The sequence below is a fragment of the Streptomyces sp. NPDC006314 genome (assembly GCF_040613075.1).
GTDB lineage: Bacteria > Actinomycetota > Actinomycetes > Streptomycetales > Streptomycetaceae > Streptomyces.
The window spans coordinates 1-112,266 of record NZ_JBEXRL010000018.1 but is presented as its reverse complement, the minus strand read 5'-3'; the positions used below and the strand labels follow the sequence as shown (position 1 = coordinate 112,266).

105 protein-coding genes, 1 tRNA gene and 23 pseudogenes (1 of these 129 only partly in view) are annotated in these 112,266 nt (G+C 68.8%); 71 read left to right on the top strand and 58 right to left on the bottom strand.

The features are described from left to right. Positions 1-97 carry the 5' portion of a hypothetical protein gene (locus ABZ079_RS28220; RefSeq protein ID WP_356942242.1) on the bottom strand. 47 nt of this gene lie to the left of the window's left edge, so only the first 97 of its 144 coding nucleotides appear in the window; the start codon lies at positions 95-97; the stop codon falls past the left edge of the window. An 889-nt stretch (positions 98-986) separates the two neighbouring features. On the opposite strand from ABZ079_RS28220, the gene ABZ079_RS28215 reads away from it, so the two are divergent. Beyond that, a complete protein-coding gene (locus ABZ079_RS28215) occupies positions 987-1,967 on the top strand; it encodes a LysR family transcriptional regulator (protein ID WP_356942241.1) in 981 nt (326 codons plus the stop codon). A 179-nt stretch (positions 1,968-2,146) separates the two neighbouring features. After that, positions 2,147-3,748 (top strand): M4 family metallopeptidase, encoded by a 1,602-nt coding sequence (locus ABZ079_RS28210; RefSeq protein WP_356942240.1) that lies wholly within the window; start codon positions 2,147-2,149, stop codon positions 3,746-3,748. A gap of 460 nt (positions 3,749-4,208) precedes the next feature. Here the strand turns inward: ABZ079_RS28210 and ABZ079_RS28205 are convergent, their stop codons facing one another. Then, positions 4,209-4,565, bottom strand: coding sequence for an HGxxPAAW family protein (locus tag ABZ079_RS28205; RefSeq protein ID WP_356942239.1), 357 nt, complete (start codon positions 4,563-4,565; stop codon positions 4,209-4,211). Positions 4,566-4,720: 155 nt separating this feature from the next. Between ABZ079_RS28205 and ABZ079_RS28200 the strand changes: the two genes are divergently transcribed. Beyond that, positions 4,721-5,176: a MarR family transcriptional regulator gene (locus ABZ079_RS28200; RefSeq protein WP_356942284.1), complete on the top strand. Its 456-nt coding sequence runs from the start codon at positions 4,721-4,723 to the stop codon at positions 5,174-5,176. Between the two features lie 252 nt (positions 5,177-5,428). Here ABZ079_RS28200 and ABZ079_RS28195 read toward each other — a convergent pair. Then, positions 5,429-5,761, bottom strand: a pseudogene (locus ABZ079_RS28195) (transposase); the annotation flags it as partial. A 471-nt stretch (positions 5,762-6,232) separates the two neighbouring features. Next, positions 6,233-6,688 (bottom strand): nuclear transport factor 2 family protein, encoded by a 456-nt coding sequence (locus ABZ079_RS28190; protein WP_356942238.1) that lies wholly within the window; start codon positions 6,686-6,688, stop codon positions 6,233-6,235. A 54-nt stretch (positions 6,689-6,742) separates the two neighbouring features. Here ABZ079_RS28190 and ABZ079_RS28185 point away from each other — a divergent pair, with 54 nt between their 5' ends. The 3 genes from ABZ079_RS28185 to ABZ079_RS28175 all read left to right on the top strand — a co-directional run bounded on the left by ABZ079_RS28185 (position 6,743) and on the right by ABZ079_RS28175 (position 9,265). Continuing rightward, positions 6,743-7,225: a MarR family winged helix-turn-helix transcriptional regulator gene (locus ABZ079_RS28185; RefSeq protein WP_356942237.1), complete on the top strand. Its 483-nt coding sequence runs from the start codon at positions 6,743-6,745 to the stop codon at positions 7,223-7,225. Between the two features lie 1,304 nt (positions 7,226-8,529). Continuing rightward, positions 8,530-8,670, top strand: a complete 141-nt coding sequence (locus tag ABZ079_RS28180) for a hypothetical protein (protein WP_356942236.1) — start codon at positions 8,530-8,532, stop codon at positions 8,668-8,670. A gap of 103 nt (positions 8,671-8,773) precedes the next feature. Further along, positions 8,774-9,265, top strand: a complete 492-nt coding sequence (locus ABZ079_RS28175; protein ID WP_356942235.1) for a hypothetical protein — start codon at positions 8,774-8,776, stop codon at positions 9,263-9,265. Positions 9,266-9,591: 326 nt separating this feature from the next. Here the strand turns inward: ABZ079_RS28175 and ABZ079_RS28170 are convergent, their stop codons facing one another. Together ABZ079_RS28170 and ABZ079_RS28165 are read right to left on the bottom strand one after the other, a co-directional pair. Beyond that, on the bottom strand, positions 9,592-9,729 hold the full coding sequence (locus tag ABZ079_RS28170) for a hypothetical protein (protein WP_356942234.1): 138 nt from the start codon (positions 9,727-9,729) through the stop codon (positions 9,592-9,594). Further along, the gene (locus ABZ079_RS28165) at positions 9,726-10,964 is read right to left on the bottom strand and encodes an MFS transporter (protein ID WP_356942233.1); all 1,239 of its coding nucleotides are present in this window, start codon (positions 10,962-10,964) and stop codon (positions 9,726-9,728) included. The genes ABZ079_RS28170 and ABZ079_RS28165 overlap by 4 nt, the downstream gene beginning before the upstream one ends. Positions 10,965-11,065: 101 nt before the next feature. Between ABZ079_RS28165 and ABZ079_RS28160 the strand changes: the two genes are divergently transcribed. After that, entirely contained in the window at positions 11,066-12,151 is a 1,086-nt protein-coding gene (locus ABZ079_RS28160) for a helix-turn-helix domain-containing protein (protein ID WP_356942232.1), read from the top strand. A 368-nt stretch (positions 12,152-12,519) separates the two neighbouring features. On the opposite strand, the gene ABZ079_RS28155 is transcribed toward ABZ079_RS28160, so the two are convergent. From ABZ079_RS28155 to ABZ079_RS28145, 3 genes and pseudogenes are all read right to left on the bottom strand, one after another. After that, positions 12,520-13,383 carry an alpha/beta hydrolase gene (locus ABZ079_RS28155; protein ID WP_356942231.1) on the bottom strand — a complete coding sequence of 288 codons (864 nt, stop codon included), beginning with the start codon at positions 13,381-13,383 and terminating at the stop codon, positions 12,520-12,522. Between the two features lie 313 nt (positions 13,384-13,696). Next, a pseudogene (locus ABZ079_RS28150) lies at positions 13,697-14,299 on the bottom strand (transposase); the annotation flags it as partial. After that, on the bottom strand, positions 14,286-14,924 hold the full coding sequence (locus ABZ079_RS28145) for an HAD-IA family hydrolase (protein WP_356942283.1): 639 nt from the start codon (positions 14,922-14,924) through the stop codon (positions 14,286-14,288). The gene ABZ079_RS28145 and the pseudogene ABZ079_RS28150, both read right to left, overlap by 14 nt. 98 nt (positions 14,925-15,022) lie before the next feature. Between ABZ079_RS28145 and ABZ079_RS28140 the strand changes: the two are divergent. Further along, positions 15,023-15,324, top strand: a pseudogene (locus ABZ079_RS28140) (IS5/IS1182 family transposase); the annotation flags it as partial. Between the two features lie 35 nt (positions 15,325-15,359). Further along, positions 15,360-16,628 (top strand): hypothetical protein, encoded by a 1,269-nt coding sequence (locus ABZ079_RS28135; protein WP_356942230.1) that lies wholly within the window; start codon positions 15,360-15,362, stop codon positions 16,626-16,628. Positions 16,629-16,646: 18 nt separating this feature from the next. Here the strand turns inward: ABZ079_RS28135 and ABZ079_RS28130 are convergent, their stop codons facing one another. Further along, positions 16,647-16,970 (bottom strand): transposase, encoded by a 324-nt coding sequence (locus ABZ079_RS28130; protein WP_356942229.1) that lies wholly within the window; start codon positions 16,968-16,970, stop codon positions 16,647-16,649. A 440-nt stretch (positions 16,971-17,410) separates the two neighbouring features. On the opposite strand from ABZ079_RS28130, the gene ABZ079_RS28125 reads away from it, so the two are divergent. The 5 genes and pseudogenes from ABZ079_RS28125 to ABZ079_RS28105 all read left to right on the top strand — a co-directional run bounded on the left by ABZ079_RS28125 (position 17,411) and on the right by ABZ079_RS28105 (position 20,109). Then, entirely contained in the window at positions 17,411-17,605 is a 195-nt protein-coding gene (locus tag ABZ079_RS28125) for a hypothetical protein (RefSeq protein ID WP_356942228.1), read from the top strand. Beyond that, complete coding sequence (locus ABZ079_RS28120; RefSeq protein ID WP_356942227.1) at positions 17,598-18,440, top strand: sigma-70 family RNA polymerase sigma factor; 843 nt, start codon at positions 17,598-17,600, stop codon at positions 18,438-18,440. The genes ABZ079_RS28125 and ABZ079_RS28120 overlap by 8 nt, the downstream gene beginning before the upstream one ends. 100 nt (positions 18,441-18,540) lie before the next feature. Next, positions 18,541-18,810: a hypothetical protein gene (locus tag ABZ079_RS28115; protein WP_356942226.1), complete on the top strand. Its 270-nt coding sequence runs from the start codon at positions 18,541-18,543 to the stop codon at positions 18,808-18,810. A gap of 15 nt (positions 18,811-18,825) precedes the next feature. Next, positions 18,826-19,462 (top strand): annotated as a pseudogene (locus tag ABZ079_RS28110) (transposase); the annotation flags it as partial. A gap of 113 nt (positions 19,463-19,575) precedes the next feature. Further along, on the top strand, positions 19,576-20,109 hold the full coding sequence (locus ABZ079_RS28105; RefSeq protein ID WP_356942225.1) for a hypothetical protein: 534 nt from the start codon (positions 19,576-19,578) through the stop codon (positions 20,107-20,109). 99 nt (positions 20,110-20,208) lie between these two features. Here ABZ079_RS28105 and ABZ079_RS28100 read toward each other — a convergent pair whose 3' ends face one another. Both ABZ079_RS28100 and ABZ079_RS28095 read right to left on the bottom strand, forming a co-directional pair. After that, positions 20,209-20,601 carry a GntR family transcriptional regulator gene (locus tag ABZ079_RS28100; protein WP_356942224.1) on the bottom strand — a complete coding sequence of 131 codons (393 nt, stop codon included), beginning with the start codon at positions 20,599-20,601 and terminating at the stop codon, positions 20,209-20,211. After that, positions 20,598-20,846, bottom strand: coding sequence for a hypothetical protein (locus tag ABZ079_RS28095; protein ID WP_356942223.1), 249 nt, complete (start codon positions 20,844-20,846; stop codon positions 20,598-20,600). Before ABZ079_RS28095 ends, ABZ079_RS28100 begins: the two co-directional genes overlap by 4 nt. A gap of 110 nt (positions 20,847-20,956) precedes the next feature. Here ABZ079_RS28095 and ABZ079_RS28090 point away from each other — a divergent pair, with 110 nt between their 5' ends. Further along, positions 20,957-21,346, top strand: coding sequence for a hypothetical protein (locus ABZ079_RS28090; protein WP_356942222.1), 390 nt, complete (start codon positions 20,957-20,959; stop codon positions 21,344-21,346). Between the two features lie 441 nt (positions 21,347-21,787). On the opposite strand, the gene ABZ079_RS28085 is transcribed toward ABZ079_RS28090, so the two are convergent. Next, positions 21,788-22,453 carry a TetR/AcrR family transcriptional regulator gene (locus tag ABZ079_RS28085; RefSeq protein ID WP_356942221.1) on the bottom strand — a complete coding sequence of 222 codons (666 nt, stop codon included), beginning with the start codon at positions 22,451-22,453 and terminating at the stop codon, positions 21,788-21,790. Positions 22,454-22,575: 122 nt separating this feature from the next. Between ABZ079_RS28085 and ABZ079_RS28080 the strand changes: the two genes are divergently transcribed. Together ABZ079_RS28080 and ABZ079_RS28075 are read left to right on the top strand one after the other, a co-directional pair. Beyond that, entirely contained in the window at positions 22,576-23,610 is a 1,035-nt protein-coding gene (locus ABZ079_RS28080) for an NAD(P)-dependent alcohol dehydrogenase (RefSeq protein WP_356942220.1), read from the top strand. Positions 23,611-24,092: 482 nt separating this feature from the next. Further along, positions 24,093-25,262 (top strand): hypothetical protein, encoded by a 1,170-nt coding sequence (locus ABZ079_RS28075; RefSeq protein WP_356942219.1) that lies wholly within the window; start codon positions 24,093-24,095, stop codon positions 25,260-25,262. Positions 25,263-25,413: 151 nt separating this feature from the next. Here ABZ079_RS28075 and ABZ079_RS28070 read toward each other — a convergent pair whose 3' ends face one another. Both ABZ079_RS28070 and ABZ079_RS28065 read right to left on the bottom strand, forming a co-directional pair. Then, on the bottom strand, positions 25,414-25,860 hold the full coding sequence (locus ABZ079_RS28070) for a hypothetical protein (RefSeq protein WP_356942218.1): 447 nt from the start codon (positions 25,858-25,860) through the stop codon (positions 25,414-25,416). A gap of 359 nt (positions 25,861-26,219) precedes the next feature. Beyond that, positions 26,220-27,191: a beta-ketoacyl synthase N-terminal-like domain-containing protein gene (locus ABZ079_RS28065; RefSeq protein ID WP_356942217.1), complete on the bottom strand. Its 972-nt coding sequence runs from the start codon at positions 27,189-27,191 to the stop codon at positions 26,220-26,222. A 378-nt stretch (positions 27,192-27,569) separates the two neighbouring features. Between ABZ079_RS28065 and ABZ079_RS28060 the strand changes: the two genes are divergently transcribed. Further along, positions 27,570-28,103, top strand: coding sequence for a GNAT family N-acetyltransferase (locus tag ABZ079_RS28060; RefSeq protein ID WP_356942216.1), 534 nt, complete (start codon positions 27,570-27,572; stop codon positions 28,101-28,103). Positions 28,104-28,923: 820 nt separating this feature from the next. Here the strand turns inward: ABZ079_RS28060 and ABZ079_RS28055 are convergent. Continuing rightward, complete coding sequence (locus ABZ079_RS28055) at positions 28,924-30,003, bottom strand: EamA family transporter (RefSeq protein ID WP_356942215.1); 1,080 nt, start codon at positions 30,001-30,003, stop codon at positions 28,924-28,926. A 61-nt stretch (positions 30,004-30,064) separates the two neighbouring features. On the opposite strand from ABZ079_RS28055, the gene ABZ079_RS28050 reads away from it, so the two are divergent. Both ABZ079_RS28050 and ABZ079_RS28045 read left to right on the top strand, forming a co-directional pair. Next, positions 30,065-30,589, top strand: coding sequence for a MarR family transcriptional regulator (locus tag ABZ079_RS28050; protein ID WP_356942214.1), 525 nt, complete (start codon positions 30,065-30,067; stop codon positions 30,587-30,589). Positions 30,590-30,701: 112 nt separating this feature from the next. Further along, positions 30,702-31,234 (top strand): annotated as a pseudogene (locus tag ABZ079_RS28045) (GNAT family N-acetyltransferase). A gap of 305 nt (positions 31,235-31,539) precedes the next feature. Here the strand turns inward: ABZ079_RS28045 and ABZ079_RS28040 are convergent. Then, entirely contained in the window at positions 31,540-31,911 is a 372-nt protein-coding gene (locus ABZ079_RS28040) for a hypothetical protein (protein WP_356942213.1), read from the bottom strand. 85 nt (positions 31,912-31,996) lie between these two features. Between ABZ079_RS28040 and ABZ079_RS28035 the strand changes: the two genes are divergently transcribed. From ABZ079_RS28035 to ABZ079_RS28010, 6 genes are all read left to right on the top strand, one after another. Further along, entirely contained in the window at positions 31,997-32,674 is a 678-nt protein-coding gene (locus tag ABZ079_RS28035; RefSeq protein WP_356942212.1) for a metalloregulator ArsR/SmtB family transcription factor, read from the top strand. 330 nt (positions 32,675-33,004) lie between these two features. Next, on the top strand, positions 33,005-33,193 hold the full coding sequence (locus ABZ079_RS28030) for a hypothetical protein (protein WP_356942211.1): 189 nt from the start codon (positions 33,005-33,007) through the stop codon (positions 33,191-33,193). A 69-nt stretch (positions 33,194-33,262) separates the two neighbouring features. Further along, a complete protein-coding gene (locus tag ABZ079_RS28025; protein ID WP_356942282.1) occupies positions 33,263-33,352 on the top strand; it encodes a PLP-dependent transferase in 90 nt (29 codons plus the stop codon). 130 nt (positions 33,353-33,482) lie between these two features. Then, positions 33,483-34,739: an MFS transporter gene (locus ABZ079_RS28020; RefSeq protein ID WP_356942210.1), complete on the top strand. Its 1,257-nt coding sequence runs from the start codon at positions 33,483-33,485 to the stop codon at positions 34,737-34,739. Continuing rightward, a complete protein-coding gene (locus ABZ079_RS28015) occupies positions 34,736-35,083 on the top strand; it encodes a sulfurtransferase TusA family protein (protein WP_356942209.1) in 348 nt (115 codons plus the stop codon). The genes ABZ079_RS28020 and ABZ079_RS28015 overlap by 4 nt, the downstream gene beginning before the upstream one ends. Before the next feature lie 115 nt (positions 35,084-35,198). Continuing rightward, positions 35,199-35,480: a hypothetical protein gene (locus ABZ079_RS28010; protein WP_356942208.1), complete on the top strand. Its 282-nt coding sequence runs from the start codon at positions 35,199-35,201 to the stop codon at positions 35,478-35,480. A 248-nt stretch (positions 35,481-35,728) separates the two neighbouring features. On the opposite strand, the pseudogene ABZ079_RS28005 reads toward ABZ079_RS28010, so the two are convergent. The 6 genes and pseudogenes from ABZ079_RS28005 to ABZ079_RS27980 all read right to left on the bottom strand — a co-directional run. Beyond that, positions 35,729-36,122, bottom strand: a pseudogene (locus tag ABZ079_RS28005) (IS256 family transposase); the annotation flags it as partial. 365 nt (positions 36,123-36,487) lie between these two features. Next, positions 36,488-37,288 (bottom strand): maleylpyruvate isomerase family mycothiol-dependent enzyme, encoded by an 801-nt coding sequence (locus tag ABZ079_RS28000; protein ID WP_356942207.1) that lies wholly within the window; start codon positions 37,286-37,288, stop codon positions 36,488-36,490. Between the two features lie 186 nt (positions 37,289-37,474). Beyond that, positions 37,475-37,706 (bottom strand): annotated as a pseudogene (locus ABZ079_RS27995) (IS630 family transposase); the annotation flags it as partial. Positions 37,707-37,766: 60 nt separating this feature from the next. Next, on the bottom strand, positions 37,767-38,165 hold the full coding sequence (locus ABZ079_RS27990) for a peptidase inhibitor family I36 protein (protein WP_356942206.1): 399 nt from the start codon (positions 38,163-38,165) through the stop codon (positions 37,767-37,769). 555 nt (positions 38,166-38,720) lie between these two features. Beyond that, positions 38,721-39,188 carry a hypothetical protein gene (locus tag ABZ079_RS27985; protein ID WP_356942205.1) on the bottom strand — a complete coding sequence of 156 codons (468 nt, stop codon included), beginning with the start codon at positions 39,186-39,188 and terminating at the stop codon, positions 38,721-38,723. A gap of 210 nt (positions 39,189-39,398) precedes the next feature. Continuing rightward, positions 39,399-39,602: pseudogene (locus tag ABZ079_RS27980) on the bottom strand (membrane-associated oxidoreductase); the annotation flags it as partial. Between the two features lies 1 nt (position 39,603). Between ABZ079_RS27980 and ABZ079_RS27975 the strand changes: the two are divergent. Further along, positions 39,604-40,128 (top strand): annotated as a pseudogene (locus ABZ079_RS27975) (IS5 family transposase); the annotation flags it as partial. A gap of 87 nt (positions 40,129-40,215) precedes the next feature. Here ABZ079_RS27975 and ABZ079_RS27970 read toward each other — a convergent pair. Continuing rightward, positions 40,216-40,545, bottom strand: a complete 330-nt coding sequence (locus ABZ079_RS27970) for an STAS domain-containing protein (protein ID WP_356942281.1) — start codon at positions 40,543-40,545, stop codon at positions 40,216-40,218. 179 nt (positions 40,546-40,724) lie between these two features. Here ABZ079_RS27970 and ABZ079_RS27965 point away from each other — a divergent pair, with 179 nt between their 5' ends. Further along, positions 40,725-41,081, top strand: a complete 357-nt coding sequence (locus ABZ079_RS27965; RefSeq protein WP_356942204.1) for a helix-turn-helix domain-containing protein — start codon at positions 40,725-40,727, stop codon at positions 41,079-41,081. Between the two features lie 581 nt (positions 41,082-41,662). Here the strand turns inward: ABZ079_RS27965 and ABZ079_RS27960 are convergent. The 3 genes and pseudogenes from ABZ079_RS27960 to ABZ079_RS27950 all read right to left on the bottom strand — a co-directional run. Continuing rightward, positions 41,663-42,172 (bottom strand): ATP-binding protein, encoded by a 510-nt coding sequence (locus tag ABZ079_RS27960; RefSeq protein WP_356942203.1) that lies wholly within the window; start codon positions 42,170-42,172, stop codon positions 41,663-41,665. Positions 42,173-42,302: 130 nt separating this feature from the next. Continuing rightward, positions 42,303-42,639: pseudogene (locus ABZ079_RS27955) on the bottom strand (STAS domain-containing protein); the annotation flags it as partial. 68 nt (positions 42,640-42,707) lie between these two features. Beyond that, positions 42,708-42,943, bottom strand: a pseudogene (locus ABZ079_RS27950) (histidine kinase); the annotation flags it as partial. Between the two features lie 476 nt (positions 42,944-43,419). On the opposite strand from ABZ079_RS27950, the gene ABZ079_RS27945 reads away from it, so the two are divergent. Beyond that, complete coding sequence (locus ABZ079_RS27945) at positions 43,420-43,839, top strand: CBS domain-containing protein (RefSeq protein WP_356942202.1); 420 nt, start codon at positions 43,420-43,422, stop codon at positions 43,837-43,839. A 262-nt stretch (positions 43,840-44,101) separates the two neighbouring features. On the opposite strand, the pseudogene ABZ079_RS27940 reads toward ABZ079_RS27945, so the two are convergent. Then, positions 44,102-44,251 (bottom strand): annotated as a pseudogene (locus ABZ079_RS27940) (IS701 family transposase); the annotation flags it as partial. A gap of 1,479 nt (positions 44,252-45,730) precedes the next feature. Between ABZ079_RS27940 and ABZ079_RS27935 the strand changes: the two are divergent. The 10 genes and pseudogenes from ABZ079_RS27935 to ABZ079_RS27890 all read left to right on the top strand — a co-directional run bounded on the left by ABZ079_RS27935 (position 45,731) and on the right by ABZ079_RS27890 (position 53,029). Next, the gene (locus ABZ079_RS27935) at positions 45,731-46,015 is read left to right on the top strand and encodes a hypothetical protein (protein ID WP_356942201.1); all 285 of its coding nucleotides are present in this window, start codon (positions 45,731-45,733) and stop codon (positions 46,013-46,015) included. 530 nt (positions 46,016-46,545) lie between these two features. Continuing rightward, positions 46,546-46,848 carry a hypothetical protein gene (locus tag ABZ079_RS27930; RefSeq protein WP_356942200.1) on the top strand — a complete coding sequence of 101 codons (303 nt, stop codon included), beginning with the start codon at positions 46,546-46,548 and terminating at the stop codon, positions 46,846-46,848. A 21-nt stretch (positions 46,849-46,869) separates the two neighbouring features. After that, positions 46,870-47,457 (top strand): GNAT family N-acetyltransferase, encoded by a 588-nt coding sequence (locus tag ABZ079_RS27925; RefSeq protein ID WP_356942280.1) that lies wholly within the window; start codon positions 46,870-46,872, stop codon positions 47,455-47,457. Positions 47,458-47,590: 133 nt separating this feature from the next. Then, entirely contained in the window at positions 47,591-47,968 is a 378-nt protein-coding gene (locus tag ABZ079_RS27920; RefSeq protein ID WP_356942199.1) for a PadR family transcriptional regulator, read from the top strand. Further along, complete coding sequence (locus tag ABZ079_RS27915) at positions 47,965-48,549, top strand: hypothetical protein (RefSeq protein ID WP_356942198.1); 585 nt, start codon at positions 47,965-47,967, stop codon at positions 48,547-48,549. The genes ABZ079_RS27920 and ABZ079_RS27915 overlap by 4 nt, the downstream gene beginning before the upstream one ends. Positions 48,550-49,689: 1,140 nt before the next feature. Beyond that, positions 49,690-49,815, top strand: coding sequence for a reverse transcriptase N-terminal domain-containing protein (locus ABZ079_RS27910; RefSeq protein ID WP_356942279.1), 126 nt, complete (start codon positions 49,690-49,692; stop codon positions 49,813-49,815). Positions 49,816-49,834: 19 nt separating this feature from the next. Further along, a pseudogene (locus ABZ079_RS27905) lies at positions 49,835-49,930 on the top strand (group II intron maturase-specific domain-containing protein); the annotation flags it as partial. 94 nt (positions 49,931-50,024) lie between these two features. After that, complete coding sequence (locus ABZ079_RS27900; RefSeq protein ID WP_356942288.1) at positions 50,025-50,408, top strand: hypothetical protein; 384 nt, start codon at positions 50,025-50,027, stop codon at positions 50,406-50,408. 89 nt (positions 50,409-50,497) lie between these two features. Further along, the gene (locus ABZ079_RS27895) at positions 50,498-51,193 is read left to right on the top strand and encodes a glycerophosphodiester phosphodiesterase family protein (RefSeq protein WP_356942278.1); all 696 of its coding nucleotides are present in this window, start codon (positions 50,498-50,500) and stop codon (positions 51,191-51,193) included. 114 nt (positions 51,194-51,307) lie between these two features. Beyond that, positions 51,308-53,029 (top strand): protein kinase, encoded by a 1,722-nt coding sequence (locus tag ABZ079_RS27890; protein ID WP_356942197.1) that lies wholly within the window; start codon positions 51,308-51,310, stop codon positions 53,027-53,029. A 193-nt stretch (positions 53,030-53,222) separates the two neighbouring features. On the opposite strand, the pseudogene ABZ079_RS27885 reads toward ABZ079_RS27890, so the two are convergent. Both ABZ079_RS27885 and ABZ079_RS27880 read right to left on the bottom strand, forming a co-directional pair. Further along, positions 53,223-53,476 (bottom strand): annotated as a pseudogene (locus ABZ079_RS27885) (GNAT family N-acetyltransferase); the annotation flags it as partial. A gap of 1 nt (position 53,477) precedes the next feature. Then, positions 53,478-54,209: pseudogene (locus ABZ079_RS27880) on the bottom strand (aldehyde dehydrogenase family protein); the annotation flags it as partial. 320 nt (positions 54,210-54,529) lie between these two features. On the opposite strand from ABZ079_RS27880, the gene ABZ079_RS27875 reads away from it, so the two are divergent. Beyond that, positions 54,530-54,706 carry a hypothetical protein gene (locus ABZ079_RS27875; RefSeq protein WP_356942196.1) on the top strand — a complete coding sequence of 59 codons (177 nt, stop codon included), beginning with the start codon at positions 54,530-54,532 and terminating at the stop codon, positions 54,704-54,706. A gap of 286 nt (positions 54,707-54,992) precedes the next feature. After that, positions 54,993-56,537, top strand: a complete 1,545-nt coding sequence (locus ABZ079_RS27870; RefSeq protein WP_356942195.1) for a protein kinase — start codon at positions 54,993-54,995, stop codon at positions 56,535-56,537. 538 nt (positions 56,538-57,075) lie between these two features. Here the strand turns inward: ABZ079_RS27870 and ABZ079_RS27865 are convergent. The 4 genes from ABZ079_RS27865 to ABZ079_RS27850 form a co-directional block, all read right to left on the bottom strand. Further along, complete coding sequence (locus tag ABZ079_RS27865) at positions 57,076-57,333, bottom strand: hypothetical protein (protein ID WP_356942194.1); 258 nt, start codon at positions 57,331-57,333, stop codon at positions 57,076-57,078. Further along, positions 57,330-57,632, bottom strand: coding sequence for a DUF6247 family protein (locus ABZ079_RS27860; protein ID WP_356942193.1), 303 nt, complete (start codon positions 57,630-57,632; stop codon positions 57,330-57,332). The genes ABZ079_RS27865 and ABZ079_RS27860 overlap by 4 nt, the downstream gene beginning before the upstream one ends. Positions 57,633-57,855: 223 nt before the next feature. Further along, positions 57,856-58,506 (bottom strand): hypothetical protein, encoded by a 651-nt coding sequence (locus ABZ079_RS27855; protein WP_356942192.1) that lies wholly within the window; start codon positions 58,504-58,506, stop codon positions 57,856-57,858. Positions 58,507-58,911: 405 nt separating this feature from the next. Further along, on the bottom strand, positions 58,912-59,820 hold the full coding sequence (locus tag ABZ079_RS27850; RefSeq protein WP_356942191.1) for a LysR family transcriptional regulator: 909 nt from the start codon (positions 59,818-59,820) through the stop codon (positions 58,912-58,914). A 70-nt stretch (positions 59,821-59,890) separates the two neighbouring features. On the opposite strand from ABZ079_RS27850, the gene ABZ079_RS27845 reads away from it, so the two are divergent. Together ABZ079_RS27845 and ABZ079_RS27840 are read left to right on the top strand one after the other, a co-directional pair. After that, entirely contained in the window at positions 59,891-60,829 is a 939-nt protein-coding gene (locus ABZ079_RS27845) for an NAD-dependent epimerase/dehydratase family protein (RefSeq protein WP_356942190.1), read from the top strand. 13 nt (positions 60,830-60,842) lie between these two features. Then, complete coding sequence (locus ABZ079_RS27840; RefSeq protein WP_356942189.1) at positions 60,843-61,727, top strand: aldo/keto reductase; 885 nt, start codon at positions 60,843-60,845, stop codon at positions 61,725-61,727. 133 nt (positions 61,728-61,860) lie between these two features. Here ABZ079_RS27840 and ABZ079_RS27835 read toward each other — a convergent pair whose 3' ends face one another. Together ABZ079_RS27835 and ABZ079_RS27830 are read right to left on the bottom strand one after the other, a co-directional pair. After that, positions 61,861-62,487, bottom strand: coding sequence for a hypothetical protein (locus ABZ079_RS27835; RefSeq protein WP_356942287.1), 627 nt, complete (start codon positions 62,485-62,487; stop codon positions 61,861-61,863). A 79-nt stretch (positions 62,488-62,566) separates the two neighbouring features. After that, positions 62,567-62,722, bottom strand: a pseudogene (locus ABZ079_RS27830) (IS481 family transposase); the annotation flags it as partial. A 297-nt stretch (positions 62,723-63,019) separates the two neighbouring features. Between ABZ079_RS27830 and ABZ079_RS27825 the strand changes: the two are divergent. The 6 genes from ABZ079_RS27825 to solA all read left to right on the top strand — a co-directional run bounded on the left by ABZ079_RS27825 (position 63,020) and on the right by solA (position 68,481). Further along, positions 63,020-63,880 (top strand): poly-gamma-glutamate hydrolase family protein, encoded by an 861-nt coding sequence (locus ABZ079_RS27825; protein WP_356942188.1) that lies wholly within the window; start codon positions 63,020-63,022, stop codon positions 63,878-63,880. A gap of 219 nt (positions 63,881-64,099) precedes the next feature. After that, positions 64,100-64,225 (top strand): hypothetical protein, encoded by a 126-nt coding sequence (locus ABZ079_RS27820; protein WP_356942187.1) that lies wholly within the window; start codon positions 64,100-64,102, stop codon positions 64,223-64,225. Between the two features lie 414 nt (positions 64,226-64,639). After that, positions 64,640-65,494 carry a pyrroline-5-carboxylate reductase gene (gene proC / locus ABZ079_RS27815; protein ID WP_356942186.1) on the top strand — a complete coding sequence of 285 codons (855 nt, stop codon included), beginning with the start codon at positions 64,640-64,642 and terminating at the stop codon, positions 65,492-65,494. Positions 65,495-65,595: 101 nt separating this feature from the next. After that, positions 65,596-66,366, top strand: coding sequence for a methyltransferase (locus ABZ079_RS27810; RefSeq protein ID WP_356942185.1), 771 nt, complete (start codon positions 65,596-65,598; stop codon positions 66,364-66,366). After that, positions 66,363-67,343 (top strand): hypothetical protein, encoded by a 981-nt coding sequence (locus ABZ079_RS27805; RefSeq protein ID WP_356942184.1) that lies wholly within the window; start codon positions 66,363-66,365, stop codon positions 67,341-67,343. Before ABZ079_RS27810 ends, ABZ079_RS27805 begins: the two co-directional genes overlap by 4 nt. Next, on the top strand, positions 67,324-68,481 hold the full coding sequence (solA, locus tag ABZ079_RS27800) for an N-methyl-L-tryptophan oxidase (protein WP_356942183.1): 1,158 nt from the start codon (positions 67,324-67,326) through the stop codon (positions 68,479-68,481). Before ABZ079_RS27805 ends, solA begins: the two co-directional genes overlap by 20 nt. Before the next feature lie 188 nt (positions 68,482-68,669). On the opposite strand, the pseudogene ABZ079_RS27795 reads toward solA, so the two are convergent. The 7 genes and pseudogenes from ABZ079_RS27795 to ABZ079_RS27765 form a co-directional block, all read right to left on the bottom strand. After that, positions 68,670-68,928: pseudogene (locus ABZ079_RS27795) on the bottom strand (alkaline phosphatase); the annotation flags it as partial. 366 nt (positions 68,929-69,294) lie between these two features. Beyond that, positions 69,295-70,218, bottom strand: a complete 924-nt coding sequence (locus tag ABZ079_RS27790; RefSeq protein WP_356942182.1) for a DUF4344 domain-containing metallopeptidase — start codon at positions 70,216-70,218, stop codon at positions 69,295-69,297. Between the two features lie 380 nt (positions 70,219-70,598). After that, positions 70,599-70,672: transfer RNA gene (locus ABZ079_RS27785), tRNA-Met, on the bottom strand. A gap of 55 nt (positions 70,673-70,727) precedes the next feature. Further along, positions 70,728-70,931 (bottom strand): cold-shock protein, encoded by a 204-nt coding sequence (locus tag ABZ079_RS27780; RefSeq protein WP_030850640.1) that lies wholly within the window; start codon positions 70,929-70,931, stop codon positions 70,728-70,730. A gap of 981 nt (positions 70,932-71,912) precedes the next feature. Beyond that, positions 71,913-73,637 (bottom strand): acyl-CoA dehydrogenase family protein, encoded by a 1,725-nt coding sequence (locus ABZ079_RS27775; protein WP_356942181.1) that lies wholly within the window; start codon positions 73,635-73,637, stop codon positions 71,913-71,915. A 97-nt stretch (positions 73,638-73,734) separates the two neighbouring features. After that, on the bottom strand, positions 73,735-74,307 hold the full coding sequence (locus tag ABZ079_RS27770) for a PadR family transcriptional regulator (RefSeq protein WP_356942180.1): 573 nt from the start codon (positions 74,305-74,307) through the stop codon (positions 73,735-73,737). 397 nt (positions 74,308-74,704) lie between these two features. Further along, the gene (locus ABZ079_RS27765) at positions 74,705-75,529 is read right to left on the bottom strand and encodes a dienelactone hydrolase family protein (protein WP_356942179.1); all 825 of its coding nucleotides are present in this window, start codon (positions 75,527-75,529) and stop codon (positions 74,705-74,707) included. A 100-nt stretch (positions 75,530-75,629) separates the two neighbouring features. Here ABZ079_RS27765 and ABZ079_RS27760 point away from each other — a divergent pair, with 100 nt between their 5' ends. Beyond that, positions 75,630-76,640, top strand: coding sequence for a helix-turn-helix domain-containing protein (locus tag ABZ079_RS27760; protein WP_356942178.1), 1,011 nt, complete (start codon positions 75,630-75,632; stop codon positions 76,638-76,640). Positions 76,641-76,909: 269 nt separating this feature from the next. Here ABZ079_RS27760 and ABZ079_RS27755 read toward each other — a convergent pair whose 3' ends face one another. Further along, the gene (locus ABZ079_RS27755; protein WP_356942177.1) at positions 76,910-77,671 is read right to left on the bottom strand and encodes a metallophosphoesterase; all 762 of its coding nucleotides are present in this window, start codon (positions 77,669-77,671) and stop codon (positions 76,910-76,912) included. Positions 77,672-77,755: 84 nt separating this feature from the next. Here ABZ079_RS27755 and ABZ079_RS27750 point away from each other — a divergent pair, with 84 nt between their 5' ends. Next, complete coding sequence (locus ABZ079_RS27750) at positions 77,756-79,165, top strand: PLP-dependent aminotransferase family protein (protein ID WP_356942176.1); 1,410 nt, start codon at positions 77,756-77,758, stop codon at positions 79,163-79,165. Between the two features lie 61 nt (positions 79,166-79,226). On the opposite strand, the pseudogene ABZ079_RS27745 reads toward ABZ079_RS27750, so the two are convergent. Continuing rightward, a pseudogene (locus ABZ079_RS27745) lies at positions 79,227-79,403 on the bottom strand (transposase); the annotation flags it as partial. A gap of 806 nt (positions 79,404-80,209) precedes the next feature. Between ABZ079_RS27745 and ABZ079_RS27740 the strand changes: the two are divergent. After that, on the top strand, positions 80,210-81,211 hold the full coding sequence (locus ABZ079_RS27740) for a hypothetical protein (protein WP_356942175.1): 1,002 nt from the start codon (positions 80,210-80,212) through the stop codon (positions 81,209-81,211). 63 nt (positions 81,212-81,274) lie between these two features. On the opposite strand, the pseudogene ABZ079_RS27735 reads toward ABZ079_RS27740, so the two are convergent. Next, positions 81,275-81,524: pseudogene (locus ABZ079_RS27735) on the bottom strand (MFS transporter); the annotation flags it as partial. Between ABZ079_RS27735 and ABZ079_RS27730 the strand changes: the two are divergent. Next, positions 81,412-81,717, top strand: a complete 306-nt coding sequence (locus ABZ079_RS27730; protein ID WP_356942286.1) for a hypothetical protein — start codon at positions 81,412-81,414, stop codon at positions 81,715-81,717. The pseudogene ABZ079_RS27735 and the gene ABZ079_RS27730 sit on opposite strands and share 113 nt — an antisense overlap. 22 nt (positions 81,718-81,739) lie before the next feature. After that, positions 81,740-81,897 (top strand): annotated as a pseudogene (locus ABZ079_RS27725) (transposase); the annotation flags it as partial. Positions 81,898-82,332: 435 nt separating this feature from the next. Here ABZ079_RS27725 and ABZ079_RS27720 read toward each other — a convergent pair. Further along, a complete protein-coding gene (locus ABZ079_RS27720) occupies positions 82,333-83,169 on the bottom strand; it encodes a thermonuclease family protein (RefSeq protein WP_356942174.1) in 837 nt (278 codons plus the stop codon). A gap of 817 nt (positions 83,170-83,986) precedes the next feature. Here ABZ079_RS27720 and ABZ079_RS27715 point away from each other — a divergent pair. From ABZ079_RS27715 to ABZ079_RS27695, 5 genes are all read left to right on the top strand, one after another. After that, entirely contained in the window at positions 83,987-85,330 is a 1,344-nt protein-coding gene (locus ABZ079_RS27715) for a hypothetical protein (protein ID WP_356942173.1), read from the top strand. Positions 85,331-85,353: 23 nt separating this feature from the next. Beyond that, positions 85,354-86,664, top strand: coding sequence for an SH3 domain-containing protein (locus tag ABZ079_RS27710; protein WP_356942172.1), 1,311 nt, complete (start codon positions 85,354-85,356; stop codon positions 86,662-86,664). 112 nt (positions 86,665-86,776) lie between these two features. Beyond that, a complete protein-coding gene (locus ABZ079_RS27705; RefSeq protein WP_356942171.1) occupies positions 86,777-87,226 on the top strand; it encodes a carboxypeptidase regulatory-like domain-containing protein in 450 nt (149 codons plus the stop codon). A gap of 365 nt (positions 87,227-87,591) precedes the next feature. After that, on the top strand, positions 87,592-88,818 hold the full coding sequence (locus ABZ079_RS27700) for an MFS transporter (protein WP_356942170.1): 1,227 nt from the start codon (positions 87,592-87,594) through the stop codon (positions 88,816-88,818). A 179-nt stretch (positions 88,819-88,997) separates the two neighbouring features. After that, on the top strand, positions 88,998-89,555 hold the full coding sequence (locus ABZ079_RS27695) for a TetR/AcrR family transcriptional regulator (protein WP_356942169.1): 558 nt from the start codon (positions 88,998-89,000) through the stop codon (positions 89,553-89,555). Between the two features lie 100 nt (positions 89,556-89,655). Here the strand turns inward: ABZ079_RS27695 and ABZ079_RS27690 are convergent, their stop codons facing one another. Continuing rightward, on the bottom strand, positions 89,656-90,045 hold the full coding sequence (locus ABZ079_RS27690) for a hypothetical protein (RefSeq protein WP_356942168.1): 390 nt from the start codon (positions 90,043-90,045) through the stop codon (positions 89,656-89,658). Positions 90,046-90,402: 357 nt separating this feature from the next. Next, positions 90,403-91,122, bottom strand: coding sequence for a hypothetical protein (locus ABZ079_RS27685; protein WP_356942167.1), 720 nt, complete (start codon positions 91,120-91,122; stop codon positions 90,403-90,405). 110 nt (positions 91,123-91,232) lie between these two features. On the opposite strand from ABZ079_RS27685, the gene ABZ079_RS27680 reads away from it, so the two are divergent. The 5 genes and pseudogenes from ABZ079_RS27680 to ABZ079_RS27660 all read left to right on the top strand — a co-directional run bounded on the left by ABZ079_RS27680 (position 91,233) and on the right by ABZ079_RS27660 (position 94,615). Beyond that, positions 91,233-91,886 (top strand): TetR/AcrR family transcriptional regulator, encoded by a 654-nt coding sequence (locus ABZ079_RS27680; RefSeq protein WP_356942166.1) that lies wholly within the window; start codon positions 91,233-91,235, stop codon positions 91,884-91,886. Between the two features lie 234 nt (positions 91,887-92,120). After that, a pseudogene (locus ABZ079_RS27675) lies at positions 92,121-92,710 on the top strand (IS5 family transposase); the annotation flags it as partial. Positions 92,711-92,853: 143 nt separating this feature from the next. After that, positions 92,854-93,282: a VOC family protein gene (locus ABZ079_RS27670; RefSeq protein ID WP_356942165.1), complete on the top strand. Its 429-nt coding sequence runs from the start codon at positions 92,854-92,856 to the stop codon at positions 93,280-93,282. 9 nt (positions 93,283-93,291) lie between these two features. Beyond that, a pseudogene (locus ABZ079_RS27665) lies at positions 93,292-93,981 on the top strand (IS5 family transposase); the annotation flags it as partial. Positions 93,982-94,099: 118 nt separating this feature from the next. Continuing rightward, positions 94,100-94,615: a GNAT family N-acetyltransferase gene (locus ABZ079_RS27660; protein WP_356942164.1), complete on the top strand. Its 516-nt coding sequence runs from the start codon at positions 94,100-94,102 to the stop codon at positions 94,613-94,615. Between the two features lie 221 nt (positions 94,616-94,836). Here ABZ079_RS27660 and ABZ079_RS27655 read toward each other — a convergent pair whose 3' ends face one another. From ABZ079_RS27655 to ABZ079_RS27640, 4 genes and pseudogenes are all read right to left on the bottom strand, one after another. Further along, positions 94,837-94,983 (bottom strand): hypothetical protein, encoded by a 147-nt coding sequence (locus ABZ079_RS27655; protein ID WP_356942163.1) that lies wholly within the window; start codon positions 94,981-94,983, stop codon positions 94,837-94,839. A gap of 7 nt (positions 94,984-94,990) precedes the next feature. Beyond that, positions 94,991-95,734: a methyltransferase domain-containing protein gene (locus ABZ079_RS27650; protein WP_356942162.1), complete on the bottom strand. Its 744-nt coding sequence runs from the start codon at positions 95,732-95,734 to the stop codon at positions 94,991-94,993. Between the two features lie 60 nt (positions 95,735-95,794). Further along, positions 95,795-96,114: pseudogene (locus ABZ079_RS27645) on the bottom strand (transposase); the annotation flags it as partial. 269 nt (positions 96,115-96,383) lie between these two features. Continuing rightward, positions 96,384-97,355: a helix-turn-helix domain-containing protein gene (locus tag ABZ079_RS27640; protein ID WP_356942161.1), complete on the bottom strand. Its 972-nt coding sequence runs from the start codon at positions 97,353-97,355 to the stop codon at positions 96,384-96,386. Between the two features lie 438 nt (positions 97,356-97,793). On the opposite strand from ABZ079_RS27640, the gene ABZ079_RS27635 reads away from it, so the two are divergent. Then, complete coding sequence (locus tag ABZ079_RS27635; RefSeq protein WP_356942160.1) at positions 97,794-98,789, top strand: TIGR01777 family oxidoreductase; 996 nt, start codon at positions 97,794-97,796, stop codon at positions 98,787-98,789. Positions 98,790-99,010: 221 nt separating this feature from the next. Here the strand turns inward: ABZ079_RS27635 and ABZ079_RS27630 are convergent, their stop codons facing one another. Then, on the bottom strand, positions 99,011-99,886 hold the full coding sequence (locus tag ABZ079_RS27630) for a PhzF family phenazine biosynthesis isomerase (protein WP_356942159.1): 876 nt from the start codon (positions 99,884-99,886) through the stop codon (positions 99,011-99,013). A 762-nt stretch (positions 99,887-100,648) separates the two neighbouring features. On the opposite strand from ABZ079_RS27630, the gene ABZ079_RS27625 reads away from it, so the two are divergent. The 5 genes from ABZ079_RS27625 (at position 100,649) to ABZ079_RS27605 (ending at position 107,636) form a co-directional block, all read left to right on the top strand. Continuing rightward, a complete protein-coding gene (locus tag ABZ079_RS27625) occupies positions 100,649-102,346 on the top strand; it encodes a histidine kinase (protein ID WP_356942158.1) in 1,698 nt (565 codons plus the stop codon). Next, positions 102,339-103,031, top strand: coding sequence for a response regulator transcription factor (locus ABZ079_RS27620; protein WP_356942157.1), 693 nt, complete (start codon positions 102,339-102,341; stop codon positions 103,029-103,031). Before ABZ079_RS27625 ends, ABZ079_RS27620 begins: the two co-directional genes overlap by 8 nt. A gap of 201 nt (positions 103,032-103,232) precedes the next feature. Then, positions 103,233-104,015 carry an ABC transporter ATP-binding protein gene (locus ABZ079_RS27615; RefSeq protein ID WP_356942156.1) on the top strand — a complete coding sequence of 261 codons (783 nt, stop codon included), beginning with the start codon at positions 103,233-103,235 and terminating at the stop codon, positions 104,013-104,015. A gap of 83 nt (positions 104,016-104,098) precedes the next feature. Further along, the gene (locus tag ABZ079_RS27610) at positions 104,099-106,717 is read left to right on the top strand and encodes an FtsX-like permease family protein (protein WP_356942155.1); all 2,619 of its coding nucleotides are present in this window, start codon (positions 104,099-104,101) and stop codon (positions 106,715-106,717) included. Positions 106,718-106,982: 265 nt separating this feature from the next. Continuing rightward, entirely contained in the window at positions 106,983-107,636 is a 654-nt protein-coding gene (locus ABZ079_RS27605; protein ID WP_356942154.1) for a hypothetical protein, read from the top strand. 182 nt (positions 107,637-107,818) lie between these two features. On the opposite strand, the gene ABZ079_RS27600 is transcribed toward ABZ079_RS27605, so the two are convergent. The 4 genes from ABZ079_RS27600 to ABZ079_RS27585 all read right to left on the bottom strand — a co-directional run bounded on the left by ABZ079_RS27600 (position 107,819) and on the right by ABZ079_RS27585 (position 110,631). Continuing rightward, the gene (locus ABZ079_RS27600; protein WP_356942153.1) at positions 107,819-108,034 is read right to left on the bottom strand and encodes a hypothetical protein; all 216 of its coding nucleotides are present in this window, start codon (positions 108,032-108,034) and stop codon (positions 107,819-107,821) included. A gap of 26 nt (positions 108,035-108,060) precedes the next feature. Beyond that, a complete protein-coding gene (locus ABZ079_RS27595; RefSeq protein WP_356942152.1) occupies positions 108,061-108,603 on the bottom strand; it encodes a hypothetical protein in 543 nt (180 codons plus the stop codon). Between the two features lie 694 nt (positions 108,604-109,297). Continuing rightward, complete coding sequence (locus tag ABZ079_RS27590) at positions 109,298-109,654, bottom strand: hypothetical protein (RefSeq protein ID WP_356942151.1); 357 nt, start codon at positions 109,652-109,654, stop codon at positions 109,298-109,300. An 842-nt stretch (positions 109,655-110,496) separates the two neighbouring features. Further along, on the bottom strand, positions 110,497-110,631 hold the full coding sequence (locus ABZ079_RS27585) for an EF-hand domain-containing protein (RefSeq protein WP_356942150.1): 135 nt from the start codon (positions 110,629-110,631) through the stop codon (positions 110,497-110,499). Positions 110,632-111,099: 468 nt separating this feature from the next. Between ABZ079_RS27585 and ABZ079_RS27580 the strand changes: the two genes are divergently transcribed. Then, complete coding sequence (locus ABZ079_RS27580; protein WP_356942149.1) at positions 111,100-112,170, top strand: alkene reductase; 1,071 nt, start codon at positions 111,100-111,102, stop codon at positions 112,168-112,170. The last annotated feature ends 96 nt before the right edge of the window (positions 112,171-112,266 follow it).

Below are 112,266 nucleotides of genomic sequence, written 5' to 3'. Positions count from 1 at the left end.
GGTCGTCGCGCGGGTAGACGCTGAAGTCGCCGGTGAGGTCCGTCGCCGGTGAGGTCCGTCGCCGGTGAGGTCCGCCGCGGCGGTCGCAGCGGTCCACGGGCCGATGCGGGGGATAATCCCGTACAGGTCTCGTGGGCCTATACCTCCCCGGTCCGCAGGAGAGTGCCATTGGCTCCCGGGGCATAGGTGCGACGCGCGTTCTTCTCGATCTTGCGTGCGACTTCCTCGTCCAGGTTGACACCCTGCATCTGAGCGAGCCCGGCCAGGTACGGAACACGTCGGCCAGTTCCTCGCCATGGTCGAGAAGCCCCTTGCGCCAGGCGGTGAAGGCCTCGCCGACCTCTGCGGTCAGGAGTCCGAACTCCAGGGGCACGTCAACCACCTGGCGGACTGGGCAACTTCCCTTTCCAGACAAGCGACACCCTCGGGCCTCGCCCCGCTTCCGCACCTCTCCCGCCCAGTCCACCGACTGCCCCGCACGCGGCGACTGCGCCCTTCCCAGCAACGGGCACCCGGCTGACGCAGAGCCGGGGGCGCCCCTACACGGAACGACACCTCGCCATGACCGCAGCATCCACCAGACCCTGACTCTCACGGGCCGTTCGGCCTGATAGTCACCACCCCGACGCTCCCACCGCGGCGCCGCCCGGGTGGCTCGACTGGCTGCTGTTCTTCCGCTGGCCACGCCGATATGCGGCAACTCCTATGTCGGCCCGGGCGGCTGGTGCAGTCTGGTCGCCGGATACAGCGATGACGGCCCAAGCGGCGACCGCCACTAGCGCAGTGCGCCGTCGCCAAGGGGCTCGCCGCTCTCGCAGACTGGCACCGTGATGCGATGAAACCCCGTCACGTTCGACCGCATGTTTTACCGTCTCATGGTTGCCGCCCCCGAAGGCTCGTCGGATTCTTGGTCACCATGCCGTCGGGCAGCTGGTTCTGCTGTTCACGGGGGGTGTACGGGTCCCCCGCGCTGAGCGGGGAAAATCATGCACCTCGAGTTCCGGCACCTCCGTGTCCTGCTCACCGTCGCCGAGGCCGGCAGCATCCGCAAGGCAGCCGCACGGTTGCAGCTCTCGCAACCGGCCACGAGCGCTCAGCTGAAGCGGATCGAACAAGAGCTGGGCGGCCCGCTCTTCATCCGCAGCACTGACGGGGTGAAGCCGAACGAGCACGGCCAGTACGTCCTGCGCTGCGCCCGTGACCTCGTCGCCGGCTTCGACCGGCTGCGCGAGCACGCGCGGTCGGCGGCCGAGGCGGACAGCCGGGCCGCCACCCCGCTGCGGGCGGGAGGAACCGCAGGACCCCTGGTGTCCCTGCTGGTCTCCGCCCTCTTCGAACTCGTTCCGGAGCGCCGGCTCACCATAGACGCCCGCCGCTCGGTGCACACCCTGGTGAAATCGCTGAGCCTGTCGAAGTGCGACATCGCGGTGTTCGGCGAGTTCCCGGGCTTCCCGCTCTCGGTCGGCGACTCGGTGGCGACGCGCACACTGCTCCGCGAACCGGTCTTCGTCCTGCTCTCGGAAAACCACCCGCTGGCGCGCCGGGAGATGGTCAGTCTTGTTGAACTGGCGGACGAGGACTGGGTGATGCCGGAGGCGGACGAGAGCGGTGTGCACGCCTACCTTCACCTCACCTGCCAGTCGGCGGGATTCACCCCGCGCATCGCCCATGTGACGCCGGACCTGTCCGTGGCACAGATCCTGGTCGCCGGCCGGCGTGCTGTCTGCGGCGTGTGGCCGACCGCCGATGTCGCCGCCCAGGGCACCGTGCAGCGGCCGCTCGTGGACGTCCCGTTCCACCGCCGGCTCCTGCTGGCCTGGAACACGGAATCGGTTCCGCCCGAGCTCGCCGACGCGGCGTGCGAGCGTCTTCTGGCCGCCTATCTGTCGCTGGTGCGGCAGCGGCCGCAGTATCTGGCCTGGTGGGAGGGCGGGGGGAGGGAGTTCGCCCTCGGTGAGGGCAACTGACCGCCGGAGCCACAGGCCCTCTGCCCTATAGCTCCGCGGTTATATCCCAGATGGGATCAGGTCAGGAACATGTCACCTGGTGAACACTTCGCGTCAACGTCCAAGGACGTCGTCACCCCACGACGACCCAACGTCCGAGGACGTCGTCACCCCACGACGAGCGAAGGAATCTCCCCGTCATGTCCCGTCCCCTTCTTGCCCTTTCCGCGATGGTCGCCGCCGGCGTCATCACCACGGGTGCGATGGCCGTACCCGCGCACTCGCAGCCCCATGCGGTGCAGGACGGAACCTCCGTCCGCGACACGGCGATATCCCAGGCCAAGGCTAACGTGACCCGGCATGCCGACACCTTCGGGTTCGGCGCGGGCCAGACGCTCAAGGTGAAGGACGTCGTGATCGACGCCGACGGCACCCGGCACGTCCGCTTCGAGCGGACCTACCGCGGACTCCCCGTCGTCGGTGGCGACTTCGTCGTTCACCAGAAGGCCGACGGCTCGCTCAAGGGATCCACCCGCGCCAAGGCCCACAAGGTGGCACTCAAGTCCGTCACTCCCGCCGTCGACGCCAAGGGCACCGCGGCAAGCGCCCTGAAGCGCTCGCGCGGGTTGGTGCGCAACGCCAAGTCCACGCCCCAGCTGATCGTGTGGGCCGCCGACGGCACCCCGCGCCTGGCCTGGCGCACCACCGTGCAGGGCCTGGGCGACAAGGGCCAGCCGCACGGCGAGGTCTTCGTCACCGACGCCACCACCGGCGCGGCGATCGAGAACTACGACGCCGAGCACGAGGCGACCGGCACCGGCCACTCCGAGTACACCGGTGACGTCACCCTCGACACCACCCAACAGGCCGACGGCACCTTCGCCCTGATCGACCCGGTGCGCGGCCACATCACCAAGGACGCGCACAACCTCTCGTCCTCGTCCCTGAAGAGCTCCTCCGGCACTCTGTTCACCGACGCCGACAACATCTGGGGCGACGGCAGGAAGTTCTCCACCGACAGAGCCACCGCCGCCGTCGACGCGCACGTCAATACCGCGAAGACGTTCGACTACTACAAGACCGCCTTCGGCCGCAACGGCATCAAGAACGACGGCCGCGGCGCCACCGTCTTCGTCCACGTCGGCACCAACTGGGACAACGCCCAGTGGTCGGACTCCTGCTTCTGCATGATGACCGGCGACGGCAACGGCACCGTCGACCCCGAGCAGGTCGACCTCGACACCATGGGCCACGAGATGACCCACGGCGTCACATCTGCCACCGCGAACCTGCGCTACAGCGGTGAGTCCGGCGGCCTGAACGAGGCCACCAGCGACATCCTCGGCACCATGGTCGAGTGGTACGCCAACAACCCGGTGGACACCCCCGACTACCTTTTCAGCGACCAGTCCACCCCGCCGTGGCTGCGCCGCTTCGACAAGCCGTCCCTGGACGGCCGCTCCGCCGACTGCTGGTCGAAGTCGGTCGGCCGGCTCGACGTGCACTACTCCTCGGGCGTCGGCAACCACTGGTTCTACCTCGCGAGCGAGGGCAGCGGCGCCAAGACCGTCAACGGCGTCTCCTACAACAGCCCCACCTGCAACGGCTCCACCGTCACCGGCATCGGCAACCAGAAGGCCTCCGCCATCTGGTATCGGGCGCTGACCGTCTACATGACCTCCACCACGGACTACAAGGGAGCCCGCACCGCGGCTCTGAACGCGGCGAGGGACCTCTACGGCGCCAGCAGCCCGGAATACGCCACCGTGGCCGCGGCCTGGAGCGCGGTCAACGTCCTCTGACACACCGACGCACCGCCTGATCCGTGCGAGCCGGCCCGGACGACGACGAGGAACATCTCGGCCGTCGCCCGGGCCCGGCGTTTCCCCGGCGACGCCGCTCCCCCGCGTCCAGTGAGGCGCTTCCGCGGACGCGAGCCGGGGGCATCGACTGTCGCTTACCGGCCGCTGGTCTTCCTCGCGAGTCGGCTGAGGGTGGTCCAGGCGCGTGGCCCCCATCCGACGGGGCCGTAGGAGTGGCGCCGAACCACCAGCGGCTCGCCGCCACCAGGAACACGAACAACGCGAGGGCGATCAGGGTGACGCCCGCGGGTGACACACGACCGACGAGTCCGGCTCCGTAGCCGCCACCGTCCGGGAGAAAGTCGGCCGGGCTGCCGAGGCCACGTTCGCGTGGTCATACGTAGCCGCAGAGACAGCACTGCCCTCTTCACAATCCAGATGGAGCCCTGGGAAGCGCCCTTCATGATTCGGCGGCAACCGGGGCGGTCACCGGCTTGCGGCTCTTCTCTGCTGTTGCGTGCCGTCCGGCGATTCGACAGCCCACGCAGTGCGGGTGTCCGTGGCGGGCGGCGAGGTCCTTGACTCGCCAGTCCCACTGGTCAGCCGGACGAGGCCCGCTCGGTTTGCCCCAGCCGGCCAGGTGGAGCACCCATGTGATCAGCACCGCCAGAGCAAGCGTCGCAACGCCGGCAAGGATCAGGGAAGTGGAGACGGTGATCATGCCGAGGCCGCAGATGGTGAACCCGGTCACCGCTACGCCGGTTCCCGTCCAGCCAGCCACCGTGTGTCCCATGTCGCAGTCTCCGTGCGCGCTCATCAGTTGGCTCCTTGGAAAATGGGATGCTGGAGGAGTCGGCCGGACTCACCCGCCCGACAACTTATCTCACGAGCTAATCTATTTTGATGTTAGGGGACAGTGTGGCGAAGGGCAAGGCACGTCCGGCGGTGACGGCCGAGCAGGCGCTGTACGCGATGGACCGAATGATCGCGACGGCACAATTCGGACAGCAGGACATCGCGCGCCGACTCGGCCTCAACGTCACGGACCTCACCTGCCTGGGCTTTCTCGTCGAAGCCGCCGCGGCTGGCGAGTCCCTCGTGGCCGGCGATCTCTCCGAACGGGCCCGGCTGACCACCGGAGCAGTCACCGGCGTCCTCAACCGCCTGGAAAGGGCGGGCTACATCCGCCGCCAAGCAGACCCACGCGACCGCCGACGGGTCCACGTGGTCATGGAGGAGACCGCACAGGAACGCATCCTCGAGGTCTACGGTCCCCTGTACGAGCGCTTGGCCGTTCTCTTCGCCGATTACAGCCCGGACGAAATCGCCGTTCTGGCCGACTGGTTCACCCGTGCCAGAACCTTGCTTCAGGACTCGCTGGACGACATCCGGCGCGGAGTTACCGACCTTCCTCCCGTCGGCCGCTGAAGCCGGATGGCGGTCGTCAGCACCGTTTGGGCCACCGGCGGGCGACGGCTCTCCGGCGCTGCACCGAGTCGTCGGCGGCCAAGGTGTGGGGGGGTCCACCATCTAACGAGGTCACGCATAGTTGGCGGTGAGATGCGGTAGGGCCGCAGTGGGCTTCGTGTGCACACTTTTCTGGCGGGGATGGGGTCCGGGCCATCGCGCGGACGCTGCCGATCGGTCGGGTGACCTTCATGGCCGCGGCATCGGGCTCGCCCAGGTTTCGGGCTTGGCGGAGCGGAACTCCTTGCCTTCCCCCGGCGGGGGCCCGCCCTTCGGCGGCGAAATCCACGGTACCGGGACCGGCTTGCGCATAACGCGGTCCGCGCGTATCCGTCCGACCACTACCACCGGCAGTCCTTCCAGCAGGCAGGCCATGGGTGGAGCGTCGTAGCCGGCGTCAAAGAGGATCAGGATGTCGTGGTCACACTGCTGCCACCACCCCATGCCGATGAGGTCCTGCGCCACCCGGCGGACTTGGGCTGCGACGACCTCGGCGTGACGTCCACCGCCAAGCCAGGCGCCCTCGGCGGCCTCGGACCGCGGCAGCGGGGCAACACTCGCCGCAGCTGCGGCGCATCGACGTTCCCACTGTTCGGGGCCCGTGCATTACGCCGTGCCCGCGCACGCGCTTGGCCGTTCCAGCACTCCGCGAGGGACGTGGCAGGGAGCGACGACGTCTTCATTGCGTCTACACGGAGGCGTTTGCTGGGTTCCGGATCGGGAGAGACACACCGAGCCGCTTGCGGGCTGGAGGGATGGAGGGAGTCCATATCCAGTGGGCGCAGGACCTTTCCGAGCAGGCGCAGTCAACGTCATCCCCTAAGTTCGGTACGACATGTCTTCGTGTCTCACCACTGAAAACGGGCTGGAACATCTGGACCGGGCGGTGCATGAACCGCGACTGCTGCGATTACTGCGCCAATGCCAGTGGACCGGTGCAGTTGGCGTCGACCGGTGCCCTGGACCAGGTCCGTCCAGTCTGCCGAGCGGTTGGCCAGGCAGGCTCTCCCTCAAATGTCAGGCGTACTTGCCTTCGGCGGGTTGGTCGCTCGCGATGCCGGAGCGAAGGGGCTCGTAGCAGTCGTAGTTGCGCTGAGCAACGATCTTTCCCTCGCGAAATTCGATGAATGTCGCGATGTGGGCGCCCATCACGTGCCCTGCAGGGAGCTCTCCTAGGGCAACGGCCAGCGTGCCGGACCACGTGGCTTCTATGGCGACCTGGCTGCCAGAGGCAACCACGTTGATCACTTCGAAGTCCTGGTGCGACAGCAGCTTTGGCGCTCGCTGGGATGCGGCAAGCAATTCGGGCAGACGTCGTAGCGTGCCATTGGGAAACAGGGCATTGGGCAGTTGGGTGTGAACCGCCTCCGGATGGAAGAAGGAAGCCAGTTCCTCTGGTCCGGCAAAGCGCGACACCGCCTGGTGATAGCGAACGGCTGTGCGGATGTTCGGGTTGCTTTCAGTGTCCGACATACGCACAACCATAGTTGTACAACTACAGTTGTCAACTGACGTAGGGTGGGTGCCATGCAGCAACCGCTCACTCCAAAGGACCTCGACACCGGCACTCTCGCCCTTTTTGCCGGTTTTGCCGCCAGCGCTGCGGTCAAGGAAGAACTAGCCGCACAGGGGTTCGCCGACCTACGCATGTCTCACGGCTACCTCTTTCAACACCTCATCAACGCCCGACCCACCATCGGCGACCTCGCCGAGAAGTTGGACATGACTCAGCAGGGCGCCTCCAAGGCCGTTGCGGAGTTGGAGCGTCTCGGCTATGTAGAGCGCCTTCCCGACTCCAGTGATGCTCGCATTCGCCGTGTCTCGCTCACCGGCCGTGGTCAGGAGGCCGTTGCCGCTGCGCGCCGGGCCCGGGCAGCTTTGGAGGAGCGGCTACGCCGGCACTTCGGCACCGAAGCCCTCGGCGCTACCCGCAGCCTGCTTGCAGACCTGCTCGACGAGCTCGGATCCACTACGGCCGTCCAGCGACGCGAGGTCAAGCCACCGCGATAGGCGTCGCCAATGCCTCGGTGGGCGACAGTGCGCATGTGTTAGGAAGCCGATCGTCGGCAGGCAGCCACCGGGGCACGCTGGCACGCAGCTTAGAGGTGTCCGTGCTGAGTCGGCGGAGGTCGAGGGCGGCGGTTCGGGTTTGGAGCCAGGCGTCGTTGGCGATGGTGCCGCGGAACCACTGCCGGCCGTCGCCGCCGAGGGCGGGGCCGGGCGCTGGTCCTGGCCGATCTCCCCGCCCCGCGACGACGCCGCGGTGGCAGTGCGACTGCCGAGGCCAGGGCCGTGGCTGACCTGGGTGTGCGGAATCTGCGGCGAATGCAGTACCACGACCCGTCCGCGCCGGGCAGGCGCGTGATCGTGCGGCTGTCGGTTCCGCTGGAGGCGGTCACCACCGCGCTGAGCTCCCCCTCCCCCGCATCGGTGACGGGCCATGCTCGACGTGGTCGCGGTGCGGTGCTGCTGACGCGGTGCGCGGAGACCGGACTTCCTGGGGCTGGGCCGTGGGGGAATGGTTCCACCTGCTCGGCCGCGCCCAGGCTGAGTCGCGCCCGCGTGGGAGGTCCGCCCCTGTCTCGCGGCACACGCCTACCTACTCGGTTCTGCAACGAGTCCACAGACTCGGCAGTTGCAGCGGCTCCCCCTGGCATGGCGGATCTTCGGACGCGACCGCGTCAACGGTGAGGTCGCACGGCTCGCACGGTCCTGGTCGCCTGGGGCTTCCGGCTCGGCCGGGACGAAGACACGTGTGCCGTTGGTGGCCTGTCAGCTGTTCCTGCTGAACCGCAGCCCGCACTCTTGAGGATCTGGATACCGCACTGTTCGACCGGGTCCGCCGCGACGGGCTGCTGGAGAGCAGTCGGCTGAACACCATGCACGCCATGCAGCGGGCGGTTGCCGAGCTCGGATTCTGCGATCCTCCGCCTCCCGGCGCCGGCCGCCACTCGGCCCGGCCCAGCGGCGGCGCGCCGATCCGGGAACAGTGGGCCGACCGTTGGCACGCCACCTCGACGCTGTTCCCGCGCGTTCGCGGCGCGGCGTCCGCTCGGATCTGCTCGAGGTCGGCCGTTGGATCGCCGCCGAACAGCCCGACGCCGCCGGTCCGTCCGCCGGACCCGGCCGACCGGCGCTTCGTGGACAGCCACGCTGGACCAGATGAAGGACGGTGACCACGTCCAGCGCACCACAGGTTGGCGACCGTCTCGGCAAGCCGCTGGAAGCGCCCAGCAAGGCCGGGTAGATCACCGCGCTGCGGACGTTCGATCCACGCGCTCCCAACTCATGGACAGCCGAGAACAATCCGGAGAATGACCGTGCCGATCCCGCTGATCGACGACGAGCACGCAGCCGGCAGGACGGCCAGGCGGCACTGCACCGGCTACTCGACCGCCTCGCCGACACACCCGCTCCGGGCGGCCCGACGCCACGCGAACTGGACGCGCCGCTGACGGCCCGCTTTCTGTCGCTCGTCGACGTCCGACGGGGCGGGGCGGGCTCCTCGGGCTGATATCGGAGTGCGCACAGGCCCGGGAGAGTGTCACAGTCACTACCGTGACCTTGATGAACGTGCTCGTCGACTTCGCCCGAACCGGCCGGATCGGCCCGCTTCACTGCGGGATGCCCCTGACTGAGGCCGAGGACCTCCTCGGTCAAGGGCGCCCGCACCCCGCCATCCTTATGAAGGGCCCGGATATCGACGGCTACCCGTATGCGTGGGGCGGCCTGCGACTCGTCGTCACCCAGAGGGCCGTCAGTGGCATCTGGATCGACCTCTGTCCCGGATCAGCGGCGAGTCTCCCACCGCTCGTCCTGCCTGATTCCGAGACATTCGAGGCCACCGTGCTCCGCGAGGAACTGACCACCGCCCTCGACACCGCAGGCTGCCACCACGAGGTCAACCCCGTCCTCACCTTCGGCGAGCAGTCGAGCATCGTCACCCAGCCGGCCGAGGTTTGCGCTGTCTTCAGCCTGCCCCGCCGGGACCACCACGTTCCGCACCGCGACCGGCACTACCTCGACGTGATGCACAAGCACACGGCTTGACTTCGCTGGCCCGCGGACCAACTGACCAACAGGGTTCCGGCAGACCTCGCCTTCACCGCCGTCGAAGCAGCCGACTACGATCAGGCAGCAGCCCTGGCCCTTGAGGCAGCCGGATGCTGCCAGCCGGACGCCCTCGCCGACATCGTTGTCCGGCACGATGAGGCCGAACTGACCGTGGAGGCATCCGGTCTGGCTCACCATGGGGCGGCAGACGGAGCCCCCCCCCCGACTGCCTGCGCGCCCGGCCGCCCGTCGTTGCGGGTTGTGGCCGCGCTCTGTGACATCCTGCCCTTTCGGGCGCCGGGCACAGGACGGGTCTGCACGGTCTACCGCCGCTCCTGGCTGACCAGCCCCACGGGCAGCGCGGCGTCCCTGCCGGTGCCGGCGGCGAGGCCCCGGTCCGACAGGCCGGAGAACGTCCGCCGCTTCTTCTGACCGCCGCCGGAAGCGGTTGCCGGGTTCACAGGTCTGCTCGCGTCCGGCTGCAGCGACCGCTGAACCGCGTACCCCGGTCCTTGTCGGCGGCGACGGCGGAGGCGGACAGGAGTGTCGTAGCCGCGAGACTGCCCCACAGGGCGGCCGGGCCGAGCGGTGCGAGCGCGGTGATGGCCGCGGGCGATACGGCGAGACCGAACCCGGTGGAGAGCTGGAGGCGGGCCAGGGCGCGTCCCAGGAGGCGGGCCGGGGCGAGCGCGGTGACGAGCGGGGTGACGCTGCCGGCGTAGATGATCTCGCCGATCGTGCAGACCACGGAGACCGCGGCGACGGCCGGGGCGCCCCAGCCGTGTCCCAGTGAGGTGGCCGCGAGGAAGCCGACGTAGGACGCGGCCAGCACCACGCCGGACAGGGCCAGCACGGATCTCCGGTGGAAGCGGGACATAAGGACGGTGACCGGCACCTGCAGCGTCACGACCAACACCGTGTTGGCCACGAAGACGGCTGCCGGCCACACCGGGGACGCGTGCAACTGCGTCACCAGGATCAGGGGCAGTGCGATTTCGGGAACGTTGAGGCAGAAGACGTAGACCACGTTGGCGGTTAGCAGTGTGAGCATACGGGGGGCGGGCGCCTCGTCCCCGTCCTCGGCCTTCTCGGCGGGATGCGCGTGCAGGCGGACGGACCACGCCAGGGCCGCTGCGGTAAAAAAGGCGAGCCCGGTGGCGGCTGCCATCGCCCGTAGCGCCGTGGTGCCGCCCGCCAGGCACGCGGTGGCGAGGAGCGCGCCCGCGCCCAGGGCGGCGTTGCGCAGGGCGCGGCCTCCCGCGAGCGCAGCGTCGCGTTCCCAGCCATGGGCGACGGTGGCCACGACGGCCGCGTGGGCGGCCGGCCATGCCTGATTGCCGATGCCGAGGAAAAGCGCTGCCGCCGCGAACAGCACGGCGTGCCCCGCGGGGGTGACCAACAGCAGCGCCACGCCCAACACCCGTACCAGCATGGACGCCGCCACGACCGTACTGCGGGCGCCCCGGTCCAGCCATCGGCCCACCGCGGGCATGCACACCAGGCCCGCGACGACTCCGGCGGCCATGGCGATGCCGGTGGCCGGGCCCGAAAGCTTCAGTACCGTCACGCCGTAGAGCAGCAGAAAGGGCCGCAGCAGGCCGGTGCCGAGCGCGTCCACGGCCAGGGCGACGGCATAGCGGGGGCCTCCTGAGGCGCGGACGAGGGCGCTGGGCCGGATACTGGCGATCGTTGTCATGGCGTCAAACGGTGGGTGCGGCCGCCGGGGTCGGGCACGTCGGTTGACGCATATCGTCAACCGACGCCATGGCCGGCCGTCCGGGCGGTGATGATGAGGGGATGACGCTGAGGATCGACATCGGCGGTCTGCCGTCCGAACGGGTGCGGTTCGCCGCCTCCCCGCTGGCCGAGCTGACCGCGATGCTGCACGTGCTGGCCGAACCCGGTCACCATCCGCGGTTCGCCGGCTGGGCCGCGGACGTCTGGGCCGGGCTGCGGCCGGAACTGGCCGAGCGGTTGCGGGAGGCGGACTTCCTCTGGCGTTCCTCGCAGGCCGACTTCCTGATCCCCGCGCGTCCCCGGCCGACCCTCGCCGAGGAACTGGACGACGTGGACCGCATGGACGACGAGAGGTATGTGACCGCCGCGCTCGTCACGACGTGCGGCAGCAACCGGGTCCATTCCCCCGGGACGTCGCCGCTCACCGACACCGCCGCGCGCGAGCGGGCCCTGGACGTGGCCCAGGCCCGCGGCGCGCTACAGGAGGCCTTCGCGGAACGGCTGCTCACGGATCCGGCCGCGGTGCGGGCGCGGGTGCGCCACACCCTCGAGGAATGCGCCGAGGCCTTCTTCGACGCCGCCTGGGCGGATGTCGCGGTGCAGCTCGCCACCGATCTGCGCCTGAAGAACGAACTGCTCCGCCACCGCGGCATCGGGGCGGCACTCGCCTCGGTCTCCGGCGCGGTCACCCTGGCATCGGACGGTGACTGCATCGTCGTGGACAAGGTGCAGGACAAGGTCACCGCCGCCCGTCGCGCGGCGGTAACCTTCATCCCCAGCGTCTTCGGCCGCCCGCACCTGGTGGCGGTCCACGCTCCCGGGTGGCATCCGGTGGTGCAGTACCCCGTCGCCGAGTCGGGTCCGGCGGAGCCGGTCTCTCTGGAAACGGTCACCCTCCGGCTGGAGGCGCTCGCGCATCCGGTACGGCTGCGGTTGCTGCGCACTTTGGCCCGCGGCCCACACACCACCGGCGAGCTGGCTCACTTCTGGGAACTCTCGCCACCGGAGGTGTCCCGCCACCTCGCCGTCCTCCGCCGCGCGGGCCTGCTCACGGCTCGGCGGCGCGGTCGTTACGTCCGTCACACCCTCAATCTGCCCGACCTGATGACGCTGGGCGGCGACCTGTTGGCGGCCGTACTGCGCTGAGTACTCCGGTCTGCCGTGAGTGGGCGACCACCGCCTTCGCCGCACCGTCCGACTCGGCAGGCGCCGGCCACGCCCGGAGCGACCGCCGACCGACCCGGGCACCCGGGCGGCACACCAGCCGCACCGCCGGATGGCCCCCCTGGCCACATGTCCCGGCGAAGGGCGGCCAATGGAAGGCGCCGAAGGCCGGTGACGTCTTGCGGGGCGGCCGGGCGTCGGCGTCACCTGCTGGCGGTTGAGGGGGCGGGGCGGAGGCGAGACGACCTGTCGCGCCTGACGGGCCGCGCCCTGACTCACCTGCTGGCCCTGTTCGAGGCTACGCCTACCTCGGCACTGTCACCGCCGCCGTTCTCCTCCTCTGGCTCCGATCACGAGTCCGCGGGCAAGAGTGCGGCGATTTCGCCCAGCACCCGGGCCGCCGGTGCCGGGTCGACCAACCATTTCAGGTGACTGCCGGCGAGCGTACGGACGTCGTAGGGGTTCTCCGGCGTCAGCGCGTCGCCCTCGCGGATCATCCGGTCCTGCATGGCGAGCGGCACGCTGGTGTCCTCAGCCAGCCGGATGTACGTCTTGGGTATCCGCCCCCAAGTGTCGGACTGTGCCCGGTCATCGGGTGTGCCGGCGTCGAGGTTCTCGTCGGGCTGGAAGGTGTTGAGGAAGACCATGAACTCCTCGTCCGTCCCGTCGGCGAGGAAGGCCGCCTTGAAGGCCGCGAGGACGCCAGGGTCGGCGGTGCGGAAGTTGGAGCGCAGCAACCCGAGCTCGGCAGGGTTCCCGACCATCGCCGAGGCCAGCCCTGTGGCGTCGACCGTGGCCATCTCGGGCTCGGCGTAGTAGGCGCTGACGTCCAGGTCGACTGGGCACCAGGCGGAGACATAGACGATGCGGTCGATCAGGTCGGGCCGCTGATTGGCCGCAACGGTGGCCGTCATGCCGCCTCGGCTGTGGGAGACGAGGATGACGGGCCCGTTCCGCTTGGCTCGCTCCAGTATCCCGATGAGGTGCCTGGCGTTGTCGGCGAGCATGACACCCTTGATGGCCCCGGGCGCGGTGGCGAGCCCTTCGAGGTCCTGCGGCGCCTGGTAGGCGCGCGGGTACGTCGCCGCGAACCCGTGCCCTGGAAGGTCGACGGCGACGGAGCGGTGTCCGAGGAGGCCGAGTTCGGCTTGGAGCGGCGCGAAGGAAAAGGAGTTCGCGAAAGCTCCGTGAACCAGTACGAACGTCGGTTGCATCTGCCTGCTCACTTTCTGGCCTCTGCGACGTCGGCGGCACGCGCATTGCCAGTTCCGGCGAAGCGAACCGCCTCACGGCCGAGGCCGGGGAACGAGTCGTCGTCCCGCGGCGCACCATCCTCACCTGAGACGGTTTCGTGCACGGCGAGCGCCAGCGGTCAAACGCGGGATCTCGAGGGCGACTTGGGGCAAGCTGGCCATCATCCGTTGCTGCTTCACAGTACTCAGTGAAGATCATCCGCACTACCCGGACGAGCCGTTCCGCTTGTGTCTTCGCCGCCCATCCCAGCCCTCGCTCCCGCTCTTGCCCCTGTCCGGCCAGGGCGAGGTTGTGCAGACGGGCGAGGCCGAGCACGGCGTGGTGACGCCTTCGCCCCTCGGGCGGCAGTCACGGAGGATCTTCCAGCTCTTCATGCGGGCGACGGCGCGCTCGACGCGGGCGCGGACCTTGCGGCCGGAGGTGTCGTGTTCCTCTTCCCAGGCTTCCCAAGCCGGGAGTTTCCCCGGCGGCCGCGTTCGCGGCGGTGCGGGACGACCAGTCCGGTGCCCCGACATCCGCCGTCCGCGATCACTCGGCCTTTCCGACCCGGCCTTTGGCGCCGGACAGCTCCCATGCCCTGCAGTCGTAGCGGTTGCCGGGCACCGGCCGGCCCACGGCGACCACGAGTCGGGTGTCGGCGTCGGGTTTGCGAGACTGCGGGCCAGCGAGGCCCGAGGTGGTCGATGATCCGGTCGGCGGCTGACTTCGAGATGCCGAAGAGCGGGGCGAACTGGCGCGGCGTAACGTGGTGCGCCACCAGCAGCACCCGGTCCTCCAAGGGCACGCTTCACGGCCGTCGAAGGGGACTATCCAAGACGGCTCGGGCGCCGCTCTCAGTGATACCCGGTGCCGGCGGACAGGCTCAGGCTGCGGCATGCCCGTGTGGGTCGGACACGAAGGCCAGGATGTGGGGAACCGCCTCACGCAGACTGACGAAGTGGCGATGCACGCCCTCCACCGCGGCGGCGGCGTTCACCCCCCACACCGTCATCCCGGCGCACAGCCCGGACCGCACTCCGGAGGGGGCATCCTCGATCACCAGGCAGTCTCCCGGCTCGGCTCCGAGCTGTTCAGCGGCCAGCAGATACGGTGCGGGAGAGGGCTTGCCCTCCTCGACAGCGGCCGCGTCCACGATCACACCCGGTACCGGCAAGCCCGTCCGCAGAAAACGGCCGCGCACCCGGTGCTCATAGTTCGAGGTCACCAGCGCCCAGGACGTCAGTGGCAGGCCGTGCAGCAGCTCCGACGCGCCGTCGAAGGCCTTGTAGACGCCGGATCGGACGTCTTCGTCCTCCAGCTCATGCAGCGTGGCCAGGCACTCGCGCGGATCTCGGTCCGCAGCGATCTGTGCGAACGTCTCTATCGGTCGCGTCCGCAGAGCCACCTGGTAGACCTCGTCCGCATCAAGCCCGTACCGCTCCGCCCAAGTGCTCCAGACCCTACGCTGGTTGCTCGCCGCGTCGATCAACGTGCCGTCGACATCGAACAGGACGCACTTCATGCGGCCCCGCCGCGTAAGTTCACTGGACACCCGTCGATCATGCCAGGCTGCGGAACGAGCGATTGCGGGACAGCTCTTGAAGACGGTGCGAACTTGCGGGTCCCAGCCCGGTGGACCGGGGTAAGCCCGGTTCCAAGGTGGACGTCCTGTCCGACGCGGACGGACTGCCGCGTCCGGCTTTCCGCGGCCAACGCAGCGCATCGGCGTCCGTTTCGCCCGCGCGGGCATCGACTCCAGTGAACGGCTCGGCCGCCGAAGGTTGGTCATCGAACGCACCATGTGCTGACTGACCGGCGATCGCCGTCTCAACACTGCCACGAGCGGCACCCCGGCAACTATTCTTCTCGGACTGGCATCCGCTCTCTGCTGCCACGAACGGCTCCTCGAACTGACCATGTAGGACACGGTCTGAGCTATAGTCCTCCGATCGTGACCATGACACGAAGGACGATTCTGAAGGGGCTGACCGCGGCGCCGTTCGCCGCAGCGGCCGGCAGCCTGATTCCCACCGTCGCCGAAGCGGCAACCATCAATGCCGGCCAGTTCAGTCTCACCAGCCGATCGACCAACGGCTACGGCGAGTTCGCCGACCTGACCGCCGGCCTGGCTACCAAGCTGACCAAGGTGGACGCGACGACCGTCATCGCCGGCACCAACCGCAGTGCGACCCACCTCACCAGCGCGCCCAGCACCGTCGAGGCGTTCTCGACCGGGTTCGCCTGGGACGGCGGCGACCAGGCGGTCGACTACTGGATCCCGCAAGGTGTCACGACCAGCGCCGACGCCTACGGCAACGGGCTCTATCCGGCAGGTGGCACCAATAGGGTCGTCCTCGTCTCCTGGTACTTCGAAACAGACCCCGACGGCGACGGAACCGACGAGTACTCCCTCGACAAGGGCCTGCGGTTGACCCTCGTCGACTACACGACCTCCACGAAACCGACGTACCGGCACGTTCTTCTGGTCGAGCCGGTCATGTCCGACACCGGCGAGTACTCCTTCAACCCCATCCGCAAGCACGCCGGCGGCATCTTGTGGTACGGCAACCTGCTCTATGTCGTCGACACCTACAAGGGGTTGAGGGTGTTCGACTTGAACACCCTGTTCAAGGTCGCCACCGCCGAGGTGGACGTGTGCGGTCTGCACACCGACGGCTCGTACTACGGCTACGGGTACCAGTACGTCCTGCCGCAGAGCCACGCCTACGACAACGCGGGAACGTACCTGCGCTACACCACAATCGGGCTGGACCGCACCAGCACCCCCGACAGCCTGGTCGTGAGCGAGTACTCCAAGTCGGGGGCCGTCGACTACACCGACGGCACCTTCAACGGCACCGCCCCCGGTACGACCACGCCCAAGGTGGTCCGCTGGAACCTCGACTACACCAATCGGCAGCTCGCCTCGCTCACCGCGTCCGAAGCCGTCACCGTCGCCCAGGAAAAGATCCAGGGAGTGGTGTCCCACAACAGCAAGTACTACCTCTCCACGAGCGCCGGTCCGTCAACCAAGGGCTCACTGCGCACCGTCAACTCCGGCGCCTCGACCGCGACCACCGTTTGCGACCTGGCCATCGGCTGCGAGGACCTCAGCTTCCACAGCAGCGGCGCGTCCGGCTGGGCCTACAGCGAATCCGTGATCTGGAACCTCAGCGAGTACGCCGGCAAACGGTACGTCTACGCGGTCCACGCAGACGGCTCATAACCGCTGCCCAGGTTCTGTCTATCCGGTCAGCATCGTGTCCGGATGACGACGGCGGCGCGGTGGAGTGCGGCCTGGTAGGCGATCACGAGCTCGTCGGTTCGTGTGGCCAGGCCGCGGCCACTGTTCGAGGCGGTTGATGCTCCGCTCGACGGTTTTGTGCTGCTTGCAGGCATCCTTGTGAGCCGTCTGGGAACGGGCCGAGTTCGTCGGGATGTCCCACCAGGGCCATCTGGTGCGGTATCTCCACGCGATGGCTTCGAGCGTGCGACGGTGGTCGGCCCACCGCCGTCCGTGGACCGGGTCGGCCGGCATCAGCGGGTCGATTCGGTCCCGAACAGGCATGCCCGATCAACTGTGCTGCGCATCAAACAGACATGCGCTAGCCGGCGTTGAGGTTGTGGTCAACGAGGAACTCCGGGTAGCCGAAACGCTCTCCGAGTGCGGTGAACGCGTCGCAGCGGTCCTCCGCGCGCCCGACTCATTCAACGGCTGACCCCTCCCCCGCCTTCCGGCCTTGGCGCCGAACGGCGCCTCAACGCCCGGTCACCCACTTGCACCGCGTCGCAGTCCGGGCATCGATGCGTCGAAGGGTCGTTCCTTCGCAGCCACCCTCGGAGTGATGGCCCTCCACCCTGCCGATCCCACGACTGTCAGTTCCGTCCCTCGAGAAAAAATCTCGGCCGTCGTGTCAAGAATCCACTGGCCCTTCGACTGTCAGGGGGGCAGTACGGCCGGCCGCTTCCGGGTGAGGCGCTCGAGGCCGCAGACTGGAGGGGGTTGTCATGGAGAGTACGGGCGTTGGCGCCGTCGTGGTGTTCCTGGTGGCCGTATGCGCGCCGGGGGTGAGCAGCGTGCTGCACGGCATCGCCTTCCGCATCCGTGCGGCTGGAAAGGCCGAGCTGATGCGCGCCCGGCGCGAGTCGGGCGGCGAGGCGGACAGTGCGCGTCGCGCGGTGAGGCGAGGGTGGCATGGCTGAGGGGCAGGCGGTAGAGCCCGCCGAGGTGGTCTCGGCCCTGGTGGCTGAGCGGTACGGGCAGATGGTCGGCCGCGCACGCCAGTGGCTGCGGACGTTTGACGTCCCGTCGGCGTGGGTGGACGCCGAAGACGTGGTGCAGAACGCTCTCGCCGGCGTGCTCGCTCATGGCGAGCCGGTAGAGAAGCTGCGCCCCTACGTCTTCACCGTCATCGAGTACGAGGCTCGGCGGGCGGCCCGGCGCTACCACTCCGGTCTGGGCTACGGCTCCAGGGACGCTGACGTGACGCTGGAGTATGCCGGTCCCGCTGACCTGTGCCGCACGGCCGACTTACGGCTGGACATCGAGGCGGCGCTCAGCGCGCTGCCGCCTCGACAGCGGACGGCGGTGCTGGCCACCAAGGTGCTCGGGCTCACCCAGGCGGAGACGGCCGAGGCGATGGGGACGAAACCGGGGACGGTGGCCACCCATGTCTTTCGGGCGGTGCGCACCCTCAAGCTAGCTGTCGGCGCCCTGGCTGTGGTGCTGACCAGTTGGTCGGTGGCGTGGCTCAGGATGGGCAGGCAACTCGCGGAACCCGCCGCGGGTGGCGACCCGGTGAAGGTTCTGTCGTCGCTGGCGCCGAGGTTTCTCGCCTGGACCGCTGTCAGCGTGCTCGGCTCCCTACTGCTCTGGTTGGCGTTGTCCTGGTTCGTTCGCATACTGCGCCGGCGCCGGGCGGCGCGCACGGAACGAGCCGAAGCCGAGGCCGCACAGGCGAGAGACCCGATCCAAGAACCGGACCTCCACTCCTACGAGCCGATCTACACGGGTGACCCGACGGCTCCCCCGCTCTAGCGCGCGTGGGCGAAGAGCGCCTCAAACGGATGATCAAAGCGGTCAGCCGTCCTCGCGACATCTCCGGTTCCATCGACAGCTCCAGGGGGAGCAGTCACCGGTGGGAACGCAGGTCGTCGTCATGACGGTCGACCCACGTCGCCACGTCGACAACCGGCTGGGGCCGCCGCCCGGGGCACCTGACCACGTTGCGCTGAAGCCGGCCGCCGGAGTGGCGCTCGGCTGCGTCGCATCGTCCGCGTGCTGCGCGGGGCTGTTCACCGAGGACATGCGGCGCTGGCTGCACCGAAGCGAACCGGTCGACCGGCGGCCCGGCGGCCCGGCGGCCCGGCGGCCCGGTGAGGATCCGGCAGTCGTCGTGAAGAACTGAGCCTTCTCAGCGCCGGAACACCGCCGTGGTCACGGGGCCTTGTACTCCGGGCTGAACCGGGGCTGGATCGACGCTGCCCGGCTGCGGAGGGCCTTGGCGGGTGTGCCGTTGCCACGGGCCAGGGACGGCCGCCTGGTGTTGGCGGTAGACGTGTCTCCGTGGCTGCGGCCGGACGCCGACACATGCTCGGACCGATCGTTCTGCCACACCTTCGGTCGGGGCCTGGGCAAGCACCAGATGGTGTCCGGCTGGCCGTACTCGCCCGACCGCTACGGAACCGCAACCGCCCAGGCCTGGGACCGGCTCCACCCCCGGCTCACCCGCCGGGCCGCTTGGAGCGACCACGAGGGACCATTGCCCCTAATTGAGGGCACCGTGATCAGGTTGACGGTCGAGAAGCTGCCCAGCGGCGGGGTGAACAAGCCCTGCGCAGTTCGACGTTGAGCACACGTTTGGTCTGCTCAAGCAGACTCTCGGCTGGACCCGGCCGAACAGACTCACCCCCGCCCGGGTCCGGCGGGGGTTCAGGAACCTCCGTGCGAAGACAGGCGCGCCAGCAGGTGCACCAGAACCCACCAAGCCCGGCCCCGGCCGCCCGCTCGGCTCGAAGAACCGACAGCCCGCCACCCGCCACGACGTCGGACGCGTCCTCGCCACCGGCGAGTCCTACACACGACCACACGACTCGCACACCACAACATCGGCACCAAACCCCGACGAACAAGCCCCGCCCCCAGCGATTCGATCGGCACGTAGGGTGCGGAGATGGACATAGTCAGCGGTGTCGTCGGTATCGAGTACTCGCACTTCTACATTGCCGAGCGCATCGAGGAGGGATTCGAGAGTGTCGACGATCTGCCGGACTTTCATACCGACGAGCCCGTGATCGTCACACCCGGCAGGCTCACCGTCGTCAGTCGCGTCCAGGCACACGATGCCTGGGTAACCCTGATGGCCGCCGAGGCCGAGCCTGAGCAGCGGACGGAACAATGGCAATCGCTCGGTTCCTGGCTGTACCGGCCCATCTACGGAGGCCGGATGGGAATCTCCGGCCCCACCACCGGCCCCGCCACGCCGGCGATGGGCTGGCTTCCGGGTGACCAAGGGTTCGCCCCAACCCTGACGCTTCACCCAGCGACGATCTACAGGGTTCACGTCTACGCCAGGGGCCGAGAGGACTCCCGAGCCCGGTACGAAGCCGCAATGGCCCGCAAGGAATGGGGGCTCAGCGAGGGGTTCGAGGACTACGTAGCCATCTTCATCCCTGCCGGAGAGCAGGCCCCCCGCGCCGCAGGTTGAACGGCAAGCTCAGGCCACGCTGATGGCGCCCCCACGTAAGTGGGGTGGTCCTTGGTTCTGGGGCATCTCCCGTTCAGTCCATCGCTGGAGGCAGGCGCATCACGCCTCCCGCTCCCGGAAGCGCGGCGTACGGCTTCCGGCTTCCCATACGGCATCCTCTGCGAAACCCATTGCTGCTGCCCAGGCGACGAAGTCTCTTGTCGTCGCGGTGAGTTCGGGCGGTTCCGTGCGGTGGGTGCCTGGTGGGGACAGAGCCACCCGCGTCCCCGCGCCACGTCGGGTGCGGATCAGGGAGGCTGTCTCCAGCTCCCGGTACGCGCGGGCCACGGTGCCCGCTGCGAGGCCGAGGTCCGAGGCCAGTTGCCGCACCGTCGGCAGCCGTTCGCCTTCGGCCGGCCGACCGCTGCCGATCAGGTCGGCGAGCTGAGCGCGGATCTGCTCGTAGGGCGGGACCGGACTGGTCGTGTCGACCCGGACGGCGGCGCCGCTCACCGGCGCTCTCCTCGGGCTGCCCGGCCTCGCCACGTTGCTCGGGGCGAGCAGACGGGGAAGAGCATCCACGCCATGGTCACCAGGGAGACCAGCGCCAGCGGCAGCAGAACCGCGTTGGCCACGGTGCCGGCCGTGCCGTCGCACTTCATGCTTGACAGAGCGCCCGAAGCTGTCGAGGCCACACCCCACAGCGAGACGGAGACGACGAAGCCCCAGACGGCCACGACGGCCAGTCGGCTACTCATCCCCGAAGGTGGCTTGACCGTGTCCACCACTGACCTGTGTGGCTATCGCAAGCCAGCCTGTCCATTTACCGTGTCCGTGCTGTGATTCACCGAGGCAAGGAGACAGCACCGTGGTCGCGTCAGCGTTACGTCAGCAGTCCGAATCGACCCCGCGCGAGATCCGTCGCCCCCGGCGGATGGCGCGGCGTGCCGTTCTCGGAGGCTCTCTCACCGCCGTACTCACGGCGCTGATGCTCGCCGTCACCCAGTCCGCTGCCTACGCCGGCGGCCCCTACCGGTGGGCGCAATACAGCGACGTCGGTAAGCGCCTGACCGTGTGCGCTCAGACGCTCGATGTCCGCAGCTCCTACGGTGGTACGTCGTTCGCCCATCTCACCAGTGGACAGACGTTCACCGTGTACCAGAACTACGCGGAGTTCGGCAGCGAGTACGTGCGCGGCTTCGCCTGGGGCAACGTCAACGCGGAGGGGTACGTGCAGAACGGATGGTTCTGCTGGTGAACCCCTGCCAAACCGGGACCGGTAGCCAGGTCGACCGAGAACGAGATTACTGACCATCAGCGCCATATTGATCACACTGCGGAACTCGCCGGGGCGCTCCGGATGGCGCGGTCAACGCGCGGCGTTCGTCTCTCCCGTGCCACACCAGCCGCAGAGAATCCCGTTCGGGGAACGATCACCGCGACCGTTCCCCGAACGCTTGCGCAAAGTGCCCATTCCAGGCTGGAGGCCCTTGGCCTGACGACCCGGTGAAGACGTGCACGCCTCAGTGATCGAGCGCTTCAGTTGGCCGTCTGCGCCAAGTTGGCCACCACGTGATCGTTCTCAGGCTCGAATCCGGGTGGCCGTGGCCTGGCTCTGACCGGCTGCTCGTGGGTGCCGGCTCACGTGGGGCCATCAGCACAGTGCACTGGATGGTGCGGTGGGCTCACCGCCGGCCCGTCAGCCCGCCGCTTGCTGGAGGCCGTCGAGGATGAGGTCCAGTCCGTAGTCGAACTCGTCGCCGTAGGCATATCCGGGACGCATGACGTGAGCGGTCGCCATCTCGGTCAGGTACGGGTACTCGCCGTCGCCGAAACCGCTCATGATGGCCTCCGCCAGTTCGGCGATCTCCTGCGGGGTGCCGAGGGGCAAGGATTTTTCCTGCAGGGCGAACCCGTAGATGTAGCTGTCGAGAACCGAGATGGCATGGGCGGTCTGAGCGAGGGAGAACCCGCCCTGACGCAGGCATCCGAGAACGGCCTCGTGGTGACGCAGGGTGGCCGGGCCGGGAGTGGACCGCGACTCCATCAGCCCGATCGCCCAGCGGTGGCGAGACAGCGCGAGGCGCATGGAGATCGCCCGCTGCCGCATCGCCTGTCGCCAGCCGTCACCCGGCGCGGGCAACTCGACCTCGCCGAAGACCAGGTCGACCATGCCGTCGAGCAGGTCCTCCTTGTTGGCCACGTGGTTGTACAGGGACATTGCCTCGACTCCGACGGCCTCGCCGAGCTTTCGCATGCTGAGCGTCTCGAGGCCGCCCGTGTCGGCGAGTTCGACGGCGGCCCGCAGCACCCGCTGTCGGGTGAGCGTCTCGCGGGGCGGCTGCGGGGTGGGACGTCGGGTCACGTTGGACGGTCACTTCCTCTCGGGTCTCCCAGCATTGACGAGCTTACGCCGTAAGTGCTCTACTTACGGCGTAAGCCTGCACTTACGGCGTAAGTGAACGCGCAGGCGGAACGGGAGCAGTGATGATGCCGAACCTGAGCGAACCAGTCGCCCCCACCGGTGGGACGAAGACGATGGTGGCCGTCGTGCAGGAGCGCTACGGCGCCGACCCGGAAGCCGTGCTGGGCACCGAACGGCTCGCCCGCCCCAGCATCGGGCCGGGCGGGGTACTGGTCCGGGTGCGCGCCTCCAGCGTGGACCGGGGCACCTGGCACATGATGGCCGGTCTGCCGTACGCGGTCCGGCCCGTGAGCGGGCTGCGCAGGCCGAGGCTCCCCAACCCCGGCCGCAACATCGCCGGTGTCGTCGAGGCGGTCGGTTCTGAGGTGACCGGTTTCGCGCCCGGCGACGAGGTCTACGGCACGGCAGTCGCCGCGTTCGCCGAATACGCCGCCACCCGTCCCCACAGGATCGCCCCCAAACCGCAAGGACTCACCTTCGAGGAGGCAGCGACGGTTCCCGTGAGCGCGCTCACCGCGCTCCAGGCCGTCCGCGACAAGGGCAAGGTCCGGGAGGGCCAGCAGGTCCTGATCACGGGAGCCGCCGGTGGAGTGGGCACCTTCGCCGTCCAACTCGCCCGCGCCTTCGGTGCCCAGGTGACGGCCGTCGCGAGCACACCGAAGCTCGACGCGGTACGGGCGCTGGGCGCCGACCACGTGATCGACTACACCCGCGAGGACTTCCTCGCCGGCCGACAACGCTACGACACCATCATCGACATCGCCGGCAACCGCGGGCTGTGGGACCTGCGCCACGCTCTCACGCCCCGCGGCAGGCTGGTCATCACCGGCGGCGAGACGCAGGATCCCTGGCTCGGCGGCGCTGACCGGCAGCTCCGCGCCCAGATGCTGTCCCCGTTCACCGGCCGGCACCTGGGCACCTTCATCTGCTCCGAGCACGCCGACGGCCTGCGCGACCTGACCACTCTCATCGACGCGGGCACGCTCAGCCCCGTCGTGGACCGCGTCTACCCACTGGCCGAGACCGCCGCAGCCGTCAGACACCTTCTCGACGGCCGCGTCACGGGCAAGCTGGCGCTCGCCCTGCCCGCCGAATGACGCCGTAGGCCCGAGCCGACGTCACGCCATCCACCCGCGGCATCGGAACAACGCCACATCTGGTGACTGACTGCCCCGCTTGCCCGACAACGGCAAGGCGACCCCCCGGCACTGAGCACACAGCGGCCATCTGAAGCGCTCACTGGCAAACTGAGACAGTCAGTCACAGCCTCCCGGGCCGGGCGTCTCGATGCTCCGTATCGGCGGGCTGTGCTGGAGGCAGTGGTGGTGACCGGCCGATCAACCTCCGGTAAATCGCGGAGCGTTGGCCCAGGCGGAGCGTACGGTCCGGGCCGCTGCGGCGTAGTCGCCGGGCAGGTCCGTGAGCAGGGCGTCCCAACGACAGCGGTCCGGGCCCTTTTGCACCCGGTGTCGGGGCGCGACGGTACTTTGGAAGACGCCGGTGGCGATGGGTGAAGTACATCGTTGCGGGTCGAGCTCCTCTGTACGCTGCAGTCCGACACTGGATAGGGGGCAGATGAATGGTGGGCACGCCGAAAGCGACTGCGGTTCTCCTCTCGCTGGCGTTGGCAGCAAGCCTTGCCGCCTGTTCACCGGACAGCGATCGGCACGGGCCGGGAGCCGACAGCAGGGAGAGCTCACAGGGGTCCGACGTCAGTGACGGTTTCCCACAGCGGAACGTGATGGTCACGGCCGTGTGCTCGCCGGGGAACGGCAGTGGTGGAGTCGTCGACGTCGACGGCTGGAATCCGCAGAGCTGGAAGCACGTCGCGCACGTGGAGTTCCGCCTGCCGGACGCGGCGGTTGTCGAGTCCGACAAGGCCAGGCCCAATACCGCCGTGAGGGATCTGTGCGAGGCGGACAAGCAGCCCGCTGATGCCGGGGATGTGACGGCCATCAGGTCGCTCTTCGATCAGGAATTCACCAAGATGGCCGTGGTAACCGAGGACCCGCAGACGGAAGCGAGCCATGTCGGATACGTCGACCGTTCGGGTAGGTTCACCGACTTGACCGGCAACAAGGACTTCGGTGACACCCCGCACGAGGACAACGCGGCCTTCTCGCGGGACGGCAGTGAGGTCTGGTTCACCTACGACGCGGTCGGCCAGAACGGGAACTCAGCCACAGGACGCGTCGCGAGTCGAGCACTTGCCGGTGACCACAAGACGGCCGACCACCTACGCGTCGAGACTGTCGGCGAAAGGCACCTCGTCATGGTGGGGTCTCCGAGCAGGGCGGTGCTAGCCAGCGACGCTCACCTCTCGCCGGACGGAAAGCGGCTGCTGTCCGAGAGCCACGTCCTGGAACTCTCGGCAGATCGCCGGGCAGTGGGCCCGGATCTTGTGGAGAAGGGTCGCTTCGTCTCCTGTGACGGCGGGGGCCAGGTGGGCTGGCTCGGCAACGCCGCGGTGCTGTGCGACGCAGAGAACACCTACGAGGGCAGGTTCGCCAGGCTTGACATCTCCCCGGAGGCGAAACCCGGTGCGCCTATCGTTCCCAGCAACGATCATCACAACTACGGGATGGTGGTCTCCCCCGACGGGCGGAGGTTCGCGTTTCTCTCAGTGAACGGCACCGTGAGGGACTACTACCTCTGCGACACCACATCGGGCTCCACGCCCAAGAAGGTGCAACGGACCGGAGAGTTCTCCACGCTCGGTGACGCCGCCGTGTTCATCGACTGGCGCTGAGCGGGACCGGGGCGTCACCCAACGACAGACGACCCGCACACCGGTCGGTACTTCACGCCTCAGCACCGCGTGCGGACGGTAACCGCAACATCGGTGCAGCGGGTTGTTGAGCTGCACGGGGCACCCAGGGTGCCGGGCGGGGGCACCGGTGTCAGTGCAGAGTTCTCCACTTCACCCCACCGCGCCGCATAAGGGTGTCGGCGGCCTTCTCGTCCCGCAGGCGGAGAACCGTCGGCAGCAGGGTCGGCAGGTCGGCCGTGCTGCTCAGCCAGCCGCCGTCCGCCTCCACGCAGAGGTCGTCCGCCATGGGCCGCGCCGCCGCCGAGCGCACCTCCGCCTCGGTCACTTCCCCCGCTTCGAGCAACCGCCGCACCACACGCTCCGGTGGCGGGGCCAGGAACGCCGCGGCGACGTCGCTCCGGGACACCTTCGCGATGATCCGTCCGCCCTTGAGCCGGAACCGGACCAGGGTCGGCGTGATCAGGGGGAAGCCCGAGGCCTCGATCACGGCGGCGGCGGTGGCGGTACGGGGCACCGCGGGCCCGGGCGGTGCGGACGGTGCCGGAAGCGGCTCGGCAGCCTCCCTGATGCGGTTCACCAGCTTGGTGAGTACGCGGCTGGGGCACAGCTCACGAACTCGAAGTCGCCGTGTCCCATCAGGGTGCGCACCGTCGCGGCCCACCGGACCGGGGCCGCCAGGGTCTCGGCCGCCAAGAGGTTCTGGCGCACGAAGTTGTGCAGGGTGCCGGACGGGCCGAGGTCCAGGTAGAGGAACTCCCCCGCTCCCGCATAGCGATGGTGTCCGCGAATTCGATGGGCCGTCGGGCGACCTTCGTGAAGTGCTCCACGGTCGGCCGGTCCACCAGACCGCCGTCCACGCAGGACACCCACGGATGCGCGGCGGTGCGAAGTCCACTCCCTCGAAAGCCTTCTGACAGCCGTCGAGTACCGGGTCTATCAGGCGGGAGTGGTAACCGTACTGGACCGGCACGCGCTGGTGCACAACCTCGGCGGGCGCAGTGCGGACTCGGCGTGGACCAGGTCCTTTTCGGTACCCGCGACCACGAAGTGGTCCGGGTAATCGCGGGCCGCGATGTCACAGGCCCGCAGGGCGGGTATCCGGTCGATCACCTCCGGCCCCGCGAGCGCAGCGAGCATGCCGTCGCGGGGCCCCGCCCGCAGCGCGCCGGCCTGGCGGAGCAGCAGCCTCAGGCAGTGGGCCGGGGCAAGGCTGCCCGACACGGCGGCCGCGGTGTACTCGCCGAGGCTGGCGCCCAGCAGATAGTCCGGCTGGATCCCCGCGGCCTGCAGGGTCTTCGCCAGCGCCAGCTCGATCATGACGATCGCCGGGTGGGTGATCCCGGTCTCGGTGAACGGTTCATTCTTGCGTCGCACGGGGTCGAAAACACGTGCCAGCACCGACTCCCTGAGGTCCTCCACGACCGGGGCGTCATGGCGTCGCAGCGCGGCGCCGAACACCGGGTCGGTGTCGAAGAGTTCCTGGCCCATCCGGTAGTACTGGGAGCCCTGGCCGGGGAACATGCCCCGGGCCAGCGGGTTCGAAACGACGACCCCGAGGCCCTCGGCGAGCACCAGCCCCGCCGCCCGGCGGTCGAACACATGGAACTCGGCTCCGCGATTGAGCAGCCCGCGCCGCCCGAACACCTGGTGTGCACGATCGTCCGCCAGCAGGCTTACCCCCGCGACGACGGCCGCCTCGGTGTCCCCGGTACGCAGTGCCTGCACGGCCATGTCCATCGCCACGAGGGACGAGGAGCAGGCGGTGTCGATCACCACGCTGGGACCGCGCAGGTCGAAGAATTGCGAGACGTTCGCGGCCAGGTAGTTCTGGCCGGTGACGACCACCGGGTTCTTCGCCCGCTCCAGGCGGGCCGGATCCGGCGTGTGGGTGGCACGCCCTCCCGACATACACGCCGATGCGGCGGCCCTTGAGCTCGCCAGCTAGAGACCTTTGCCCCGGCCACCCGAGTAGGCAGGGGTGCGATGAGGCATAAGTAGATGGTCTTGACCCGAGGTCTGCGCAGGCTCTATGCGGCGAGATCGATCCAAAGGGGCCACCGTACAGTGCCGGCCGTGGTGTGGGGGTCATCCCCACACCCGCAGGGGCGGCCCCGCCATCATGTGGGCACGGCCTGAAGACCGGATCTCCTCCCCGCACCCGCAGGGAATGGCCCATCGTTCGCCGGCACCCTCCGCCCGCGTTCTCACGTGAACGCGGCGCCGTAGTCGCGGCACAGGCCAGCGCCGATTACCGATGAGGCCGCTGCCTTCGGCAAGATGAGCGCCATGACCGAGATCCGTACACCCCGCCTCCTCCTCCGTCGCTGGCATGACGACGACCTCGCGCCTATGGCGGACATCAACGCGGATCCGCGGGTCATGCGCTGGATCGACGATGGCTCGGTGTGCGGCCTGGACCATACGGTAGAGGCCATCGAGCGGTGGGAGGAGGAGTGGGACGAGGAAGGCTTTGGACTCTTCGCCGTCGAGCTGCTGGCTTCAGGTGAGCTGGCCGGCTTCACGGGTCTGTCCGTACCCGAGTTCCTGCCGGAGGTACTGCCCGCGGTCGCGATCAGCTGGCGGCTCGGCTCACAGTTCTGGGGCCAGGGTTACGCATCCGAAGCCGCCCATGCCACGCTGGAGTTTGCCGTCCAGGACCGCGGCATCGACCGCGTCATCAGCATCAGTCGGGTGGGTGACGACGCCTCCGAGAACGTCATCCGCAAGCTCGGCATGGTGCTGGAGCGAGAGACGGCGCACCCGGAGTACGGCTATCCACTGCGCGTTCACACCATCGACCTCACCGAGTTCCAGGCGTGAACCGGCCGAGCCGTCGGTCATCCAAAGAGGGCCGGCTACTGTCCATACGTCCCCGGCTTGGACCCAGACCGTGCCCGGCTCCCGGGTCCATGCTGCTGCCCGCCACGCGCTCTACTCGGGCCGCAGCCACGTCTCCGTGCGAGGCCCCGGGCGAAGGAGTCGGAGAGCGGCTGGACTGCGTCGGCAGGTGCAGGCGGGTGAGCCCGCCGGGAGCGGGGCACGCATCCCTCCGTGCCAGTGGATCCAGAGCGCGGGGCGTCCGCAGAGAGCCTCGTCACAGAGCTTGTCGATGGCGGTGCTGTCGTCTGCGCGGTCGATCTCCACGGCGATCGGAGGACCGTCCTTGCGGCTCAGACGAAGGTCCAGGTAGGCAGACCAAGAGGGCGACCAGCAGGAAACACATCCCCCCACTCATGAGGCGAGGCGGATGGATGTAGCGCATCGGCGCCTCAGATCTGACTCGCCAGCCTGACTCATAGGCCACTCAGCTACCGCGCGGGTGATGCGCCTGGGTTGCCTCCTTGCCGGTCAGGCCGGCGAAGAAGAGCGGGTCTCGGACAGGTACGGACGCAAGGCAACGGCGAGGCTCTCGGATTCGCCCGCCGACGTCGTTTCGAGGGCCATCAGCAGACTCTCTACCTGGGCACGGACAACGGCCTGGACTCGGCTGCCGACCAGATCGAACCTGCGCGACACCGACGTGGAAGGCATCACGGCATGACGTGGACCCTGCCCGAACGGACGCTGCCCGTGGCCGTGGACAGCCTCTTCTGCCCCAGCGTGGGCAGCGGAGCCGAAGTGGGATGGTTCTCCAGACGCTTCAAGGTGTCTCATCCGAGGGGACCTTGGAACCTTCCCGCCCCGCGGTCAGCTGTGATGAGCCGGTTGGTCGAACGAAAGGTTCTTCCAAACCCCGGTGGCAGTCCTCAGGAAGCCGGTGCAGACGTTCTTCACCGACCGGCGGAAGGCCTGGGCGGTCAGGCAGGTCGCCGGTCTGCGCTGCGGTGACCTGGCCGCTTTGTTCGAGCGGCGGCGCCTCCCCGCCGGCAACCCGGCCGTTTGCTTCACGTCGGCCAGCACGCGTGGGCCGACCGAGGGTGACGCCCGCCAGGACCAGAGCCAGTCCGCATAGTTGCTTAATTGTCAGTACTTCCCCGGCGAGCACTGTGCCGAACAGCACGCCCGTGACGGGGTTGAGGAATCCGATCAGTCCCACGGTGCCAGCGGGCAGGTGCCGCAGTCCGGTGAACCAGACCGTGAAGGCCAGTGCGGTGGCCACCAAGGCGACGTAGCAGAAGGCGAGGAGCGTAGGTGTGGAGAGCTCGGGCGGAGTGCCCTCTACCACTACGGCAACCGGCAGCAGGAACAGACCTCCGGCGGTGAGCTGCCAGGCGGTCGTGGCGATCGCGTCGGCGGCGCCGCTCCACCGCTTGGCCAGGATGTGGCCGAAGGACGACACGAGTACGGCCGCTGCGGAGGCGAGGATTCCCGGCACGCTTGTCGCGGCTACCCCCGCGAGCAGCATGAGAGATACGCCAGCAAGCCCGATCACGGCACCGGCCAGATGTGCCGTCCGGGGCGATTCTCCCACCAGAGGCCATGCCATGAACATCATCGTCAGCGGAGACACCGCCATGACAGTCGCGGCGACGCTCGTGGGCAGCAGCTGTGAGGAGGCGTAGACGAGGACGAAGAACGCGCTCACGTTGACGAGGCCCAGTACGGCGGAGCGCCACCACCACGCACCGCGGGGCCGTTGCCTGCGAAAGGCCAGCAGGGCGAGACCGGCGGGCAGTGCCCGCAGGGCAGCCCCGTACAACGGGCGATCCACCGGGAGGAACTCTCGGGTGACGAAGTAGTTGGCGCCCCAGGCCACCGGCGCGACTGCGGTCAGCGCCATCCAACGCGCATTAGCTTCCATGGAAGGTAAATATAGCTTCCTAGGAAGCTACTATGGGGTCATGACAGACCGGCAACCGGTGGACCGGGTGGCCCGAATCCAGGACGAGTGGCGCCGCGAACGACCCGAGGTCGACGTTTCGCCACAAGGGGTAATCGGACGACTACACCGCCTGGCAGACCGTCTCAGCGAGGAACTCCGCCTCGTCTACGGCCGCTACGGCCTGAGCGAAGGAGAATTCGACGTCCTGTGCGCCCTGAGACGCGCGGGCGAGCCGTATGAACGGGCACCCGGCGAACTCGCCGCGCACACCATGGTCACCACCGGCGCGATGACGAAGAGAATCGATCGCCTGGAGCAAGCCGGACTCGTCACCCGCCGACGATCCGACGACGACCAACGGGGCCGGATCGTCGCCCTCACCGGACCCGGACTGGAACTCATCGACCGAGCGTTCACCGACCACATGCACAACGAGCGGCGCCTGCTGGATCTCCTGACGCCAACCGAGGCTTCGGCACTCGAAACACTGCTGACGTCGTGGCTCTCCCACATGGAGTCTCCGCGCCCTGCTAGCGGCTACTGACCGACCGCCTCTGCCGACTGCGCCCAGCACTTCGAAGCGTCATCAAGCGCTTAGAACGGCCGCTTCGGGCGGACCAGTCGGCCGACGGCGACCGACGAAGGGTCATACCGAGATGACAGATCACCTGCCTTCCGCTTCACCGACCGTAGAGCGACTCACGCACTACACGGTGGCCGAACAGATCGAAATCCTCGGCGACAGCCCGACCCGTTCGGGGTAGCGGACACCGGCTTGGTCTGACTGCCCAAGGAAGACCACTTCGGCGTCAGAATGGGCGACCGACTTGTGGCACATGCCGGCCTACTGCGACTGCCCATGGCCATCGGCCATGGGCACACGGAGGTCGTGGGTGTCGGCGGAGTAGCCGTTGCCCCGGATGTACGGGGGAACGGGCTCGCGCGGCTGGTCATGACGGCAGCACTACAGCATGCCCGAGCGATGGGGCCACGGCACGGACTTCTCTTCTGTCTGCCTCCCCTGGTGCCTCTCTACCAGCGACTCGGCTGGCGCGTGCTGAACCACGAGGTCCAGGTTCAGCAGCATGAAGGACCCGTGACCATGCCGCTGCGGACCATGTGGACGCCCTTGCACCAAGGTGTGCAGTGGCCGGCCGGCACAGTGCGTCTACTCTCACTTCCCATGTGACGGACGCCCACCGCGGGCGCCGATCGCATGCCACTCCCGCCCGACACGGACGCAAGGCGTTCGCAGGTCGGCATCGCGATCCCGTTGTGAGGGGCCTCCTCGCCGACGAGTCCGCTCAACGGCACCCGAAGAGCGCTGGCGGACACGTTGCCGGCCAGGGCCTGCCCGTCCGTGCCGCACGCAACACCGCAATGATGGAAGCGGTCATCACCTGCCACCCATCGTGGTCGCTGACCTCGTCGGCATCGAGCCCCGCACGGCAGCGCGCCGGGCCGCTCTTGCCGGCGGCGGACGCTGGATCGACTTCATGGCCTCCGGTCAGTCCTGGACCACTGGGCGAGCAGGTCCAGCGGGTGCTGGGGCGGTGCTCCGTGATCCAGCGGGGGGCAAGAAGTCCCGAAGCGGCGGTGAGGACGGCCGCGGCGCGGCGGAGGCCAGGATCGTGGCGCCGGTGTCGTGGCCGAGCTGGAGGCGCCGGAGAGGAAGTCGGCGTGCAGATGCGTGTCCGCGGCGAACGCGATGCGCAGCCCGCGCCGCCCGGCTGCCACGCGCAGGGCGCGCAGGTCGCGGCTGGCGTCCATGACCAGGGCGCGGCAGTCGCCGAGGTCGAGCAGGCAGGTGCTGTTGCCCAGCCCTTCGTCGACCAACGGTATGAGGTGATCGTCCGCGAAGCCCACGGCGTCCTCCAAGATCCCGGGAACGGGGGCGTGTGGTCACCCACCGGACTCAACTACAATAATCCATGGAATTCTGGAGGATGCTTTGTCAGGAAGCACGAAGAGCGCGACGAAGGCCCGGCTGTATGACGCGTTCGCGGCCAGCGGCAAGGCGCTGGCCAGCGGAAAGCGCTTGGAGCTGCTGGATCTGCTGGCCCAGGGCGAGCGCACCGTCGACGCGCTCGCGAAGGCGGCGGGTCTCAACCTGACCACCGCGTCCGCGCATCTGCAGACGCTCAAGCAGGCCGGGTTCGTCGCCACCCGCCGCGAAGGCGTGCGCATCCACTACCGGCTCGCCGGTGACGACGTGGCCCAGCTGTTCGCGCTGTTGCGCAAGGTCGCCGAAGCCCACCAGGCCGCCGTGCCCGCCGCCCGCGACGCCTACCTCGGCGAGGACACCGCCGCCGAGCTCAGCCGTGAGGAACTGCGAATCCGCGTCGCCTCCGGGGACGTCGTCGTGCTCGACGTGCGCCCCGTGGAGGAGTACCGGGCCGGACACATCCCCGGCGCGATCTCGATCCCGGCCGACGAGCTCGCCGACCGGATCAACGAACTGCCCAAGGACCTGGACATCGTCGTCTACTGCCGCGGCGAGTACTGCGTCCTGGCCTACGACGCCGTACGGCTGCTGACCGACCGCGGCCGCCGCGCGATCCGCCTCAACGACGGCATGCTGGAGTGGCGCCTGTCGGAGCTGCCCGTCGACGCCTCGGACGTGACGTGATGGGCCCGGGCGGCGGCCTCCCGCCGTATCCGGGACTGACCGGCGGGCCGGTCTACCTGGACTACAACGCCACCACTCCCGTGACGGGGTACGACTGGAGCCGGTCGTCTACGGCGGCGGGCAGGAGCGCGGCTTGCGCGCTGGCACGGCAGGCTGCCGCAAGAGCGGCCCGCTCGACGAGCCCGTCACCGTCGACCGGCAGCACGGTCACCCGGGCGCCGTGCAGCCGCTCAAGGGCCCGGCAGGTCTCAAGGACGGCCGCCGCCGTCGGTCAGATCGCGGCCTCGACCGGCTCGGCCTGCGACAGCGGCACCCACACTTCCTCCCCCCGTGCTCACCGCCATGGGTCTGGCCGCGGACCGGGCGCTCGGCGCGCTGCGGCTGTCCCTGGGCCGCTGGACCACGCAGGAGGACCAGGAGGACATCGAGACGGCGGCAGCGGCGCGGACGCCGACCGGACCGCCGCCGTGGTGGACCGGCTCCGGATGTTCGCCATCGCCCCAGCCTCGGCGGAGTTGAGTCCCTGGTCACCCAGCCCGTCACCACCACCCACCACGGCCTGGACCCGCCGAGCGCGCCAAGCGGGGCATCGCCGACAGCATGGTCCGCCTGCCCGTCGGCCTCGAAGACGCCGACGACCTGATCGCCGACCTCGCCCAGGCCCTCGACGCCGACTGAACTTCCACCCTGTGCACCGGCCCGCAGCGCTGTCCATCCTGGCCGGTGCAACGGCCGCGCCGTTCTGCCGAGACCGGCCAGCCCCTCCCCGCCGGTCCCGCACCGCTCACCGCCGCTCCGGAAAAGAGACATGACCAGCACCGCGCCCACCAGCACGACGGCCTCCATCCCCGAGCCCGCCCAGGCCCAGCTCCGGATCCTGCGCGTCCTGGTCGCATCCCAAATCCTCAGCGGCGCGGGTCTCGCCGCGGGCGTCACCGTCGGCGCCCTCCTCGCCCAGGACATGCTCGGCACCACCAGCCTCGCCGGACTGCCCAGCGCCCTGTTCACCGCCGGCTCGGCCCTCGCCGCCGTCGCCGTCGGCCGAATCTCCCAGGCCCGCGGCCGCCGCCCCGGACTCGCCACCGGCTACCTCACCGGCGCCATCGGCTCGGCCGCCGTCATCATCGCCGCCGTCCTCGACAACCCCTTCCTGCTGTTCATCGCCCTGTTCGTCTACGGCGCCGGCACTGCCACCAACCTCCAGGCCCGCTACGCCGGAGCCGACCTCGCCGCACCCGGCCACCGCGCCCGGGCAGTGTCCACCGTCCTGGTCGCCACCACCCTCGGTGGCATCGCCGGGCCTAACCTCGCCGCCCCCACCGGCAGCTTCGCCGAACACCTCGGCATCCCCGACCTCGCCGGACCCTTCATCCTCTCCGGCATCGCCTACGCACTCGCCGCGCTCGTCCTCGCCCTCTGGCTGCGCCCGGACCCGCTCCTCCTGGCCCGCACCGTCGCCCGGGCCAAGGAAGCCGATGGCACGGCCAACCCGGCCGCCACCGACACCAGCGAAGGCCCCGGAGGAGTGGTCCTCGGCGCCCTGGTCATGGTCCTCACCCAGCTCGTCATGGTCGCGATCATGACGATGACGCCGGTCCACATGCACGACCACGGCCACGGCACCGCCGCCTCCGGTCTTGTCATTGCCATCCACATCGGCGCCATGTACCTCCCCTCACCGCTCACCGGGTGGCTCGTCGACCGCTACGGCCGGATGAAGGTCGCCGCCGCCTCGGGCATCACCCTGCTGGCCGCCGGGATCCTCGCCGCCGCAGCACCCGGCGACTCCGTCGCGCTTCTCGCGCTCGCGCTGGCCCTGCTGGGGCTGGGCTGGAACCTCGGCCTAGTGGCGGGCACCGCGATCATCACCGACACCGTGCCGCTTGCCACCCGCGCCAGGACCCAGGGCCTGGTCGACGTCTCCATCGCCATCGCCGGGGCCACCGGCGGCATGGCCTCCGGCATCATGGTCGCCGCCACCAGCTACCCCGCCCTCGCGCTAACCGGCGGCGTCCTCTCCCTCGCCCTGCTGCCCGCCGTCGCCGCCACCGCCTACCGCCGATGAACCCCAAAACCCCCAAGAACCCCGAAGCCCCCGCGCCCGGCATCACCGTCGACGGCACCGGCCTGCTCTGCGGCACCCTCCTGCTGCGCCCATGCAAGGAGATCGACGGCGGGAAGCCGGGCATCCTCGCGCACGTCATCGCCAACGACCCCGACCGCACCACTCGGTCTGCCCGCCCGGTGCCACATGCCGGGCACGACTACCTTGGCCCCTCCCCTGCCCAACAGGGCGTCTATTCCTTCCGTTATTCCCTCCGCCTCGCCGCCCAGCCGACGCAGACCCGACCCGACGCCCCATGGCACCGGGCCACACCTGCTGCTGACGTTGAGTCCACTGGAGGCTGACTCGCGTCGCTTCGTTCCCGATGGTCCAGCCGCGCGGCGTGAGCGGGGGGAATACCGCGGTTCCGGCACTCCCGGGCAGATCGTCGCCGCGTTCCTGCGCAGCCTGCGCGCGGGCATGGAGGCACAGGCGAACGCGGCCGCCCTCATGATGCTCGCCGCCCAGGCCGACCACGATGCCGAGAGCGGTCAGGCGCTGAACCGGCTCGTCGCCACCCGCCGGGACGCCCTCAACCAGCTCCTGGCGCCGTCCGGGGTGAGCATTGACGCCGATGAGTACGCCCGCCTGTGCGGACCCCTGGTGTGCCGACGCTTCATCTCCCGCGAGCCCGTCACCGACCAGTTCATCGAAACTCTGGCCGCCACGTTCATCTCGAGCCGCCCACCCGCCGGCCGGTAGCGCAAGGACCCCGGGCCTGACCTGTCGTCACGCCCGACTGCGAAGAACAGCGCCTACCCGTCGATCGTGATCTCGTGGGAAACGCCGGCGAAACCGACGTTGCCGCCCCTACTGCGCCCGAGGGAAATGGAGCTCCCACGTCTCGACCCGGACACTGTCGCGGTCCATCGCACCCACGTACGCCTCGTGGTCTCGCCAGCCTTTCGCGAATGCGGCCGTGGAGTTCTCCGAATCCTTCACGGTCTATGTTCGAGTGCGGGCACGAAGTCGCCTGAGCACAGGCCGTGCAGGTAGAGCAGCGGCAGCACCTCGCTGATCTTGGAGGACTTGCGGCACCAGGGCGGCAGGATCGCCGAGGAGAACCGCTTGCGTTCCCCGGTGGTCTGTCGACGCGCTTGTCGTTCACCCGCGGGGCCTTCACTTCGATGACTCCGGCGGCGGTGGGGACCTTGCCACGGCTGTGGTAGCCGTTGCGGACGACAACGCATCGGCCGCCCTCGTCCCCTGGTCGGCCAACTCTGCTGAATGAGCGTTGACTTCGGCCTCAAGCGCGGCGAGCACCCGCCGTGCGCCCTCGCGGACGATCTCGGCGATCAGGGAGCCGTTCGGGGTGCTGCCGTCGACACTGACTACGCTGAGCATGGGCGTGCCTTCCCGACCCACGTTCGCAGCATCGGCCTACTCGGTGACCTTCAATCGATCACTCGGGAAGGTACGCCCTTCGCGCACTCACCGAGCCCCGATCCACACGTCCTGAGCAGTGCTCGGGCGGTCCTCACGGCAGGCACGTTGTCCGTTCTCCTCGTCGTGCTGATCACACGCTGATCAACGTGGGATCCCTCGGGAAACCCAGGGCTCCGGGCGTAAGCGGGCACCGGTGCAGAAAACTCGTCGGCTCCTGCCGTCACACCGCGCACAGAGCGCAGGCGGCCAGGCCGTAGAGGCGGGGGTAGCCGTTGGCCAAAGGCCTGCCTCGGGGCATACCAGATGGCTCGCCCCGTTACGTCTTACCGCTCCGGGTCCCAGGCGACGAGCTGGTCGAAGAGACGTCGGTTGCCGTCGAGTTTCAGGGAGTCCAACGGAATACGGCCGTAGAGGGCGAGGACCAGCTCATTGGCCGTGCCTCGGGCGGAGGCGTCGGCGGCGTCCGGGTCCCCGCCGGCGCCGGTGGCGGCCGGTGTGACGGGGGTGGGCAGGCGGACGGCCCGTGCGCCGTCTTCGGAGAGCCAGTTACGCCAGGAGCGGCCCTCGGAGGCGTGGTAATCGACGGCAGCGGGCTCGTGCGGCCAGGGAACCGTCGTTGTGCAGATGGTGGACAGGAACTCCTCGACACCGTCGAGTGCCACCTCGTCGGGCAGCGGCTGCGGGGCACCCAGAGTGAGCTGGGCGTCGTACGTGTGCACGGCGATCTCGTGCAGCTGGCGCCGGGCGGCGGCAGCGCAGGTCTGCGGCGACTGCGACTTACCCCACCACGTCCAACAACCGCGATCCGGGCCGGCCTCCCGCAGTGCGTCCAGTAGCTGCTGCGTCGATGCGACCAACCACGCCAGCAGGGCCTCGCGCTCCCGAGGTGCGACCGGGTCGCCCTGCGGTGCGGACTTGGCCGTGGCGTCAGGGCCTGCGGCGATGGTGGCGGCCCAGGCGCGGCGCCCCTCGCCGAGGTGCTGCGCCAGGTCGAACAGCGTCCACTCGGGGCAGGTCGGCACCTGCACGTCGAGGCTGGGTGCGGCGGTGACCGCGGCACGGAACGCGCTCGACCGTTCGTCGATCATTCGCAGCAGGTCGGGGAAGCTCAGAGTGTTCTGCACTTCAGATGTCTATCACTCTGCTCCGGCAAGGGAACAGCGATTTCCGACCTCTTGGTGACGGCGTCTTTCTGCAGCGCGTCGCTCGCTTGGCGTTCGACGGCGGCCTGGGTCCACGCTCAGCGTTCATCCGTGGTGCGCTGCGGGCTGGCTTGCTGCCTGGCAGGGATCAGCCGCTGCCGGTTTGACCGTCTGGACGACGAAGTCCTCGTCATCACGGTTCAGCAGGCGGGGACGGCCTCCCGCCCACTGCGGGTTCAGCCACGCGAGCCCGATCCCGTTGAAGCGATGGGATCACGTCCCTCACCGTGTCCCTCCTGCGCCCGAACCGCACCGGGCTCGTACTGCCCCGCCTCACGATCTGCTGAAGCTTCTGCGCCTCCTCCTCAGCCGGCCCGCGGACTCTGACCGGTGGTGCCATGCCCGCCCCATGGTTGGAAGTTCATGTCCAACCATCACAACGAGCAACCAGGCGAGGTGATCAGCATGCCCCTACCCACAAGGAGCTGATGTTGTCGTTTCGGTTGTACTGGGAGGTGTTGCCCTGCCAGTTCCCTACCGGCCATGTGGCGCCATCACGGTTGATGTTCAGCCACGTGCAGAAGGTCTTGCCAGTTCTGTTCCACACGGAGGAGATCTGGTCGTTCAGGTTGAAGTCGCGGAGGTCGTCAGAACCCAGCTGGAAGCGCGCCATCCGGCCCCACCCACCAGCGTCCTCCCAGACGCAGAACCAGCCGACCGGGCAGTCCTGGTACGCGGTGGCTGACTTCGGAGCCGCCTGACTGGTGGGTACCGCTGCCGCGGCTGGTGCGGTGAGCGCCGCGGAGATGGCCAAGCCTGCCGTGGCAGTGAGGGTGAAAAGTGAGCGGCGCAGTGACATCTCAGGATCACCTTCAGTTGGGAACAGGTGGAGAGCTCCCTGCCTACTAGAGCAGCCAGCCGGAGGGAACCACACGCGAAAACAGGCCTTTACCGCGGGCACCTGTGATGCTGCTGATCCAGCCGTGCAGATCGGTTGCAGGGTTACGGGCGGTCGCGATGGTGAGGGCGCCAGAAGGCATCCATCCGTGGTGGTAGTGCGGCATGTCCGCGCGCTCGCTGTGCCGGGGCAACGCCGGATGGGGCGCCGTGCGGGCCGCTCACGGGGTCCCTCACATCGCCGACCCTCGACGGGCAGGCGCAGCCGACCGCGGGCCGTGTCGGGGTGCCAGGCTCACGCTCGCGCGACCGCCACAGGCGGCTGACTTGGCGGCCCGGCGCGGGTTACGGTCCTCTCCGGGAGCCCGTCCGGGGAGGGGGTCACTCGGCCCCACCCACCTATCCTCTCCCCAGCGAGCCGCAGGTCACCGCGGCCCCTGCCCTCCGAGCGAAGGCCGGGGCGTGGGACGGAGTCCCCCCGTTCACCGACTGACCGGCGACCGTGGGTGGCTCAAGGTCAATACATCAGTCCCTGCAGGGTCGCACGGGTTCTGGCTATCCCCTGCCTCCAGGCTGCGCTGTGCAGGGTGGTGAAGTCCCATGCCACGACGGGCTCGGCGCCGCTCGCGCAGTATCCGTAGACCGAGGAGGCAATGTCCTCGGTGAGGAGGTGGTCGTAGTGGAACGACCCCTCGAATCCGGCCCAGGCCACTGCTCGGCCGTCCGCGCACAGGCGGCGCAAGGCCTCGCACGTGTAGGTGGACAGGGCGAGAGAGGTGTCGTGGAAGATGAGGTCGTACGAAACGAGGCCGAGCGCCGCGATCTCTGCCGGCTGCTCCTGCGGCATGAAAGGGCGCACCTCGTCGGGCACTGGTCCGGCGAGGTGGAAAGTCTCCGGCGGCAGCGGTTCGTTGCCCGCGCCGATGACGAACATGGTCACCGTGGCGGGACCTGCGAAGCAGAGACTCTCTTGTACCTCGTTCACGGTATGTCTTTCTCTGTCCACGGCTTGGCACACTCAGTGTCGCAGGGGAAACGAGGTGTGCCCCAGGGGTGCTCAGGAGTACCGGAGTGTCGTCCGGCACGCGGAGGTTGAGGGTGGCTGGGAGGAGGCCGCCGACCGGACCGAATCCGACCGACCGCAGCAAGAGAGCTGATCGACAGTCCATCTGATCACCGACCGGTTCTGGATGAATCATTGGCGGCTGACCGTATACGTCACGCCCGCGACGATCGTCGTCGCCAGAACCCAGCCGGTGATGATCAGACCATACGACAGCCACTGGTACCGGCTCTGAGGGGAGGACGCTGACTCCTGGCCGAAGTCGATGATCGGCAGGAGCAGGTCGAGGGTGTAGAAGAAGGGGTTGAAGTCAGGGGCCTCGCCCGCCTTCACGGGACAACTGCAAGATCCGGCATGCGCGTCGGCCGGCCAGGCGCTCGGCCGGTCCCGCGGCGGGCTGACCGCCAAGGTCCATCTCGCGTGCGACGGCCGGGGCTGCCGTTGGCCGTCGTGGTCACGCCCGGCAACGTCAACGACTCCACCGTCTTCGACACCGTCATGGGCGAACTGCGAGTGCCCCCGGACCGGTGCCGGACGATCCCGCCGCAGCCCCGACGCGGTGATCAGGACGAGGCGTACTCATCACGGGCGATCCGCCGACCCTGCGCAGGCTGGGCATCCGAGCCGTGATTCCGGAACGGGCGGGCCAGAGGCCAACCGCGTGCGGCGCGGGCAGGCCGGCGGCAGACCGCCGCCCTTCCTGCAAGGCTCGCAATGTGGTCGAACGCTGCTTCAGCCGTCTGAAGCAGTTCCGCGCAACGCCACCCGCTTCGACGAACTCGCCCCCCGCTACATGGCCGGAGTCCATTTTGCCGCAACCCTGGAGGCGCCGACCTGGCGCAGCGACTCGACCGAGGGGTAGATGGTTCGGTCGCGCTTCGAGCGCGACAGCGCCCGGGCCACCTGCCCGTGGTGGAAGCGCCCCCGACCGGAGCGGCCGCTCAGCTCACTAACAGGCAGCAGCGTCTTCTACCGTCGCTCCTACCTTCAGGATCGTGTCGACTCCGGTGACCTCCAGGAGCCGCTGGACCTGTTGTGTCGGCGCGGCTACGCGCAGGTCCGTCGCTTGGTGGGTGAGAATCAGCAGATTCAGAAGCGTTGAGTCCGCAAAGGTGATGTCGGAAGCGTCCAGGACCACCTTCGGGTGCTTCCTGGCTGCGGTCTCCAGCGCGTCCGTCAGGGGCGTGATCGACTGCATGTCGTAGGAGCCACGAGCGACGACGACCCAGGTGCCGCGCCATGCGTACTGAACCACTGCGGCCCGTTCCAGAGCTTGCACCTTGACCTGGCCAGGCGACTGGTCAGTGCTCCCGCCAGCGTCGTCCGTGCGTCTTGGCGCGATGGCCTCGTCAAACGACACCTTCTGGCCCTCCCGTGACTCCGGAAACACGTCAGTGATTACACGAAAAGTATGTCATGTGTTTGGGCTCCGGCAACGGCGCGGCCTAAAATGCGTGCATGGTCGGAGTGCCTGAGTCTCACACCGGGTGGACGTTCATCACCAATCACGCGCGCGTACTGGCAGCCATTGCCGACAACCCGAACGTCCGGATCCGCGACATCGCCGTCCACTGCCGGCTGACGGAGCGCGCTGTCCAGCGGATCATCTCCGATCTCGAGCAGGATGGTTACCTGTCTCACACCCGCGATGGGCGCGCGAATACCTATCGCATCGATCCGGACAAGGTGCTGCGCCACCCGGCGGAAGCCGGCCTCACCGTGGCCTCCCTGCTTTCCCTGCTCGTGCAGGATGAGACGGACCGCGTCACGACACCGGACGCTCAGTCGCCACGTCTGGCGGATACCAAGGCGTGAGGTAGAGACGTCGATCATCACGTCCCCGCGGCAACCCACCGCCAACCTCAACTTCCATCCCCCCGCCGTCGGCCCACACGCCCCGTGCGCGGGCGTGGTTCATGGTGTCCCGGGCGGGAGAGGAGCAGGCCGCCGGTGTCGGTGCGCTTGGTCTCGCCTGTTTGTGACAGGTCGCAGTGGCTCCACTCGGGCAAGTTCTTTGGGCTCCACCTTGATCGGCATTGGATTTGGTCCCACCTGCCCGGCTAGGTGACGACATGCCCTTGTCCGAGTGAATGGTGTGGGCCGCCTGCCCGATCGCGGTCGGTGGTCGCCCAGGCGCACGCGCACGCGTTCGGCGGTCACCAGGGCGGTGCGCCGTTGCCGGTAGGAGCGATGGGCGTATAGGCGATGGGCGGGTACGTCCTGCTCCGCGCACCGCGCCGTGCATGGCGAGGATCGTCGAGGCGCAGGGGCAGTCGGCGTGCGGTGAGCCCTGCGGCTCCGGCGGTGTGGCGGCCCAGCGGGTTGGGGTGCGCTTGTCGACCGCCGGGATCAGCGGCTGTCTTCGCTGCCAGCTGCGGGCCGGTGACCGTGGTGGTTCAGTTGGGGAGGGAGGCCTGAAGGGCGGTCGTGCCGAGAGCGCCGGTGGCTTGATTCGGCGCCAGGGGCAGATGGGCGGTGATCCGTTTTCCCGTTTCGCGAAGGGCGACGACGACTCTCGTACTGACCGTGTGCACCAGATGCAGTCCATGACCGCCGATGCGGCGAGGGTCAGCCATCTTCGCCGCCGGCTTCTCGGTGGAGCTGTCCCATACGGTGATCGTCAACTCGTCGCTGGACAGCTGCAAGGTCATCCCGCAGGGGCCCGGAGCGTGCAGGATGGCGTTGGTGACCAGTTCACTGGCGGCTAGTTCGGCGTCGACAGCCAAGGCCGTCGGCACTGCAGTGCGGCCGGTTCGCAGGGCGTGGCCGAGGATGGCGCGCAGGGCCTGACGGGCGTCCGCGGCGCGGGCCGCCCCCTCCCCCCAGATCGCGCCGTAGCGCAGCGGGGCGCCCTCATCCGTACCCGCCTGCTCGTCAGCCGTCTTCTTCGTGAGTGGGATGGCCATACGGTGCTCTTTCGTTGCGTTCGCCGCTCTTCGGTGCTTTTTTGGTTTTTCCGTTCAGTCGCGTACCCAGGTGCTCCCCGCACATACCGTGGACGCTCCCCCGCTGCCTGATTACATGCTCTGTGGGTCGGGGCTGGGTGGCGGCGTCGCTGTCGGGGTGGAGGGAGAAGATCTGGTCGAGGCCGACGATGTGCAGAACGCGCAGGGTGTGGGCAAGGACTGCGGCACGTGCGATGTCGGCTTGGGCGGCGTGGGGCGGCATTACGGGCGGCGATCAGGACGCTGATGCCGCTGGAGTCGCAACATTGCATGTCGGCAAGGTCCAACACGAGGTGTTGGCCTGGCCGGAGGCAGAGCCTGGTGAGCAGTTCGTGCAGTTCGGTGGCGTTGGGGCGGTCGAGGTCGCCGAGAATCTCCAGAACGGGACCGGTCATGGCGTCTCTGGTGGTGATCTTCAGCGGGCTCATTCGGAGTTTTGGTCCGGGGGTCGGGGGTGGCGGTGGGGTCGTCGGCGTGGCCGGCGGTGAAGGCGCTACTGGAGCACGGCCAGGGCGTCCTGCAGCCGGGCACGGCCGGCCCAGCCTGTTCACGTGCTTCCTCGGCCGCTTTCCGGGCTCGCAGCAGTTCCTCTTCGTAGGTGCGGCGGTCCCGGCCGTCGAAGATGGTGGTGCGGATCAGCAGTGGCGCACCGGGACCGCCGCGTTTCACGACGGAGGAGACCAGCACCGGCATCCGGGCACCGCCAGCCTGCTCCATTGACAGCGCCACCCCCAACGGCGCCTTGCGGCCGTGTGAACCCGTTCACCACGCACACCCGGTGCATGGTCGGTCCCGAGCGGCCCGACTCTCGGACACACAGGTCGCGCTCCGCTCCTGTGGGCCGCCGCCGCGGGGGCCATTCCACCCACCGCGGATCGTCCAGCACGCCCTCCGGATCGTCGACGTCCGCGGCTTCGAGGAACACCGCCAGGTCGCGGGCGCGGGGTGTCGCGAGCGTCGCAACACCCCGGCGCAGCACCTGACCACGGACCGGCCCGGCGGCCGCGAGGGCGTACCGGCTACGGTCGGGGCGGACGACCGGGCACCAAGAGCGGCGCTGCGGCCAGCCCGGCATCGAGCGCCCACGGCTGGCCCCAGCCGTCACCGCTGCTGAATAGTGCCGCAATCAGCCGGGTGGCATACGGCGGTCATCGGGTACTCGGCTCGTGTAGCGCAGTGTGCGCCAGACCCAGAGCAAGGGAGGCGTCATGGCTCAGCATGTGCGTGACATCATGACCAGCCAGTTGGTGACGGTCGAGCCGCAGGCGTCGGTGACGGCGGTGGCCCAGAAGATGCGTGACGAGGACATCGGGGTCGTCCTGGTCGTTGAGGATGACGAGCTGCGCGGTCTGGTCAGCGACCGCGACCTCGTGGTGCGCGCGCTCGCGGAGGGCGGCGATCCGGAGCAGAGGACCGTTGCTTCTGCGTGCAGTGGCGATGTGGTCACGGTGACCCCAGACGAGGATCTCGATCATGCGGTGGAACTCATGCGCGAGCACTCCATCCGCCGCCTTCCGGTCGTGGAGCAGGGCCACCCGGTGGGCATCGTCTCCCTCGGCGACATGGCGATCGAACGGGATGCGGAGTCCGCACTCGGTGACATCAGCGCGGCCAAGTCGAACCAGTGACGCATGAGTATCACGCGGCGGCACGAACTGGTCGGCTCACCGCTGCGCATCACGCCCCTCGACGTGCGGCGGCCGACGCCTTGGCACCTCGTACTGCAACGGTCTTTGTCCTGAGGTTTGTCGGCTTCGGGTGGTGTGTGGCCGTGTCGTTTGTTGTGGCTGGTGCGGGCTTGGTGCCGGCCTCTTCGGCGCCAGTGTGACCAGTGCGGGACGTGCTCGACGGGGTGGCGGCCGTCGGCGAGTGAGGCGGGGATCAGTCGTCGGCGTCCCAGTCGCACCGGCTCAACAGCCGGTGCATCCGGTCGGGCGCTGGGTGACCGGCTTCCTCGTCAGGCGTCCGCCCGTTCTTACGTTCCAGCGGAGATACCAGTCCCCGCATACACGCCAGAGCTGACTCCCGCGGCTCCGGCCGGCAAACCGATGCACGAAACGCTCCTGCAAGTTGTCCGGACTCGCCTCCCGCGTCTCCCGGTGCCGCTTTGCGTACGACCATGTCACAGCAGTCATCGGTTGGCCGGTCCGGGGCCGCGTCGGCGGCGACTGCTGCGAGGAAGGCCAGGGCGAGCATGGCGACCGTGATGTGCCGGTGCCAGGAGGTTCGGTGCCTGAGCGGGTAGTGGGACAGGGCGACTTACAGGCGAGTTCACCGGTGGTCCAGTTGCGGCGGGGAGCAGCAGGAGGCGATGACCACCCTTGCCGGTCTTCCCCCAGGCCCAGTCGTAGGAGCGCGGGCCCTTCGCACCGATGCCGGCGCTCTGCCGGTGCCAGGCCTCCGTCGGCAGCCGGCCGACAAGGGCTTCCGCGCGGATGGCGGTACGGCCGTGGCTGACGCGCACCACCGTGGAACAGGCCAGGGTCAGGACGTAACCGATGCCGCAGGTCTCCGGGCTGCGCGCGATGCGGGTGGGTCTCCCGTGGGGCGTCCCACCCGGCGGGCTCGATGACCTTCCACCGTTCGTCGGTGACGCGGGTGCCGCAGCCGGCGCACACGGGACGGCGAGCCGCCCGCTCGGCCTTGCACTCCTGCGCCGCGCGGCCAGCTGCTCCTTGTACTCCCACTCGCGGGCTTCGTACTCGGGCCGCTGGCGGGCGTCGTGCGCTTCACGGCGGCGTTACCGATCGCTTCCAGGAGCGTCTGGTTCTGCGAGCGGCCGAAGCGCAAGCTGCTTCTGCCGGTGACCATGATGGGGAGCTTGCCGTAGTACATGTGGAAGCCGTGGGCGGTGCCTGCCAGTGCCGTTGAGTCAGCTCGGCCAGCCGCGCCTCTCCGGGCCGACGGGCGGCGGGTTTGTGGGCCTTCTGGCCGTCCTGTGTATGCGCGTGCGAAACCGGACCAACCAACAAGTTCCGCCCCTTCCTGATGCTCAGGGCCACAGGGGCACCATCCGCCACGCGTCCCCTCCGTGGAGATCAATCCATGGCGGGGAAAGACGATCAGCTGACTCGGATCGCCTTCGATGTGTCGAAGCAACGGACGAGGTTCGCGCCCAAGCCCTGCGGCTGCTCGAAGCCGACACCACTCTGCATGCGGGGTGGATCGCCGGGTTCGTCACGAACCGGGCGGTGCCGCACGAGGTAGTGCGGCGCGTGCTCACGCCTGCCCCTCTGCCGGACGGCGTTCGGCACTGGCTCCGCTCCAGGCCACTGTCCGCTACGGCGTCGGCAGTCGCAGTCACCTCATCATCCCGACCCGGAGGTCCACAAGGAGGTCGCGTCCTGAGCCTGTTCCGTCCCTCATGCAGGTCCGGGAGAGACACCTGACGTGTAGAGCCGAACCGGCCGTCTCAGCAGTGGAAGAGGCGTGTTTCTGGCCAGTACCCGCAGGTAGCGGTACATGAGGCTGGCTTGTGGCGGCATGATCGCGGTCGTGCTCAACGAAGACACTCCCTGCGTGAAGTGGGAGATCCAGATGCACGAGCAGTTCAGCGGCGTGTGGATCTGCAAGGACTTTGGCCGTGCGACCACCGGCGCGGACCCTACCGAGCTGGGTCGGGCCGTGCTCGCCGCGTACCTCGCCGGCCGGTCTACTCGGGGTGAAACGTTCCGGGCCGTCGTCCGCGCCGGCAACGACAGCCTGTCCGTCATCACTCCTGACAAACTCGCCGGCCCTGGCTGCAGAACCGATCCCGCCATCTGCCAGGCACTGCCCGTCTACCTCCGCAACGCCCTCGCCTGACCCCGGCGAGCCGTCCGCGTGCCGGGTTGGTCCTCGGCGCCGAGGAAGCGGTCACGGTCGTTGCGCGGGGGCGCGATGTCGCCATCGTCGTCCCCTATGTACGCCCGTCGATCTCGGTACAGGTCGGTGCGGGTGTGCGGGCCGATGCCGGTGTGGATGCGGACCGTGGCCCGTGCGTCCAGCGTGACGGACGGTGGGCCCGCAGGCCGAGCCCTACGACGCGCTGGGTGGTGCCGGCCGCCGCCGCGCGCAGGTCACCGACGACGATGTCGTCGACGCCGCCTCCCTGAGTCGCAATGAACGGCCTTGCCGCGAAGCCCTTATCAGGCGGCCCGGCGGGCGGCGAGGTCGGCTGCGGTGACAGTGAAACGGACCGCCTTTTGCAAGGTGAACATGCAACCGGTGTCGGTGAATTCGTCTTCGTCGGGGATGCGAGCAGCGTCGCCCAAGGGCCGTCCCGTAACTGCCCCGGCGTGGGTTGTCCATGGGCAGCCCGTCTCTCTCAAGCGGTGAGTTGAGAGACTCCTGTCATGGGATCTTGGGGAACCTTGGGGCCGGCGCTGTTGTCGCTGACAGGTGTTGCGCTCGGCGCGGGCGGGTCGTTGTTTGGCCAGTACCTGGTGTCGCGAGCGAGCGCCCGGCAGCTTGAGATACAGGAGTCGGCCGCGCACCGTGCGGAGTTGAAGAACGTGATCCTGAAATTCCTGAGCATCGCGTCGCGGGTGGAGAAGGCGGCGCTCACGCGCCCGCCCGGTGGCGGGACCGCAGCCGCTCCCGTGCTGGACCAGCTCGCCGTGGCAGAGCCCGCAGGATCACAGCCATGGGTCCGCTGAACTCTCCCATCACCAAAATCCCTGCCCCTGTTCACCCTCCTGGGCCGGCACGTCCGCTTGGAGCCACTCACGCCGGCCCATCTTCCCGACCTGTTCGCTGCAGGCGGAGGGGACGATGAGGTCTGGCGCTGGCTCCCGGTGCCCACTCCGCGCACAGAGGAGGAGATGCGCGCCCTCCTGAACAAGCTGACCGCCGACTGCGATGCCGGTATCCGCGTCGCCTTCGCGGTCATCCAACTCTCCACCGGCCGCGCGGTGGGCTGGACCACCTACGGATTCTTCAGCGCTCGCGACGAGCGCTTGGAAATCGGCTGGACCTGGTACGGCCGTGCCGCCTGGCGCACTGCGGTCAACACTGAGTCCAAGCTGCTGCTGCTCACGCACGCCTTCGAGGATTTGGGCATGGGCCGCGTGTGCTGGCGCACCGACCACCTCAATACTCGGTCGCAGAAGGCCGTCGCCCGCTTGGGTACGGTCCGTGAGGGGGTCTTCCGCCGCGAAATGCGCCGCCCCGACGGCAGTTGGCGCGACAGTGTCTACTACGCCATGCTCAGTGAGGGGTGGCCCGTCGCGAAGGAGCGGCTGACCGCCCGGCTCGCTGCTGGCTGACCCCGGTGATCTGCGGTGCGGATCGACTCCCGAGGGATGTTCTGACCTTCTAGGCAGTAGCTGCACCGTTGGAGCATTGTCATGCGCCGCAAGTATCATGCGGCGCATGACAGTGACGACTATCATGTAGCACATGACAAAGGGGCTGCCCGCTCTCGGTGACCAGCGTCGTAGTCAGCTGCTCCGCGGAGTGCTCGATCTGTGCCTGCTGTCGCTGATCGCCGAACGGCCGCGCTACGGCTTCGAGTTCGTGGCGGCACTCGCCGACAACGGGCTCGATCTCGTGAGCGAAGGCAGCATCTATCCGCTGCTCGCCCGGCTGGAGCGGGAGGGGCTCATCTCCTCGTACCGCACCCCGTCGGCCAGCGGTGGGGCCCCACGCAAGTACTACCGCCTGACCGAAGCGGGACGTGCCGAACTGGCGAGCGGCCGGGCCGTGTGGCACGCCTTCAGCGGGCGTGTGGGGCGGATCCTGACCGACACCGAACCCACGGGGGGAAGCGCACCATGACGGACCAGCGAACCATGACGAACCAGCAGGTACTCGCGGTCTGCCGCAGCAACTGGGAGTACCGGGGCATCGATGACGGATCCATCCGGGAGATGCTCGACGAGCTCGCCTCTCATCTGGAGGACGCGGTGGCCGCAGGCCGCACGCCCCAGGATGTCGTGGGGGACGATGTCAAGGAGTTCGCCGCGTCCTGGGCGCGGGCCCGCGCTCCGCTTCCCCGCCGGCTGCTGCGCACGGCGGCGATGGTCTGCTTCATGATCGGCTGCCTGATACTGGCCACGTGTCTGGTCCGGTGGACCACCGAACAGGTCGTGAGCGTTGACGATGTCGCGTTCTGGGCCGTCCTCGCAGGGGTCACGGTCGCCTGGGAGCTGCGGCGCGGCAGCCTGGGGCTCGGTAGGAACCTGGCAGTCGCCCTTGTCGCCGGCTTGGCCGCAGTGCTGCTCTCCCGGTGGCTGGGCGGCGACAGAGCGCTGTTCACATTGCCACTGTGGGCGGCACCGGCGCTGCTCCTTCCCGGACTGCCGTACGCCGTCGCCGATGCGCGGGGCAGGAAGAGCACCGCGCCCGGCGTCGACTAGGACCCACCCGTCCGATCATGTGACTATCCGGGTGGTGTCTCGTTGTCGCAGACATGGGGCGGGGTGACTTGGCGGATGCGGAGCGGGAACGCCCGCGGCCGTTCCTGCCGGTCAGCAACGGACGCTGTGGCCGGTGTCGTGATCATCGGCAGGTGATCGACGGGACGTGCGTGCGCATCAGCACGCGGCCGGTGCCCACACCGATCCGCCGCCGGCTCCGGCATCAAAGGGGGGCAGAAGGCGAACACCTGGCCGAGACGCCGTGGCGGAGCCTGCTGGCTCAAGCAGTCCCGGGCCGTGGCTACCCGATACGAGAAGGCGGCTACGTCTTCCTCGGCACTGCCACTGCGGTGTCCCTCGTCATCTGGCTCCGTACATGATCGGCCGGACGGGCCAACTACGACGCTCAGTGTGCGACGCGAAGTCGCTCCAGGTAAGTAAGGACAGCCACGTGGTGGAGGAGGTATCGATCGGCTGAACTTCGGGCCCGTGTCCAAGGCCCGTCCCCGCGCTCCCATGCGTCGCTGGTAACGGCGGGCTGTGAAGCGGAGCGTTCAAGCCGAAGGGCACCTCGGCCATCGAAGAGCAACAGGCGAGGGGAAGGCTGGACGGGCGAACGTAAGTGAACCCTCGATGATGCCCCGTGGCTGCTAAGACCGCTCGACGGTGCGAAAGCGGCGGTCACAGGACCCGGTGCTGCAAGGCACCAAGCGACCTCCGGGTAACCGAGTCCGGAGGGAGGACACCGCTGGTCCCGGGGTAGAGGGGGCGCCCACCCCAGCCGGGTCTTACTGGTGCGGAACGTGGAAACCCCGACGGTGTCCAAGCCTCGCCTTGGTAGGCCGACCGCAAGGAAGGCTGAAGTCCCCGGCGGGAGAAGGAAGATCCAAGAAGCGAAGGCCGGCGGGCTGAAAGGCCAGAGGGAACCGGGAGATTGGGAGCTTCACCCGCTCTCGCATGACTCGCCGGGTACGGGCCCTGGTGGCCCGGCCCGAAAGGGCGCCCACGTGGATCAGGTGAGCCTTTGAAGTCACCACTGCAAGGACGCTCGAACCGAGGGACAAGTTAGACACCGGAGGCGAACATGGAGATCACGACACCTGTCGTGACGTCCTCGCCTGCGGTGAACGGGTACGGCGGCTGAGGCAGAGGGTCTTCAAGGCAACGCAGGACGGGGACCTCAGGAAGGTCCGCAACTTGCAGAAGCGCATGCTGGGAAGCCGCAGCAACACGCTGATCAGCGTGAAGCGGGTGACGCAATGCTGAGGCCGTGTTGCGCAGAGTGATGCCCATCGTTCGTGGTTGGGCGGCCTACTACCGGGCGGTGGCATCCCCGACGACGTTCTCGTCGCTGGATCACTACATGTGCCGGCTGACCTTCAAATGGGCCAGGCGCCGTCACCGCAACAAGTCGAGGCACTGGGTCGTGGACCGGTACTTCGGCAGATTCCACCCGTCCCGGGCGAGACCGGTGGGTGTTCGGCGACCGCGACAGCGGTGCCTTCCTCATCACATTCGCCTGGACCGGCATCGTCCGCCACCAGCTCGTCAAGGGAGGAGCGTCCCCGGACGACCCCGCGCCGACCGAGTACTGGCGGGACCGCCGCCGCAGGAAAGCGCCGCCGCCGATGGACAAGACGAGTCTTCTCCTGGCGGTCCGGCAGCAGGGGCTGTGTCCTCTCTGCAAGCAGGCGCTGATCGTCGGAGCCGAGTACGAGCCGGACAGTCCACGCGCGTGGATCAACTGGTTCGCGGCCTCGAAGAAGATGCTCCACAAGCATCACTTCACCTACCGACGGGACGGCGGCACGGACGAACGGAACAACCTTCGCCAGCCCGCGGCCGGACGGGCCCATTAGGCTTGGGTGCTCCGACGGGCGGGCGCCCGTTGACCGGCGGGGGCGCTCGTGCGGCTGCCCCGGACCATCACACTAAGGACGGCAACCGAGTGTCTTTCTTCACCATCGGCCACCGCGGGGTCATGGGCGCCGAGCCGGAGAACACCCTGCGCTCCTTCCTGCGGGCCGAACGCGAGGGGCTGGACGGCATCGAACTGGACTTGCACCTGAGCAGGGACGGCGAGCTGGTCGTCATGCACGACGAGACCCTGGACCGCACGACGGACGGCACCGGTCCCATCGCCGATCAGGAGTTGCGAAAGCTCAAGGAGCTCGACGCCGGCCTTGGTGAGCGGATCCCCACGTTCGGGGAGGTACTGGACGCCGTCGGGCCGACGCTGCCGATCCAGGCGGAGATCAAGGACGTCGCCGCCGCCCAGTCGCTGGCCAAGGTGCTCGCCGACCGCGACCTGCTGGACCGGGTCTCGGTGCTGTCGTTCCACGACGTGGCGCTGATCGAGATCCACAAACTGCTGCCGCAGGCCCGCACCGTCCTGGTGGCAGGCCAAAGCGCGCACGGCGACACCTTCGTCGGCCGCGCTCAGAAGGTCGGTTCCACCCTGGTCAGCGTGGAGCTGCGCCAGCTGAACCAGGCCATCGTGGAGAAGTGCGGCGCCGCCGGCATCGACGTGATGGCCTGGACCGTCAACGACGAGCGCGACCTGGCGCTGGCCCGGGCCCTCGGCCTGGTGGGCTGCGTGACCGACCAGCCCGGTATGAAGCGGCTGGTCGAGGCCACGGCGTGACCCTCAGGGGTCCGGAACCGAACCGGCCGCCCGTACGGCACGGTCGCACCGGGAACCCATCACGCCTCGAGCGGCGTGCCACCAGGACTTGTCATGCCCGGTTAGGCTGACCCCATGACGGATGGGGAATCTGGCAGACGGCTCGTAGACGGCCGTTTCGAGCTGTTGGCACGGCTGGGCAGCGGCGGCATGGGCACGGTGTGGCGCGCCCGCGACATCATCCTGCACCGCGAGGTCGCGCTGAAGGAGGTGCGTCCGCCGGATCCCACGCTGGTCGAGTCCGACCCGGCCATGGCACGGATGCAACGGGAGCGGGTCCTGCGTGAGGCCCGGGCGCTGGCCCGACTCAGTAATCCGCACGTGGTGACAATCCATCACATCGTGGACACTGCCGATGCGCCGTACCCGTGGATCGTCATGGAGCTGGTGTCCGGCAGCTCCCTGTACGACCGGCTGCGGGAGGGCCCGCTCACGCCGCAGGAGGCCGCCCGCATAGGCCGAGGCGTCCTTTCAGGCCTGCGGGCAGCGCATGCGGCCGGGGTGCAGCACCGGGACGTCAAGCCCGCGAACGTCCTGCTGCGCAGCGACGGAAGCCCGGTGCTCACCGATTTCGGTATCGCCGCGTTGCGGGACGCCACCAGCCTGACGGCCACCGGTGACCTCATCGGCTCCCCGGAATACATCGCCCCCGAGCGGATTCGCGGCGACGAGAGCCGGACCGCCTCAGACCTGTGGTCGCTGGGCATGATGCTGTACGTCGCCCTGGAAGGGCACCACCCGATGCGGCGCGCGACGACCATGGCCACGCTCGTGGCCGTGATGAGCGAGCCGGTGCCCCCACCCCTGCGCTGCGGGCCTCTCACCCCGGCGCTCACCGCGGTCCTCGTCTCCGATCCGGACGCTCGGCCCAGCGCTGAGGAACTGGACCACATGCTGGCCGCCGCCGAGCAGGCGTCGAGCGCCAGCACGCGGCGCGACGCTTCGCCCTGGCCGGCGCCTTCCCTGCCAGGTACGCACACCCCGTCAACGCCGTACGCACCATCAGCCCCGGTGCATGACGCACCCCGTGCCGACTTCCGGCCGACGCCTCCGGCATGGCAGCCGGCAGCGGACTCGGCAGCGCCCTCGCAGTCCGGACGCGGCGACGAGCCGCCCAGACGGACGAGGGTCACGGTGCGTTTGGGTCTGGCCTGTGCCGTGGTGGGTGTCACGGTGGCGGCCGCCCCGTTCATCCGCAACGGCCTCGGTTCACACGCCTCGGCCGTCGAGAAGCCCGGCGGGAGTGGTTCGCCCACCTCTCACCCGACCGGGACGGTCACTCCTGACGCGCCCGCGGCGTCCACCTCGGGCAGTGGATCCGGCCGCAAGGCAGGAACTCCGTCGGGCAGCCTCCTGACCCCGGCGGGAGTGAGGAGCGCCGTGGCCGAACTGACCCCGGTCATGGGTGGCAGCAAAGTGGTCTCTTTCAACGTCTACCCCGAGTACGCCGGAGCCACGGCTCCGACCAAGGCCGACAGGCGCCACTTCGACACCTTCGACTACCGCAGCGGCACGGCTACACGCAGCGGACCGGATCCGGTGTCGTCCATCGACGCCAAGAAGACGCTGGTGGACCTGAAGTCGGTCAACTGGGACGCGCTGCCCGCTTTGTGGAAGCAGGCGGAGAAGCGCCTGGAGGTCCAGGGGACGGGTTCGCGCTACATCATCGTGCAGGGCGACATCATCACCGGTTCGCCGTCCGTCTATCTCTACCTGTCGGACGACTATGGGGGCGGTGGTTACCTCGAGGCCAACCTGCAAGGCAGGGTGACGCGGGTCTACGCGAGCGGGTCCTGACTCCAGCCGGCAGGTATGTGGCTGCAGACGGTCTTGGTCATTCTGTGTTGCAGGCCAGGTCGATCAGCTGATGTACGACCGTTGCGGGGAGCGCTGCGTTGCTGGCGGCGACCTCAGCAGTGTCCGGTCGCGGAGCAGGCGGGCAAGGACGGGGATGGGGAGTCGAGGGTTTCTTGTGGCCGCCTGGCGGGTCCACCTCGGTGAACCCCAGCTTCGCCGCGAGGCGCATCGTGCGGTCCTCGGCGGTCTGGGTGCAGAGCACCACCGGCTCGCTGGGGAGCACGTCGGCTGACCGGTCGAGTGCCGCTGCGCACGCCGCGGCGGCGTAGGCAGAAACATGTAACCGGGCTCGGTCTCCCCGGCATCGGTCGGATGTGACCCGGCCGCTCCGCGTTCGCGCCGATCGAGCGTGATCATGCCGATCATCGCTCCGTCGAGATCGATCACCCGTGATCAGCGGACCCATCTCGGAGAGCGGGTCGTCACCGGGGCCGATCCGCAGCCTGCGCACCCGCTCGGCGATCCTGCCGACCAAGTCGTCACCGGTGTCCCCGACCGCCACGACCACCGACACGGCCATGCAACGCTCGCCCGCCGAGCCGTAGGCCGCATTGATCGCCTGGTCGGCCGCCAAGTCCAGGTCGGCGTCGGGCAGGACCAGCATGTGGTTCTTGGCGCCACCCAGGGCCTGCACCCGCTTGCCGTACTCGACCGCCTTGAGCCGGATGTACCGGGCGATCGGCGTGGAGCCGACGAAGGAGACAGCCTCGACGTCCGGATGTTCCAGGAGCCGGTCCACGGCCACCTTGTCATCCTGCACGATGTTGAGTACCCCGTCCGGCAGGCCTGCCTCGGCGGCCAGCTCGGCGAGTCGGATCGAGGCGGAGGGGTCCTTCTCGCTCGGCTTGAGGACGAAGGTGTTGCCGCAGGCGATGGCGAGGGGGAACATCCACATCGGCACCATGGCCGGGAAGTTGAACGGGGTGATGCCCGCGACCACGCCCAGCGGCTGGCGGATCGCCGCCACATCGACACGGGTGGAGACCTGCGTGGACAGCTCCCCCTTCAGCAGCGACGAGATACCGCAGGCCAGTTCGACGATCTCCATGCCGCGCGCGAGCTCGCCGAGCGCGTCGGAGTGCACCTTGCCGTGTTCGGCGGTGATCAGCGCGGCGATCTCAAGGTCCCTGGCACAGGACAGTGGGGCCGCGCGCGGCGGGCGAAGCCCTGGTCGGTCTCGTGGTCGCAGCGGTGTCCGGGCGGCCTTGGTGCTGGACGTGTGTGTTCCTTGGTCGGAGCACATGTTCAGACGAAGGCCGCTTGCGGGTACGGCAGTTACCGGACCGAGTGATCAAGTTCGACGCACCATTCGACGCCGGACGTCAAAGATCAAGCTAGCAGTGCCCGTCCGCGCTCACGTCGTAGCCTCCACGACGAGTCCAGCCCGGCGTCGCGCGCCTCGGGCACGTCATCCACGACGAGGGTTCTCGGCGCTCTCACATGGTCGAGGGCGAGGTGGCGGCGGGCTTCGGCGAACAGGTCCTCGTCCTGCTGCTGCCGGCCGACTTCCGGCTGCGCCCGCTCGGCGCCCTCGCGGACCTGGCGCCGCTGACCGCCTTCGGTATCTGCATCGGCGCCCTCTCCTTCGCCCTGGCGCTCCACTCTCGCAAGCAGTAGAGGCTTTTCTACGGGAGATGCAGCAGGTCATCTCCTTCACCCTGCTGCTGCTCTCCGGCGTCCTGCTGCCCATCGCCCGCGGAGGCACCCCTGACAAGCGAAACCGCTCCCCGCGCACTGCGTCCCGTGCCCCGCGCGCCGTGGACGTCTGGTTCGAAACCCCGCCTACCCCTATACCTGGCTCCTCCCGCTGGCTGACCGAGGCGGCTCGGGTCCGCCCGCTGGTACGCGGCGAGTCCGGTGGATGAGGTGTGCCCGGGGTGAACGTCCGGTGATACTGGGCGTCGTGGAGACGGAGGGATGGGGAATGCCGGTGGAGCGGTTCGGCCCGTATGTCGTCCTGGAGGAGCTGGCCAGCGGAGGCATGGGGCGTGTTCTCCTCGCGCGTTCCCCGGGAGGCCGTACCGTCGCGGTGAAGACGCTCCTGGCCGACTCGGCCGACGACCGGCGGAGATTCGCCCGCGAGGTACGGATCGCTCAACGGGTGCGCGGCATCTACACGGCGAGCGTGATCGAGGCGGACGCCGAGGCCGCGGTGCCGTGGATGGCGACGGAGTACATTCCCGCCCCGTCACTGCGTGACCTGGTCGAAAGCTGCGGGGTGCTCGGGGCGGACGCGCTGCACTGGATAGCCGCCGGCATCGCGGAGGCCTTGCTCAGCATCCATGGGGCCGAACTGGTGCACCGGGACATCAAGCCGTCCAACGTGCTGCTGCCGGTGGAGGGTCCGCGGGTCATCGACTTCGGCATCTCGCAGGCCCACGACGTCACCCGGACACAGGCGGCGCTGGGCACGGTGGCGTACGCGTCGCCCGAACAGGCGCGGGGTGAGCCGACGACCGCGGCGTCCGACGTGTTCTCCCTGGGCGCGACGCTGTTCCACCTCGCCGTGGGCCGTGCGCCCTACCGTGACGGCGGAGCCGGATCGGCGCTGGAGCAACTCGTGCGCACCGCGGCGGGTGAACTCGACGTCACCGGTCTACCCGGCGACCTGGAGGAACTCATCCTCCCGTGCCTGCGCTTCGACGCCGCCGCCCGGCCGGCGCCCGAGCAGATCGTGGCACGCGCCCAGGAACGGCTGGAAGAACGGCCCGGCGCCCGGAGTGGCAAGGACTGGCTGCCGGGGAACTGGACCGAGGCCATCGAGGGCCACCGCACGCAGCGCACTCACGCGGTGCGGGAGGCGCGACGCCGGGTGGAGCCGGACGCTCGGATCCAGCCGGTCCAGCCGTCGCGGCCGACCGCACACCTGATCACGGCGCAGGGCACCAGCCCGGTGACCCGGCGCCCGAGAAACCTGGTGTTGGCGGCCGGCGGGGCCGTTGTTGCTTTCGCCGTCGGCGCCCTGCTGGTTCTGCGTCCCTGGACCGCGGAGGCCGGAGCCGGCGGAGCGGGGGAACCGGACGGTCCCGTGGGCATCCTGCCGGTGCTGAGCGAATCGCCCGGAGTGTGCCCGGCGGACTCCCCAGAGGGGCGGTCCTGGACGTCCGACGACCGCCAGACCTGCGTGGTCACGGCCGACGAAGAAGGGCTCACGCTACGGCAGTTCAAGAGCGTCAGGGCCTTCTACCAGTCGGAGAACGGCCTGCACGGGTGGACGGTGGAAGTCACCCTGGACGACGGCGCCCGGGCCGCCTTCTCCCGCCTCACCGAGAAGGCGGCGGGACAGCCCCAGCCGCGGAACGAACTGGCCTTCGTCATCCAGGACTCGGGCCGTCTCCTGGCCAACCCCGCCATTCTGGAGAAGATAACCGGCCCCAAGGTCCCGGTCGCCCTCAACCTCAAGAGGAACGAGGCCCGCTTCATCGCCCAGGCCCTGGGAGCCCGCTAGGTTGTCGGCAGCGTGTGGTGACGGTCAAGCGCATGGAGCACCCCGCAGCTCTCGACCAGGTCACGCAATGACGGGGCGGGCGCGCTGCTTTGCCGCCGGCCTTCGGCCCGTCGGGCCGACCGCGCACCGGCGCGCTTCACCGAATGGACCACCGCCCGGGTCTGGGTGAAGCTCCACCGCGTCATCCTCGACGAACTCGGCGAACTGCATTCGCGCGGACACCTGGACTGGTCGCGATGCGCGATCGACTCGGTGACCAGGCGAGCCCAACATGTTGCTGGGCCGTCCGCGTGGCTGTTGATCCCGGTGGCACGAGTACTCCGGCGCGGCTCCTCAGCAGATCGCCCGAGTGCTGGCCCGCCGACGCGGCGAGGACGATCTCGACCGGACATCCAAGGGCACTTTCGACCGTCTCCGCTGAGCCCAACGACATCACGCAATCGGCGTCAGTGGTTGTTCTCCTCCGGTGTTAACGGCCTTTCACGCACGGCAGTCCCGTGACTCCCGCACCTACGTTCATGGGCAACAGCAGAAACCGTCAGCCAAGCCAGAGGATGTCCACAACGTAGAGCCGCGCGGCCGGCCGATTGATCCAGTACACGACGGTGAGCTGCCCGACCGAGGCGGAGCGGACGTCTTCCCCTTCGGGGTCACGACTGTCGAAGGCTGGGAAGGACCACGGGTCGCGGCCTGCGATGTCCAGCACGTCACGCACGATCTGCTGGGCGTGGTCGGGGAGCTTGGCTAGGACGTCAAGGGCCTTCGGGGACAGGCGGGCGCTGAAGGTGTCGCTCACGGGCGGGTCCCGAACACGTCCGCGGCGTCGACGCCGTCGGAGTCGTCCATGCCGCCCTCGGAGAACGCGGTCACGGCCGGCAGTGCGGCGAGACGGCCCTGCCAGGCGCGGACGACATCGTGCAGCGGGGTGAGGCTGTAACTGAGCCGGGCGTCGTCCAGGGCGGTTGCCCAGTCCCGCTCGAAGGCTGGTACCCAGCTCTCCGCGCGGCTGCAGGCCCGCAGTTGCGCGCGCAGCTGCGCGGCCGCCGTCGGCGCCAACGCGGACGACGGGGCAGCGTGGTCGGGCTGGGCGCTCATGACTCCTCCAGACGTCGTGCTGCCACGGTATCGCCGGGCGGACTGGCTCGGGGGCCTTTCGGGGTGTATGAGGGGTGTGGACTGCCGCAGGGCCGGGATGCGTACGAGTGGGGTCATGTAGGCGGCGTGGCGGTGCCGCCACGCTGATGAATCGTCGGATCATGCCGGGTACGGCGAATGGTCCTGTTGACGAGTGTGGCTCTGGCACGGATTTCCTGATCGGTTACGGTGCACGTTGGCCAGTGGTACCCGGCAGTGGTGCACTGATGGCCAGATCTTCGTCGAGTCTGGCTGCCAGGTCCTCGGCGAGGGTCGGAACATGGCGAGTGGCCCACTGCTTGGTGAGAGAGAGAAAGCCTTGCAGTCCCTCCTGCACGCTGCGCAGGATCCCCGGTAGGTCACCCACCACGATCTCGATGGGCTGCCCGGAAGGAGCTTCTTGAGCGTCTGCGCTGTCCGGCCACAGCTGCACGATCTCGTCGGCATGCTCAAGCCTTGGTGAAGGGTCATGGCCGAGCCACAAGGTTTCTCCGCCTGCGACGTCGAGCCACTCGCGCCAGTCCTCCAGGCCACAACAACATCCTGGCTGGACGGTGACATCGGTTCGGGTGTCGTGAACGCGCAGACCTCCTGGTGCGATGATCTTGTCGCTGTCCAGCAGGCGGCGAATCGCCTCGCTGGCGCCCGTCAGGGGGCGATCGTGGTCCCCGGTCCGCGAGTTGTAGTCGGTCAGCATGGCCAGCGCGCTGCCGACTTCAGAGGGGGACATACTGGCCGACAGAGCCATGAACTGGTAGGGAGGCAGGTCAGCCACCGGCCAGAAAGAGAAGGCGACGGTGTCGGGGGTTTCCAGGACGGCATTCACGATCAACACCGCGTCATTCTCGCCTCGGGCGGGTTCAGCCCGCCTGGCAATTTCTCCCGGGGCTCATCCGCCGGGAGAACGCGCTTCCGGAGGAGTGCGAAGCGGGCGGGGCCGGGCATCTGGCGCTTGAGCATCTTGATGCGGTTGACGTGCCCTTGCACGACGCCCGAGGGATTCGGCCGGTCGGTCCGCTGTTGCTGTGGCCCTCGGCCGGCGCTGGTCTCCGCAGGACTAGGGGCTGCGGAGACACGGCCTGTACAGCCTCCGTCCAGACCGCCCCGATGGTCACGCCGGTGGCGCGCCGTGGACCGGGCGGCAGCCGGCCTTCGTCCAGTCGACCGGCTGGCGGGACGCGGCCGCGCCAGGCGGGGGGACGCGGGGACGGCGGCGGAATCAGGGCTATGCGTGGCGGGGTCAACGCCCCTGGCGCTGATGCATCGCCTGTTCGCGAAGGGCGTCGATGAGTGTCGTGACGTGGGGCCGGTCGCTACGGCTGATAGCGACGACGCCGATGTGCCGGATCGGCCCCGGTGTCTTGATCGGGACGGTGCGTAGGCCAGGGATCTCCGGGGCGAGCGCAATGGAGGGGATCAGGGAGATCCCCATGCCTGCGGCGACGAGGGAGCGGGCGAAGAAGTAGTCGGTGGTAGTGCCGCGCACTTCCGGAGCGAAGCCGGCGCGCTCGGCGTAACGGCGCAGATAGGCCTCGGTCTTCAGGCAGCCGAGCACCCAGGGTTCGGCTGCCAGCTCGGCGAGGTCGAGCGCGTCGCGGTCGGCGAGTCGATGCCCTTGCGGCAGGACGACGTGCAGGGGGTCTTCCAGGAGTGCCGTCCACTCCAGGCTGGAGCTGCCCGGCCCGACGGGTAGCGGGCCGTCGAAGCGGTAGGCGAGGGCGAGGTCCACGGCGCCCTGGCGGACCAGGGGCAGAGTGTCCTCGGGTTCGCCCTCCCTGATGTGGACCACGGTGCGGGGATGGGCTGCCGTGAGCCGGGAGAGAGCGGCCGGCAGCAGAAGCCTGCCGCCGCTGGTGAAGGTGGCGACGGTGAGTAGGGCACGGCCGGTGCTGAGCTGGGCGACCTGTTGTTGTGCGTGTTCGAGCTCTGCGGCGACGGATTCGGCGGCGCCGACCATGATCTGGCCGGCCTGTGTGAGGGTGACGCCGCGGGTGCTTCGGGCGACGACCTGGGCGCCGAGGCTGCGCTCCAGGGCGGCCACGTGCTGGGAGACGGCCGAGGGGGTGAGGCGAAGAGCCGTGGCCGCCTGATTGAAGCTGCCGTACTCCGCCACCGCCCGCAGGACGCGGAGCCGCTGCACATCGATCAACAGTTTTCCTTAATGCGCATCCAGTAAGTCAGGACTTCTGCTGATGACCATAGGTATCCAGGATGGGGGCATGCAAAGGATCTGCGTCATCGGCGGAAGTCGGTACTTCGGAAAGCTCCTGGTGAAGCGCTTGCAGACCACGGGCCACCAGGTCACTGTGATCAACCGCGGCTCCACCCCGCCGCCCGCCGGCGTCGAGCACTTCGTCATCGACCGAAACGACGAGGCCGCCCTGACGGCCGCGCTCGACTCCCGCACCTTCGACGTCGTGGTGGACCAGGTCTGCTACACCCCGGTGCAGGCCGCTATCGCCGCCCGCGCCTTTGCCGGCCGCACCCGACGCTACGTCATGACCTCCACGATCGAGGTTTACGACCCCGCGACCGCCGCGTTGCCGGCTGTGCCGGCAGGCACGCCGGTGCCGGAGCCGATCGTGGACCCGGCCGCCTGGCTGGTGGCCATGGATCTGCCCTGGCACGACGACGGGTACCTGGAGGCCCACTACGCCGAGGGCAAGCGCCAGGCGGAGGCCGTCTTCGTCCGCGCCGGCGGCTTCGAGTTCGCCTCCGTGCGCAGCGCCCACGTGCTGGGCGGCGGTGCACAGGAGTTCACCGGCCGGCTGGCGCACTACACCGGACGCATCTCCCGGGGCGGGGCGATCACTGTGCACACGAAGGCGCTGCCCACGGTCTTCATCCACTACGAGGAGCTGGCGGACCTGCTGCTGTGGGCGACCACGGCCGAGTTCACCGGTCCGATCAACGCCTGCTCCGACGGCCCGCTCGACGTACACGACCTCGTCGCGATCATCGCCACGCAGGCCGGCCGGGAGCCCGTCTACCGGACCGTCCCGGCGGGCGAGGAGGCTTCGCCGTTCTCTTTCGACCGCCACTACGCCATGAGCAACGCCCGCGCGAAGAAGCTGGGCTTCTCCTTCTCCCGCACCACCGACTGGCTGCCCGGCGCCGTCGCCGAAGCCCTCACCACCGAGCCGTCACCCACCGCCTGAGGATCAAGTCACCATGCAGTACCGCACCATCGCAGACACCGCCGTCAGCGCCATCGGCCTGGGCGCCATGCCGCTGTCCATCGAGCACCGCCCGGACGAGGCGCGGGCCATCGCCACCGTCCACGCCGCCCTCGACACCGGCGTCACGCTCATCGACACCGCCGACAGCTACCACTGGCATGCCGACGAGGTGGGTCACAACGAGCTCCTGATCGCCCGCGCCCTGGCCCGCTACGGCGGCGACACCTCCCACGTCCTGGTCGCCACCAAGGGCGGCCGCGGCCGCCCCGGCGACGGCAGCTGGACCGTCACCGCCACTCCTGCCCACCTCAAGCGCGCCGCCGAGGCCTCCGCCAAGCGCCTGGGCGTCGAGACCATCGGCCTGTACCAACTGCACAAGCCGGACCCGGCCGTGCCCTGGGCGGAGTCCGTCGGTGCCCTGCGCGAGCTGCTCGACGCCGGCACGATCCGCGCCGCCGGGATCTCCAACGTCACCACCGCCCAGATTCGCCAGGCGCACGCGATCCTCGGCGACGGACTCGTCTCTGTGCAGAACCAGTACTCGCCTGCCGTACGCGCCAGCGAGCCCGAGCTGCAGCTGAGCACCGAGTTGGGCCTGGCCTTTCTGCCCTGGAGCCCGCTGGGCGGCATCTCCCGCAGCTCCCTCGACGGCCCGTCCGGCCCGGCCTCGGCGGGCACAGCCTTCCACCGCATCGCAGCCGAGCGCGGCGTCAGCCCCCAGCAGATCGCGCTGGCCTGGCTGCTCGCCCGCTCCCCGGCAGTGATCCCGGTACCGGGAGCCAGCCGCCCGACCTCCATCACCGACTCGGCACATGCCGCGGAGCTCACGCTGAGCACGGAGGAGCTGACGCAGCTTGAGGACGCTCTGCCGGGCTGAGGTAGGTCACGGGGCGTCGCTTGCCGCACGACCGGTGCGACCAGTGCGTCCACACGGGGAAGGGGGCGAGGGGTACGGCGTCCTTGGGTGGTGGGCCGTCGGCGCGGTCCTGGCGCTGGTGAAGCCGAGAGCGTTACTTCGCCCCTATCCGATACCTCCTCAAGTGTCCGGCGCCGGTCGAGAGACCCACGGTGATGAGGAGGAACAGCACGTTGCAGGTGCCCAGAATACAGGCCGGGACCTGACTGGCGCTGGGACGGTGGCCCAAGCGGGAGGGCGCTCGGGCCTCGGGATCGATGGTTACCAGCACGCGCTCCCCGACCGTCAGCCGAGTGATCCCCGCTTCCAGGGGACGGTGTGGGAGATTCCTGGGGACGGCGAGGTCGTAGGTGTACGCGGGGGCGGTCTCGACCCCTCCGCTGCCGGAGAACCGGTGCACATGCTCCTGTCGCACGGTAGCCGTCACTTCGAGACCGCGGTCATGCAGCGCCTGGCGCTCCGCGGCGAGGGTCCCAGTGACGACGTGCACCGCGAACACCACGGCCGTCGCCCAGCCCACGAAGCTGTACTCCGTATCGGTCGCCGCCCAGGCCGCCAGGCCCAGGACGGCGCCTGCGCACAGCGCGGTCAACACGGCCCACTTGGCGTCGTGTGCGTACGCCACATGCTCGTACCACGTCGAACCCCCTATGAGCGTGGCGCCGGTCGCCAGCCCCAGCGCGAGGCCCGGAACCAACTCCACAAGCACCGGCTTCCGCACAGCCTGCTCCCCCCAACTCGCTCCGCCGCGCGCCGTTTTGTCTCCTCAGCGTCACGCAGAACACAGCAGCCCACCAGATGTATTGCCCTGCGGGGTTTGGGACGCGGCCGGCGGGTGGTTGACCCTTCAGCGCGGTGCGTCCGCGGTCGTGATCGCAGGGATGCAGCCACTCGCCGAACGCGTGGCCTCGTTCGGTCTCCAGCCGGTAGGGGCGGGCATAAGCGCACTCGAGGAGACGGTGACCGACATCGAGTCGGTACTCCAGCCGGACTTCTGGATTTTCCCTGGTCAGCGGCCTGACAGCGGGGTGTGCGGACGACGCGCCCCACGGTGGGCCCATCTACGCAGGTGTTGGGGCCTTGCATGCGCCCGCCTGTTATGCTTTCCGGACGCCGGGGGGCGATCTGCGGATCGGGTATGCGGAGCACGAAGTGTTCAGGGTGGGCCGATTGGTTTCAGGATCCTCCCCGCGCCTGTTCACCAGCCGGTGCCGTGACCGCGCGCCGCCGGTCCGTCAACGCGGAGGAACCAGTTGACCCAGCCTCGGGCGAGCCGCAGGACCATCCTCACGACCCTGGTGGCGGCCGCCGCCGGTGCGCCGGTGCTGAGCGCCGTGAGCGGGGCGCCGGCTGTTGCCGCTGGGAGTGACCTGTACACCTCCAATTCCCACCTGTACCAGAAGACGGTCGAGGGTCAGGACTTCGCTCGCCGCTTCAAGCGCCACGAGTTCGCCGACGCCGACAGGACCACCACGCCCCGCCCTCGCCTGACGAGCGTGCTGGCCATCCACGGCGGCGGGATTGAGATGGGCACCTCCGAACTGTGCCTGGGCATCGCCGGCTACCGGCCCGACACCCTTGAGCCGGTTACCGCCGGGACGCCGCTGTACGACTACTGGATGCTCGAGGGACTGCGCTCTTCAGGCAACACCGAGCTGCACGTCACCGCCACGCACTGCGACGACCCCGTCGCCCGTTCCATGGCGGCGGCCAGCGCCAACGTCCTCAGCCTGCACGGCTGCACCGCTGCCCAGGCAGGAGCACCGGCCGGCCAGCCGAAGGCCGTGGTGGTGGGGGGCCTCAACGCGCGCTTCGGCCAGTTGCTGTCCACCAAGCTCGGTGCCGCCGGGTTCCAGGTGCTCGGCGGCGATCCGGAGGACCTGAACGGCGACCTGCCCGAGAACATCTGCAACCGCACGCTGACCGGTGAGGGGGGCGGGCAGCTGGAGATCACCACCGAACTCCGCCAGAGCCTCTTCGGCAACTACTCGGGAGCGGCGAACCGGGCCGCCACCACCAACGACGACTTCTGGAAGTTCGCCACCGCCTGCCGCGAAGCCATCGCGGCCATGGAAGCGCAACAGCTCGCCCGGCCCAGTCTTTTCGACTACTGACGGGCAAGGCGAATCCACCGCCCCCGAAGGAGCCCGCGCGGACCTGTGGGAGGGGCGACCGTGCACTCCCCTGCGCAGCGCCATCATGACCCGCGCGATGTCTCTGGGGCACATGTCCGGCATCTGTCCCCACTGGCTGCCCCCGCTCACCGACTCGTCGCATCCGCGTCCGGTCTGGGGGAGCGGCAGGCACCCCAACGCCCCGAGGTGGGCGCGCTGATGACCACCTCGGCCCTCGCCATCGCGGGCGCTGCTTTCCAAGCCCGCAGCGTGAACGACGGCCTGCTCACCCTCGGCGATGGTTCCATCCAGCTGGCGTCTCGTCACTGCGGCGAGACAATCTGAGCCTGGGGCAGGAGCCGGAAGACACGGCGGTCGGAAGGTGCCGGAGGCGCGGGGGTTTGGCGGCCTGGGCCAGAGTCGCGTAGCCGATCACGCGGCCGTTGAGGCCGTGGGGGTGCGCGCCCTGCCGGGCCGTCTTTGCGGCCCCCTCGTTCCATCGGGCGGACACCGGCTACCGGTCACCGGACGGCAGGGCTCCGCCTGCGCCCACGGCTGGGCTTTCGGTCACCGTGCCGACCACGCGACGTCAGCGCGGCCCGGGCACCCGCTGGTGAGGCTGCTGCCGTCATGACCAACATCATTCTCCGGCGGCGGATAACCGCCGTTTCCGGCGCGACTCGATTCACCCTGCCGCCGGCTCCCCGGGCTCCGTCAGACTTTCGGACGGAATAGACCACGTGGAAATGCGGGGGACCAATGATCTCTGCTGTTCACCGTGCCGTCGTCATCGGCGCTGGACACATGGGCACCGCCATTATCGCCGGGCTTCGGGAGAAGGCCCCGGAGCTGCCACTCGACGTCGTCGAGATCGCAGAATCCCGGATTCGGTTGATGCGCGAGGAGTTCGGCATCCGCACTCGTTCCCACTACGAACCGCAGCCCGGAGACACGGTCATCCTGGCCGTTCAGCCCCAGCAGTTCCAGGAGTTCGCAGCAGCGCAGCGGGACGGCGCATTCAAGGACGCGCTCGTGGTCTCCGTCATGGCCGGGGTGGGCATCGCGGCGATCACGTCCCTGCTGGGCACCAGCCGGGTCGTGCGGGCCATCCCGAACACGCCGTCCCAGGTCTCCCAGGGGATGACGGTGGTGTGTCCGGGAGCGGACGTCACCCGTGCCGAGAGGGAGCGCGCCGAGCGGGTGCTGTCCGTCATCGGCCGGGTCCTCACGACTGCGGACGAGGCGCTGATCGACGACGCGACGGCGTTGTGCGGGGGTGGCCCGGCCTTCGTCGCACACATCGCCGACGCCTTCGCCGGCTTCGCCGTGAAGGCCGGCTTCCACCCGGATCAGGCGCGGCTGATGGTATGCCAGGTCCTGCGAGGCACCGCTGATCTGCTGGAGTCGACGGGCCGTGACCCGCAGGAGCTGTGCCGGGAGGTGACGACCCCGGGCGGTACCACCGAGCGCGGCCTGTCGCACATGCGCGAGCAGGGGCTGCGGGATGTACTGGTGGAAGCGCTGGGCAGGTCGGCGAACCGGTCGCGCGAGCTCGGCGCAATCGGACGCACTCCCTCGGCGGACACCCGCACCGGCGGCGGGCAGGGGCGGTGAAGGGGGCTTCCATGCTGGGCGTGATGCGCAGCCGCCCTGACGCCGCGTCACCGACGGTCACATCCCGGGATTCGTACGAGGCGTACTTCGGGCTGGGTCATGTGCTGCGACTGGTCGACCGCCCGGGGGTGTTCAAGCTCAGCCCGGCCGGTCTGGCCCTGGGCGACTTCCTGGTCCGCAGCGTGGACCCCTGCCTCCTGCGGGGCCCGGTGCTCGACATGGGCACAGGCAGCGGTGTGCAGGCCCTGCTGTTGCGCAACATCGGGGTCCGGTCCATCACTGCCACGGACATCTCCGTGGCCGCGGTGAAGACGGCCGCCGAAAATGAATTGCTGAACTTTCCCGACAGCCGGATCGCCTTCCACACGGGAAGCCTGTTCAACGGGCTGGCGACGGAGGGGCCGTTCGATCTGATCGTGTTCAACCCCCCGGGCTGGCGCACTCCGTCCGATGCGTGCCGACGGGAGTTGGAGCGCGGTGGAATCACCGATCTCGACCTGTCGGCGATGTTCTGCGGGGAGAAAATCCTGCTCGATTTCCTTCTGGAACTGCCCCGGCATCTGACGGCGGGCGGACGCGCCGTGATCGGACTGAACTCCCTGATCGGCATCCGGGACGTACTGTCTGTTTTCACGCACCGCAGCGCAGGCGACGCGGCCGTTGATTTCCGGCTGATCGAGCGACACAGCTTCCCGCTGTTCTTCTATACGAAGGGTTGGCAGGCGGCGCGCGACATCCTGCTCGGGGAGTTCCAGCGCTGGCGGGAGGAGGCCGGCGCGGCGTTCAGTGTCGCGGCCGACGGCACCCTTTACTGGTCGTACGAGATCGTGGAGTGCCGACTGAGTCGCCGGCTTGGGGAGACCGGCCTATGAGCGACCCAGGTGCTGCAAGCGGCGGCGGCGTGCGCGGCGGTCACGCCACCGCCGGCGTGGCCGCCATGGCGGTCGCCAACGTGATCCTCGGGATGTCCTCCCTGTACTGGCATGCCCTGGCCGACGTGGAGCCGACGACACTGCTGGGCTACCGGGTGCTGGTCTCGCTGGTCACACTGGTCGCGGCCCTCGCGCTGCTGGGCCGGGTGCGGGCGGCGCTGGAAACGGCCGCCGACGCACGGCTGCTGACCGTACATCTCACTGCGGCCGTTCTCGTGAGCGCGAACTGGCTCACGTTCATCTGGGGGTCGATCCACGGGCGGGTCATCGAAACCGGTTTGGGCTATCTGATCGCACCGGCGGTGACCATCGCCATGGGGGTGCTGGTCATGCGGGAGCGGCTCGGTGCCCTGCGTGGAGCGTCACTTGCCCTGTGCCTGCTGGGTGTGGCACTGCTCGTCCTGCGCAGCTCCGAACTGCAGTGGTGGGTGTACGTCACGATCGGGGTGACGTGGGGGCTGTACAGCTTCCTGAAGAAGTTCACCACCGCCGATCCGGTAACCGGGCTCACCCTGGAGACGGCCGTACTCGCAGTCGGCACGGTCGTCGCCGTCGCCGCGACGCCCTACTCACTTGCCCCGGGGCCGACCGCCGACGGGTGGGACATCACGCTGCTGGCGGTCTGCGGGCTGGTCTCCGTCACGCCGCTGTGGTTGATCTCCTACGGCTCGAAGAAGGTCACACTCGCGGTGGCCGGGTTTCTCCAATACCTGCTGCCCACCACCCAGTTCGTGGTCGCCGTCACCTTCTACGGCCAGCGGCCCTCCGGCAACACCGTGGTGTGTTTCGCGATCGTCTGGCTGTCCTTGGCCTCCCTCGTCGCTGCTTCCCTTCTGCGTGCCCGCAGGACGGCGCACGGACCTCAGCGGCACACGGCTGCACCTGCAGGAGAGAAGCGTGAACAGAATCAGCTGTGATGTGCTCGTGGTCGGCATGGGAGTCTTCGGCTCCGCCGCCACCTGGGCCCTGGCGGAACAAGGCGCCACGGTCCTCGCCGTCGACACCCATGGTCCTACCCACCGCTACGGATCCTCCCACGGTGAGAGCCGCATCTTCCGGCGGGCCTACCGGGAAGGCGCGCACTATCTGCCGCTGCTGGCAAGGGCCCACGAACTGTGGACCGAGCTGGAGCAGAGGCACGGGGACACGCTGCTGGTCCGCAGCGGCGGGGTCTTCATCGGCACCACCTCCAGCGGGGTCGTCGAATTCAGCCGACGGACAGCGCAGGTCGGCGGGATCGCCCATGAGCTGTGGACCGCTGCGGAACTCGCCGAGCACTTCCCCTGGTTCGACGTCGACAGCGGCATGTCGGCGCTCTACGAACCCGGCGCCTACGGCATCCTGGCGAGCCGTGCCCGCCTTGCCATGCTCGATGCCGCCGTGCGGCGCAACGCCGTGCTCCGCTTCGGCACGCAGGTGGTGGAGGTAAGGCCCGGCCGGGATGGAGTGGCGGTGCGCCTGCGCTCGGGCGAGGAGGTCCACTGCGGTTCCGTCGTCATGGCGGCCGGTCCCTGGATGCGAGGGTCCCTGCCCGCGGGGTTGGACCAGGTACTGCGGCCGGTACGGGTGCCGGTCTACTGGTTCCGCGCGGCGCCCGCTCTGGGGACAGCCGGCTTCCCCGTCTTCCTCTATGAGGAGCCCGAGGGCGGGGTCCTGTACGGACTCGCCGAGTGGGGCCAGGACGGACAGTTGGTGAAGATCGGCTTCCATGACCGTCAGCACCAGCCCGGGGACCCGGCGGACGCGGTGACCCCGCAGGTACCCGAAGGCTTCCGGAAGGAGATTGAGACGGCGGTCGCCCGCGTCTTCACCGGTATAGAGCCCAAGCCGCTGGCCTGGCGGACCTGCTTCTACACGATGACACCGGACGGCGACTTCCTGATCGACCGCGTCCCCGACGCACCGGCCATCGTCCGGGTTTCCGCCTGCTCCGGACACGGCTTCAAGTTCGCCCCGGCCGTGGGCGAGTGCGCTGCCGCCCTCGCGCTCGGTGAAGCACCCGGAACTGATCTGACCGCATTCGCCGCTGCCCGCTTCACCGGCGGCCGGGACTGACCCGTGGGGCCCCGGCCTCCCTCCTCACCCTCCGGACCGCCGACAGGCCGCTCCAGGTGCCTCGAAGCGCCGAGACGTCGTCGGACACGGTGGTTGCCCCCGTCCGGACGCGGGCGACCGCGGCTCTACCGAGGCCACCCGCCGGGGCCTGTGCGACCGCGGCCGTAGCCACGTCATCTGCCAGGACGTCACACGGCGAGGACCCGGATGCCCTCCTCGAAGCGGCGCACGGTGTCCTGCCCCACCGCTGTGTCCGTGACGAGCGTGCCCACCAGCTTCGCCAGATCCGGGCGAACGCCCGCTGGCCCGGTTTGCTGGAGTCGGCGGCACCACAACCGTTCGACTCGCTGGCACAGCAGCCGCTCTGGTCGCGGCCCCGGCCTCGTCGTGCACCGCCGCGCCGCGCATGACGCCGAACGCCACCACGCCGAGCACCGCCACGTCGAGCACCGCCACTTCGAGCGCGATCTGCCTCGGTGCGCGGCCTCCAGCAGCGATACACGATCCCCGACATGACCGCCCAGGCGCGCTGCACATGCTGCTCAGCCACATTCGACCGCAAGGGCATCCGAGCTGGGAACTCAACACCTGCCTGGTGGGCCACGACCAGGTGAGAAGGTGGCGGGCAGCGCTGGGTAGCACCCCCCGGTGGCAGGCCAGGACGCCGCCGGACCGGCGCACCCACAGCCGCCCCACGACGCACCGATGAGTGTCGGCCGGGCGCCCCGGCAGCGACTCGGTGGGCCATGCCCAGCACCGCTCGGTCAGGGATTTCGAGGTTGGCCGGAGGGGCGGGCCGACGGTCTGGAATGCTCATTGCCCGCTGCGGATCTTGTCGATCTCCTTCTCGAAGGCCTTCATTTCCGCGATCAGCTGGTGGTGTGCGTTCTCCTGCGCCTCGTCGCCCTGTTCCTTGAATGCCCGGCTGTAATACGGCTTGAGTTGCGTCCACCAGCCGTAGTCCAGCATCGCCCATGCCTGCGGGCACAGTGGAGCGCGGGTCTTCGGCAGGTATCCAGCACCGACCAGGGGCCCGTAGAACTTCTTCGGGGCGCTCCCCTCGAGGTAGCAGAGGAAGTTGAAGACCCGTTGCTGGGTGACGGGGTGATCGCTCGAGAGTCCCTCCAGCGTCAGCTTGCCCTCCTCGCGGGCGAGCTCGTCGAAAAGGATCGCGGCTGCCAAGGACGGACCCGGTCCGACCTCGTTGACGGTGTAGAACGAAGCGAACCCGTCGGCGGCGTCCTCCTCGAGGCCGAGGTTTCGAAGCAGAAGCTGACGCTGCAGAGCATGGCCCATCTCGTGGCCGAAGATGAACTGGGTCGACAGCGCGGTAAGGTCGTCGGCGTTGAAACTGGCTTCGGGGAACAGGGCGGGACGCTCGACGGTCTTCACCACGGTGCCGAGGACCCCTTGGATCTGGGTCAGAAACGCCGGGGGCACAAAGATCGTCCTGCCGTCTGGCTGGGTGACCGCATCCGTAACACCTGGTGGGACCTTGTCCGTGACTCTCACGGCCAGGTCATGCGGCAGGGCGACGGACTGGTTCACCCAGCCGGCGACCTGCTCGAGCACACGAGACTTCCGGATCACCGCTGTGGCCGGCCGGTCCTTCGGCTTGATCGTGCTGTCGTAGACGACCGTGACCCTGCCGCTCACGTCGGCCCTGTTGCCGTCACCGCCGCACGAGGCGACCGCGCAACCGGCAATGAGCAGCGCTCCCGTGAAAGCACTCCTCATGACGGCCGAGTACCCACCACTGCTCAGCACCCTGGTCAGCTCTTTCCTTGGTCAAGACGTCGGCGGGCGATCGCACACGCGGATGGTAATCAACGGACCCAATGTCCGCAATGATCCCTTTTCGGCGATTTCATCCCGCCAGTGAAGCCTGAGCAACCGTCCGCAGGACCCTCAGTGTGGGCGCCGGTCGAGTTCCTTCACTGTTGCGAAAGGCCCATCGAAGAGCAGGCCCGCGCACCCGGTGTTTTCACACCCGTCTGGCCAGGCCGGAGCGGCCGGCAGCTGTCCGGGGGAGGTGATTTCGCGACCCGGTGCCGCACCGACGGGCCGGTGGCTGGATGTGGCGAAGGGCCCGGCTGGTGCCGGGCCCCTCGTCCTCGTAGCGGGGACAGGATTTGAACCTGCGACCTCTGGGTTATGAGCCCAGCGAGCTACCGAGCTGCTCCACCCCGCGTCGGTGATGCCACTCTACACGGTGACTCTCGCGGGGCGGTGCGCATGTGCCTTCGTCAGCCGCGCACGATGTTTTCGGCCTGGGGGCCCTTCTGGCCCTGGGTCACGTCGAAGGTGACCGGCTCGCCCTCTACCAGCTCCCGGTAACCGTTGCCGGTGATGTTGGAGTAGTGGGCGAAGACGTCCGGGCCGCCGCCGTCCTGGGCGATGAACCCGAAGCCTTTTTCGGCGTTGAACCACTTCACGGTGCCGCTGGCCATGCTGCTTGTCCTCCGATATCGCCGAGAGGTCCCGGCTGGTCTGTGGGCAGGGCCCTCCGTAGCCGGAAGGCACCCAGCATCCGTTCTACCCCGTCGGCGCGCGGTTATCCGACTTTTCCGCCGGTCGCAGCGTGCCGGGTACTGGAGCCGGTCGCGGTGCTGCGCGGGAACGGTTGGCGCGGTCCTGCGCTGGTCGGCGAGTGCCCCGGACACACGGACAGGCGCGGGGCTCAGCGTACGGCGACGCCGAAGGATCGGGCCGACTCGGCTTTCCTGGTAGCCCCGGCACGCTCGGAGGAACGACAGCGTCGGCCCGCGCCGCGCACGGCGAGGCTCAGCAGCTCCGGGGCTGGGTCGGCGTACAGGCAGGTTGAGCCCGTCGGCGAGCCGCTCGCGGTCGGGCGACGACCGCCGCGGCGGCGTCCCGAACGGCCGGGCCGGAGTCGAGGAGCACCGCGGCATGCCGGGCGCGCAGCTCCCCGAGGTGGCCGCGGGCCTCGTCGAGGACGCCGAGCCGGGCCTCGGGGGTGTGGCCGGCCACCGGGCCACGGCGTCGGCGATCCGGCGCGCGGTCGGCCGAGGAAGTCGGCGTCGCCGTCGCCGGCGACGCCTCCGGCCGGTGGCGGCACCCCGTGCGCCGGCACCGCACCCGCCACGACCTCTCCCCCGCCTACGTTCCCCCTGACGTCGCCGCCGAGCTGACGCGGCACGGGCGCGGCGGCTCGGGGCCGCCGCGCAACCGGCTGAGCGAGGGTCCGATCCCCGGCCGCGGCCGCGCCGCCCCTCCCGCCCCGCCCCTTCTCCTCCACTCCGGCCAAGGGACATGGGCGAAAGCGGCCGCAACGGGGATGTCAGCGGGCCGACACGCCGAAACAGCGTGGTGACCGGCAGGGTCTACTCATACATGGCGCTCGGCGGAAACGGAGCTGGCGCAGTGGCCGCCCTCGGCACAGCCGTCGAACCAGTCGACGACCACACCGCCTACGGGGCCATCTCGTACGCGCCGGACAACGCCTCGACCCGCTGCCAGACTCGCTCCGTGCGCGCCTCATCGACGACCGGCCGCCGGATAGAGCCCAGCGCCCACTCCTGCTGCTGTTCGGTCGCCGAGTCCTTGCCGTGCAGTTCGACGGCGTGCGCGGAGAAGTCCCGCACGAGGACGGCGAAGAGTTCGTCGAGCACGTCCTCGTCGAGTCCGGTCAGGGCGGCCTGCTCCAGGACGAGCTGCCCGTGCACGACGAGGGCGAAGAGCTGACCGACGGAGAGGACGAGGTCAAGGTCGCGGCTCTGCTCCGCGTCGGGGGCGGCCGTGGCGACGAACGCACAGAGCGCGTCGGCCTGTTCACGCAGACGGGCCACGTTGGGCAGGCTCGCGTACGCGTCGAAGGCGGGTCGCCAGTCGTGGAAGCGCACCGAGCCGAGGCCGCGGGCCGGTCCCTGCCGGAACAGGAAGTCGTCGTCGGCCGCGTCGAGGCGGGTCGGCACACCGGGGTACTCAACCGGGTCGAGGAGGTGGCTGCGCATGAACTTCAGGATCAGCGCCAGGTTCACGTGGACCGTGCCCTCCAGCTTCGGCAGGCTGCGGATCTCCACGGCCGCCTGGCCGAAGTAGTTGTCCTTCTCGAAGCCCTTGGCGGCGATGACGTCCCACATCAGGTCGATGACCTTCTCGCCCTCCGTGGTCACCTTCATCTTCGTCATCGGGTTGAAGAGCAGGTAGCGGCGGTCGTCCGGGCCGGCGGAGCGGAAGTAGTCGACAGCGCGGTCACTGAACGACTTCATACCGACGAGCCTGACGTACGCGTCGGTCAGCTCGCGCCGGACGTGCGGGAAGCTGGTGACGGGGCGGCCGTACAGGATGCGGTTGTGGGCGTGGGTGACGGCCTCGTACATCGCGTGCTCGCAGATGCCGATCGAGGCGGTGCACAGGTTGAACTTTCCGACGTTGACCGTGTTGAGGGCTGCGTCAAAGGCGGCGCGGCCGGTGTGCAGGACGTCCTCGGCCGCTACGGGATAGTCCTCCAGGCGGAACTCGCTGACGAACTTCGAAGAGTCGACGACGTTCTTGACCAGGTGATAGGCCGGGTGACGGCTGTCGGCTGCGAAGAATACGTAGCCGTCGGGGCCCTCGACGTCGGTACGGCGGCCGAAGACGGAGACGAGTCCGGCGGCGTTGCCGTTGCCTATGTAGTACTTGGAGCCGGTGGCACGGAAGCCGCCGTTGCCGTCGGGCTCGAGCAGCATGTCGGTGGAGTAGATGTCGGCGCCGTGGGCCTTCTCGGACAGGCCGAACGCGAAGACCTCTCCCTGGGTGAGGAGTTCAGCGGCGCGTACGCGGGCGGCGGCGTTGCCGCTCTGCCAGACCGGGCCGAGGCCGAGGATCGTGACCTGCCAGGCGTACCAGTAGTCGAGGCCGTAGAAGCCAAGGATCTCGTTGAGCGCCGCGATCCGGGCCGTGTCCCACCGCTTGTCCGGTTCCCCTTCCCCCGCAACGAACGACGGCGTCAGGAAGGTGGCGAACAGGTTCTCCTTCGCTGCGAAGGCCAGGAAGTCACCGAGCCAGGCACGGGTCCGGTAGTCCTCGATCAGCCTCCGCTTCCCGCGCTCCTCGAACCAGTCGACGGTGGCACGCAGCAAGCGGCGCGTCTCGGGGTCGAAGTGCGCGGGGTCGTAAGTGCGCGGGTTGAACAGCAGCTGGTCAGCCATGGTAAGGACGCCTTTCGTCTGGTGGGCGGGTGGGAATTGGGACGTCTGACTGCTGAACTGGCCGGATCGGGAGGACCGGCGGAGGGCGGGGCGGCGATCAGCGGCCCGGACCGAACCGGGCCAGCGTGGCAAGCACGTCGTCCAGCCAGTCGATCATCATCCGCTCGTAGGCGATGCCGCCGCGCAGTACGACGTGCTGGAGCTCTCGCTCCGCGTCGAGCGGCGCCTCCGGACCCGCGGCGCTTGCCTCGGGCCCCGTGAAATCCCGCACCTGTCCTGCGAGATAGTGCGCCAGCCGGTCGCGGTGCGCCTGCCGGTGCCGCTCCACCTCTCGGATCAGGGCGGTCGGATCATTGAAGGCGGCGCCCCGGATCTTCACGGCCAGGTCGTGGCGGACGCTCTCCGGCTCGATCGGATCGTGCAACCAGGAGGACAGCGCGGCCCGGCCGAGGTCGGCGACCCTGTACTCCTTCTTGTCCGGCCGGCCCTGCTGCGGGATGTCCCGGACGTCGACCCAGCCGTCGGTCTCCATGCGCTTGAGCACGCGATAGATCTGTTGGTGGGTCGCGGTCCAGAAGTAGCCGATGGACCGCTCGAAACGCCGAGCCAGCTCATAGCCGGATCCCGGCCTCTCCAAAAGCGACACCAGGATCGCGTGTTCGAGCGCCATGACGCCGATCCTTCTATGCAACTCGTTGCATAGCAAGCCTCGCCCTCTCCGATGCGACGCGGCTCACCCCACGACGGCCCCTCCCCCAACGGCAGAGCACCCACCGCCCGCCCTGGGGAATCGGGCTCCGCATGCCGTGCTCAGCACCCATCCACCGCTCCCGAAGCATGCCCCCGCTGCCGCCTCACCACCCGACAACCCAAGGACCACCCCAACCAACGATGTGGCCACCCCGGGCTGCACGTGACGGCAACTGACGCCGGTGTGGCAACCGGGGACCGTAAATCCACCTGATCACGGCCAGGAACGGGCTGCCCCTGTCGCTGGGCATCTCCGGCACCGACCCGCACGACAGCCTGGTCTGGAGCCACCGGTGCGCGGCATCCCGCCCATCGTCTTAGTCCGGCCGCGTCCCGAGCCGCTCGGCCAGGAAGGCGATGATCTCGTTCCGGGCCCGCATGGTGGGATGACCGTCCTGGTCGACGAGGTGTGCCGTGACGACACTGTGGGCGCAACCGACGACGTCACGGAAGAAGGGCGGAGGGTTCGTGTTCGCCGTCTCGGCGTCGAGTACGCGGCCGTCGAACGCGTCCCCGAGCAGCGCTCGGTAAGCCGCGAACCGCTGGCCAGTGCACCACCTGTCGTTGTCGAAGCGGTAAGCGAGAACCTTCAGTCCGTCTCGCGCTACGCGTTCAACCACGGCAGCGGCGTCTTCGTCGCTGATCTCCAGACCGCCGGGGTCGTCGAGCGGAAGCGACGGATGGTTGACCACAGGTGCGATGACGGCGGGTTCGAGCGCCATGGTCAAAGCGAAGTTGCCGGTGAAACACAGACCGATGGCACCGACACCAGGCCCGCCACGCTCGGCGTGCGCCAGGCGAGCGAGGCCGCGCAGCCATGTGACGACGGGGCTGGTGCCGCCGCCGGCAAACGCTCGGAACTCGGCGCTGACGCACGCGCGTCGCACGATGGTCTCGCTTGCCTCGGCGAGCGGATAGGCACCGTCGACACCGAAGAGGGAGGGCAGGTACACGGAGAAGCCGGCATCACGCACCCAACGCGCGAACCGCGCGACGTCGGGGCTGATACCCGGCATCTCGGGCATGAGGATGACTGCCGGCCCCGACCCGGCAACGTACACGGTCTTGTCAACGCCATCGACGCTGACGGCTCTCCGTGAGAAGTCGTCCAAGGGGTCGCTGTGGCCTCGCATGATCGTCATGACCGAGATGATGATGAGTGGCCGCCCCCCTGAGAAGCGGCGTGATCGCCATGTATCCCGGTAATATCGCCACACCGTTCGAAGGCGCCGGAGGAACCGCATGAGCCCGCTGCGAGTTGGTGTGCTGGCCTATCCCGGCTGCTTCGCGTCGGAGGTATTCGGAGTCCCCGACCTCCTGGCGATGGCAACTCACGTGGCCGCGGCGCAGGGGTCGGTTCAGCCGGCCTACGAGGCGTCGGTGATCTCGCCCCGGCGGCGTGTGATCGCGTCCGGCGGCTCGGTCCTCGACGTCTCAGCGGTTCGCCCGGTAGACGTCCTGATCGTGCCGGGCTTCGAGCTTTCACCCACGATCGATCTCGACGCGACACTCGCAAGGCTGGGACCGGAAGTAGTGTCGATTCGATCGCAGGCGGCCTCGGGGACCGCTGTCGTATCGATCTGCGTGGGCGCCTTCCTGGTCGCTGAAGCCGGGCTGCTCGGCGGGCGCGAAGCGACCACGTCCTGGTTGTTCGCGGATCGGTTCGCCCGCCGATACGCCGACGTGCGCCTCCGCCCGGAGAGCTTGGTCGTGACCGACGGGGGGGTGACGACCACAGCGGCCTTCAGCGCCATGTACGACTTCGCGCTGCAGTTCATCCGCGAGCACGACGGCCCCCACGTCGCCCGTAGCACCGCGCGTATCGCGCTTGTCGATGATGCACGTTCCACGCAGGCTCCCTATGTCGACTCGGGGCTCATACCCACTGCGGGCAGGGAGTTCTCGCTCAGCGTCAAGCGGTGGCTCGACCAGAACCTCAGTGTTCGCTACAACCTGCCCGCCCTCGCCCAGGAGTTCCACGTCAGCACGAGAACCATGCTCCGTCGCTTCGGCGACGAAGCCGGCGAGACGCCACTCGCGTACCTGCAGAGGGTCCGGGTGCGCCGAGCCAGACATCTGCTGGAGACGACCGACAGGACCGTCGCAAGCATCGCCGCCGACGTTGGGTACGGCGACCCAGGGGCGTTCAGCGGCATCTTTGCCAGACACACGGGCCAGCGGCCGAGGGAGTACCGCGCGATATTCCATCGTCGCTGCGACCACCACGGATCAACCCGGCGAACGCAGACGTGAGCCTGCACTCCACGGCAACGTGCCCCTCGAGGCCGGGCCCAGGGCAGTCCTCCGCGAACCACACTCCTGCCCCTGGCGACTTTCTCGCCGGCAACGGCGATGCAGGCGCCGGGCGTGCCACCGTACTCGTACGACGGGTGCCATGCACGGTTCATGGACAACGTTCTTGGCCTGCGATGCCCCCGGCGTCCGCCGGCCGGATCACTTTCGGCGAGAGAGTCGAGCCTTCCAGTACGGACAGATCCATTTGTCACCGATCCGGTGATGAGTCATGGGGCTGTGCTGACGTGCCGGAAGTGCGTGGTCAACTTCCCGGAGTCCTCGAGGACATGGAAGGCAAGTGCGGGTGGGTGGTCCAGGTGGACATGGTCCTGGGGGTGCGCGCGGTGTTCCCAGGGAAGGCGGAGAGTCGAGACCACTCCAGGGGCCACGAGCAGCGGGCGCCCGGCGAAGACGGTCGCTGCGGCTGTGTGGGCGTGACCGCAGAGGAATGCTGCGATATTGCGGTGCCGGTCGGCGAGGACCATGAGCCGCTCGGCTCCGAACTGGCGGATGCCGTCGATGAACGGGACGTGCAACTGCGTCGGCGGGTGGTGGAAGCCGATGAGCACGGGCGTTCCGGCGGAGGTTCGGGCCAGGACGTCCTCGAGCCACGCCAGGGTTTCGTCCGAGAGGAAACCCTCGTCCTTGCCCGGCACCGATGAGTCGCACATCGCGATGACCGCGTCAGCGCTCCGATGCACCTGGTTGACCGGGGCCGTCGAACTCGTCTGCCCCAGGAGGTGAGTTCGAAAGGCATCACGCCTGTCGTGGTTGCCGGGACAGAGCATCACCGGGTGCCGCGAGGAGAAGAGCCGACGGGCCTGCTCGTACTCTGCAGGCAGACCGTGATCGGTGATGTCTCCGGTCACCAGGACCGCGTCCAGGTCGTACGGCAGCTCCTCCAGGTAGCGCATGACCGCTCGGGTGCGTTCGATACTGCGTGGCTCACTGTCGATGTGGGTGTCGCTGAGATGGGCTATCACGATCATCGAGGTACGTCCTGTCGCTCCCGGCCTGTTCATCACTTGGGACGAGGCTAGGAGGACACTGGCCCAGGAGTAAGATCCAGTTCTATGCGGAAAACCTGGTCCGGTTCGCGCATCGACCTGCACATGGATCTCGACGCCTCGAAAGGCCGTCGTTCGGCTCTGGAGTCGTCGCTGCGCGACGCGATCCGTCAGGGGCGCCTGGCCGCAGGGACACTCCTGCCCTCCACCAGGGGGCTGGCCAGCGAACTCGGACTGTCCCGCGGCACGGTGACCGCCGCCTACGACCAACTGGTCGAAGAGGGCTACCTGACCACCCGGCCCGGGTCGGGCACCACCGTGGCGGACGTACCGCCGAAGGCCGTGGCCTCCCCGTCAGCCACACCGATACCGACGGCTCCTCGCCATGACCTGCGCCCAGGGCTTCCCGATGTCAGCGCCTTCCCCGCCCGGGCCTGGCTCGCGGCGACACGCCGGGTGGTTGCGGACGCGCGCTCGGTGGTGCTCGGAGCCGGGGACCCGCAAGGCCGGCTCGAACTGCGTATCGCGGTCGCCGAGTACCTCGGCCGCACCCGCGGTGTGGTCACGAGCCCCGACCGCATCGTCATCACCTCTGGTTACTACCAGGGTCTGCGCCTGCTCAGCGCTGTGCTTGCCCAGAACGGTGCCAGAGCGGTAGCCGTCGAGGATCCCAGCCACAACGTCTTCCGCTCCGTCGTCCAGCGCGCCGGACTCGCCACCGCGCCCATGCCCGTCGACGCCCACGGTGCCCGCGTCGACGCGCTGACGCACGAGATCGACGCCGTGCTGCTCACACCCTCGCATCAGTACCCCACCGGTGTCCCTCTCCATCCCAGCCGACGTCAGGCCGTCGGCGCCTGGACACGCACCACCGGCGGACTGATCATCGAGGACGATTACGACGGCGAGTACCGCTACGACCGCCAACCCGTCGGCGCCCTCCAGGGCATCGCTCCCGACCGGACCGTCTACTGCGGCACCGCGTCCAAGACCCTCGGCCCGGCTCTGCGCCTGGCCTGGATGGCCCTACCGTCCCAGTTGGTGAAGCCGGTGGTCGAAGCCAAGCAGCAAGCCGATCTCTACACCGAGAGCCTCTCCCAGCTCGTCCTCGCGGACCTGATCACTTCTCACGCGTACGACCGCCACATCCGCGCCACCCGCCTGCGCTACCGTCGACGCCGGGAATTGCTCCTGGCCCGCGTGTCCGGTGTCACGGGACTAACCGCCCACGGCGTCCCCGCTGGGCTGCACACTCTCCTGACCTTCCCCGCCGACTGGCCACCTGAAGACGCGGTCCTCTCCCTCTGCGCCCGGCAAGGACTTGCCCTGCGCGGCTTGTCCGAACTCCACGTCGATCCCCGAGGACGTTCAGCAGGCCTGCTCATCGGCTTCGCGGCCCCACCCGAACACGCCTACCGGCCTGCTCTGGACGCACTGTTCGGTACGGTCCAGGAGCTGGTGGCCAGCCTTGAGTGACGAAGCCCGTCAACGCTCTCGTGCGCACCCTTCCCACAAAGGCCCCGTCGTGGGTGACAACGGAGCCGAAGCCCAGCTCGGCGGGCGACCACTCCCGTCGGATGCCGGTACAGAGGACGTAGAGGATGCCGCACAGCGCCTTGCGGTCATCCAGAGCCTTCCGGCCCGGGTGTCGATGTCGGCGCTGCCGGGCAGGCAGCAACGGCTTGATCCGCGCCCGCAACGCATCGTCAACCATCCACGGTTGGCGACTACGCTTCCTCACACCCAAGCAACCGAGTCACACAGCCGGAGGGCATGGCCCACCCCATTCCGAGGAATTCTAACCGGCCGAGGGTGTGGCTCTGTGGCGGGTTGTTGCATTACCCCTCGAGCCAGCGTAGTTGTACATGCATGCGTTTCCCGTGGACGTAGGCGGGCTGCCTCCGGACGGTGAGGGTGTCGGGGTGGTCTGGCCTGAGCACCCGCCTCCGGTGGTACATATGGCATCCGACCAGTGGCATTCCTGACGCCACGTCACAGCAACGGTGTACCTCGAGATGCGGCAGGAAGGCAGGGAACCTACGATTGAGAATGAGGCGTCAGCCCTTATGAGTGATGCTCCCAGCAGCGTCCGCCAGATCCTACGGGTCCAAGGCCTGGGCTTGAGGGAGCACGCCTGTTGATCGGCCACCACATGGCTAGCTTATTAGTTCCTTCGAATAATTCGATGGGTCAGTGTTCCTAATACATTTGACGCCACTTATGGGCTTGCAAGTCATCCTGGTCTGGAAATACCGACGCCTCGGACCAGGTGATCGAAAGTATGCGGAATCTTCGCATGCTCTGACAGGGCGTGCTAGTTGGACGAGATCAGTCTGATCGATGCGGATGGGCAGGCTCTAGACGGAGGACCGGCCGTGGGAGCTGCTGCACAGTGTGGTCTTCACGTACGGGTACCGCTCCCGTGGCCGCAGGCTTAAATGCGGGTTCGCCGATGACGGCAGACAGGAACCGACGCGACCCGGTAAGCGGCGAGGGAAAGTCCAGGCAAAGGAGCGACCGATGAAGTGGGGTCTGACAGACGCGGTGGGACTCACCAACGAGGGAACTCAGTGCCGCAACCTCGCCTCCGACCAGCAGCAGGTCGCCGAACTCCTCGACGCCGCAGGAGTCCCGGCCGGCGGACGGCCGCTGGACGAGCTGCCGCCGATCGGGGACGGCGTGGCCTCCGTGGAACTGTGTGACACGATCCAGGGGTTCCAGGAGGTCCAAGGGCTGATCGCCGACGCGCGGGTGGACGTCGGCGGCGCGACGTGGGAGCGGCTGATCGAACTGGTCGATCCCGGTAACGCACCGCCGGGCGGAGTACCGGTGCTACTGGTCGTCTCCGACTTCCAGGTGCTCGAACTGCCGCAGAGCGCCAGCGGTCTGCCCTCGCTCACCTACACCATCCGGGGGCCGGTCGCCTTCATCCAGGGCCCGGGCGTCCGCGTGGAGCTGTCGGTGAACGGCCCGCTCAAGGTGTCCTGGGGCGACGCCTTCCCACTCGCCTGCCAGGTGGCACCGGACATGAAGGCCCTGGAACAGGCAGTCGCCTCAGGCCTGGCCCGCAACATCGGCGGCGTGGCGCTGGACAACCTGTGCACCCGGATCAAAGCCGAGTCCCGCGCGGCAGTCGCCGGACTGTTCGCCGGGATCAGTCTCCGCGTTGGAGTCGACGGGACTCCCATCATCGGCGGCACCATCGGGGACGATCAGGAGTTCCAGACGATCGCCTTCGACGCCGCGGAGGGCGCCCTCATCTACACGGCCACCCGCCACGTCCTCGTCCCGCAGGCCGTCACCGGTGGCGAGGCACAGGTCAGCGGCGACATTCAGCTAGAGCTCAAAGTCACCGCCACGGGCGGGGACGAGGCCAGCATTGCCGCCGCCCTGGCGGTGGCGGTCGGTCTGGGCTTCGTCCTCGCCCCTGTAGCCGAGTGGGCTGTCTCCAGCGCCGGCGCCGGCCTCGGGCAGGGCGTCAAGGAGATCCTGGTCCGGGTTGGCGCACTGGCATTCGAGTGATGCTCGACAGCGCGAGGCCCTTGTGCACCGCCAGCAAGCGCTACCGCTGCCCACTGTAGGTGCCCAGTAGTCGGGTGCCGCGGCGGCAAGGAAGTTGGCCAGTGCCAGCAGGAGAATGAAGACGCACAGCATCAGTCGGCGGTCGAAGCGTGCCGTGGCCTCGGTGACCGGTGGAGCGGCGAGCACCCAGGATGCCCGCCATGGTCGTCATCAGTCCGGCCATCCCGTCCGAGACGGTGAAACCGGATCCGATCGAGGTCAGCAGGCCGAGCGGCAGGATCTCGGTGGTGACGATGGCGAAGATTCCCGGCATCACCGAGACCGCGGCCGGCCACCCCATCAGCAAAGTGGTGGTGGTCGCCGGCATGGCGTGCCGTCCTGTGGAAGGCCGCGCGTTTCGCTGTCAGTCCAGCGGGTCTCATCACCGGGTGACCGGCAGATGTGCGACTGCACCGTTGCCCTTCACGGGTGATGTCGCATTCCGGCTAACAACGGTCACGCAATGAACTGCCTTGGTCCTAGCCGTGGATCGGCAGAGCAGTCTTGCCGGATGAACTGTGGGAGCGGATCGGACCACTGCTCCCTTGCGAACAACGGCGGTTCCGGCATCCGGGGCGCGAGCCCGTTGCGGGTCGGAAGGATGTCTGCGGCATCCTGTACGTGCTGCACATGGCATCCAGTGGGAGCAGAGGCCGCCCGGGCGGACCCCAGCGGCCCACGCTGCTCCCCGGGCTCGGGCCGGCTGCCGCAGTTCGGTGCGCGCCGCCGGGACCGACGGGGCGATGTCCCAGTAGAGATGCCGCCACAGGCGTACGGACAAACCGCAGCAGGCGGCGCAAGGCCGTGGTGTCCGGTCCGGAGACCCTGGAACCGGTAGCGCTCCACAACGCGGTCGAGGGTCGATGGGCCCAGCCGAGGAGCCCCTCGAAGCCGTTCGACCCCCTGGCTGGGTATTTGCTGCCCATGGTGAGGCTCATGCCCAGCATGGGCCGAGGCCATGGGATCAGCTGTCCTTCCGGGTCAGGCTCGTGCTGGTACAGCAGTCACACGGTGAGTGATGCGCCGGCCTGCCCTGCTCGTTCATGTAGCGCCCAGGCGGACACCATCGGCCTCCTGCGGTGTCAGGGCTGGTCGAAGACGAGGTCCTCCGGGGGACGCAACAGTCTCACGGTTTGACCCGAGACACTGACTAGCATGTCGAAGCCGGCCTGAGCACCGGTGGATATGAGGGTGACCTGATCGTGGCGTTGCCGCAGATCCTCACGGAATCCGGCCAACGACGTCTCCGGACCGCTCCGCGTCAGGAAGTCCACCAGCCGTCGAAAGAGCGCCGGCATGACGACGATGTCGGCCAGTGAGTCCAGCCCGGTGATCTGCGCTCCGGTAGCCGTCACATCCTTGCGCCACAGTCCCAAGCCCTGTTCGCGAGCGCTTGCTGCGGCATGGGCCATATCGGCACGTATGCCGGGACCGAGTCCCCGGTCGAAGGCGGGGTAGGCCAAGCCCAGTTCCAGCAAGGTGAGGTTGGCCGACTGTTGCAGCACTGCATCTGTGTCTGGGATGCGGGTGCCGCTCGGCGCTGGTGTCGGGCCGCCGCCGACGAACGCCACGCACCGTCCGTGAGCGTCGGCCCCGCGGGTCAGGACGTGCCCGCGCACCCCAAGTGGTTGCACCAGTTCGGTGTTGCCTCGTACGCGGCGCATCAGCGCGGTGCCGGCGAAGTCGGCGAACTCGGAAGGCTGATGCACGCTGGCTCCGGTGCGGGTCGGAAAGTCCGTCTCCAAGGTGTCGGCCCCGTACAGGCGCACGCAGGCATGCCCATCGGCATCAAGGGTGACCTGGTGCGGGCCCTCGAGCTGCTCCCAGGCGTCGGGGGTGTCGGGGGCGAAGCGGACTGTGCCCCCTTCCGCGATGGCACCTGGTACGCGGAAAGTTCCCTCAAGAACCAGCAGGACCATGCTCCTCTCCTCCTTGCGAAGTCTTGCCCTGGCTCAGCCCGACAATGAAGTCCTGGGTTTCCGTGCCGATCCGTGAGTCGTCCGGATCGTCAGAAGTCCAAGCTGTACATGTCGGCCCGTTGTCGGTTCGGAGGATGGGCGGGCCGGGGACGAAAGGCCCCCGCTGTCACCGGCAAGCCCCAACCGCTTGCCCCTGTTCTTCGTCGGCGTGGCCGACGCCAGCTCCCGGGATTGCGCTGACTGCCAGACGTGGTCAGATCTGACGGCCCGGAGAGCGGATTGCGCCCCCGCTGCCCATCCAGGTGACCGATCACGCCAACGGCGTGCCAGCCGTGCGCCCGGTAGAGAGAAACCGCTGCCTTCTCGCTCGCTGCCGGGTTCTCCTCGTGCCACGGATCGCGGCCCTCACCAAGGGCGGCCAAGCGGGTCAGAGGAGGTGTCCGTGGGCCGCCGTTGACGTGAGGCGCCGAGGGCGGGCCTGCGTCGCTGTGATCGACCTGCTCCCATAGTAACTCCCGCTCGACGAGGCCCGGGCGGCGATCCCGAGTGATCCAGATGAGGTTCAGCAGTGCCTCGCCTAGCATGGAGTTAGGCGATTTGTCTCAGCAAGTGGTTCGGGTGAACCGAGGGAGTGCTCTAGGCCTCAGATGCCGAGCGCAGATGAATCCGACAGCTCGCCTCGGGTTTGGCCGTTCATGGCAGCACGCTGCCACTGGCCCGTCGGGCACCGTACGCACACGCCGGGGCCATTCCTCGTATCCCGCCAAGGTTGAATACGACCTGGGCTTGCAATGCAATGGAGTTGTGGGTTATGTCCTTGGACGAACGTATCGCCCTGTCGCTGTACGACCGAATTTTTGAGGTGATCAGCGGGAAAGATCCCTCCACCGGTTTCCCGTCCGCGTTCGACAGCGCCACTACCATCTTCACCATGGCTCAGCGGGGAATGGTGCTCAACGGCGCCGACTTCCGAAACCCCTTCACCCCGGGAAACCTGCATGGCAGCGTTGAAAGCGCATACCACATCGCAAATCTCGTGGACGCCATTCCCGCGCTCAGCCCCGTATATGCCCCGATCGGTGGCCACGTTTCGGACGTATACCGAAAAATAGTGAGCGGCGTGATAACGCACGAACCGCCACCTCCTCCGGAGGATCAGGCCAAGCGTGACGAACTCAAGAAGGTGCTCTGGGAGCAAGGGACGGACGAGGAGGGCCGCACGGTGGAGCGGCCCACAGCCCTGGCAGACGCAGAGAAGAAGGCGCACGCCGACTTCGATGCCGCTCTCACCACCTATACAGCGACTTGGGCCGCGGCACAGGCCGATCCGGCACTCAAGCTGGTGTGGCCGATCGTAGGGGCCCAGGCCCTCGACGGGCCGAAGCGGGCATTCGCCGACTGGGGTGCGGCGGGCCGTGACCAGGTGGCGGCGGCCAAGGCTCAACTGGCGACGATGAACAGGGGGCAGGTCGCACGTGCGTTCCAGGACGCCCAGTTCCGGATCATCGGCTTCAGTCTAGCCAGAGAGAACTCATTGGAGGAATTTCTCCGCACGTCCATACTCCCGTCGGACTGGAGCAGTTCTGACGGGTCGAGTTGGCCCACGTACAACTTCTCGCAGCGAATGCACAAGAGCGAGTTCACCTCCGAAGCACAGGCGTACGGCGGCGGGGCCAAGGTGCAGCTCGGGCTCTGGAGCGTGGGCGGGGGTGCGCAGCACGCCGAGAGCCGCGAGGCGATGTCGGAGGAGACCAAGGACATCGGTGTTTCCTTCAAGTGGCGCATCTGCTCGGTGTACCGCAAATGGATGGACGAGACGCTGTTCCGTCTCCCCAACTGGAGCCTGGGCTCGCTCGGCGGTCCGGGTCTGATCTCGGGCGGCCCGAACCCGATGATGCCCTTGATCCCCATCGCAGTGGTGATGGTGCGCGACGTCAACATCCGGGCGAACTGGTCGGCGCAGGACTCCCAGCACATCAAGGAGGCGACGAGCGGTTCGGTCAGCGTCGGCTGGGGACCGTTCGCGGTGTCCGGAGAGTACAGCTTCTCCTCGGAGAGCAAAAAGTTCACCACGCGGGGTGATCAGCAGGGCCTCACTGTCCCGGACATCCAGGTCCTGGGGTTCGTATGCCTCAAGGTCCCGCCCTGCCCTCCCATGTGATCCACTGCGGAGGAAGGTGCAAAGTGCCCGCACTGACATCGGCCGGCGATCAACTTTTCGGTCACCTGGCGAAGTTGCTGGCGCCCCAGGCCATTCCGAACGCGTCGTCACTGGTCATCCTGGAGCCGTCGGGAAAGGACGTCTCCGGGATGTCCGCCGGGACTCCGGAGGCCATGGAGGCGCTGGCCGACCTGGCCGGTACGATTCCCGCCGCGTCGGCGACCTTCCTGGACAGGGGAGGAACCTACGAGGACGTGTGGGACTTCGTTCTGCGGAGCGCAGCCCCGACGGGCCCCACCAACGACCCGGTGCGGATCACCATCGCAGCCCTCGTCAGTGACAACAGGGCCGAATTCGAGCTGATGGCCAGGGCACGGGTCGGGCTCTTCGGCGATGTCTACCGTCCTGTACTGACCGACCCGCCTGACTGGTTGGCCGAGGGTGGGTGGACGAGCGCGTCGTTCCGGATCGGTGGTGACCATCCCGACCCCCTGCCGGACCCGAGCGACGCGGTGGTGGTACCCGATGAACTTCCAGATCTGCAATGGCGGCTTATAGAGACCGGGACGGAACTACCACAGCTGTGGGAGGACGCCGGACCCACGGCGGCAGCCGCGACGCTGCCGGACGAGCTCAATGATCCGAGCAGGGCAGTCGACTTCACGGCAAGGGTGGCGCCGGTCACCACTGCGACGTCGGGAGTGGAACTCTCCTTTGAGTACCGAGTGGTGGGTCTGAAACGACCGTGGCTTCGCTCCCACCTCTGCGAGCTCAGCGGCTGGACCGTCCCCGGCCTGCCCGTCAACGGGCTCTCCAACGGTGAGCCCAGAGACAACCCGGGGATGCTACCGGTGATCACTACGAGGATGCTGGTAGTCCGGAGACTGGTGGTGAAGGCTCACTGGAGCAGCACCGACCGGGCCCGTGCGGCCGGAACCCGAACCCTTGCCCTGGGTCCGTTCGTCCTCAGCGGAGCCGAGGGCTTCGACGGTTCGGAACTCACCCGGCCCGCGCCACAGGTCGTCGCCTGGCTTGCGGCCATCGTGCCCGACTGCCCGAAGGCCGGAGCGCCCACCGCGAGCCCCGGTGAATTCCTGGGACGCGGCGAGGTCGTCTCCCAAACCGCCCTCAACGTGCGGAGCCGGCCCAGCACCCAGTCCGCCCTGGTCGGCAGCCTCCTTCCAGGCCAAGCCGTCACCATCGAATGCAAGACAAAGGGACAACTGGTGGACGGGAACAGGGTCTGGTACAGGCTCGCGCAGGAGCCACGGGGCTGGGCATCGGCCCGGTTCATCAAGAACCTCACGCCGATCCCTCCCTGCTCGAGGCAGTGATCACGCCAGCAAGCCCGGCCCCGGACCGTCACATGTCAGGCGGCCACCGTAACGATGCCTAGACGCCCCGGCATGATGCTATTTCAGTGAGGAAACTCTGATGTTTGGTCATGTGCGAAGCATCACCCGGAATGATCCGATCCCCCTGATCAAGGTCAGTGTCTACCGCAGTGATCTGACGCTCATCGATCACGCCTACACCGACGACGAAGGCCGTTACACCGTGGAGGTGCCCCACGGTGACTCGGTCACCGTACGATTCGACACCCACCCCACGCTCAACAACGCCCAAGATTGGCAGCCTTCTGTAGTCGCCAACGTTCTGGCCAGTGACGAGGTCCCCTTGGACCGTTACCTCATGCGTAGCGGCCAGGACGCGGATCAGGTATCGGCGGTAGACGCGCTCAGCGGATACCTCCTCGCCGCGGCGCTGGGTGACGGGGAGGTGGGCGACGGCTATCCAGCAACAGCACGGGCCCGCCTGTCAATGCTCAAACAGCAGAGCCGGGTGCTTCAAGAAGCCCAGGAAACGCTTCACCGGTATTTCAGCGAACAGACTTAGAGGCACGCAGGCGGCCGAAGAACTGGCCCGTGAACTCTCCGTTGAACCTGCGACGTCGTTTGGATGAGGCAGATTCCTGTTCCTGCAAGGCACCCGGCGATGAGGTCGGGGCGGTACTGAGTTCGGTCGGAACTGCCCATCCTCGGATCGGCGAGGCACGCCGGATGCTGCTCGGACAGGTGAGGCGGGGTACGGCCGTTCAGGCGCCGAGGGCTTCGGCCTGGGCAAGAACCTCCCCCCATCGCCAGTGCCTCACGTCCCCGTGCTGACGCAACGTCTAGTCTAGTCTCGAGACTAGACGCAACGTTAAGTCTCGCCATACATCCGCGTCTTCCGTACTCAATCGCTCACGAGAGGCCACTGCAGTGGGGAACTCGACCGTCCGCGCCATCGACCAGACCGGCGCACCAGAAGGGGCGCGCGGCTCCGGCCTCGCGGTGTTCAGCGTGGCTTTCGCCTTCTGGATCACCATGGCGGGCACCACGGCGCCCACCCCTCTTTACCCGCTGTACGGGCCGGAGTTCGGATTCACACCGTTCACCGTGACCGTTGTCTTCGCCGTCTACGCGCTGGGCGTCGTCCTCGGGCTGCTGGTCTTCGGCCGGCTCTCGGACCAGGTGGGACGCCGCCCCGTCCTGGTCGCTGCCACCTTGCTGTCCGTGTGCGCGGCGGTGGTCTTCCTCCTGGCCCAGAACGTCGCCGCCATGCTCGTCGCCCGGGTCATATCCGGTTTCTCTGCGGCCCTCGTGACCGGCGCCGCCACGGCCTCACTCACCGAGCGGCTCGGACAGCACAGCCGCGTCAAGCCCGCCACCGTCGCGTTGTTCGCGAACATGGGCGGCCTCGCTTGCGGCACACTGCTGGCGGGCATCCTGGCGGACGTCGCACCGTCCCCTCTGCGCACCCCCTGGATCGTCATGCTCGCCCTCGCAGTCATCGGCGCGCTCGGTGTCATCGTGAACGGCGAGAGCTCCACCCACCGGTCCGGCTTCTCCTTGCAGCTCCAGCCGCTGCACGTCCCGGGCGAGATCCGGTCGGACTTCCTGCGCTGCGCGATGGCGGCAGGCGCGGGCTTCGCCGTACTCGGCGTCCTGACCGCCGTGACGGGCCTGTTCCTGGGCACGGTGCTGAACGAGTCCAGCCATACACTGACCGGCCTCGTGGTCTTCATCGCCTTCACGTGCACCGCTTTCGGTCAGCTCCTCGTCCGCACCCTCAAGCCCGCCACCGCCCTCCCCGCGGCGTGCGTGGGCCTGATCGTCGCGGCCGGCCTGATCGCCACCGCGATGGCCACCGGCACCCTGGCTCCCCTGCTCATCGGGGCCACAGTCAACGGACTGGCGACGGGCATCGCCGTCGGTCACGGCATCGGCGGCATCACCACACACAGCGCTCCCGAGCACCGAGGCGCGTCGGTCTCCACCTTCTTCGCCATCCTTTACTCGATGCTGGCGGTGCCCGCGATCGGGGTGGGAGTACTCATCCGCGAGACCAGCCTCCGCCCCGCTGGCGAGACGTTCAGCGCGGTGGTCGCCGTGCTCTCCCTCGGTGTACTGCTCAGCCTCGTGCGGACCGTCGGGAAGGCCGCCTGAGCGGGGTCCGCCGCGAACCGGTTCACGGCGGAACCCGCTGTGCCAGAATCACAGCGACGGACAAGATGCGAAGGGTTGACGGAACCATCAGCGCCACGCGGAAACCACGACCGGCCTGCGAGAAAGCCACGGTCATCAGCCGAACCGGCCCACGCCGCAGTGAGAGTGTCCGGCTCGCGGTGCTGCACGCCGCGGACGATCTCCTGGTCGAGCGGGGCTTCGCCGCTCTCACCATCGAGGGCATCGCCCAGCGCGCGGGCGTGGCCAAGCAGACGATCTACCGCTGGTGGAAGTCGAAGGTCGACATCCTCCTCGACACCCTCACCGACGACGCCCGCGAGGCCCTGGAGTGGCGCGTGGACGAAGGCGGCAGCGTCGAGGAGGCCCTCACGTCTCATCTGCAGCGCGTGGCCGACTTTTTCGAGGAACCGGCCGGTCAGGTACTGCAAGCTCTCCTCGGTCACGCACAATTGGACGGCGACACGGCCGCGTCGCTGCGGGCCGGGTTCCTGCGGGAACAGCGGGAGCGTGACCTGATCGGCCTACGTGATCTCCTCGCACGCGATCAGGGACTCATCGTCGACGACCGGAGCCTCGGCCACCTCGTGGATCTGCTGCTCGGCCCGCTGTACTACCGAGTGCTCGTGTTCGGTTCGCCCATCGACAAGGGACTGGTTGACACCACTTCTCGGCTCGTGCTCGCCCTCGCTCGCGAGCCGGCGGCCGAGGACTCCTGACACCGATCGAAGTCCCCCGGCGCTTCGACCTGTTCACCGGCGAGCCCGGTCACGACCGACCGCAGTATGTGAGGGGCCCGACGCCTTCCGTCGGTGCCCCTCACATACTGCGGTCGGTGACGGTCAGTGCACGCTGATACAGCCGCTCCCAGTCCCCTTGATACAGCTTCGGTGCGTGATGCCACACCCGGCTTGATGACGGCATTCGGACCCGTCGTGGCGGCGACATCCCTGCCGTGCGCAGAACGCCGATCGCCGCTCCGCCGACACGGGCGGAGTTCTCCTCCTCGTCGTCACCGTCTTCGGCGTGCTGTTCGGCATCAACGAGGGAGCCGAACTCGGCTGGGCCTCCCCCGCCGTGCTGCTGGCGTTCGGCCGGGGGCGCGGACGGTGATGCTGGCGTGCGCGGCTCGTCGCAAAGGCCGCCACTCCCGACGGCGGCGCCGACGCGCAGCCGCGTGGTGGGCCGGAATGCGATGTCGCTGCGCACGTCGCCCTGCGCGCGACGGCCCGCTCCAGTAGTTCCGCCAGCCGCCGAGGCACGGATGTACGGCATACGACGTCGGGCGTGACCCGGCTCGGTACGCCGTCCGCTCCTCAGAAGACGGCGTACCGGCCCGGGTCGGCCTCGGCCGCGCTCGCGGCCGGCAACGCCCGCACGTCCCCCGTACCGGCCCGTCACCGCGCGCAGCAACTCGGCTTCGTTCTTGGCTACCCACGACAAGACTGCCACCCGGCTGGTCACTGAAGCATGCGGAACCTGGAGCCGATACGTCCCAGGCGACCACACGCGGTGACACCAGGTTCCGCTTCACCGAAGGACATGCTCAGCCAGTCTCACCGCCGTTCATTCCATGGCCGGACCTGCCTTCCGGCACGTCCTCCAGTACTGACGTCGCTTCTCGTCCCTCACGACGACGCCAAGACGGGCCAGCTCCTCACGGAGCTCCCGAACGTCATCGTCGGAGGAACCCTTCTTTTCCAACGACTCCTGGCGGGCCCTGAGGATGGTGTTCGCACCCTCCGGGAGGCCGGGAGTATCAGGGACCCATCGGCGGAACTCGTCCTTGTGCGGGTCGGCGTTCGCCCACACGTAGCCGTGCTCGGTAAAGGCGTCGGCAACACGGCCGACGCTGAGGTCGCACTCCTGCCGAGTGAGCTCACCACCGTCGTGGCCTAGCAGGACGAGTTGCTTGCCGTCCCGGAACACTGCGGCGATGGTGTCGCGCGAGAACTCCTGCGCACGACCCTTGCGTGTGAGCACCACGCGGTCATCCGACAGGCGAATCACCAACTGCTCGTGCTGAGCTACGAGTCCGAGGGCCAGCCCTGTCAGCGAACCCGCGGCGGGCAGCCACGGAGCGGGGATTGACGCAACGAGCTCGGCCGGTGCCCGCAGCGGTACCCAGGGAAGGGTCACAAGCCAGTCGACCAAGAGAGCGACCAGCCAGCCGACACCCGCCCCCGCCAGCACGAAAACGAAGTAGACGCACACGGTGCTCCACGCCGACTGACCGAGCACGGTGAGCCGGTCACCTCGCGGCCGTCGCTCAAGTGTCTTGCGCATGCTCGTGTTCCCCCTCGCTTCTGTCGTTCTCCGAATACTAGACCGAGTACTCGGTCTAGTATTAGTCCCGAAGACCGGAAGAGCCCAGAGCCGACCAGAAGGGGACCACAATGAGGACAGTCGATCCGGCCAGGCACCGGGCACGGCGTCGACACATCGTCAACACCGCGGCAGAGCTCTTCGCCGCCAGGGGCTTTGAGCGCACCACCACGGCGGAGATCTGCAAGGCCGCCGGCATGAGTGCGGGCAACCTGTTCCACTACTTCCCCAACAAGCGCGCGATCTTCCACGCCGTCTTCCAGGACGAGGAGCACGACGGCGCCACCAAGGCCGAGCGTCTCGCCGCCGCCCGTGCCGCCGACGACCCGTGGACCGCCCTCCTCGACACCGTCGATCTTCTCGCCGCCCCTGCCACGGAGCCGCTGGTTCCCGCCCTCGTGATGGAGGCGATGATCCAGGCTTACCGCGACCCCGAGCTCGAAGCGCTGCTCAGCCGTGACAATGACGAGGAGCGGGACACCGTCACCACCCTGCTGCGGAGGGCGGCCGCAGCGGGCCAGATCGACTCCGCCCTGGACCCGGACGACACCGCAGCCTGGGTCATGGCTCTCATCGCCGCTCTCCACACCAGCGCCGCTACCGACCCATCCTTCGCCCCGGCCGACCAACTCCCCACCCTGCGCCTGATTCTCCAACGCTTTCTACGGCCCAACATCCACCAGGAGCCGGAGCGACCTCAGCCAGCGCCCTCAACTATGCCCTGACCCGCGCCGCACGCCGCCTGCTCCACCTACGCCGCGCACGCACCCTCGCCGCACACGGCGACGGAAGCGAACGGTGCGCAGTGCCGCACGCCCTCGCCGCAGCGGAGCAACACCTCAACGACGCCGGCGCCGACCGGCCCGCCTGTGCACCTGGTATCCAGAACCGACCTGGGCCGTTTCCTTCAGATCATCGGATCGTTGGTCTGATGTGTCGTTGACTGACACCCAGTGGGCATGCTCGAGCCGTTGCTGCCGGACCGGACACCGAAGCGGGGAGGACGGTGGCGGGATCACCGGCAGGTGATCGACGCGATCACGTCCAAGTACCGCACCGGCACGCCGTGGATGGACCTGCCCGAACACTTCGGCTCGTGGAAGGGCGCCCCACAACCGACTGCGGAAGTGGGCCGCCGACGGCGCCGGGGAGAAAGTCTTCACCGCCCTGCTCGCCCAGGCCGACGCCGAAGGCGACCTCGACCGGGTCGTCGCGGTCGACTCCACCATCGTCCGTGCCCACCAGCACGGTGCCGGGGCCCGTCAAAAGGGACTCCGGACGGCGAGCCGGACGACCACGCCCTCGGACGGTCCCGCGGCGGGCCGACCACCGAAACCGACCTCGCCGCAGACGGCCGCCGCTGGCCTTCGTCATCACGTCCGGCCAGGCAGGTGACGCACCCGCCTTCACCGAGGCCATGACCCGCTGACGGGTGCCCCGACGGACCGACCGCCCCAGGATCACGCCGGACACGGTCCTGGCCGACAAGGCGTATGCATCCCGCGCGATCCGCTCCCATCTCCGCCGGCGCGGGATCCGGGCAGTGATCTTCGCCGCCTGGGTCGCCTCCCTCATGAACTGTCCGGCTTGATCACTTGGCGTCCAAGGTGGCCCAGGCCCGGCGGAGTTGCGGGCGGATCTCGACGGGGAAATGAGCGGCAGAGTCCCAGGTCCCCTTGGTACGGTGCATCGATGTCAGCGATCAAGAAGTTTCAAGTCACCTTTGACTGCGCAGAACCTGAGCGTCTCGCTCGTTTCTGGTGCGAGGTGTTGGGGTACGTCATACCGCCGCCACCAGAGGGGTTTGCCACTTGGGATGATTACCAGCGTTCGCAGCCACCTGAGCAGCGGGGTTCATGGTTCGCCTGCATAGATCCCTCAGGTGTGGGCCCGCGGCTGTACTTCCAGCGCGTCCCCGAAGGGAAGGCTGCCAAGAACCGGGTGCATCTTGATGTGCGGGTCGGCACTGGACTCGTGGGTCCGGAACGCCTTGCCGTACTTGAGGCCGAATGCGCACGACTGGTCCCGCTCGGCGCAGTACACGTGCAAACGCTGTATGACGGCAATGACTCGTGCATCCCGATGCTGGACATCGAGGGCAACGAGTTCTGTATCGATTGACCCGACGAACTGTGGGACCCGTTTCAGAGAGTGGTCCCACCCGCTCCATCACGGCCGCAGGGCGGCGGCCGGCGCCGGTACGGGGATCGTGAGGTGCTGGCCGCGATCATCTTCGTGGCCACGACGGGCTGCACCCGACGGCAGTTGCCGCCGGTCTTCGGCCCGTCGGGCCCGACCGCGCACCGTCGGTTCACCGAGTGGACCGCCGCCCGGGTCTGGGCGAAGCTGCACCGCGTCGTCCTCGACGAACTGGGCTCGAGCGGAGACCTGGACTGGGCGCGTTGCGCGATCGGCTCGGTGAACATGCGGGCCCTGAAAGGGGGGACCTGACAGGTCCGAATCCTGTGGACCGGGGCAAGAAGGGCTCGAAGATCCATTTGATCACCGAGCGGACCGGTTCACCCCTCTCGGTCGGGGTCTCCGGCGCGAACCTGCACGACAGCCAGGCGCTCGAGCCGCTGGTGCGCGGCATCGCGCCGATCCGCTCCCGCCGCGGCCCGCGCAGACGACGACCGGCCAAGCTGCACGCGGACAAGGCTACGATACGACCACCTGCGGCGATGGCTGCGAAAGCGAGGTATCCGGCACCGCATCGCCCGCAAGGGCATCGAGTCCTCCACCCGGCTGGGCCGGCATCGCTGGACGATCGAGCGCACGATGTCCTGGCTGGGCCGCTGCCGCCGTTTGCACCGACGCTACCGACCCAAGGCGGAGGTCGCTGGCGGGCGGTGAACTCCCCTCCCCCGGTCGCCCTCGTCCGCGCCGGAGCCCACTTCGAAACCCGGCACACTCATCCAACGCCCCGAGCAGAGGCAGCGTGACCACGATCAAACCCGAGACCATCCACACCGGCCGGCTGACTCTCCTGCCCCTGCAGGTCGAGCACTCCGAAGAGATGGCCACGGTGCTGTCCGACCCGGGCCTGCACACGTTCATCGGCGGTGCTCCGGCCACCCCGCAGGCCCTGCGCCGCCGTTACGAACGTCTGGTCGCCGGCTCGCCCGACCCCACGGTCTTCTGGTGCAACTGGGTGATACGGATCCGCGACGTGGACTGCCTGACCGGCACGGTCCAGGCGACCGTAACCGCCGCCGACCACGGACTCCTCGCCGAGATCGCCTGGGTGGTGGGGACTCGCTGGCAGCGGCGTGGCATCGCCACCGAGGCAGCCACAAGACTGGTCACCTGGCTCGGGACACAAGCCGTGCAGACGGTCATCGCCCATATCCACCCCGACCACGCGGCGTCCGCTGCCGTCGCCACCGCAGCCGGACTCGCTCCCACTGATCAGTGGCACGACGGAGAAATCAGGTGGCAGCGGACGATCGACTGACCACCCATCCCCAAGTTCTGACGTTCACTCTCGACGCCCCTGCTCATGGCGCTTCGCGGGCCCCAGTGGGTGGAGGGCGAGCTGGCCAGCGGCGTGCTGCCCGAGGGCGAGTGGTGGGTGACGGACACGGCCGAGGGCAACACCGACCACATCGACGGCCGGGTGCGCCCCGGAGCTGACCGTGGTCCACCTGCCGCTCACCGGCGACAACTACACCACTCTCAGGGCGGGGGGCTGTCCTCGACGGTGAGCCGCTGCGCTCCTCCGCCGAGACCGACTTGCGGGCGGCTCTGGTGGGCACCGGCCAGGCCGAGCCCGGTGAGGATGAGGAAGCCCTCCGCCGCATGGGCGCCTGTGCCCAGGGCCATGCGCCGGTCAGTGGTCGGTCACGAGTAGCCGGTAACCGACATCGATGGTTTCGAGCGTGAGCAGCTCGGAGTGGCGGATGTGCCAGCGGCCGGCCGTCAAGTCGGCCGCGAGCCGGGTCAGACCCGTTTCGAGCGCACCGTCGCCGGTCTGGGCCAGCATGGAGATCCCCGCGCGTACTTGTGGGTCGAGATAGGCGTGGGGGCGGCGCCAGTATGCGGCGCCGAATCCGTCGGTGCAGTCGTGGGGGATGCAGACCGGTTCCTGGCGTCCCCCGCCGAGCAGGTCAATCAGCTGGTCAGGCGGGATGGCGCGGGTGTCGTCGAGTGCGGCTGCTTCCGGGAGGTAGTCGCGTACGAGCCAGAAACGCTCGCGAAAGAAGCGCTGGTCCCATGTCAGGATGACGACACGGCGGCGGGCGACCCTGCGCAGTTCGCTGATTCCGGCCGCCAGGTCAGTCCAGTGATGGACAGTCAGCAGTGCCATGACGGCATCGGCGGCATTGTCGGGCAGTGGCAGGCGTTCTGCGACGGCCTGCACTGCCGGCGCCGCTCCCGGCGGACGCTGGGCGATCATTACCTTGCTGGGTTCAACCGCGAGGACCGTCCGCGGCGGTTCATACGAACCAGCGCCCGCTCCGACGTTGATCACGGTGGTGGCGTCCGCGAGTGCAGCGTGGATCTGTGCGGCGATCCGCGGATCAGGCTGTCGCGTCCGGGTGTACCTCACGCCGAGCGTGTCATAGGTGGCCATGGCAGTCAGTATGCGCGAGCGCGGGTGATCAGAAGTCCGCTCATGCGCGAAGTCGCTTTAATCAGCCCTTCGTTGCCGGCGGAGGCGTAGGCGGTGGAAGCCGGGGAGCCAGGCGAAGGTCCGCTCGATCACCCTCCGGTAGGCACCCATGACGGTGCCGTGCTCACGGCGGGCGACGGCGGGCACCATGCCTCGATCGCGGACCTGTCGCGGTGGACCTCGTGGCCGTAGCCGCGGTGGGCGAACAGCGCGTCCGGGGTCACCCACTGGTGGGATGGCGTCGAGCAAGGGCAGCAGTTGGGGAGACGTCGTTGTGGTTGCCACCTGGTGAGCAGGACGGTGAGCGAGGTGCCATGTCCGTCGGTGATCAGGTGCTCTCTGATAGGCGCGGGCGGTCTGCTCGTCCAGGCTTTCCACGGCGGGCGGCAGCAGCCCGCCGAGGCCGAGTCGCCACGGGGGGGGCCGCAGTGGTTCGACCGCGGGAAGAGTTGCTCGGACCGCCGCCACAGCCCGCCTGCCGGCCGGCGCTTGCCGATCAGGAACGCCGGCGCGTCGACGCCATGGGTCTGCGGCAAAAGGTGCCCCGGTACCTTCAGCGACGTACCTGGTGTCCCCGAACCGACCAACAGCTGCCCACACGGTGATGAGGTCAGCTCCGGTTGCGATACTCCCTGGGCGGCATGCCGTAGGTGTTGCGGAAGGCGCGGGTGAAGTCGGCGGCACGCGGGAAGCCCCAGCGGGCAGCGATGACGTGGATGGGGGTAGTGCGCTGAGCCGAGTCGGCGAGATCGCGACAGGCGCGTTCCAGACGCTGGCGGCGGATCCAGGCCGCGACCGTTTCCTCTTCGTGCTGGAAGAGCCTGTGGAGGTAGCTGACGGAGATGTGGTGTGCGGCTGCGATGCCGCTCGGGGCCAGTTGTGGATCATGCAAGTTCGCCAGGATGAAGGCCCGGATGCGCACACCAAGGGTCTGCCGGTGAGCGTCTGATGGCAGCGATTTGCCGGCGGCGAGCTCGTGGGCCAACAGCGCGGAGAGCAGGTCTACGACAACCGTCCCCAGGCGTGGTCCGTCGTCAGGCCGGTAGGAACCGGAGTCCCGGGTCACTTGGGTGAGGAACTGCGCGAGTAGTGCTCCGATGCCCTCGCGCCCCGACAAGCGCCGCATGAGCAGTCCGTCGATCGCGCTTTCAGGTAATGGCAGCGACTTCCGGGGGACGAAGAGCCCTGTTCCCAGGATCGTGTCCTGACCCTGGCTGGTGATCGCCCGCATGAGGTGGGGCCGTGAGGTGTCGTGAAGAACAAGGTCGTACCGTTCGTACTCGGCCTCGTGATCGGAGCTGGTGAGCCCCATGGTCCCGCGTAGGGGAAGCGACAGATGGTACAGCCCGGGATCACACTGCTGGATCAACTTTCGCGTTCGCCGCAGCGTCATCGGTGAGTGCTCCATCGTCCACAGCTGTACGGCTCCCAGCGACAGGACGCGCTGCGACGCCGTAACGTCCACTGTGCTGTCACCTTCGACCTCAACGGGCACGTACGACTGGGAGATGTGCTCGCGCCAGCAGGCGAACCTCTCTGGCACCCGCACGTCCCCCGTGTGGAAAGCCGTCTCGATAAGCATTCCTCTCCTCGCGGGTCCTTGACCGACGTGTCTCCGTCGCAGGTTACGGGTGGGAGGTCCGAGTGTGGTGTGGGCGACTGTGCTGCGCCGTGAACGAAGTGCGGACGAAGCTGCATGAGCTGCTGTTCTGGTCGATGGAGGGCGTGTCCGTGGAGTCGGTCGAGGTGGCCGACCGGTCGTTCAGGTGGAGGCCCGGACCACGGCCGGGCGTGCGGCCTGCCGCACTGCGGGTGCTGGTCGGATCGAATACATGGCTCTGCCTGCGGTTCCCCGGGATCGCGTGGTCGTTGTGGACGAGGCGCCGCGGGTGGCAGACCCAGTGGACGCCGGTCCGCCCGTTGGTGTCGGCCGCCTCGCCCTGATGTGCACCGGACTCCCCGGTTGAACATGTTCAAAAACAACGGCTACGCTGATGCCTGGCGAAGCCGAGGGGGCTCGATGAAGGTAGTGCTGCCCGGAGGAACCGGACAGGTGGGCACGGTTCTCGACCGTGCGCTGACGGCGGCCGGTCACGAGGTCACGGTAGTGACCCGGCGTCCCGTGCGGGCGCACGACATCGGCTGGGACGGGGCCACGCTCGGCCGCTGGGCTGCGGCGATCGACGGCTGCGATGTCGTGATCAACCTGGCCGGGCGCAGTGTCTCCTGCCGTTACACCGCCGAGAATTTGCGGGCCATGATGGACTCCCGGGTGGATTCGGCGCGGGTGGTCGGCGAGGCGATCGCCGCCGCCGCGCGGCCACCGCGCCTCTGGCTGCAGATGAGTACGGCGACGGTCTACGCCCACCGCTTCGACGCGGCACATGACGAGGCGACGGGGGTGATCGGCGGCTCGGAGGCCGGGGTGCCGGACTACTGGGCGTACAGCGTCGAGATCGCGGAGAACTGGGAGCGGGCGCAGGCCGAGGCGACGACTCCCGCGACCCGTAAGGTGGCGCTGCGCTCGGCGATGGTCATGAGCCCCGATCGGGGCGGTGTGTTCGACGTACTGTCGCGGCTGGTGCGTCTCGGGCTGGGCGGTCCGGTGGCTGGGGGCGCGCAGTACGTCTCCTGGATCCATGACGAAGACTTCGTGCGAGCGGTGGAGTTCCTGATCACCCGGGACGACCTCGAAGGGCCGGTGAACCTCGCCTCGCCGGGTCCCCTTCCGCACCGTGACTTCATGCGGGCGCTGCGCACGGCCTGGGGCGTCCCGGTGGGGCTGCCAGCGACGCGCTGGATGGCCGAGTTGGGGGCGTTCGCGCTGCGCTCGGACACGGAGCTGCTGCTCAAGAGCCGTCGGGTGGTTCCGGGTCGGCTGCGCGCGGCCGGGTTCGTCTTCGCGTATCCCGAGTGGGAGAGGGCCGCTGCGTCCCTCGTACAGCGGGCCAGGCTGGTTCGTGCGGCATCGGGTCGGGCCCGTGAATCAAGCAGCCCGAACGAGCTTGGTTGTTGACTACGTCTGGCCGGTACGGAGTACTTCGCGGACGTGGGATCCCCGCCAGGGCGGCGTCCGCAAAGGCCCTCCGTGACAAGCGCGTTGAGGTCATGTCCCCACACTGTCAGCAGGCAGGTGCCCGAGCATCGGGGTTCGCCCCGGGACGAACTCCGATCGCACCCCGGCCCATCCCGCACACGGATCATCTCCTCGGCACCTGGCGCATTCGATGCGCGCCCCTAGCTGATGCGAGTTCCCGTGCCGCTGACACGGACGCGCGGGTCACCCGCGCGCAGCGTCACCGTGAGCTCGCCAGGGCGGCCCAGGTCCTCGCCCTGATACAGGGTGAGGATGGCGTCCTCGGGGACCAGGCCGAGGTCACGGGCGTACGCACCGAACGCGGCGGCCGCGGCGCCGGTTGCCGGGTCCTCGACGACGCCGCCGACGGGGAACGGGTTACGGACGTGGAAGACGGTGGCCGACTCCCGCCACACCAGCTGGACCGTGGTCAGGTCCAAGCGGTGCATCAGGGCCTCGAGGCGCGCGAAGTCGTAGGCAAGGTCTGCGAGGCGCGCGCGTGTCGCCGCCGCGAGAACGAGATGACGCGCACCGGCGAACGCCATACGAGGCGGGAAGTCCCGGTCGAGGTCCGCGGCCGGCCAGCCGAGTGCGGCGAGCGCCTCCGTGAGGTCGGCGTCGGCGATTTCCTCGAGGTGCGGCTCGACACTGGTGAGGGTGGCCCTGACCGTTCCGCCCTCCTCGGCCACCACTACCGGCACGGTGCCGGCGCGCGTGGCGAATACCAGTTCCCCGGGGCCGATCCGCGCGGCCAGCGCGACGGCGGCAGCGACGGTGGCGTGCCCACAGAACGGCACCTCGGCCTTGGGACTGAAGTAACGGATGCTGTACGCCCGTCCCTCCTGGCTGCCGAGGCCCTCCGGGGGTGCGGTCAGGAACGCGGACTCCGAGTATCCGAGGTCGGCGGCGATAGCCAGCATGTCACTGTCATTCAGGGCGGTGGCGTCCAGAACGACGCCGGCGGGGTTTCCGCCGTCGGGGGCGCTGGAGAAGGCGGTGTATCGCAGCACCTCGGGCCGCGGCGCATTGGGTGTCATGCTCTGCGGCAACGCGGGGCGAACCGGCGGCTATTCCCGGACGCGGGCGGAGGCGGGGATGGGCCCCTGGGCGAGCCAAGCCCGCCTGCGGGTACCGGAAGGGACCGGAGCGACCACCGCGGCGAGGACCGGCGCTGCGGCGGTGACCACCGCTGCGGGCGCCGCTCCAGATCCCACAGTCGGCGGTAGGTGGGACCGGCCCATGAGCCGGCGTCCGAAAGTGGGTTGCCCCGGCGGCACCTCACCTTCGTCGTGCGCGGGTCCTCACGTTCGCGCTCACGACCTGGGGACAGGTACGGCCGGGCCGTGGAGGCAGTCGCCTCAGGGGCCGTGGTGGACGCCGCCTCCGCGCGGGGTGTGGGGGTGCCGTGGCCGGACTCGGGGATCGGCCGCGGCCCCTGCCCAGGAGGACACTCACCAGCACGACGGAGCGGAGGCCCTGTACCAGCGCGCGCGGACGGGGCCGAATCGGCGCCCGCCGCGGCCCACCGGCCACGGCCCGAGCCGGCCGGGCGGCCGGGCTCCTGCGCCTTGTGCCCGCCGGGCGGGGTCGCGGCCTGCTGTGCGCGCATGCGGCCCGTACGTGGTGTGCACAGCCTGGTGTCGCCGGTGTCCCTCCGCCGGTTGTTCGCTGATCCGCCTCCGGCGCGAACTCCGCACGTACCTGTTGCTCCGTCGTCAGGGCGGGCTCTGCCTTCGGGCAGAGGCGGGTCGCCCGCAAGGAGGAGCGGGCCGCGTACGGAGCCCCCGATAATCGACGTCATGTCGTCCAGCGTTCCATCAGGCATCGAGCCCCACCGTGTCCGAAGAGTCCTGACAGGGCCCGCAGAGGACGGGCGGCAGTTGTGGCGGGCGGTGGGCGAGGCGGTTCTGGCCGGGGCGCTGGTGTTGCTCATCTACAAGGGCGAGTCGGAGATCGACAACAGGCTGAAGGGCGGGGTGGCGGCCCTGGGACTCGTCGGCATCGCGCTGGTGGTCGTGCGACGCCGGTTCCCGGTGGTCAGTGCCGTGGGGCTGGCCGTCCTGATGGGGGTGGTGCCCTCGGTCGCTTTGCTCACCGCGGTGGCCGCTTACACCGTGAGTCGGCAGCGGGAGACACCGAGGCGGCGTGCCGGTCTCCTGCTGGTGGCGGCCGCCTCGGCGATGGTGACGTGTGCGGTGTCCGCTCCCCTGCTGGGGCCGGGCGACTGGTCGTTCGGCCTCGCGCTCGGGGCGGTGCTTGCCGTGACCACGGTCGTCGTGCCCGGGCTGGTCGGCACTGCCACGGGGCAGCAGGACCGGCTGCTGCGGGCGTTGCGGGAGCGGGCGGCCGCTGCCGAGGAGGCGCGGCGGATGGCGGACAGCGAGTCGCGGATGCGTGAGCGGTCGCGCATCGCTGCGGAGATGCACGATCTGGTCGGGCACCGGCTGAGCCTGGTCTCCCTGCACGCGGGCGGGCTGGAGATGGCGCTGAGCAAGCAGGCGCCCGAACTGCGTGACGAGGCCGCCGTGGTGCGCCGTGCCACCCGTGACGCGATGCAGGAGTTGCGGGAGGTGCTGGGGGTTCTCGGTCCGTTGGACCGGGACACGGGAACCGACGCGCTGACCGACGCGACGGGTACCCGCGCCGATATCGAGGCACTGGTCGAGGAGTCGCGGGGCGTCGGCATTCCGGTCGAGTTCTCTTGGCAGGGTGCCGATCTCCACGCGCGGCCGGCCCGGGTGCGGCGGGCGGTGCACCGGCTGGTGCGCGAGTCGCTCACCAACGTTCACCGTTATGCGGCCGGCGCCCAGGTGACCGTGACCATCAGCCACACCGACGAGCGGGTGGCGGTCCAGGTGCGCAACGGAGTCCCGCCCACGCCGCCCGCCGCCACGACCGGGCTCGGCTCCGGTCGCGGGTTGACCGGGCTGCGCGAGCGGGTGGCGCTGCTCGGCGGTGGCCTGGAGGCGGTCGCGACACCCGGGGGCGGGTTCGTCGTGGCGGCCGACATCCCTGCCGACCCCGGGGCCGGCGCGGAGACGGCGCAAGCGGAGTCGTACGAGAACGAGCCGGCCGTCGCCGACGGGCCCGGCAGCGGGCTCTCCACCCTTCACCGGTGCCTCACCGGTGCCGTCACCGGGCTGCTCGGCCTGGCCGGGGTGGGCGTGATGATGCTGTTCGGGCTCCTGCTGGTGGTCGACGCGTACGGTCCCGGGTACAGGCAGCCCGAGAAGCCCCGGGTGGGGATGGCACGGGAGCAGGTGGAGCGGAACGTGGCCGGTGACGACGTCACGGTGCGGGCGGCCGCCGCCGGGCGCGAGCCGCCGCGGCCGGCGGCGGCCACGGACTGCATGTATCCGTGGGGGGCCGGGGCGGCCAAGGGCGGGCGGCTGGAAATCGTCCGTTTCTGCTTCCGGTCCGACACCTTGATCGCGATCGACCGTTTCACCGTTCCGATGGTGACCGAACCGCCCCGTGGGAGCAGGACGCATGGCTGAACAGAGCGATTTCGCGGGCTACCGGGCGGACCCGGTGATCCGGGTGCTACTCGCCGATGACGAGGAGATGATCCGGCATGGTGTCCGGCTGATCCTCCGGCACGCCGACGGCATCGATGTGGTGGGCGAGGCCGTCAACGGCGCCGAGACCGTCCGGCTCGCCGCCGAGCACCGGCCCGACGTGGTGCTCCTCGACATCCGCATGCCCGTACTCGACGGGCTCGCGGCCGTCGGACCGCTGGTGGCCCTCGACCCCAAGCCGCAGGTGCTCATGCTCACCACCTTCGGTGACGACGAGAACGTCATCCGCGCCCTGCGGGCCGGCGCCACCGGCTTCCTGCTCAAGGACGACGGTCCGCAGGAGCTGATCAGCGCGGTACGGGCCGCGGCCGCAGGGGACGCGGTGCTCTCGCCCGGCGTCACCGGGGCCGTCATCCGGCGGATGCTGGCCGGCGGTTGGGCAGGGGCTGCCGCCCCGGACAGCAGGGTGGCGGGGTTGACCGGCCGGGAGCGAGAGGTCCTGGTGATGCTTGGGGAGGGGATCTCGAACCCGGAGATCGCCAAGCGGCTCGGCATCGGTTTGGGGACGGTCAAGACCCACGTCGCGTCGATTCTGGACAAGACCGGGTGCGGCAGCCGGGTCCAAGCGGCGCTGCTGGCTCACCAGGCCGGGCTCATGGGCTGATCACCCGGCCGGCCCGCCTGCCCTCTCTTCAGGGGCTGCCGGCTCTCCCCATCGGCAGAGGGGCCGGTAGTCGGTGAGGGTGAGACGGCTGCGGCGGGTCTGCCGTTGGGCAGGCGGCGTACCCCCCACTTGAGAGCGACGGATTCGGGGGTGCCCCGGGGCCACGATGGTCAGGTGTCCCCACCCCGTCCAGGAGTACCCATGCCGCAGTCTGCCGCCGCTACCCACCGCCTTGGCGCCTCGTCCGGTGCCGCCGCCCGCGCGGCTGGGCTGACCAAGGTCTATGGCCAGGGGGAGACCCGCGTCGTCGCCCTCGACTCGGTGACCGTGGAGTTCGGGCGCGGCCGGTTCACCGCGATCATGGGGCCGTCCGGCTCCGGCAAGTCGACGCTGATGCACTGCATGGCGGGCCTCGACGCCATCTCCGGGGGATCGGCCCGGGTCGGTGACACGGAGCTGTCCGGTCTGAACGACCGTCAGCTCACCCAGCTGCGCCGGGAGAAGATCGGCTTCGTCTTCCAGGCGTTCAACCTGCTGCCCACGCTGAACGCGCTGGAGAACATCACGCTGCCGATGGACATCGCCGGCCGCACACCCGACCCGGAGTGGCTGGAGCTGATCGTGGGGACCGTCGGGCTCGCCGGGCGGCTACGGCACCGCCCGTCGCAGCTGTCCGGCGGCCAGCAGCAGCGCGTCGCCGTGGCCCGCGCGCTGGCCGGGCGTCCGGAGATCGTCTTCGCGGACGAGCCGACCGGCAACCTCGACTCCCGTTCCGGCGCAGAGGTCCTGGGCTTTCTGCGGGATTCCGTACGCGAGCTGGGGCAGACGGTGGTGATGGTCACCCACGACCCGGTGGCCGCTTCGTACGCGGACCGGGTGGTCTTCCTCGCCGACGGACGGGTCACCGGCGATCTGACCGCCCCCACCCCCGAGGCCGTGCTGGATCGTGTGCGGCGCTTCGACGCCAAGGGGCGGACCAGCTGACGCGCCCTCCCGCGCCACCTCCCCTGCGACTCCCCCGCGACTCCCCCGCCTCCACCGCGTACCTCCAGGACGGATACACCGCCATGCTGCGTACAGCCCTGCGCAACGTCCTTGCGCACAAAGCCCGATTGATCATGACCGCGCTCGCGGTCCTGCTCGGCGTCGCCTTCGTCTCCGGCACCCTCGTCTTCGCCGACACCACCGCGAACGCCTTCCGTAACGCCTCCGCCCAGAGCCTCAAGGGCGTGGCCGTCTCCGTGCGGACGGAGGAGGCCGCCGACACCTATGCAGCGGAAAGCGGGCACGCCTCTGCCACCGGTACGGCGGGCGGTGAGGACGGCAAGCGGACCTCCGTCCTCGACACCGCGCTGGCACGGAAGATCGCCCGGATGCCCGGCGTCGCCTCGGTACGCCCCACCGTCAACGGCCGGGCCACCGTGGCGGGCAAGGACGGTCGCCCCGTCAACGCCGACAGCAACTGGGTGAACCTGGCCGCCAACTACCAGCCCGGCAAGGACGGAAAGGACAGCCACTTCCCGCTCGAGGAAGGCCGCGGGCCGGTTGCCGAGGGCGAGCTGGCGCTGGACGCCGGGACCGCCGAGAAGGCCGGCTACCGGATCGGCGACACCGTCCGTTTCGCCACCGACGGGCCCACCCTGGCCAAGAAGCTCGTCGGAATCGTCACCACCGAGGACCCTCGGGTGACCGCCGGCGGTACCCTCACCCTCTTCGACACCTCGACCGCGCAGAGGCTGTTCCTCCACCCCGGCCAGTTCGACGAGATCACGGTCGCGGCCGAGGACGGTACCGACGAGCGCGCGCTGGCCGGCCGGGTACGGACCGTGCTCCCCGTGAAAGGTGCCCGGGCCACCAGCGGCGCCGACCTGGCCGTCGAGCAGTCCGATGAGATCCGCGAGAACAGCACGTCGCTCACCAAGACGCTGCTTGTCTTCGCCGGAATCGCGCTGTTCGTGGGCGTGTTCATCATTGCCAACACCTTCACTATGCTGATCGCCCAGCGCAGTCGCGAGATCGCACTGATGCGCGCCGTGGGCGCCTCCCGCCGCCAGGTCGTACGCTCCGTCCTCGTCGAAGCCGCCCTCGTCGGCCTACTCGCCTCCGCCGCCGGATTCGCGGTCGGCCTCGGCATAGCCACCGCTCTGCGCCCGCTGCTCAACACCACTGGCGCCGGGCTGCCCGACGGACCGCTGGCCATCACGGTTGCGGCCCCGCTGTCCTCACTAGCGGTCGGTGTCGTCGTCACGGTCCTGGCCGCCTGGCTGCCGTCCCGCAAGGCCGCCAAGATCGCCCCCGTGGCGGCGCTCAGCAGCGTCGACCAGGCGCCGCCGGCCCGTGCCCTGGTGGTCCGCAACGTGCTCGGCGCCCTGCTCACCGCGGCCGGGGTGCTGGTGATGGTGTACGTCTCCACGCTCAGGACGAGCGAGGAGTCGAACCTGATGATCGCGATGCTCGGCTCCGCGCTGACGCTCCTCGGCGTGATCGTGCTGGCCCCGTTGCTCTCCCGGCCGCTGATCACCCTGGCCGGCAAGGTCACCACTCGCTGGTTCGGCATCAGCGGCAAGCTGGCCAAGGAGAACGCGCTGCGCAACCCGCGCCGCACCGCTGCCACCGCCTCGGCCCTGATGATCGGGCTCGCTCTGATCACCGGTCTGACCGTCGGCGCGCACTCCGCCCAGCGCGCCATGGCCGAGGAGGCCACCGGGGGCCTGACCGCCGACTACAAGGTGAACTACAGCTCCTCCCGCGGGCTGGACGCGGACGCGGCCGGCAAGGTCGCGCGGGTGCCGGGGGTCGCGGCGGCCGCCCCCGTCACCTCGGCGGAGCTCGACACCCGCGGACGGTCCGGCGTGATCACCGGTACGGACCCGAAGGCGTTCGGCAAGTCCGTACAGCTCGACTTCCGCGCCGGTTCGCTGCTCGACATAAGCCCCGGGAAGATCGCGGTCTCCGACGAGTTCGCCGATCGGGCCGGGCTCCACGTCGGCGACCTCATCGACGCCGCGATGGGCGCCGGCCCGGACGCCGGCAAGGCCCGCGAGAAGAAGCTGACGGTCGTCGGCGTCTACGCCAAGACCCGCGCCACCGACGACGCGCTGGGCACGCTCGCCGACGTGCTCCCGTACTCCGTGACGAGGCAGCTCGACAACCTGCTGGTCAAGGCGGAGCCCGGCAGAGCCGCCGGCCTCGAGCGGAGGATCCGTGCCGCGCTCGGCGACAGCCCGCTACTGAAGGTCCGAAGCCAGGAGCAGCTCATCAGGGAGAACAACGAGTCGATCACCACAGTCCTCACCATGATGTACGGGCTGCTCGGCCTGGCCGTCGTCATCGCGGTCCTCGGCGTCGTCAACACCCTGGCCATGTCGGTCTTCGAGCGCACCCGCGAGATCGGGATGCTGCGGGCCATCGGCCTCGACCGGTCCGGGATCAGGCAGATGGTCCGGCTGGAGGCCGTGGTGATCTCCCTGTTCGGCGCGGTGCTCGGGATCGGCACAGGCATCTTCCTGGCCTGGGCCGGGGGCAGCCTGACCACGTCCTCGATGAACGAGTACGAGATGGCGCTGCCCTGGGGAAGCTTGGCCACCTTCCTGGCGCTGGCACTGCTGACCGGCGTCCTGGCGGCGATCTGGCCGGCCCGCAGGGCCAGCCGCCTCGACATGTTGCGGTCGGTCCAGCCGAGTTGAGCCGAGGTCGGCACCCCGTCGACCGGGCCCCGTCGGGCGGTCGCCCACGCAAGCGCCGAGCGTTCCCAGCGCCGGACAGTGCGCCATCCGATGGCGAACTTCTCGGCCCCCACAGCCATCTCACCACTGGCGCGGCCGACAGCGACCGACGCCCGAGAAGTTCCCGACAAGATAGGAGATCCGCGTGTCAACCGTGTCCACCACCCCTGCCCTTCGAGGCCGACGGAGCGGAGCCGGACAACCCTTCAGGCGCACCGCACAGCGTGTGAGTGCGATCGTGGCTCCCCTCGCGGCACTGATGCTCCTCACGCCGGCCGCCGCGCAGGCGGACGAGATCCACGGCCAGGACGCCAGTCAGGTCCCGGACCTGGCCCGCGATCTGATCGCCTACTGCCAGAAGAACGCAGTGAACTGCCAGTTCCGCCCCTACGGGAACGATCCGCAAACGTTCGATGCGGCGCCGGAGGTCGTCTCCGAGAAGAAGTACAACTGCTCCGGGACGCAGAACCTCAGTGCCAAGTACTCCGTCTCCCGGAAGCTGGGCGGGAGTTACACCGTGACGACGGGCGTCACGTTGGGTGGCGAGATGGGAGCCGAGGATTTCGGCGCCTCGGTGAAGTCCTCCATCCAGGCCAAGTACGAGGAAGCCCGGTCGTGGAACTGGGAGACCAACGTCACGCAGGAACTCACCGCCACGATCGAGCCCCGGAAGGCCGGCTTCGTCAAGGCCGTCAAGCACATGAAGTCAGTCGAAGGATCGCTGTTCGTGAAGCGGTACAACGACAGCGGCATCGGCTACGACTACCACCTCCTCGACCACATCCTCGCCGTCATGCAGGAGCGTGAACCTTCTCTCGTGGCCGATGAGGCGCCGATGACGCCCGACGAGATCCAGAAGTACTGCTCCACCGCTCCCTGACCGTCCCGTGGCGAGGGTCCGCCGACACATCGGCGGACCCTCCGTCGGATCGGCGGGCGGTGCCCATCTGCGTCCTTCGACGGTGGGCGGCGAGCCCGCCCACCGGTGCCCGTACCGCGCCGCAGTGAGGAGACCGACGGCCATGGTGCCTGCCGCCTTTGACGAGGGGATGGTGCTGCCGGTTACCGGAGGCGCCCTTCATCGTCGTACAGGAAGAGCTGGCCACGTCCGCCGAGGACGTCGCCGCGCGTCTCGGGTACGGGATCCCGCAGCGCCCTGGTGGCCACCCAAGCCGGACGGGCCGCGTAGCGCGGCGACACCTTGATCAGGGCATCCGGGCACGGGTCTCGCCCGTACCTCCCGCACAGCAGCGGCTCCGGCATCGCGTCATCGCACACGCCGCTGTCCTTGGGCCGATCTGCAGTCAGCCTTCCTGCCCCTCCTCCCCGGCAACGTCGCCGATGGCAACACGCAGATCGTGCATGCCCTGCATGATGTCGATGAGGGCTTCTTCCGCCCCGCTCAGAGCCCGCCGGGTTCCCTCCACATCACCTTGATCGGCGTGCAGCTGGGCGCTGAGCGTATACAACGCCGTCATCGCGGCGGCGAAGGACGCCTCCCGGCCCGGTGGCGGTTGTTCCGCCTCGGGTTCCGAGACCTGCATCGCAGTGCGCTGCAGCCTGTTCGTCAGGACGTTGACCGCAAGGCCGGGGTCAGGCCCAAGCTCATCCTCCCAGCCGAGCAACGTGTCGAAGACGTCCTCGGTCTCTCCCTCCTCGGACAGACGCGTCGCAGCGGTGATCTCCAGCTCTGCCTTGGCCAGCAGTTTGCCCAGCAACCGCAGACGGTCCGATTCACGCGGTCTCTCGGGCCGTGCCTCCGGATCCGCCGCCGGTTCAGCCGTCAGCGCGACCAATGCCGCTTGAATCTGTTCTGCACTCGCCGGACGTTCGCTTCTCATGCTCACGCCCTCAGCTTCGCTCCATGAAGGCACGATCGCCCGCCCACACACCAGCGGAGGACTCCATACCCCTCCCAGGGAGCTAAGGTCGGACAACGTAGCGGCGTGATGTGCCCGAGCGGTACGGCCCGCGGGGCCGGGTGTACGACCCGTTCCGGCGCTGGCAGCGCGCTGGCACCTGTGCCCGGATCGTCACCCGGCTTCAGGCCGAGGCCGGCGCGAAGGGTCTGACCACCTGGGACGTGGACGTCGTCTCCACCGTCTGCCGGGTCCTTCGTCGACCCGGTCGACGGCCTCGCACTAGGGTTCGACGTTCAGTGCGGGCGGCGTCCCGTCGACGCCGACAGGCCGCTCGGCCCGCCAGACGCGTCGTGTCGTAGCCCGGCCATCGCCCGCCGCAGATGACGATCGCAACGCGACGTGTCGTTCACCGTGAGCGCCGGCGGCAGTGCCACGTTCCGGCGACACAGCTACAGGATGCTCGGCTTCGTCTCCGACCCGGACGGGTCGGTACGCCGCCCGGGGTCCACCGCCTCCCGCACGCTCCCCACCAATGCGGCAAGGCGGCTTGCTCCGGGCAACAGCACACGCCGCTCGCGCAGCCATCCGGCCGCAGCGCCGAACAGCGTCTCGGCCCGTCCCCCGGTCGTGGGCGGTCCCACGGTCAGGGATACCCGCCCGTCGCGTCAAGGGATGAATATCACCTCCGGGAAGGCCGCGGACGGACCGTCGAGCAGGTGCCCCGGGCGGTGCCGCAGATGCAGGTCGAAGAACGCGAGCGCGTACGCCTGCTGGATCCGCAGCGCCCGGCCGGATCGAGCGTTCCGATCCAGCTCCGAAGCTCCTCGTCGCTCATCCCGATCGCTTTCCCCAGTTGCGGCATGAGCACCTGCTTGTCGCAGTACGACGAGTGGACGGCGCTCTCGGCCTGAACGTTGAGCCGCCATCCCCGCAGATGCGACCAGAACCTGGTGACGCTCGGCTCCTGGGCCCGGGTGAACGCGGCGGTCATCAACATGAACGGCCGGTCCAGATCAGCGGTGATCGTCGGTTCCACGGGACCGTCGAAGCTCAGCCCGGCCCGGACGTGCCGGTCCTCGATCATGACGAGGGCGGTCGCCGTCCCACCCTTCGACCAACCGAACATGCCGACGCGGTGCAGGTCGAGGGCGCCGCACAGGCCCGTCGGCAGTGGCCGGTGTCCGGCGTCGGGTTGCGCCCGGCGTCGAGGTCCTCGATGCGGTCGACGACGAACCGGACGTTCTTGGCGAAGTCCGCCGGGGAGCGGCACGGCGGCGCCGGCCGTCAGTGCGGCTCCCAGCGGGTGACGGCGCGTCAGTCGGTTACGGCCGCCGTTGTCCATGCACATGCAACATGCCCATGTCCATGACGGAGCGCTTTCACGCGGTGCACCCGAGCACATCCGGCTGGCGAATGGATGACCCGTCACACGCATGCATCCGCGCGTCTACATCCGTAGGTTGAGCGTCAGAGCCACCGGTACCTCCGGGACTGTGAGAAACACCTGACCAAGCCCGTCGGGGTCGCGTGACCGATGGCCGGGCCGTAGAGCCGGACATATGGTGCTCCTGGCCGCCGGCTTCATCGACGTCGCCCGGGCGCGCTCATGTTCCTCTCCGAGAAGTCCGTACCCCAAGCCGTCGCCACAGGCTCGGCGACCGCTCGAGTCAGCGTCCCAGCGCTCCACGGGCTGATCGGCGGACCGGCGGCGGGGTCGGGCAGAACGGCCCTGTCCGGTCCCGCCGCCTTTCCCGGACGGCAGGTCGCGGCTCGGCGGGAGGATGTGCGCACGGCGACGGACGCCCGCTGGGACCGGGCTCCAGGGGCGGCCGTGCAAAGCTCCCGGTCGAAAATGGCGAACCCCTGGAAGCGTGTGGGTCAGACGTGCCCGAAGAACGGGCTGCCCGGTGCGTCCGGGTCGGTCGAGAGGAAGTGCTCACGGATCGCGCGGATGAATTCCTGGCGCGAGATGACACCGTCCCCGTCGGTGTCCAGCTTGGTGAACGAGTCCATCGCGTCTGGCGCGTCACTCCTCCACACGTCCCTCAGGAAGCGGGCGAACTCATCCTTACTGATCTCGTTTCGCCGTGAGATCCACCCAGGAATGCCGTCGCTGGAAGATCACCTTCGCACCCACGACTGGCGTACGTGCCCGTAATTGCGTCGGCAGACCGCCGCTCCCGAAGCCCCTCCAACGAATGATCACCGATTTGAGGTGGGGATCCATGGCTTCGCCGACCCGCCGACCCACTGATGGTTGCTCGGACAGCCAATGTAAGCCGTTGCCCTCGCGCGCACGCGACACCACTGGCCCTGAATCCGCAAGCACCGGGCATGTGGGGGGGTCGTCACTCGTGTCCAGGAATGACGAATCCGCTTTACTTGTTCGAACAGGTAATCCGCGCGGGGTGACAGCTACCGGCGGGCAATGACGGCCAAGGCAGAGGTCCTGGCTGCTTCTCTCCTCGGAGGACTTTGATCATGACGACCACTTTCGAGCCGTTCGAACTGGGCGGCAGGCGCCTGGCCAACCGCATCGCAATGGCCCCGATGACACGCAGCCGTGCCTACGGCGCCGGCGCTGCTCCCACGGCTTCCATGGCCACGTACTACGCCCAGCGGGCGAGCGCCGGGCTGATCATCACCGAGGGGACCCAGCCGTCGATCGTCGGTCAGGGCTATCCCGACACCCCGGGCCTGCACTCTCCCGAGCAGGTTGCCGCCTGGCGGACAGTGACCGACGCGGTGCACCGGGAAGGTGGTGTGATCTTCGCGCAGCTGATGCACACCGGTCGCATCGGCCATCCCGCCCTGCTGCCCGACGGGATGGTTCCGGTCGCGCCGTCCCCGATCGCCGCCAAGGGCCAGGTCTTCACTCACGAGGGTCCGAAGGACATGGTGACCCCCAGGGAGCTGACGGACTCGGAGGTCCGTCAGACGATCGAGGAGTTCGCCGCCGCCGCACGCAATGCGATCGCTGCCGGGTTCGACGGGGTGGAGATCCATGGCGCGAACGGTTATCTCGTCCACCAGTTCCTCGCGCCCAACAGCAACCAGCGCACCGACATCTGGGGCGGCACCGTCGAGGGCCGGATCCGCTTCGCCGTCGAGGTGAGCGCGGCCGTCGCCGACGCGATCGGCGCCCACCGCACCGGTATCCGCTTGTCTCCCGGCAACCCCTACAACGACATCGCAGAGGAAGAACTGGACGCCACCTACGGTGCGCTGGTGGACCAGCTGGCACCCCTGAACCTGGCCTATCTCCATCTGCTGGAAGGTCCCGACCGCGAGTTCACCCTGCGCCTGCGCAAGGCGTGGCCGAACGCCTTCATCCTCAATCCCTTCACCCACCCCGAGCCCACCGGGCCCGCAGCGCTCACGCTGATCGAGGACGGCACTGCGGACCTGGTCTCCTTCGGCATGCTGTTCCTGGCCAACCCAGACCTGCCCCAGCGCCTCAAGGCAGGCGGTCCCTTCAATGCCCCCGACCAGAGCACCTTCTACGGCGGCGACGACCACGGCTACACCGACTACCCCACCGTGTCCGCCTGATCCTAATCCGGTAGTAGCAGCGCTCGGTGGCCGGGCAGCGTCGAGTGAAGACACCTATCCCCAACACGGTCCTACAGACCTTCTGTGAGAGCGGTG

Coding starts and splice junctions, on each gene's coding strand:
- ABZ079_RS28215 (WP_356942241.1), top strand. CDS start 987: ATGCACCTCGAGTTCCGGCACCTCCGTGTCCTGCTCACCGTCGCCGAG.
- ABZ079_RS28210 (WP_356942240.1), top strand. CDS start 2,147: ATGTCCCGTCCCCTTCTTGCCCTTTCCGCGATGGTCGCCGCCGGCGTC.
- ABZ079_RS28205 (WP_356942239.1), bottom strand. CDS start 4,565: ATGAGCGCGCACGGAGACTGCGACATGGGACACACGGTGGCTGGCTGG.
- ABZ079_RS28200 (WP_356942284.1), top strand. CDS start 4,721: ATGGACCGAATGATCGCGACGGCACAATTCGGACAGCAGGACATCGCG.
- ABZ079_RS28190 (WP_356942238.1), bottom strand. CDS start 6,688: ATGTCGGACACTGAAAGCAACCCGAACATCCGCACAGCCGTTCGCTAT.
- ABZ079_RS28185 (WP_356942237.1), top strand. CDS start 6,743: ATGCAGCAACCGCTCACTCCAAAGGACCTCGACACCGGCACTCTCGCC.
- ABZ079_RS28180 (WP_356942236.1), top strand. CDS start 8,530: ATGACCGTGCCGATCCCGCTGATCGACGACGAGCACGCAGCCGGCAGG.
- ABZ079_RS28165 (WP_356942233.1), bottom strand. CDS start 10,964: ATGACAACGATCGCCAGTATCCGGCCCAGCGCCCTCGTCCGCGCCTCA.
- ABZ079_RS28160 (WP_356942232.1), top strand. CDS start 11,066: ATGACGCTGAGGATCGACATCGGCGGTCTGCCGTCCGAACGGGTGCGG.
- ABZ079_RS28155 (WP_356942231.1), bottom strand. CDS start 13,383: ATGCAACCGACGTTCGTACTGGTTCACGGAGCTTTCGCGAACTCCTTT.
- ABZ079_RS28145 (WP_356942283.1), bottom strand. CDS start 14,924: ATGAAGTGCGTCCTGTTCGATGTCGACGGCACGTTGATCGACGCGGCG.
- ABZ079_RS28135 (WP_356942230.1), top strand. CDS start 15,360: ATGACACGAAGGACGATTCTGAAGGGGCTGACCGCGGCGCCGTTCGCC.
- ABZ079_RS28130 (WP_356942229.1), bottom strand. CDS start 16,970: ATGCCTGTTCGGGACCGAATCGACCCGCTGATGCCGGCCGACCCGGTC.
- ABZ079_RS28125 (WP_356942228.1), top strand. CDS start 17,411: ATGGAGAGTACGGGCGTTGGCGCCGTCGTGGTGTTCCTGGTGGCCGTA.
- ABZ079_RS28120 (WP_356942227.1), top strand. CDS start 17,598: ATGGCTGAGGGGCAGGCGGTAGAGCCCGCCGAGGTGGTCTCGGCCCTG.
- ABZ079_RS28105 (WP_356942225.1), top strand. CDS start 19,576: ATGGACATAGTCAGCGGTGTCGTCGGTATCGAGTACTCGCACTTCTAC.
- ABZ079_RS28095 (WP_356942223.1), bottom strand. CDS start 20,846: ATGAGTAGCCGACTGGCCGTCGTGGCCGTCTGGGGCTTCGTCGTCTCC.
- ABZ079_RS28080 (WP_356942220.1), top strand. CDS start 22,576: ATGATGCCGAACCTGAGCGAACCAGTCGCCCCCACCGGTGGGACGAAG.
- ABZ079_RS28075 (WP_356942219.1), top strand. CDS start 24,093: ATGGTGGGCACGCCGAAAGCGACTGCGGTTCTCCTCTCGCTGGCGTTG.
- ABZ079_RS28065 (WP_356942217.1), bottom strand. CDS start 27,191: ATGTCGGGAGGGCGTGCCACCCACACGCCGGATCCGGCCCGCCTGGAG.
- ABZ079_RS28060 (WP_356942216.1), top strand. CDS start 27,570: ATGACCGAGATCCGTACACCCCGCCTCCTCCTCCGTCGCTGGCATGAC.
- ABZ079_RS28055 (WP_356942215.1), bottom strand. CDS start 30,003: ATGGCGCTGACCGCAGTCGCGCCGGTGGCCTGGGGCGCCAACTACTTC.
- ABZ079_RS28050 (WP_356942214.1), top strand. CDS start 30,065: ATGACAGACCGGCAACCGGTGGACCGGGTGGCCCGAATCCAGGACGAG.
- ABZ079_RS28020 (WP_356942210.1), top strand. CDS start 33,483: ATGACCAGCACCGCGCCCACCAGCACGACGGCCTCCATCCCCGAGCCC.
- ABZ079_RS28015 (WP_356942209.1), top strand. CDS start 34,736: ATGAACCCCAAAACCCCCAAGAACCCCGAAGCCCCCGCGCCCGGCATC.
- ABZ079_RS28010 (WP_356942208.1), top strand. CDS start 35,199: ATGGAGGCACAGGCGAACGCGGCCGCCCTCATGATGCTCGCCGCCCAG.
- ABZ079_RS27990 (WP_356942206.1), bottom strand. CDS start 38,165: ATGTCACTGCGCCGCTCACTTTTCACCCTCACTGCCACGGCAGGCTTG.
- ABZ079_RS27965 (WP_356942204.1), top strand. CDS start 40,725: ATGGTCGGAGTGCCTGAGTCTCACACCGGGTGGACGTTCATCACCAAT.
- ABZ079_RS27960 (WP_356942203.1), bottom strand. CDS start 42,172: ATGGCCATCCCACTCACGAAGAAGACGGCTGACGAGCAGGCGGGTACG.
- ABZ079_RS27945 (WP_356942202.1), top strand. CDS start 43,420: ATGGCTCAGCATGTGCGTGACATCATGACCAGCCAGTTGGTGACGGTC.
- ABZ079_RS27930 (WP_356942200.1), top strand. CDS start 46,546: ATGGGATCTTGGGGAACCTTGGGGCCGGCGCTGTTGTCGCTGACAGGT.
- ABZ079_RS27920 (WP_356942199.1), top strand. CDS start 47,591: ATGACAAAGGGGCTGCCCGCTCTCGGTGACCAGCGTCGTAGTCAGCTG.
- ABZ079_RS27915 (WP_356942198.1), top strand. CDS start 47,965: ATGACGGACCAGCGAACCATGACGAACCAGCAGGTACTCGCGGTCTGC.
- ABZ079_RS27890 (WP_356942197.1), top strand. CDS start 51,308: ATGACGGATGGGGAATCTGGCAGACGGCTCGTAGACGGCCGTTTCGAG.
- ABZ079_RS27875 (WP_356942196.1), top strand. CDS start 54,530: ATGGTCGAGGGCGAGGTGGCGGCGGGCTTCGGCGAACAGGTCCTCGTC.
- ABZ079_RS27860 (WP_356942193.1), bottom strand. CDS start 57,632: ATGAGCGCCCAGCCCGACCACGCTGCCCCGTCGTCCGCGTTGGCGCCG.
- ABZ079_RS27845 (WP_356942190.1), top strand. CDS start 59,891: ATGCAAAGGATCTGCGTCATCGGCGGAAGTCGGTACTTCGGAAAGCTC.
- ABZ079_RS27840 (WP_356942189.1), top strand. CDS start 60,843: ATGCAGTACCGCACCATCGCAGACACCGCCGTCAGCGCCATCGGCCTG.
- ABZ079_RS27820 (WP_356942187.1), top strand. CDS start 64,100: ATGACCACCTCGGCCCTCGCCATCGCGGGCGCTGCTTTCCAAGCCCGC.
- proC (WP_356942186.1), top strand. CDS start 64,640: ATGATCTCTGCTGTTCACCGTGCCGTCGTCATCGGCGCTGGACACATG.
- ABZ079_RS27805 (WP_356942184.1), top strand. CDS start 66,363: ATGAGCGACCCAGGTGCTGCAAGCGGCGGCGGCGTGCGCGGCGGTCAC.
- ABZ079_RS27790 (WP_356942182.1), bottom strand. CDS start 70,218: ATGAGGAGTGCTTTCACGGGAGCGCTGCTCATTGCCGGTTGCGCGGTC.
- ABZ079_RS27780 (WP_030850640.1), bottom strand. CDS start 70,931: ATGGCCAGCGGCACCGTGAAGTGGTTCAACGCCGAAAAAGGCTTCGGG.
- ABZ079_RS27775 (WP_356942181.1), bottom strand. CDS start 73,637: ATGGCTGACCAGCTGCTGTTCAACCCGCGCACTTACGACCCCGCGCAC.
- ABZ079_RS27770 (WP_356942180.1), bottom strand. CDS start 74,307: ATGGCGCTCGAACACGCGATCCTGGTGTCGCTTTTGGAGAGGCCGGGA.
- ABZ079_RS27765 (WP_356942179.1), bottom strand. CDS start 75,529: ATGACGATCATGCGAGGCCACAGCGACCCCTTGGACGACTTCTCACGG.
- ABZ079_RS27760 (WP_356942178.1), top strand. CDS start 75,630: ATGAGCCCGCTGCGAGTTGGTGTGCTGGCCTATCCCGGCTGCTTCGCG.
- ABZ079_RS27755 (WP_356942177.1), bottom strand. CDS start 77,671: ATGATCGTGATAGCCCATCTCAGCGACACCCACATCGACAGTGAGCCA.
- ABZ079_RS27750 (WP_356942176.1), top strand. CDS start 77,756: ATGCGGAAAACCTGGTCCGGTTCGCGCATCGACCTGCACATGGATCTC.
- ABZ079_RS27740 (WP_356942175.1), top strand. CDS start 80,210: ATGAAGTGGGGTCTGACAGACGCGGTGGGACTCACCAACGAGGGAACT.
- ABZ079_RS27730 (WP_356942286.1), top strand. CDS start 81,412: ATGGTCGTCATCAGTCCGGCCATCCCGTCCGAGACGGTGAAACCGGAT.
- ABZ079_RS27720 (WP_356942174.1), bottom strand. CDS start 83,169: ATGGTCCTGCTGGTTCTTGAGGGAACTTTCCGCGTACCAGGTGCCATC.
- ABZ079_RS27685 (WP_356942167.1), bottom strand. CDS start 91,122: ATGCGCAAGACACTTGAGCGACGGCCGCGAGGTGACCGGCTCACCGTG.
- ABZ079_RS27680 (WP_356942166.1), top strand. CDS start 91,233: ATGAGGACAGTCGATCCGGCCAGGCACCGGGCACGGCGTCGACACATC.
- ABZ079_RS27670 (WP_356942165.1), top strand. CDS start 92,854: ATGTCAGCGATCAAGAAGTTTCAAGTCACCTTTGACTGCGCAGAACCT.
- ABZ079_RS27655 (WP_356942163.1), bottom strand. CDS start 94,983: ATGGCCCTGGGCACAGGCGCCCATGCGGCGGAGGGCTTCCTCATCCTC.
- ABZ079_RS27650 (WP_356942162.1), bottom strand. CDS start 95,734: ATGGCCACCTATGACACGCTCGGCGTGAGGTACACCCGGACGCGACAG.
- ABZ079_RS27640 (WP_356942161.1), bottom strand. CDS start 97,355: ATGCTTATCGAGACGGCTTTCCACACGGGGGACGTGCGGGTGCCAGAG.
- ABZ079_RS27635 (WP_356942160.1), top strand. CDS start 97,794: ATGAAGGTAGTGCTGCCCGGAGGAACCGGACAGGTGGGCACGGTTCTC.
- ABZ079_RS27630 (WP_356942159.1), bottom strand. CDS start 99,886: ATGACACCCAATGCGCCGCGGCCCGAGGTGCTGCGATACACCGCCTTC.
- ABZ079_RS27625 (WP_356942158.1), top strand. CDS start 100,649: ATGTCGTCCAGCGTTCCATCAGGCATCGAGCCCCACCGTGTCCGAAGA.
- ABZ079_RS27620 (WP_356942157.1), top strand. CDS start 102,339: ATGGCTGAACAGAGCGATTTCGCGGGCTACCGGGCGGACCCGGTGATC.
- ABZ079_RS27615 (WP_356942156.1), top strand. CDS start 103,233: ATGCCGCAGTCTGCCGCCGCTACCCACCGCCTTGGCGCCTCGTCCGGT.
- ABZ079_RS27610 (WP_356942155.1), top strand. CDS start 104,099: ATGCTGCGTACAGCCCTGCGCAACGTCCTTGCGCACAAAGCCCGATTG.
- ABZ079_RS27585 (WP_356942150.1), bottom strand. CDS start 110,631: ATGGACTCGTTCACCAAGCTGGACACCGACGGGGACGGTGTCATCTCG.
- ABZ079_RS27580 (WP_356942149.1), top strand. CDS start 111,100: ATGACGACCACTTTCGAGCCGTTCGAACTGGGCGGCAGGCGCCTGGCC.